We start from the raw sequence: 100,517 nt of genomic DNA, 5'->3' as shown, positions 1-100,517 counted from the left end.
ATTACATTGGCAATCAATTCGTTATAAAGTTTTATTCTTTTTACGACAGTCCCTATATTAGCACGCCGATTTTCCTTATGGAATGCACGATTTATGACCTTAAAAATCTAAGTATCATTGAAAAAAACACAAAATAGACGAATTGCAAACCTTTGATATGCTTTTCAAGAGAGGTATAGATTTTGATATAATTCAAAGTTAATGACACCGATTACTCAAGAAGAAAACGATTTCAACCACATTTTTAGAAGCTCTAAAAATGGGTTCATTCAATTTGCATACTCCTATCTCGGGAATATGCAAGATGCCGAAGATGTAGTCATGGAGTCATACATTCAATACTGGGAAAACAAAGACAAAGAGACCTTCAAGTCGACCAACATAAAAGGATATATCTTTACCATCATCCGCAACCGGTGTATCGACGTACTCGAAGAGCGCAAAAACCTGCTGCAAAAGAACGACGAACTGCACCGCCATCTCATCGGCGAAATCGAAATCAACATCTCCTCGCTCAAAGGGTGCGACCCCTCCGAGCTCTTCACCAGCGAAATCGAAGAGATTGTAAACGACACCATCAAAACCCTGCCCAACCGTACCCGCGAAATCTTCTACGAACGGTACCTCGAACAGAAACCCTACAAAACCATCGCCGAGAACTTCGGCATATCGGTCAAAGGTGTGGAATTTCACATCTCAAAAAGTCTGAACATGCTGCGCAAAAACCTGAAAGACTATCTGTAACCGACAACAGCCTCCGTATTTCCAACGAAAGAGAAGCAGAGCCTCACCCCAGACATCCACGACCCGCCTTAACTCCCCCCTTATAAAAGAATCTTATTTTATAACTAGGGATACAACGATTTATAAGGTTTATATAATGTATGAAAAAAGAAACATTATATAGATATTTTGGGAATTGCGCCACCGAAGAAGAGCGCAATGAGGTCGTGACATGGGCACAGGCCTCGCCCGAAAACCTGAAGGAATTTTGCCGGGAACGCAACATATACAATGCCGTTTTATTATCGACCGACGCCATACAGCACACCCAGTACGACTTCCGCCGCCACTACCGCATACAGCTTCTGCGCATTGCCGCAGTAGTCATTCTGCTGCTTTCGGTAGCCTTCGGAGCCTTCTACTTCACGCTGAGCGACCGTATCGTTCCCCTCTACTCACTCACGGTTCCCGCCGGTAACAGCAACACCCTGCTCTTGCCCGACGGTACCAAAGTATGGCTCAATGCCGAATCGACCATCAAATACCCCTCGTCGTTCATGGGGCTGCAACGCAACATCGAAATCGAGGGCGAAGCCTACCTCGAAGTTGCCCACAACCGATGGAGACCCTTTATCGTCAACACCCCCAACGGAAAGATAAAGGTGCTGGGTACCAAATTCTACGTCACTTCAACCACCGAAGAGAAAGACTTCATGGTATCGCTCATCGAAGGCTCGGTAAAAATCTCGTCGGGCGACAAGAGCGCGACCCTCAAACCGGGCTACCGCGCTCAATTCAAAGACGGCGAATTCAAGCAATCGGTCATCCGCTCGCTCGAGTCGGAACTGTGGAAAGACGGTATCTACTATTTCAAAAACCAATCGTTCGCCGAGCTCATGGATGGTTTTGAAAAGTGCTTCGGCGTAAAAATCAGTATCGACCGAGAGATACAGAGCAACGAGCGCTATACCGGTAAATTCTATCGCTACAACGGTGTACAACATGCCTTACACGCCCTGCAACACGACTTCGATTTCGATTTCAAATGGAACAACGAACATAATACCATTTACATAACTGCAAAACACAAATAACATCTCCATGCCTATGAACATATAACACACCTATTACCCTGAAACACCCAAAACATTTTTTATTCACAATCCTTGTTGAATACCCATAAACACACATATGTATAGAAAAAGTTTAAAAGCACTTATCATGGCTTTTGCTCTGGCTTACGCATTCGAAGCCAGCGCCGATGCGTATTCTCGCATCTCCCTATCCGAAGTGAATACTCCGGTAGAAGACGTTCTGAAAAAGATCGAAAAAGAAGCGAAGTGTCTGTTTGTCTTCAATACACAAGTGGATACCCAGCGTAAAGTAAACCTAAACGTCAAGAATAAAACCGTCAGCGAAGTTCTCGACATCATGTTCAAAGGGACCGACGTATCCTATTCGATACAGAACCCCAACATCATGCTTTCGAAAAGAGCTGTCGCTCAAGAGCAGGGCAAAGGCAACAAGGGTGCTGCCACTGCCGCTCAAGCCACCAACGGCTCGAGAATCGTAACCGGTAACGTGACCGACGCCTCGGGCGAAACCCTCATCGGCCTCACCGTAAAAGTAGCCGGTACCAGCGTAGCCACCGCCACCGACATCGACGGCAACTACTCGATCAAGGTTCCGGCCGGGAGCAACGAACTGGAGTTCTCCTACATCGGTTACCAAACCGTGAAACAACCCATCAACGGGAAAGATAAAATCGACATCGTCATGCGCGACAACACCAAGCTGCTCGACGAGGTAGTGGTTACCGCCATGGGTATCGCCCGTAAGGAAGAGACACTTTCCTACTCGACCCAAACCGTAGGCGGCGACGAGCTGACCCGCGCCAAAGAGGCCAACCTCATCAACTCGCTGCAAGGCAAGAGCGCCGGTCTGGTCATCACGCCCAACTCGGGTGGTGCCGGTGGTGCCTCGAAAATCCTGTTGCGTGGTAACGCCTCGATGCTGGGTAACAACTCACCCCTTATCGTTATCGACGGTGTGCCCATGCAGAACAGCGTAAACGGTCAGATGGACATGGACGGCGGCGGTGCCACGATGATGGCCGACGGTTCGAAAGAGAGCAGCGACGCCCTTTCGCAACTCAACCCCGACGACATCGAGTCAATCACCGTGCTGAAGGGTGCCAACTCGGCCGCCCTGTACGGTAGCGCCGCTTCGAACGGTGTACTGATGATTACTACCAAGAAAGGTAAAGAGGGTCAGTTGCGTATCGATGTATCGAGCAGCACCACCTTCGAGACTCCGCTCAAGTTGCCCCAGATACAAAGCGTATACGGTGCACAGATGTCGGGTTCGGTAGAAAACGGATTTTCGATGGGATCATACAGTTGGGGCCAACGCATGAACTCCCTCGGCAACGAATATTACGACACAGCCAACTCGCCCTATCACCTTACCCGCAACTCATACGATATCAGCGACTTCTACCGCACGGGTACCAACTTCAACAACTCCATCTCGTTGAGCGGTGGTACGAAAGTGGCCCAGACCTATTTCTCTTACGGAAATACGACGGCCAACGGTATCGTCGAGACCAACAAGTTCGAGCGTCACAACATCGCCCTGCGTCAGAGCTTCTCCTTCTTCAAGGACAAACTCAAGATTGACATCTCGGCCAACTACATCAACCAGAAGACCAAAAACCGCCCCACCGGTGGTACCTTCTTCAACCCCATCTATCAACTTTACACCTCGCCGCGTAACCTCGACATGAATTGGTATCGCAAGAACTACTACGACACCAACGCGACTTGGGAATCCAACCCATACAGCTATATTGTATCGCAAGTAGGTAGCAATGGAATGCCCATATCTGTAATAGAAAATGGTAGAACCGTTACACTCTCCGACTCGAATTACGGCAAACAAGTATGGTTTACCGACGCCATCAACCTGAACAACCCCTGGTGGTTGCTCAACCGCATGACCAGCGAAGAGGTAATCAACCGTACCTTCGGCAGCATCACGGCCAACTGGCAGATTATCCCCGACCTCAACCTGCAGGCTCGTATCAAATACGACTACAACGAGCGCAACGACGAATCTCGCCAATATGCCTCGACTTGGGGTAATGCCGAAATGATCGACCGCGGCCGCCTCATCCTCGACCACACCAAATCGAGCGACTTCTACGGCGACTTCATGTTGAGCTACAACAAGCAGATTCAAGACTTCACCATCGGTGTAAACGCCGGCGGTAGTATGATGAACTCGTCGTACGACCAATGGATGATTACCCCTATCGCCAAATCGGGTGCTCCCTATACCGAGGACCACTCGTGTAACCAGTTCGTGCTCTCCGACATCTACATCAACAGCAGCGACAACTACGGAGGTCTTACGACCAAAAACTGGGAACGCGCCATCTTCGCTACTGCTCAGGTAACCTGGCAAGACAAGGTAACCGTCGAGGGTAGCTACCGCGACGACTGGTACCGCGCCTTCACGCAGTTCAAAGACATGGACCCCCACTTCGCCTACTATTCGGCAGGAGCTTCGGCCCAGATGAACAAACTGCTCTCTTTGCCCGACCAAATCAACGAACTGAAGCTCCGCGCCTCTTACTCTGAGGTAGGTAACTCGATTCCCAACAACTTGTTCCTGGCTTCGGCCTCGCGCAACCCGGCTACCGGTGCCTACATCAGTAGCGCCATCATCAACTTCAAGGATCCCAAACCCGAAACGACTCAATCGTTCGAGGCCGGTTTCGATGTAAGCCTGCTCGACCGCTCCATCTCGTTGCAAGCTACCTACTACAACGCCATCATGAAAAACCAGTTCATGAAATACGAAGGTGCCGCCGGTAAAGAGATCTATATTAACGGTGGTAAAGTGCGCAACCAAGGTGTCGAGTTGACCGCATCGTATATCTTTGCTCCCAACAACGACTTCAGTTGGATTACCACTTTCAACTACGCCTACAACGACAACAAGATCCTCACCGTAGCCCGCAAGCAAAACGGTCAGAAATATATCCACGAAGTTGACATGGGTAACCTCAGCGGTCTGAAAATCAAATTCGAAGAAGGAGGCTCATATGGCGATCTCTATGCTGTGGACTTCATGCGAGACGAAATCACAGGTGAAATCGTAGTTGATCCAGATACAGGAGCACCCTTCAAACTCAATGGTCAAGCCAATGAATATCTGGGGAACATGAATGCCAAGCACACTTTGGGATGGTCCAATACGTTCAATTACAAAGATTTATCATTCTACTTCCTCATCGACGGTAAAGTAGGGGGTAAAGTCATCTCTTTCACCGAGGCTTATCTCGACCAATTCGGTACCTCGCAACGCACAGCCGAAGCCCGCGACCTTGCCATAGCCAACAACCTCTACTGGACCTCGGAAGATGGGACCATAACCAAACCCGCTATGTATATCCCGGGTACCAACACCTTGGTACCGGTCGACCAATATTACCAAACCATCGGCGGTGGTTCGCCAGTAGGTCGTAATTATGTATACGATGCCACCAACTTCCGTCTGCGCGAGATTTCGTTGGCCTATACCTTCCGCAATCTCTTCGGCCCAAGCAAGAACCTCACGGTTTCGGCTAACGCCCGTAACCTCTTCTTCCTCTACATCAACGCTCCCATCGATCCCGATACATCGTTGAGTACGCAAAACGCTCTGGGTAATGTCGATATCTTCAGCATGCCCACGACCCGTTCATTCGGTATCTCTCTTAAAGCATCATTCTAACGAAAAGTAGCATTATGAAAAAGACAATATATTCTTCCGTATTTGCATTGGCCGCTGCTGTGACTCTGGTAGGCTGCGGCGACCCCCTGCTTGACGACCTGAACTCCAACATCGAAGTCGGGTCAGGCGACCTCTCCATAGCCGAGACTTACGAACAAGCTGCCGGTATGTTCCTGACAGCACAACAAAAGATGCACGACATAGGAGCCCAGAACGGAGCACACATCTACCAAGTGCAGTTCAATATCCACATCGATAATTATTCAGGTTATTTAGCCGGAACTCAGAACTTCAGTGGTAACCTACCCTCGACCTATCGCTACTTCGCCCAATACTGCGACGGCCCCAAAGCCAGTTTCTTTCTGGTAGCACAGGCCGCCCTGCCCGTCATGCGGTCGGCATCCCAGCTCAACCTGAAAGAGCTCGGCGCCATGTGTAACATCATGTACTGCTTCTCGGCCCTCGAGTTGTCAGACATATATGGACCCTTCCCCTGGACCGACTACAAAAACGACGTTCAGGAGCCGCCTGTTACCTACGAGCCCATGGACCAGATTTACGACTCGCTCTTTGTCAACCTCAAAGATGCCGGCGAAATCTTGAAAAACTTCAACAACACGCCTAAAGCTCACCAGGATACCATCAACGACATTCTGGCTCAATACGACAAAATCTGCGGTAGCGTAGATACCTGGCGCCAGTTCTCCAACTCGATTCGTCTGCGTATGGCCATGCGCATGAGCAACGTCAATCCCGACCGGGCCAAAACAGAAGCTGAAGCTGCCATCAACGACGGCCTCATCGAAAAGAGCATCGAGTACAACACTATGGTCAACCACGGTACCAACCACCCGCTGGCCTTCATCTCGATTCTGTGGGACGATACCCGCATGAACGCCTCGCTCGAGAACATCATGAAGCGGCTTAAAGTTCCCTTTATGGACAAGCTATTCGACAAGAACAGCGGCGACATCCGCAACGAAGACGGCGAAGTTACAATGGCTGCCAAATCGGCTATTGTAGGTGTTCCCACCGGCATCCAGCTCACCCCGCGCGACGACAACAATCAATACACCAAATACTCGGGTGTATCGAGTGCATTCGCCAACTTCCCGCTGGCCATCTTTAAACTCTCGGAACGCTATTTCCTCCAGGCCGAAGCTGCCCTGCGCTGGAACATCGGCGGTTCGATCAACACCAACTACCTGAGAGGTGTGGCTGCCATGTTCGATGAATACAATATAGCACAGACCGATCCCGAATTTATCGCATATTGGAATCAGGAATCGGCTGATACCACGATTGACTACGTCGACCCGCACAACGAACGTAACAACAAAAAAGGTCTGCTCACCGTGGGTGTAAAAATCAACAACAGCGACGATAACAAGACGAAACTCGAGAAGATTATCACCCAGAAGTGGCTGGCACAGTTCCCCATGGGCCTCGAGGCTTGGAACGACCTGCGCCGTACAGGTTATCCCCGTATCTTCCCGGTTAAAGATATCGGTGATGGTTCGCTGGGGAAAGGCCGTATGGTTCGCCGTATACCTTGGAACATGACCGACGCCGCAGCAGCCCAGGATGTAAACACCTCGGGTATCGAGGCTCTGGGAGGTAGTAACTTGATGCGTACTACCCTGTGGTGGGATGTTGTAGATCCTGCCGGATTGGGCGACAACCGCCGTTGGGAAACCGAAGCTGCCGGTCAGTAATCCCGTATAACAGAAGAGGCTGCTCCACACAAATGGAGCAGCCCTCTTCCTCCCTCTTATCATACATCAAGAATTTTTTGAGATCTTATTATTCACTAAAAAACAAAACAAAAAACATGAAAGCACCGAAACTACTTCTGTCCGTACTGGCTTGTGCCGCCGCAGTGGGTAGCTATGCCCAAAACGTGCCGACACACGACTCTTACGTGATGCCTTTCGATGATGGAAAATCCAAACCGTTCTCTGAATACTTCAGAGAGTGGGAACCCGGGACTCCCCTCTCGGAAGACGAGAACTTCTACATCTCGCGTGTACCTCTGAAACAACGCTTCGAGAACTCGGCCACACAGGTAGATCCTACCATGACTACCGCCCGCAAGTTCTGTTTGTGGACTCCCATGGGTATCTCCGATACCTACTGGCAATCGCTGCCCCGCTATGTATTCGACGGCGATAACTTCAGCATGTGGTCTTATGTCGATTCGCAAGGCGGCTGGTCGCTCCCCTGGGTGCGTGTACCGGGCGCATACAGCGACGTGACTCACCGCAACGGTGTAGCCAACAGTGGCGGTCTCGTATTCTTCGACTCGTGGGGCGGTGACAACACCGAATCCAACAACAGCGTAAATATGCTGGTTGAAAAAGATGGGGGAGGCCAATTCAAATGGGTTGAGAAATTCGTGAAATTCCTGCGCTACTACGGTGTAGACGGTATAGGTATCAACCCCGAGGGTCCCGTGCCCCAAGCCTCGGCCCTGCAAGACTTCTTCATACAATGCCGCGAATATGCCGAGTCGATTGGCTGGCAGTTCCACGTATACTGGTATGGAACCAACACCAACACCGGTTCAATGGACTTGGGCCATGTATTCAACTCTGGTAAAGCCAACTGGTTGTGGAAAAACAACAAGCAGGTTACCGACATGTATATGCTCAACTACGCCTGGGGTACAGAGGGCAACAGTCCCATCGACTCTGAAAACTACGCCCGTTCTATCGGTGCCGATCCCTATACCCTCTATGCCGGTTACGATATCCAAGGCAACTGGCTGGGCCGCGGTCCCTGGTCGCAGCTGAAAAACGCCGACCTGTCGATTGCCTTCTGGGGCAACCACACCACCAACATGATTTACCAGAACTCGTCGGAGTACGGTTCGGGCGACGAAGCCGTACAAAACACCTATCTGGTAAAACAAGAACAAGTTTTCTCGGGAGGTAACCGCAACCCGGCCAAACGTCCGGCTGTCGCCGACGGAATCACCAGCTCGAGCGATGCCGGCATGAAACTGTTCCACGGTATCGCCGAGTTCCTGCCGGCCCGAAGCGTGCTGCAAGAGTTGCCGTTCGTTACCCGCTTCTGCCTGGGTAATGGTAAGACCTTCCGCAATGAGGGTAAGGTGACTTTCGACCACAAATGGTTCAACGTGGGTGTACAGGATTACATGCCCACCTGGCGCTGGTGGATTACCGACGACAATAAAAACGTGCCCGAAGACTGTATCGAGGGCGGCTTTACTTTCGACGATGCCTGGTATGGCGGTTCGGCCATGAAATTCAACGGCGCCACCACCGTATCGAACGTACGCCTGTTCAAGACCAACTTCAACGTATCGGAAAGCGATGTAGTATCGATGGTCATCAAACTGAACAGCGGTAACGACACACACATGAAACTCTTCTGGTCGTTCGTTGGTAGCGAGGATCAACTCCACTACTACGACATCACGGGTGCCAAAGAGGGCGAGTGGACCAAAATCTCGGCCAAAGCTTCTGAGATGGGCATGAACGGCAATGTGGCCCTCATCGGTCTCAAGTTCGAAAACACCCCTGCCAACTACGAAATCCTCATCGGCGAGATGTCTATCATCCCCGCCAAAACGTTTGCTCCGGTACAACCCACCATCACAACGGCCGAAAACAATATCCTGAAAAAACGTACCTACAACTCGCTCGACTTCAAGTTCAGCTGGGACTGCGCATCGACCAAAAACGACGCCGATCCCTCTATCCCCGTCTATAACGAAGATGTAGATACCTGGTACTTCGAAGTATATGTACAGGCCAAGGGCGAAGATCCTATCCTCTGCGGTACCACCTCGTCGTGGGCACACTATGTAGTGGGTGCTCCCGTATCGGCCAATACCGAAGTGTCCGACTACCGCGTGGGTGTTTGCGCCGTAGCGCCCGACGGTGTAACCAAGAGCGCCATCACCTGGACCAACTACATGACTACCGGCTTGACGCTGATCGATGGTATCGTATGCAACAAATCGGTGATCAAAGCCGGCGAAGAGTTCACCCTCTCGCTCATCGACCCCAATCAGGAAGAGCCTTTCTCGTGGGAAATCTATAACGCCACTACCGGCGGAACTGCAGTAGCTACTCAAGACGGCGGCCGTTCGTTCACAACCTCTCTCAACGAAGAGGGTTACTACGATGTAAAACTGACCAAGTTCGACTTAAGCGAGCTCAACTATCGTGGCTATGTACAAATCTCGCCCGAGAGCACAGGTGCAATCCCATCGATCGAAGATTTCACGGCTTCGAAGACCAACGTAACCAACGCCGACGAAGAAGTCACGCTGAGTTACACCGGTAACAAAGGCGAAGGTACCGTATCGCGCGGTCTTCGTATCGACGACCCCTATATCTTCCGTATCCCCGCTGAATTCTTGCCGATGAATCAGAACCAATACACCATCGCTTTGTGGATCAAACCCGAGAAATTCACCTTCGCAAAGTATGGTATGGGCCTCATTGGACAAAGAGACCTGAATATTAGTTGGCCGGATAACAACTGGGGGGCTATTTGGGTAGATGTTTGGCCCGGAATAGCAAATGCCAACAATGAAAAGGATCTTCCGGCCAATACGGTTTCATTCTCCATGTGGGGAGATGCCGGACGTGGATACCAAGATCTTAAATATCCTGTGAACGGAGCCACAAACCCGCACGAGAATCCTAACTTGGCTTGCTGTACCGACGGCCGTTTCGCCGGAACAACGACCGAATCGTATAGTCTCTCAGAAAACCAATGGTCTCATATCGTGATTTCTTACGACGGTGCCAAACAACGCATCTACTTCAACGGTAAGAAAACGGGCGAAAACGAAAGACCCAAATTAACATATCGTCAAGTAAACAATGGGTCCAAAACTGTTACAGAAGCTCCTATTTATATCGGTGGTTCTCGTGTGTACTTTGCCGGATTTATCGGAGAAATCGACGATGTACAAGTTTGGCACAAAGCCTTGAGCGACAACGAAGTAATTGATGCCATGAAGGGTTACGACGGTCGTGAAATCCCCAGCGACCTGAAAGGTTACTGGACATTCGAAAGTGACGACTACAACGAAGCCGACAAGACCTTCGAAAACAAAGGTACACTTTCGACCGATGCCAAAGCTGCTTACGTTGAAATCAGAGGTTCGGGTGGTGAAAACACTTCGAAAAACGAAGAGAACCTCATGCCCGCCAATATCAACGTAGAGGGTAACCCCGCCATGTCGGGTACTATGCCCATCACGACCACCTCGACCTTCTCGATTCCCGATGCCGAGGTAGTGAACAACGGCGACAACGCTACGGCCACCTTCAGCAAAGACGGCAAATACAGCGTAACGCTCACACTGACCAACGGCTGGGGGTCTGCTACGATGACCAAAGACGAGTACATCGTAGTAGTTCTCGAAGGATCGGGCGTTGAGGACAACCTGGTGAACAACCTCACCGTATATCCCAACCCCTTCATCGACAACGTGAACCTGCAATTTGCTGCCGATGGCAACTATGTAATCGACGTATATGACGCACAGGGTCGCCTGGTAACAACCCGCAAACACGAGGCTATGGCCGGCGAAATCTGCACGCTTACGATCAACGGCGGTAAAGGTGTTTACTACGTTGCTGTTTCGAAAGACAACAAACGTATCAGAACACTCAAAGTAGTAGCCGAGTAATTATTGGCAATTCAACTCCACCGCACACGCTCCGTCGTGTACGGTGGAGTTTATTACATAAATTTCATTCATACACTTATTCTTAATAGCTTTTTTATTTATGAAAAAACTTTACATTCTGATGCTTACGGCTCTGCTGGGCGGAGCCTTGGCAAACGCTCAAAGCCCTCTCGAAGGGTACAACGCTCCTACCTATACAGGCGGAATAGGTAATGTAGGAAATATCATGACATTCAGTACTTCGGGTGCCTTGGAAGACCTGAACAGCATCTCTATTCCTAAAGAACCCAGCGGCAAAATTGCTCAAGAGTTGTTGGTTGCTCCGGGTAGCAAAGTAGATCTCACCATCAATATCGACACGTGGTGGGGACAATTCGTTACCTTCTGCGATGCCAACGAAACGAAAGAGATGACCCGCCTTATCCTCTGCGGTAACTCGGGAAACGGTGGATTTGAGAATCATACTACCGGTGTAACGGTATATGTTGAAGATGGAGCTACCAAAGTCTCGGAGGGTACGCTTCCCTCGTTCACGGTTCCTGCTTCGGCCGAAGAGGGTACCGTCTATCTGCTACGTATGATGTTCATCGGTGGAACCGACAACGTCACCACCTATGACGGGACCTACGCCGAGGGTACTTACTACGACGTGAAGATAACCGTAAAATCGAATATCCAGAGATATGCCATCAACTTTACCACCCCCGAGAACGGAACGCTCTCAATCAAGAACGGCGAAACTGCCCTTACTTCGGGTACTGAAGTTGCCGAGGGTACCGTACTGACCATCACCGCTACCCCCAACAGTGGCTACGAACTGGTATCGGTAAAGAATAATGGCGAGGTTTATCCCAACTCGACCTATACGGTCAATGCTGCTGCCAACTTCACCGCCGAGTTCAAACAACTGGCCACCACGGGCGACGCCATGTTGATGTCGGCTCCCGGTTACGGAAGCGAAGAGGCTCAACTGCGATTCAGCGATACGGCTCTGGGCTCTCACAATACCGATCAAAATCAAGTATCGAGCGATCAACGGTCGCACAACTACACCTTCTCGGCCTGGGTTTCGCCCATGGGCTACAACGGTGTATTCATGGGTCACGTACAAAACAGCATTACCTGGAAGGTCGAAGGCTCTTACGGTATAGGTGTACAAGACGGTAAACTGGCCGTATGGTATCGTATCTGGGATGGCAACTCGACGGCTTGTGCCGGTGCTACGGCCCCTGCCGTATCGGAAACAACTACGCTCTATCCCGGCGAATTTGCCTTCATTACCTTGGCAACCAGCAACAACGGCAATACATTCACCGTCTACAAAAACGGTGAGGTAGCCCTCACGCAAGAGGTAGGTCAAGGTGGTCTGGCCCTGCTCTACGATGCTTGCGACTTTGCTCTTGGCGACTCGAAATACAACCAGATGGCCTCGAAAGTAGAAGAGGTTCAGCTCTGGAACCGCACGCTTACGCCCGAGGAGATCAAAGCTTCGATGTACGGCTTCAACGAAATCCCCGACGGTCTGGTAGCTTACTATCGCCCCGAATCGGCCACGAGCACTACGGTCGAGAATCTGGCCGGCGATGTCGATGCCTACTATCGTCAGAACGGAACACTCTCGAACAAGAGCTTCCCCATGGCTTCGGCTATCCAAATGACCAACGGTCGTGAAACGGTGAACGTAACCTACAACACCCCGGCCGAAGAGAATGCCGCTTATGAGCTGCAACGCTACAACGTGGCTCTGGCTCAATCGCCTGCTGCCGTGAAAACATACAGCAACCTCTATGCTGTAAACCAAGGCAACACCTACGAAATCAACTCGATTACGGTAAACGGTGAAGCTCTCGCCAACGTAACCGACCCCATTCAAGTAGGAACCGAAGATGTAACTGTCGATGTTACCTTCTCTTTGGCTTCGGCCATCGACGAGGTAGCCGCCGAGACCATCTACTTTAACAGCAACGTGCTCTACATGCCCCAAGGTGCAACAGCCGTAGTTTACAACCTGCTGGGTAGTGCCGTAGCCGAAAGTGCCGAACCGGCCACCAATCTCTCGAACCTGCCCGCCGGTATTTACCTGGCCAAGGTTTCGATAAATGGCAATCATACGATTGTTCGTTTCAAAAAATAATTTACCTTTGCAGTGCGCCCCGTACCCGGCTCTTACGAGTGCGGGGCGTTTTTCAAAAACAGAACGGACTTCATGGAATCGCGGGACTGAGAATCTTCCATTTCACTATCCTCAAAACCATGAGAAACAAGAATACAAAACAATTGAAACTTTCAATGCAAGTAACTATCATACGTCATAGAAAAACCGATACTTTTACTCTTTTGTAGCAATGAAAAACATATTTATCCTGCTTACCTTATTCATCTCGAGCTCCATTTTTTGCAGTCAAGCACAATCTTATACCATATACCCTACCCCGCAAAAGGTCGTAGAAGGTGAAAACTCCATAGAACTCTCCAGCCTCATCAACGTAATTTGCGAAAGCAGCATCGGCGATGTGAGCCGCAACCGCATGGAAGAGGTTCTGGAAAAAGCAGGATACACCATCACTTACGCCGACGAGGCCTCGCAAACCGCAACCAACCTCTACCTCGGTGTGAGCGGCTCCGACGGAGCTGCCGCACAATATGCCTCCGAACATAGCCTGCCTCTCACCGTATTCGATGCGGGCAGCAACAAATTCGACCCCTACCTGTTGCAAATCAACAGCAACTCACCCCATGGCGACATCGTCGTTCTGGGCAATAGCGAAGGTTCGGAATACTACGCCTTCGCCACGCTCGAACAGATATTCGAGCAAGCCGGCGGGAACTCAATCCGTCAAATTACTTTCGAAGACTATTCTCACACACAATATCGCGGTATCGTAGAGGGTTTCTACGGACACCCCTACTCGGTCGAAAACCGACTCAGCCTCTTTGAATTCTGCAAACGATTCAAACTGAACGTATTTGTATACGGTCCCAAATCAGACCCCTACCACCTGGGCAACTGGCGCGACAACTACCCCACCTCGCTCACCGAGCAACAACGCTTTTTCGGCATGATTACCCAGGACGACCTCCGCACCATCACCCAGGCCGCCAAAGCCTGCCACGTCAATTTCATCTGGGCGGCTCACCCCGGCCTGCAAAACGGCATCAACTTCAACTACAAAGACCAGATGGACCAAGGCATCGACGCCCTGATGACCAAATTTGAGCACCTTTACAACCTCGGCGTTCGGGGCTTCGGCGTATTCATCGACGACATGAACTATACCCCCAGCGGCAGCATGCAGGCCTACCTGGCCGACGAGACCCAGAAGCGGTTGCGCGAACGCTTCGTCACCGACGACCCCGATGACGAAATCGCTCCCCTCTTCTTCGTTCCTACCGCCTACGCCCTCAACTACGGAGGCTCCTATACGCTCAACGACCTGAAGAGTGTCGACAGCGAAGTGGTCATCGCCTTTACCGGATACGACTGCTTCTCCAACATCCGGGCCTCGGCCATCGACGACATGGCCGGCCGCGTGGGCCGCAACCCCGTGATGTGGTGGAACAACCCCGTGAACGACGACCACGACGAACGCATCTACATGCGCGAGATGACTACCCACTGGACCATCGAGAACTCGGGTGCCATCAATACCCTCAACGGACTTATTCTCAATCCCATGAGCCAGGCGCAAGCCTCGAAGGTAGCTCTCTTCGGCGCCGCCGATTACAGCTGGAACCCCAACACCTTCGACGTGCACCAGAACTGGGAAGATGTCTTTGCCCGCATGGCTCGCCCGGGCGATAGTCAAACGGCCGAAGCCCTCAAATGCTTTGCCCGCTTCTCCGACGCCCTGGTCGAGGACGACGAGATGATTGCCCTCTACGACGGTTTCAAATCGCACTTCGGGGGCTCGACCTTCCCGGCCGAAGCTGCCCAACTGCGCACCGAGCTGGGGAACCTCAACCAGGCCTGCAACTACATCGAGACCCTGAAAGACAGCGAATACAACGACTACCGTCTGATCTACGAAGACCTGCGCTGCTGGAATGCCAAGCTCAAAACCTTGAGTGCGATTGCTCTCACCGCCCTCGACATACTCGAAAACGACGGCTCCATGTCGCGGGCCGAAGGGTGGGAGAAATACCTCTCGCTGCAACAGCTCTACAACGGCATGAGCAACGACTCGACCTACCTCATCAGCGCACTCGAAGGGTATGGCACATCGACCTACGAGGTACACTACGAAGTGACCCCGGGCGACAGCTACCTGCGGCCGTTTGTCGAATACCTGGTCGGGAAAGCCGGCAACAACGTGCCGGGAACATGGCCCGAAAAGGATACCATTCAAATCATCTCCAACCTCGAGAGTTGGGAAGGGGTGAACCTCACGACCGAGTCTACCTCGTTCGAGTTGAGCGGACTCGACGCCCTCACCCTCGACCCGAATGAATATATCGGTATCTACTTCGGCAACCTCGAGAAAATCGACGTGGCCGCCACCGAGCTCACGCCCGGCATCGAGGTAGAGGTATCGGTCAACGGCAAACAGTGGAGCGCAGTACAACTGCCCGTCAGCGAACAGACCGTAGCCTACATACGACTCAAGAATACCGGCGACGAGAGCTTGACCGTCGGCTCCGACCGGCTGAGCGGCTCGTGCCTGTTCACCCCGGTAAGCACCACCCCCACGGTATCGACCAACATACCGCAATACGAATATTACGACCTCGACCGCGTTATCGACGGTAACCCCGACTCCTTCTTCTGGAGCAGCGAAGCCCAGGCCGAAGGGCAATACATCATGCTCACCTACCCCAACTCGCAACCGCAATACGAGATTACGGTCACCTTTACCGCCAACGACCAACCCTCGGGAACGGTCGCCATCGAAATATCGGACGACAATACCCAGTGGACTCCCATAGCCGAATTTACCGCCGAGCAGCTCGACGATACCTACTCGTTCACCTGCAACGCCAACGGAGAGTCGGCCCGCTATGTGCGGTTCGTCATCCGCAGCTACTCCGGCGGCTATTGGCTGCAAGTAGCCGAGTTCAAAAGCGAGATGGCCGCCAAAGAGACCCAAACCGCCGACCAGGACGGCAAGCAGATTGCCACCCTCTCAGACCGCGACCTTACGACCAGCTATCGCCCCACCGCAGCCGGATACATCGAGCACCGCTTCATCGAAAACCTCAACATCGAGACAATCGAGATTTTCCACAACACAACGTTCGACAACCGGTATGAGCTCCCCACCATCTACGTCAACAACGGTACCGAATGGATAGAGACGGGGCAACTCAGCTCGCTCTGCACCATCATCGACACCCACGAAATGGAACTGGTTACAGCCATCAAAATCGAGTGGAACGAAGAGAACATTCCCACTCTGTACGAGATACTGCCCTGTGGTACCCCCTATGTAGAGAAGCCCGGAACCGCTACCGCCATCGAGCAACCCGCCAGTGCAGGCACACGCCTCTATACCCGCGACAACCGTCTGCATGTAGAGTCCGATGCTACCATCACCAGCCTTACGCTGTACGACTTGAGCGGCCGTATCGTAGCCCGCTTCGCTCCTCAGGCAAGCACATTCGAGACGATGCTCGACACCACCATGCCCCGGGTACTCATTGCTCGAGTAAGCGACGGCAATCAAAACATCTCGACTTATAAAATAATATGGTAATCCAATCAGTTAATATATAAAGGAGAAAAACAAGAAAGAATATAAACATCTATAAATAAACAACATGAAACAAACAATGCTTTGGCTGGGATTGGGATTGCTCCTCTTTTCGAGCTGTACCAATTCATCGGAAACCCAGTTACAATATTCCGATTTTGTGAATCCGTTCATCGGGACGGGTGGTCACGGACACACGTTTCCCGGTGCAGTGGTTCCTCACGGAATGATACAACCGAGTCCCGATACCCGCATTTACGAGTGGGATGCCTGCTCGGGATACCACTACTCCGACAGCACAATCAACGGTTTTTCCCACACTCACCTGAGCGGTACCGGGTGCGGTGACTACGGCGACATTCTGCTGATGCCGACCGTAGGCAAACAAGACTACCGATACCTGGGTGCCGAAAGTCAGCAAACGGCCTACGCCTCGCCCTTCTCGCACAGCCGCGAAACGGCCACCCCGGGCTACTACTCGGTCATGCTCGACCGCTACCAAGTCAAAGCCGAACTGACGGCCACCGAACGGGCCGCCATGCACCGCTATCACTTCCCCGATAGCCAGCAGGCCGGTTTTATCGTAGACCTCGACTACAGCCTGCAAGGGCAGCAGAATCTCGATATGAAACTCAATACCCTGAGCGATACCGAAATCGTGGGTTGGAAACGCACCAAAGGGTGGGCCGACAACCAGTCGATCGGATTCTACATGAAGTTTTCGAAACCCTTCACCTGCCAGATTGTCGACACGGTAATCGACATCATGCGCAACGGCAAACCGTATAAACTGGAGCAGAAGAAAGCCCTGCTTCAATTTGCCACGACCCAAGACGAAGAGGTGCTCGTGAAGGTAGGTATCTCGGCTGTCGACATCGACGGGGCCCGTCGCAACGTCGAGACCGAAATCCCCCACTGGGACTTCGACAGCATTGCCATACAGGCCAAAGAGAAGTGGAACGACTACCTGGGTACCATCGAGGTCGAGACCGACAACGAGACCCAGAAGCGCATCTTCTATACCGCCCTCTACCACACGGCCATACACCCCAGCCTCTTCTCCGATGCCGACGGTCGCTACCGCGGACTCGACCAGATGATACACCAGACCAAACCGGGGAAAGAAATCTACACCGTATACTCGTTGTGGGATACCTTCAGAGCATTGCACCCCCTGCTCACCATCACTCAACCCGAGTTGAACGACAAGCTGATCATGTCGCTCATGGAGAAATATCACGAGGGAGGTATCCTGCCCATGTGGGAGCTGGCCGGCAACTACACCGCCACCATGATCGGCTACCACGCCGTACCGGTCATTGTCGATGCCTACATGAAAGGATTCAACAAAATCGACGGCCACGAACTGCTCGAGGCCTGCATCAGAAGCTCGGTATACGACACGACCGGTATCATTGCCCCCAGCCGCATGGTCAACGGCCTGGTACCCATCTCGAAATATTATAAAAACAAAATCGGTTATATCCCTTACGATAAGGAAAACGAATCGGTAGCCAAAGGTCTTGAATATGCCTACAACGACTGGTGCATCTCCCAACTGGCCGAAGCCATAGGCGACACGACCACCTACGAAAAATACAAGGGTCTCAGCCAAGCCTATGCCAACTATTACGATGCCCAGACCAAATTCATGCGGGGCAAAGACCTCGACGGCAAATGGCACTCGCCCTTCCACCCCCGTTCGTCGGACCACCGCAACGACGACTATTGCGAGGGTACCGCCTGGCAGTGGACCTGGTTCGTACCCCACGATATAGACGGCCTCGTAACCCTGATGGGCGGTCAGGAGCAATTCATCGACCGGCTCGACTCGCTCTTCCTGGCCGACTCGAAACTCGAGGGTGACCTCGTGTCGTCCGACATCTCGGGCCTCATCGGCCAGTATGCCCACGGCAACGAACCCAGCCACCACATCGCCCACCTCTACAACTATGTGAACCAGTCGTGGAAGACGCAACAGCTCATCGACACCATCCTCTACAACCAATACTTCGACGACCCCAACGGTCTCTCGGGTAACGAGGATTGCGGACAGATGTCGGCCTGGTACATACTCAACGCCATGGGCTTCTACCAAGTATGCCCCGGCTCGCCCATCTACTCGGTAGGCCGCCCCATCTTCGACAAGGTCACCATCAACCTGTCGAACGGCAAGAAGTTCGAAATCGTAGCCAACAACAACTCGCGTACCAACAAGTACATACAAAGCATACGTCTCGACAACATTCTGCTCGAGTCGCCCTTCTTCATGCACAGCGACATCATGAAGGGCGGACGCATTGTCGTCGACATGGGCAACACCCCGGTAAAGCAATAAATCCTTAAGCAATAATCATCCATAATACACAATCCAGTATGAAAAGATTCAATCGTTATCTCGCACTCGTGGCAGCAGTCCTGGCCTTGATCTCCTGCCAGAGCGAAAAAAACAGTTACGACCTGATTCCCTACCCCAACCACATCGAACAGATACCGGGGCGATTCTCCTTTGACAAAGGGACACAGATATTTGTCTCGCCCGAATGCGGCGACGAGGTAACCGGCGTACTGCAACAATTTGCCGACCAGTTCCAAAAGACCAGCGGCATGGAGTTGAAGTTTGCCGATGAAGAACGCAACAACGCCATCGTGGTGAAGGCAAACCCCGATTTGGCCGACGAAGCTTACCGCCTGAACATCGGTAAGAGCAAAATCGAAATTGCCGCAGCTACCCCCAACGGCGTACGCTTTGCCTTGCAGACCGTCAAACAACTGCTCCCGGCAGCTGTCTACGGCGATACGCTGGCAACAGGTGCCAACTGGTCGGTTCCCTGCGCCGCCATCGACGACGCTCCGCGATTCGGATACCGCGGCCTGCACTTAGACGTAGCCCGCCACTTCTTCTCGACCGACGAGGTGAAACGCATTCTCAACGTCATGGCCGTGCACAAGCTCAACACGTTGCACTGGCACCTCACCGACGACCAGGGCTGGCGCATCGAAATCAAGAAGTACCCCCGTCTGACCGAAGTGGGCAGCATGCGCAGCAAAACGATGATTGCCAAAGAGTGGGACAACTACGACAACACCCCCTATGGCGGATTCTATACGCAAGACGAACTGCGCGACATCGTGAAGTATGCCGCCGACCTGGGTATCACCATCATCCCCGAAATCGACCTGCCCGGCCACATGATGGCCGCCCTGGCCTCCTACCCCGAGTTGGGTTGTACCGGTGGCCCGTATGAGGTTTCGGGACAGTGGGGCATCCGCGACGATGTGCTCTGCGCCGGTAAGGACAAGACTTTCGAGTTTATCGACAACGTACTGCTCGAGGTGATGGATATTTTCCCCTCGAAATACATTCATATCGGTGGTGACGAGTGCCCCAAAGTGCGTTGGGAGAAGTGCCCCGCCTGCCAGGCCCGCATCAAGCAACTGGGTCTCAAAGACGATGAGCACGGCACGGCCGAACACTACCTGCAAGGCTACGTAACCGAGCGTGTCGAGAAGTTCCTCAGCGACCACGGCCGTGAGATGATCGGTTGGGACGAGATTATGGAGGGCGGACTCTCGACCCATGCCACCATCATGTCGTGGCGCGGTGTAAGCAACGGCATCGAAGCTGCCAAACAAGGACACGACGTGATTATGACCCCCACCAACCCGCTCTACTTCGACTACTACCAGTCGCGCGACACCCAAAGCGAGCCGCTCGCCATCGGCGGATACAACCCGGTAGACCTGGTCTACAAGTTCAACCCCGTGTCCGAGGAGTTGACCGAAGAGGAGGCCCGGCACATTCTGGGTACACAAGCCAACGTCTGGACCGAATACATGCCCACCAACGAACAGCTCGAATACATGATTCTCCCCCGTCTCGCCGCCTTGAGCGAAGTACAGTGGGACCAACTGGAGAATAAGGACTACGACCGATTCCTCAACCACATCGGCCACATCCTGGAAATCTACAACGCCATGGGACTCAACTACGCCAAACACCTCTTCGAGGTAGAGGGCGAGTACACCGTAAACGACAGCAAAAACTGCATCGAGGCTACGCTGCGCACGCAGGGCGATGCCCCCATCTACTACACCCTCGACGGCTCCGAGCCCACCACGGCCAGCACCCTCTACACGGGCCCGATCGAAATCAGCACAGACAGCGACACCTGCACCTTGAAGGCTATCGTCGTGCGCGATCAGGTGAAGACCCGCACCCTGGTGCGCCCCTTCTCGTTCAACAAAGCGACCGGGCACCTGGCTGAACTCAAAGATGCTCCCAACCCGAAATACACGTTTGGTGGAGCTTCGGTACTGACCGACGGTATCCGCGGCGATTTCAACTACAGCAACAGCTGCTGGCTGGGCTTTATCGACACCCCGCTCGATGCCACCATCGACCTGGGCGACACCCAGTCGGTAAGCAGCGTGCAGATAGGTTCGCTCGTACAATACTCCGAGTATATCTTCCCCCCGACGAAAATCACGGTCTATGCCGCCGACGGCGATAACCCCATGACCGAGATAGGCAAGCTCGACATACCCGTGGCACCCAAACAAGATGCCGACGGTGTGCGCCAATACACCTGCGAATTCCCCTCGGTACCGGCCTCCAAGATACGGGTCGTAGTCGAGACCACCAGCCAGATTCCCGCCTGGCACGGCGCCCATGGCGAAAAGGGCTGGCTCTTTGTCGACGAAATTTCCATCAACTAATCACCCTGCACACACATGACCAAACGCAATCTATTCCATAGCGCACTGTTTGCCCTCCTCCTGCTGGTGGGGGCAAGCAGTTGCAGCCAACAACCCAAAGAGCTCGACATCATCCCCATGCCCCGGTCGGTCGAGTATCACCGGGGAACATTCACCCTCTCGCCCGAGACGAAGTTCTACGCGTCGCTCTCGCCCGAGAGCAAACAGGCCCTGGCCCGCTACCTCGAGGGTACGGCTCTCGGTCAAGTTGCATTTGCCGACGAAGCCACCGGTAACGACGGCATCGAACTGACCCTCTGCGACACGGCCACCGTGCCCGAAGCCGAGGGCTACCGCCTCGAAATCGGCAAGAAGGGGATACACCTCTCGGCCAGTACCGAGACGGGTATCTTCTACGGCATACAGACCCTGCTCCAGCTGCTGAACAACGGCGACGGCAAGAGCCTCCCCGCCGTGACCATAGCCGACTCACCCCGATTCCCCTACCGGGGCATGCACCTCGACGTGTCGCGCCACTTCTACGACAAGGAGTTTGTGAAGAAGCAGCTCGATGCCATGGCCTACTTCAAGATGAACCGCCTCCACTGGCACCTCACCGACGGTGCCGGCTGGCGTATCGAAATCAAGAAATACCCCCGCCTCACCTCGTTTGCCGCCTGGCGTCCCTTTGAGAAGCTGAACGACTGGTGGACCGGCGGCCGCACCTTCTGCGACCAGGACGACCCGCGCGCCGTGGGCGGATATTACACGCAAGACGACATCCGCGAGGTGGTAGCCTATGCCGCCGAGCGCCACATCACCGTCATCCCCGAAATCGAGATGCCGGGCCACTCCGAAGAGGTGCTGGCCACCTATCCCGAGCTCTCCTGCTCGGGCAAACCCTATGTCGATGCCGACTACTGCATCGGCAACGAGAAGACTTTCGAGTTCCTCGAGAACGTGCTGCTCGAGGTGATGGACCTCTTCCCCTCGGAGTATATCCACATCGGGGGCGACGAGGCTTCGAAAAACGGCTGGCGCAACTGCCCCCGCTGCAAGAAGCGGATGGCCGACGAGCACCTGGCTTCGGTCGAGGAGCTGCAGAGCTACATGATACACCGCATCGAGCGGTTCCTCAACGACCACGGCCGTAAGCTCATCGGCTGGGACGAGATTATCGAGGGCGGACTCACCCCCACCGCTACCGTCATGTCGTGGCGTGGCGAAGAGGGAGCCATCCATGCCGTCAAGGCCGGCAACGCCGCCATCATGACCCCCGGCAAATATTGCTACCTCGATGCCTATCAGGATGCCCCCAACACCCAACCGCTGGCTATCGGCGGATACCTCACCCTCGAGAAGGCCTATTCGTTCGAGCCTGTCCCCGACTCGCTCTCGACCGAGGAGGCTGCCCTCATCAAGGGCGTGCAAGGCAACGTGTGGACCGAGTACATGCCCACTCCCGAACATACCGAATACATGATATACCCCCGCATTCTGGCCTTGGCCGAGGTGGGCTGGACACCGGCCGAACTGAAAGACTGGTCCAGCTTCCACACCCGTGCCCTCCACGCCGTGAACCACCTGCGCAGCCGGGGATACAACCCCTTCCCCCTCGACAAGGAGGTGGGCGACAAACCCGAGTCGCTGCAACCCGTAGAGCACCTGGCCCTGCACAAGAGCGTGACCTATGCCACCCCGTACAGCAAGCAATATGCCGCACAGGGCGACCAGACGCTCGTCGATGGCGTACGGGGCGGCTGGATGTACAACGACGACCGTTGGCAGGGATTCCTCAACAGCGACCTCGACGTGACCATCGACCTGGGCAGCGAGACCGCCATCCAGGAGGTGAGTGCCGAATTCCTGCAACTGAAGGGCCCGTATGTATGGCTGCCCAAGCAGGTGACCATCTCGGCCTCGACCGACGGCAAGGAGTATAAGCCTCTGGCAACTGTCGACAACGACATCTCGCCCGACATCGACACCCTCCAGTTCAAGACCTTCGGCTGGCAAGGCAACACACAGGCCCGTTACGTGCGGTATCAGGCACAGTCGAACGGCATTGCCGGCGGCTGGCTCTTCACCGACGAAATCATTATCCGATAAACGACTATACGCAAAAAGCTATCTATAAACAAGAAAAAATGGAGAAGAAAAGCAAAGGAAAATCGACCAATCCCATCGCATGGGTTCCCACAGTCTATTTCGCCATGGGACTGCCGTTCATCGCGGTCAATCTCGTATCGACGTTCATGTTCAAAGACTTAGGAATATCCGATACACAAATCGCGTTCTGGACCTCAATCATCATGTTGCCGTGGACTTTGAAGTTTCTTTGGAGCCCGTTTCTGGAGATGTACCGCACCAAGAAGTTCTTCGTCGTGGTCACCCAGTTACTGAGCGGACTCCTCTTCGGCGTGGTAGCCTTCTCGCTGAAGTTCGATTATTTCTTTGCCATCAGCATCTCGACGATGGCCGTCATCGCCCTGAGCGGTGCCACGCACGACATCGCCTGCGACGGCGTGTACATGGCCGAGCTCTCGCCCGAGGATCAGGCCAAATACATCGGGGTGCAGGGTGCCTTCTACAACATTGCCAAGCTGGTGGCCAACGGCGGACTGGTAGCCGTGGCCGGCATGCTGGCCGAGCACTTCGGGGCTGTCGAAGGAGCTTCGATACAGGAAAACATGCCTGCCTATAAGGAGGCGTGGATGATTATCTTCATCATCATCTCGGCGCTGCTGCTGGTGCTGGGCCTCTACCACTCGCGCATGTTGCCCTGCACACAAGTACCATCGACCCAAAAACGGTCGAGTGCCGAGGTTCTGCACGAGCTGTGGGAGGTCATCAAAAACTTCTTCACCAAGAAACACATCATCTACTACATCTGCTTCATCATCCTCTACCGCTTTGCCGAAGGCTTCATCATGAAGATAGCCCCGCTCTTCCTGCGCTCGTCGCGCGACATCGGCGGACTGGGACTTACGCTCACCCAAATCGGTACGCTCAACGGCGTGTTCGGGTCGGCCGCCTTCGTGCTGGGCTCGCTGCTGGCCGGTATCTACGTGTCGCGCCGGGGGTTGAAAAAGACGCTCTTCACACTCTGCTGCGTCTTCAACTTCCCCTTTGTAGCCTACACGCTGCTGGCGGTGTTCCAGCCCGAGAACCTCTACGTGATCGGCGCCGGCATCATCACCGAGTACTTCGGCTACGGCTTCGGTTTCGTGGGCCTCACCCTCTTTATGATGCAGCAGATTGCTCCGGGCAAACACCAGATGTCGCACTACGCCTTTGCCTCGGGCATCATGAATCTGGGTGTGATGCTGCCGGGTATGATGAGTGGTTTCTTCAGCGACTGGCTGGGCTACGAGAAGTTCTTCATCTACGTCCTGCTGGCCACCATCCCGTCGTTGCTGATCACCTATTTCATCCCCTTCACCTACGACGATTCGAAAAAACAGCAAGAGAAATAGCACCGCCTCATGGCCGTGTCAAATAAAATGCCGATATTTATCGACCAAAGAATTTATCAAAATCAAAAACAAAAAGAAGTCAATATGAGCAACAAAATGGCTATGCCTTGGGAAGACCGTCCGGCAGGATGCTCGGAGGTTATGTGGCGTTATTCGCAAAATCCGGTAATCGATCGTTACCATATCCCCACCTCGAACAGTATTTTCAACAGTGCCGTAGTGCCTTTCGGCGACGGCTTTGCCGGGGTATTCCGCTGCGACAACCGGGCCGTACAGATGAACATCTTCGCCGGATTCAGCAAAGACGGTATCCACTGGGACATCGAGCACGAGCCCATCCAATTCAAACCGGGCAACACCGATATGATTGAGTCGGAATACAAATACGACCCGCGCGTGACCTGGATCGAAGACCGCTACTGGATTACCTGGTGCAACGGCTACTACGGCCCCACCATCGGCGTAGGCTACACCTTCGACTTCAAGGAGTTCTTCCAGTGCGAAAACGCCCTGCTGCCCTTCAACCGCAACGGCGTGCTCTTCCCCCAGAAGATCAACGGCAAGTATGCCCTGCTGAGCCGCCCCAGCGACAGCGGCCACACCCCCTTCGGCGACATCTACATCAGCTATAGCCCCGACATGAAATACTGGGGCGAACACCGTCACGTGCTCTCGCCCACTCCCTTCCCCGAGAGTGCCTGGCAATGCACCAAGGTAGGTGCCGGCCCCATCCCCATCCTCACCGACGAGGGATGGTTGCTCTTCTACCACGGTGTCATCACCACCTGCAACGGATTCCGCTACTCGATGGGTGCCGCCATCCTCGACAAGGACGACCCCTCGAAACTGCTCTACCGCACGCGTCCCTACCTGCTCGCCCCCGCCGCTTCCTACGAGCTGCAAGGCGATGTGCCCAACGTCGTATTCCCCTGCGCAGCCCTCACCGACGGCGACCGCGTAGCCGTGTACTACGGTGCGGCCGATACGGTGGTAGGTCTGGCCTTCGGATACATTTCGGAAATCCTCGAGTTTACCAAAAACAACTCTGTATTATGAACATACGCAATCTCATCATTGCGGGTATCTTAACGGCAGTCTCGTCCGTCTCGGCAGGGGCAGGCGAGCCTGTCGCTTATATAAACCCCTTTATCGGTACCACCAACTTCGGTACCACCAACCCCGGGGCCCTCTGTCCCAACGGGCTGATGTCGGTCACCCCCTTCAACGTCATGGGGTCCGACCTCAACGTCTACGACAAGGATGCCCGCTGGTGGTCTACCCCCTACGAGTATCACAACCGCTTCTTCACCGGATTCTCGCACGTGAACCTCAGCGGTGTGGGCTGCCCCGACCTGGGCTCCCTGCTGCTCATGCCCACCAGCGGCGAGCTGTGTGTCGACTACAAGCAGTACGGCAGTGAATACACCCAGGAGGAGGCGCACCCCGGCTACTATGCCAACCGCCTCACCCGCTACGGCATCGACACCGAGGTGAGCGCCACGATGCGCAGCTCGATTGCCCGCTTCACCTACCCCGGCGGCGAGAGCCACGTGCTCCTGAACCTGGGCGAAGGGCTCACCAACGAGAGCGGCGCCACCGTGCGCAAGGTGAGCGACACCGAGTACGAAGGCTGCAAGCTGCTGGGCGGCTTCTGCTACTACAACCGCCAGGGAGTATTCCCCATCTACTTCGTGATTCGGGTCGACAAGAAGCCCCTGCAGTCGGGCTACTGGAAGAAACAGCGCCCCATGACCGGCGTAGAGGCCGAGTGGGACCCCGATAACGGCAAATACAAAATCTACTCGCGCTACACCAAGGAGATGTCGGGCGACGACATTGGTCTATTCTTCACCTACAACACCCAGCCGGGCGAGCAGATACAGGTGCAGATAGGCGTATCGTTCGTGAGCACGGCCAACGCCCGCGAGAACCTCGACCGGGAACAACAGGGATTCCGGTTCGACCAGGTGGCCCACGACGCCCGCCGGCAGTGGAACGACATACTCTCGAGCGTCGAGGTCGAGGGGGGCACCGACGAACAGAAGACCATCTTCTACACCGCCCTCTATCACATGCTCATCCACCCCAACATCCTGCAGGATGTCAACGGGCAATACCCCGCCATGGAGAGCCAGCAGATACTCACCACCCCGCACAACCGCTACACGGTATTCTCGCTGTGGGATACCTTCCGCAACGTGCACCCCTTCTTCACCCTCGTCTATCCGCAGATGCAGCTCGATATGGCACAGACCCTCATCGACATGTACAACGAGTGCGGCTGGCTGCCCCGCTGGGAGCTCTACGGCAACGAGACCCTCACCATGTCGGGCGACCCGGCCACCATCATGCTGGCCGATACCTGGCTGCGCGGCCTGAAGGGATTCGACGCCGAAACGGCCTACCGGGCCATGGTGAAATCGGCCACCGCCCCGAGCAGCGAGAATATCCTGCGCACCGACAACGACGACTACCTGGCCCTGGGCTATGTGCCCCTGCGCGAACAGTTCGACAACTCGGTATCGCACGCCCTCGAATACTATCTGGCCGACTTTGCCCTATCGCGCTTTGCCGCCGACCTGGGCCACAAGGAGGATGCCAAACGCTTTGCCGACCGCTCGCTGGGCTACAAACGCTACTACTGCAAAGAGTACGGCACGCTGCGACCCATACTGCCCGACGGCAAGTTCTACACCCCCTTCGACCCCATGCAGGGCATCAACTTCGAGCCCTCGCCCGGGTTCCACGAGGGTAACGCCTGGAACTACACCTTCTACATCCCGCACGACATCGACGGACTCAAGCGCCTCATGGGGGGCGACAAGAAGTTTGCCGCCAAGCTGCGCAAGGTATTCGACGAGAACCTCTACGACCCCGCCAACGAGCCCGACATCACCTACCCCTACCTCTTTGCACAGGTCAAGGGTCAGGAGTGGCGCACCGACTCGCTGGTGAACGTGCTCTTGAAAAAGCACTTCAAGAACCAGCCCGACGGTATCCCCGGCAACGACGACACCGGCACCATGTCGGCCTGGGCCGTATTCAGCATGATGGGCCTCTACCCCGACTGTCCGGGCATCCCCCGCTACACCCTCACGGCCCCCGCGTTCGACCGCATCACCCTGCACCTCGACCCGCGCTACTACAAGCACGACACGCTGGTAATCGAGTGTGAACGCCCATCGGCCGAGGCCATCTATGTCGACCACATCGAGGTCAACGGCAAGCGACTCAAAGGCCGCTTCATCTCGCACGACGATTTGGTCAACGCCGGCACCCTCCGGTTCGTCCTCACCGAGAAGAAGAAATAACGCAATCAATCTTTCTTCATAAAACGAAACGGGACCGTCTCCTCACTGGAGCCGGCCCCGTTTTTATTTCAGGTAATATCTACTACTGTGGGAGCGGTTACCCTACTCTATCTTACTCCCACTCGATGGTCGAAGGCGGTTTGGAGCTGATGTCGTAGACTACGCGGTTCACGCCACGCACCTTGTTGATGATGTCGTTCGACACCTTGGCCAGGAACTCGTAGGGCAGACGGGCCCAGTCGGCCGTCATGCCGTCGGTCGAGAGCACGGCACGCAGGGCCACGGCACGCTCGTAGGTGCGCTCGTCGCCCATCACGCCTACCGACTGTACCGGCAGCAGCACCACGCCGGCCTGCCATACCTTGTCGTAGAGGTCGTTGTCGATGAGCCCCTGGATGAAGATGTGGTCGGCATCTTGCAGAATGCGCACCTTCTCGGGGGTGATGTCGCCCAGGATGCGCACACCCAGACCGGGACCGGGGAAGGGGTGACGCCCGATGAGCTTGTTGCTGATGCCCAGCTCGCGGCCCACGCGACGAACTTCGTCCTTGAAGAGCAGGCGCAGGGGCTCTACCAGCTTCAGGTTCATCTTCTCGGGCAGACCGCCCACGTTGTGGTGCGACTTGATGGTCATGCCGGTAATCGAGAGCGACTCGATCACGTCGGGGTAGATGGTGCCTTGAGCCAGCCACTTGATGTCGGTGAGCTTGCGAGCCTCGCGGTCAAAGATGTCGATGAAGCCCTTGCCGATAATCTTGCGCTTCTTCTCGGGGTCGGTTACCCCTTTGAGCTGTTCGTAGAAATACTCCTTGGCATCGATGCCCAGCACGTTGAGCCCCATATCCTTGTAGTTGGCGAGCACGCTTTCGAACTCATTCTTGCGCAGCAGACCGTTGTCGACAAAGATACAGGTGAGGCGGCTGCCGATAGCCTTGTTGAGCAGTACGGCGGCTACGGTCGAATCGACACCGCCCGAGAGGGCCAGCACCACCTTGTCGTTGCCCAGCTTCTCTTGCAACTGGGCCACCGTGTGTTCGATGAACGAGGCGGGAGTCCAGTCCATGTTGCAGTGGCAGATGTCGCGCACGAAGTTGGTGAGCAACAGGGTACCGTCTTCGCTGTGGTATACCTCGGGGTGGAACTGTACGCCCCAGGTCTGCTCGCCCTCGATGTGGAAGGCGGCGGTCTTCACCTCGTGGGTGCTGGCCACGAGTTTGAACGACGGGGGGATGACCGTGATGGAGTCGCCGTGCGACATCCACACCGTAGAGTTCTCGCGCATGCCGTGCATGAGGGGGTCGCTGTCGTCGTGCCAGGCCAGATTGGCGCGCCCGTATTCGCGGGTATCGGCCGACTCGACCTTACCGCCCGAGGTGTGGGCCAGGAACTGCGCTCCGTAGCAGACGCCGAGCACGGGATAGACACCGCGGATACGGCTCAAATCCACAAAGAGTGCCTGAGGGTCGTTCACCGAATAGGGACTTCCCGAGAGAATCACACCCTTGATGCCCTCGTCGCCAAAGGGGAACTTGTTGTAGGGCAAGATTTCGCAGTAGGTATTCAGCTCCCGCAAGCGGCGGGCGATAAGCTGAGTGTACTGGGATCCGAAATCGAGAATAATAATCTTTTCCTGCATAATCGTAGGTCTTTATGTGTGTTGTATAGTGTTGTTCATAATCTTTTCGCGCGTCAGCTGCTTGATGTTGTCGGGCTCGCCGGCCAGCCAGATGACATCGTGAGCCTCAAAACGGATTTGTCCGTCGGGCTGGTGGAAGGTACCGTCGGCCCGCTCGATGCCTACAATGAGGCAGTTGTTCTGGTTGCGGATGTTGAGCGACGAACTGGTCTGCCCGATCAGGGGCGAATCGTCGGGCACCACCACATGGGTGAAGGTCACCTCCTTGGCTTCGCTTTCGTCGTCGGTCGAGGCACTGCCCTCGACTACGGCGAGCAACGACTGTATCTGGTCGTCGGTACCGATTACCCCGATGGTGTCGCCGGGGAAGATGCGGGTCTCGCCCTTGGGTATGTTGATGCGTTTCGTTCCGCGCTGGATACTCACCACGTTCACGCCGTACTCCTTGCGCAGGTTCGAGTCCATGAGCCGACGGCCGGCAAAAGGACAATCGGCATTCACGTCCATATAGGCCAGGTGCATGTCGCTCACCAGGCTGGTGTTGCGGCCGGTCTTGCGCAACTCGCGCTCGTTGAGATTGTCCATAAAGATGGTCTCGATGCGCATGAACTGCTTCTGGATGCGCTTCGACAGCAAGATGAGCACCACGATAAAGATACCCAACCCCAACAGTACCCCGGTGCGTTGCGAGTGTACGCTCGAGAGGTAATAGATGACGAAGAAGAGAGCCAGCAGGATGCGGAAGACAATCATCAGCGTGAGCGGTACCCGGTTGGCCCGCCCCTCGCCCAGTTTTCGGATAAGGCTCATGTTTACCTCTTTCACCATGAGAGCCCACAGGAAGGGCGACATCGCAACCAGTGTCACCACAGCGGCAATAGCCCGTCCCCAGTCGGGCAGAATATCGAGCATGAGAGGCATGAACCACGATTTCGAAATAAGTATAATAGCCACAATGATGGCCGAATAGAGCACTACCCGCCACAGGTATTGGGCAAGCGCCTCTTTCCACACCGCCTTGTGAGGCTTGATTTCGGTTCGGCTCTGGCTGTACCGGTCGATGGCCGTAAGCCATTTTTCGGGCAGATGACGCTCTACCCACCCATAGGCCGGGTCGGCCAAGCGTATGCAGTAGGGGGTGAGGAAGGTGGTGATGACCGAGACGGCTACCACAATGGGGTAAAGAAACTTGTCAATCACATTCAATGACATACCCAGCGAGGCGATGATAAAGGCAAACTCGCCGATTTGCGAGAAGCTGAAACCCGACTGCATCGCGATTTTGAGCGACTGGCCCGAGGCCAGCATACCCACCGTGCCAAAGAATACCTGCCCCACGATAACCACCAGCGACAGCAGGCAGATGGGCAGGGCATATTGGCTCAAGGCATCGGGACTCACAAGCATGCCCACCGACACGAAAAAGATGGCGCCGAAGAGGTCTTTGACCGGGCCCACCACCTTGCCGATGCGCTCGGCCTCGTTGGTCCCCGCCAGAATCGAGCCCATGACGAAGGCACCCAGTGCCGACGAAAAGCCCACGTAGGTAGCCAGCACCACCATACCCAGGCAGAGGCCCATCGAGACAACCAGCAGCGTCTCGTCGTTCAGGAACCGGCGAGCCTTCTTCAGGAAGAGCGGCAGCACGGCAACCCCCACCACAAACCAGATGATGAGGAAGAATACCAGCTTGGCAATGCTCTCGATCAGTTCGGCACCCTCAAAAGAGTTTTTCACCGCAATCGACGAGAGAATCACCATCATCACCACGGCAAACAAGTCCTCGACGATGAGCACACCGAATACCAAATTGGCAAAGGCTTTCTTCCGAAGGTTCAAATCGGTGAAAGCCTTGATGATAATCGTCGTGGACGACATGGAGAGCATGGCGCCCAGAAATACACTGTCGAGATAGGTAAAGTGCAGCAACCGCCCGGCACCGTAGCCCACGAGCATCATGCCCGCCACCACAACCATCGCCGTAATCACGGCCGACGAACCTACCTGAAACAACTTCTTGAAACTAAACTCCAACCCCAGCGAAAACAAGAGCACGATAATACCCAGTTCGGCCCACAGGTTGATGTCGGCCTCATCGACAATCGTCGGGAAAAATCCGAAATTGGGCCCCACCAGAAAACCGGCCACGATGTAACCCAGGACAACGGGCTGTTTCAGTTTCTTGAACAGTAAGGTCACTACCCCGGCTACAATCAAGATGAGCGCCAAATCGGTGATGAGTGAATCCAAACCTCCCATAATCAAATTTCGTTTTGCAGAGAAATATATTCAGTTCGATAGAGAGCGCGCATGCGGGCAAAGAGCGTGATAAAGTCGGTTGTCGAGCGAGCCAGCACGACAAACTTCAGGTCGGTCTTCTGTGCTCCGTAGTCATACTCGACCAGCACGTTGTGCAAGGCCACGTTGTATTGCCCCAGCAACTGTTTATAGCGTTCCAGATCTTCCACAATCTCGCCGGCACGCAGGTGGATGATGCGCCCCTCCCAATCGAGTTTGGCATGCCGCTCGTACTGCTCGAGGCTCACCAGCGTAAACAGGATAAGCACCGTAGAGATGACGGCAACCCAGTAGAGCCCTACCCCCACGGCCAGACCCAGAGCGGCTACCATCCAGATGCCCGCGGCGGTAGTCAACCCCCGCACCGAGCCCTTGGTCTGGATTATGGCACCGGCACCCAGGAAACCCACACCCGTAATCACCTGCGCAGCCACCCGGCCGGGGTCGCCGTTTTTCAAACCCAAATAGACTTGTGGAATATAAATCGACACAATCATCGCCAGCGTCGCCCCCATCGAAATCAGGGCAAAGGTGCGGGCTCCGGCCACCTGGCCCTTGCGCTTCCGCTCAAAACCGACGATACCACCCAGCAACAGACTCAGCGCCAGCTTGAATACGGCCGAGGTGGCTGTCACCTCTGTGTCTGAAATCGTTGCCAGAAAATCTTCGAAGATATTCATATCTTACTTTTTAGCTGTACAAAGATAGAAAAAGGTGAGAGCAGAGGCAAACGAAAATACAATTTTTCATTTGTCTCACCCTCGCCTTTTACTATTTTTGTATCATTCAAAAAAAACTCATGATTAAACCTCTCACCTCACTGCGTTTCGTGTTTGCCTTCCTGGTATTCATGAGCCATAAAAACCTCTTCCCACACGAGGCTCCGGGATTTTTGTGGCACATCTTCCGAGAGGGGTATGCCGGAGTGAGTTTCTTTTTCATGTTGAGCGGTTTCATTCTGGCTTATACCTACCAACAGCGACTCATAAGTGGCACGGTGACCGTACGCTCGTTCTATGTAGCACGGATAGCTCGCATCTACCCGCTGCACCTACTGGCTCTGCTGGTATCGCTCTTCCTCTTGCGCTTCTTTGCCCACTCATCGGCAAGCGATTTTGGAGAACTGGCACTCAACATTCTGCTGCTGCAAAGTTTCATTCCGGGACAAGAGTTTCTGTTCAACTCGGTGAGTTGGAGCCTCTCCGACGAAGCCTTCTTCTACGCCCTTTTTCCCGTAATTATTTTCTCAACCTTCCGTAACCGACGGCGGGAAGCCCAGGCCATGTGGGTAGGGTTGGGGCTGGCCATCGTGCTTTCGGCCTATCTGTTACGAAACAATCTGTGGGAACATTGGACGCTCTACATCAATCCCCTTTTCCGCATCTTCGACTTTGTGCTGGGTATTGCACTCTACAACCTCTGCCACCGATGGGAATCGTACCTTCCGCTACAAGGTCGCTATACCCAACTCGAATGGCTAGCCCTGCTCCTAATTATCGTGGCCTACTGCACGGCCTTCTTTATCCCGGTATCCTTTCGCCGCAGCGTGTGGTACTGGTTGCCCATGGGATTGCTCATTGCCTCCTTCTACTTTCACCGCGGAGCCTTGTCGCGACTGCTCTCCCACCCCGTATGTGTCAAACTGGGGGAAATCAGTTTCGCCTTCTATCTGTTTCACTACCTGGTGATACAATGCGTAAAAATCGGGCTGCGACATCTGCATCTCGAGGTCTCGCTCACTATCGAATTTTTCATTGCCCTTGCTGTGAGCATCGCCACGGCTTATATCGCACATCAGTATATCGAGCAACCTCTGAACCGACTGATTCGCAAACGCTTCTCGTCCTAAAACAAACAAAAGAGGCGACAACCCCGTGGGTCATCGCCTCTCGTTTATCTCGATATATGTCGTTTACTGTACACCCGAAGTGGTTACTTCCGACGAAATCTTCTTTACCAAACCTTGCAGTACGGCACCGGGACCTACCTCGATAAAGGTATCGGCACCGGCAGCAATCATGTTTTGAACCGATTGCGTCCAACGTACGGGAGCGGTCAACTGAGCGATCAGGTTCTTCTTGATCTCATCGGGGTCGGTCTGCGGTTGAGCGTTCACGTTTTGATAAACGGGGCACTTGGGCGTGTGGAAGTTGGTGTGAGCGATAGCGTCGGCCAATTCGGCACGAGCGGGCTCCATCAGCGGCGAGTGGAAAGCACCACCCACTTTCAGCGGGAGGGCACGTTTGGCGCCGGCGGCTTTCATCAGTTCGCAAGCCTTGTTGATACCTTCAATGCTACCCGAAATCACAATCTGTCCCGGGCAGTTGTAGTTGGCGGCTACACAAACTTCGCCTTCGGAGGCTACCGATGCGCAGATTTCTTCTACTTTCGCATCCGGCAGGGCAATGATGGCTGCCATGGTAGAGGGATGAGCTTCGCAAGCCTTCTGCATGGCCTGAGCACGAGCCGAAACCAGACGTACACCGTCTTCAAACGAGAGAGCACCGGCAGCTACCAGAGCCGAGAACTCACCCAGCGAGTGACCGGCAACCATGTCGGGGTCGAAGGCGTCGCCCATCGTCTTGGCCAGAATGACCGAGTGCAGGAAGATGGCCGGCTGAGTAACCTTGGTTTGACGCAGGTCCTCATCGGTACCGTTAAACATCAGGTCGGTGATATTGAAACCCAATATCTCGTTGGCCTTATCAAACATCTCTTTGGCTACGGGGTTGTTCTCGTAGAGGTCTTTACCCATACCTACGAATTGGGCCCCTTGTCCGGGAAATACAAATGCTTTCATTTCTATTGTTTTTAATTACGGAAATTTTTCCTTATTCCAAAATCGTTGCAAAGTTAAATCAATTTATCAGGATGAGCAAACTTTTACATATCAATATCATTTTTAACCGGGAGAATAATCGTAAACAGACATCCGGTAGAGTCCAACAGCAAATGCAAAACTACAAAACGTTTATGAAGAATCTGTATTTGGGCGAATCAAAATTAAGTTTTTCCCGAGGTCTTCGATTCAATTTCTTTTGTATCTCTTTGATTTTCCAGTCGGAGAAATCCTGAAAGTTGGCCTTTTTTGGGATATATTTCCGAATAAGCTTGTTTGCATTCTCAATGGCTCCTTTCTGCCAGGCTGAATAAGCATCCGTAAAATAAACCTTAACTGGCGGCCTACCTTTGAGGCTGAGTTGTTTGGTTATCTCCTGATGTGCTGCAAATTCACAACCGTTGTCGGTGGTAATCGTATGTATCGTTTGCCTATATGGGAACAGCAGTCGGATGACCGCCCGGGCCGTCGGTAGGGCTTTCCGTCCCTGAGGCAACTTTTCCATGAGTATGAAATTGGTCGAACGTTCGGTTAGGGTGACGATGGCATGACCGCAGGAGTCGATGATGGTGTCCATTTCCCAATCGCCGAATCGGGTTCCGTCTGCCTCCTTGGGGCGCTCGTGTATGCTTGTGCGGTTGGGTATATTGGTCGCTTTTGTCGGACGCAGGATTTTGCCTCGCTTTTTGTATTTGAGCCCATGAGGCATATGCAGAGCCAGTTTCCCGGTCGTATCGGCATGGACATGGTTGTAGATGGTCTGCTTGGCGATGTGGATACCTTCTTTCCTGAGTACTCCCGCTATCTGGGCCGGAGACCATTCCTCCTCTTCGATCATGCGCTCAATTCGCCACCATAGATCTTCCGGTTTCCTGTGATGGCCCTTAAATCCGTGCTTGCGGCTATCACACTGCCTCTGAGCATATTTCCATATATACTCTCCTTCCGGCTTTGAGTTGCGCCTGATTTCCCGACTGACTGTCGATTTTGATACTCCTATTTCCTCTGCTATGCGAGAACGGCTCCATTTCCTTTTCAGACCAAGATATATTTCATATCTTTGGGCTTCGATTAGTTGATTTGACATGGCAATACAAAATTAATTAATCGTAGGGAGATTTCGGTCTCCCTTTTTTGTATTGCTGTTGGACGCTCTCAGGGGCTTTGCGCCCCCGCCGCTATGGCTTCCCCCGCAGTGTTTTTCATAGTTCTTGTTCCTTCCTTACTCGAAAAACGTTGCGTTTTGATTTGGATTCTTCAGTAAACAGACATCCTACCCACCTCCATGCAAAAGAATTACGTCGCGCCTAACCCCGACAACAGCCATGTGCCGGGAGACAGATTGTACCACCAACGAAATCTACCTCTGCAACCGAACCTATTCGTGAGCCGATGTGTTAATCAATTTTGATATGGATTTGTTGTATTATACAAATATTCTTTCTTATTTTGTTCCGTAAACACTAAACTGGTATACAAAAATGAATACACTCTCTGCAATATTGCTGCTTTTTGGTAACTTGGGAACGACCGAAATAATTATAATCCTGATTATATTTTTGCTTTTATTCGGCGGTAAAAAGATTCCCGAACTGATGCACGGTCTGGGCAAAGGCGTTCGCAGTTTCAAAAAGGGCATGAACGAAATCGAAGACGAAATAAACTCCACTCCCGCCCCCGACAGCAAAGAGAAGACCAAAGAACTGCCCAAGGAGGGAAACAAATAAATACGACGGCTTTGCTACTACCCGTCGGGCACATCGGTAAAAATCGAACTTTGTCGCCGTGCGGTTCTCACACTGCAGGCCGAACTGTTGTATTTGTATGAGCAACGAACTGAAAGAGATGAGTTTTTGGGAACACGTCGAAGACCTGCGTAAGGTTATCTTGCGTTCGGTCGGAGCTATCGTCGTGCTGGCCATCGTCTTCTTTGCACTCATGCCCCATATCTTCGACAGCATTATTCTGGCTCCCTGCCACTCCGACTTCATTCTGTACCGGTGGCTCTGCGCACTCAACCAGCACACGGCCATCCTGCCCGACTTTTGCAACGACCAGTTCGAGGTCAAACTCATCAACATACAACTGGCCTCGCAGTTCTTTATTCACATGAGTACCTCCATGTGGCTTGCCCTGCTGGTGGCTTTTCCTTACATCATCTATGAACTGTGGACTTTCATCAGTCCCGGACTCTATGCGGGCGAGAAACGTCACGCCCGGGGTGCCTTCCTGGCCGGGAACATCATGTTTTTCATCGGTATTGCCGTCGGCTATTTTCTGGTATTCCCCCTCACCCTGCGGTTCCTGGCCGAGTATCAGGTGAGCGAAATGGTGCCCAACCAGATTTCGCTCGACTCTTACATGAACAACTTCCTTACGCTCAACTTCGTCATGGGGTTGGTCTTCGAGTTGCCGCTCCTCTGCTGGCTGCTCTCGAACATGGGACTCATCTCGCGGCAATTCTTCAAGACTTACCGCCGCCACGCCATCGTCATTCTGCTCATTCTGGCCGCCTTTATTACCCCCTCGAGCGATCCCTTCACCCTTTCGGTCGTATTCATCCCGCTCTATGCTCTCTACGAAATCAGTGCCTGGGTGGTGAAACCCACCCCCAAAGAGGAGGAAGAGGAGGATGACAACGAGAACTCTCCCGCTTAAAACCAATCTCTGAAAGCTGGCACACGGGCCTTGCTGATGATGACCTTCTCGGTCGTAGGGGGTGTGAGTTGCAGCACCATGCGCCCGCCAAACCAGAGGCTCACGCCGGTAACGGCCTTGTGGGCAATGATGTATTGCCGGTTGGCCCTGAAAAAGTGGCGGGGGTTGAGCTGTTCGGCCAACTCGTCGAGAGTTTGCTGAAAGTCGAATGTCTCGCCCAACTGCATCACGGCCTTGACCGAACCGCCATCGATGTAGAAATAGCTGATTTGCTCCACACTCACGGGCACGAAGCGGTCGCCCTTGACGGGGACCAGGAAGTGGGTTTTGTAACTCTCCTCCCGCTTCAAGGCCCGCATCACCGCCTGCAGGTCGGCAGCCGGTTGCGGGGTGCCGCCCAGCATCTTCAGTTTGTCGATGGCCTTCTGCAGGTCGCCGCTGCCGATGGGTTTCAACAGATAGGCGATGCTGTTCACCCGGAAAGCCTGCAAGGCATACTCGTCGTAGGCGGTGGTAAAGATGATGGGACAGGTGATGTCGATATGCTCGAAGATGCCGAAGGCCGACCCGTCGGCCAGGTGTATATCCATGAATACCAGCTCGGGCATGGGATGAGCGGCAAACCACTCCAGCGCACCGGTCACACTGTCGGTCTCGCCTACGATGTCAAACTCGGCATCGACCTCTTTCATGGCCGCCTTCAGGTTGCGCAGGGCCGCTTTTTCGTCTTCTATAATCAAGGTCTTCATATCAACGGCAAAGTTACTTTAAAGTTTTTCTCGCTCTCCTCGATGGTGATGTCGCGCCCGAAAAGCAAGCGGTAGCGCTTGGAGAGGTTGGCCAGCCCGATGCAGGTACTGCTGCTGTCGGTCAGTTTGGGTTGCAGGCGGTTGCTCACACACAGTCCGTCGCCCTCGGCACCGATGCGTATGGTGAGCGGGTTGCGGTTGCTGATTTCGTTGTGTTTCACCGCATTTTCGACCAGCATCTGCACCGCCATCAGCGGCACTTGCCGCTGCATCAAGGCCTGCGGGATGTCAATGTCGAAGTGCAGGTTATCCTCATAGCGCATCTGCAGCAGATAGATGTACGACTGCACGAAGTCCATCTCCTCCCGCAGGGTGACGGTGTGCGTCTGGTTGTCGTGCAGCGTGTAGCGCATCACCCGCGAGAGCTCCTGCAGATAGTTCTGCGCCTTGTCGGGCGACTCCCGAATGAGCGAATAGAGCGTGTTGAGCGAGTTGAAGAGCATGTGCGGGTTGAGCTGGCTCTTCAAGGCCTCGTACTGGTTGACGAGATTTTCGGTGCGTAACTGTTCGTTCTCGAGCAACATGCGCTGGCTGCGTCGACTCTGGTGGTCCAAATAACTGGTGCCCGTAACGATACAGGCAATGAGTATATCGCGCAACGGATGCAGGTAGTGATGCAACATGGCCGTGATGGCCGGGACTCCGAAATGTTCATGGGCATAAACAAAACCTTTGCCCAACAGATTACAGGCGGCCAGCGTAACGACAAAGGTCACCGCCACCCGCCGCCAGCTCAACTCGGCCGTCGGCTTGTTGAGCCTCATCATCCCGATATTCAGGAAGAACAGCAGCACGGTAGAGAGATAGGTAAACAGTATCTCATAACTGACGTTGGCCCAATGTACATCGGGGAAGAGGCGGCTGCCCGCCTCGGGCTCGGAGAGCGCAATCAGCTCGGGCAGGTGCATGAGGAATGCCACCAGAATGGAGATGGCATTCATCATCAGGAGGAATCGCTTATGGATGTGAAACAACTTCATGCCCCAAAGTTATCATTTTTTATCCGTAATCGTGGCAGCCACATACATTCCCGGTCTGAAATTGGAGTAGGGTTGCAAAATGCGGGCATAGACCTTGATGGAACGGTTGACGTTGTCGACCATCTGGTCTACCGAAACAAGCTCGGCCGAGAAGGTGGTATCGGGCATGCCGTTGACCTTGAAGGTGAAGCGGGTACCCGGCTGCAGTTTGTTCAGGTCTTTTTCGTAGGCCGTCAGCTGCAACATGGGGTTGTTCTTGTCGATAACATCGCAAACAGGTTCACCCGCAGCAAAATACTTGCCGGCGTTGATGTCCATGTTGGTCACATAGCCGTTGCGCGGAGAGCGTACCTCCAGATAGGTGCGTATGCCTTTCCGGTTCAGCGACGCCGTGTCGGTACCCAGCAGGGCAAGTTGTGCGGCAGCCGCCTCCATGCGGCTCTTCATCGACAGGTAGTCGGCCTTGCTCTGTTGCAGACGCTTGAGCGAAGCCGATTCGCCCGATACCAGACGTTGCTGACGCTCATACTCCTTCTTGAGATATTCGGCCTGAGCGGCGGCATCGAGATAGGATTGCTGGAGCTCGATATAGGCCGGATTGGCCAGCGTAAGAATCACCTCGCCCTTGCTCACATACTTGCCGGGCAAGACCCGAATATCCTGCACCGAACCGCCCATACTCAGCGTAACGGTGACGTGATTTTGCGGCGGCATCACGATAATGCCGTTGAACGACGGCGGATTGGAGACGTTGGTGGCTCCGCTCACGCCATCGACCTTAGGGGTCTGGGCACTGTCGCCCGAGGCTTGTGCCACGGTGTCGGCCGGAGCAGCCGACCCGGCCGACGGAGTCGACGAATTGGAACACGATACGGCCAGCAAGGCAAGGGCCACGTAAATCATTCGTTGTTTCATCAGGTTCATTCTGTTATTCATTGTTCTTTGAGTTTTTGAGGTTGGGTAATTAAAGGGGGTAAACCGGCGGCTCACTCGGTATAGAGTTCGAGCTCGAGCACGGTGATATTGTAGGCATATACCGTTTCGATGTAGCCCCGGCGTATTTCGCGGGCGGCATTCAAGCTCTGGATAAATTCGCTAATGTCGGTTTCGTTCTCCTGGAATTTCTTGACGGCACTGTTTTGCAGGGCCTCGGCCTCCTTGACGGCAGCCTGCTGGTAGTAGAGCAGACGCTCGCGCTGGCGCACCAACTGGTTCTGCAGTTCGCTCACCCGGTTGGAGAGCTGGCGGCGATTGTCCTCGGCCTGCCAGTTGGCAATCTGCAGGTTGATGCGGGCCTGCTTGGCCCGGCTTTGCTGCGGAAAGAAGAGTATGGGGAACGATACGCCCACCATCCACGAGTTCAGGCCCGAGAGGGGGGCTATCTTCTGGCGCACATAACCAACCGAAATTTCGGGGAAGAAGCGGCTGCGCTCGATTTTCAGCATATCCCGCTTCTCCTGTACCTGGGCACTGAAGTAGTCGAGATGACGCGACGAGAGCGACAGGCCGTCGGTCTGTATCTGCATCACGGCCAGCGAGGTATCGGCCGGCAACAGGGCCTCGTCGCTGTAACAGGTCCAGGCAAACCGGCGCTCGGCCAGGTTCAACTCTTCCGAAGCCTCCATCCAACGGGTGTGCAGGTCGGTGGCCAGGGCCGTAATCATGTTGCGCTCGGCCAGGTCGATGTCGCCCTGCTGGTAGCGTTGCTCGCCGCTGTTCCGCAACCGCTCGGCCAGCGCCTTCTGCCCCCGATAGAGGGCGTCGATGTGGTAGGCATACTGGTAGTAGGCCCATGCCCGTTTCACCTCGGCCGTAATCTCTTTCTTCACCATGTCGCGGTAGCTCTCGCCCTTGCTTATCTGCGTGTTGGCCAGGGCATTTTTATAGAAGGGGGTGAGCAGCGAGCCGAGCGACTGCTCGATCGACAGTTCGTTGTCCTTGCTGCTCTCGCCGTTCAGTTGCCCCCAGGAGTAGCTGAACGAGGTGCTGCCGCCGTCCCAGGCTTCGCCCTTTGTGACGCGGGCCAGGGAGATTTCCGACTCGGCCATCTTCAACCGCGGGTTGTTGCTCTGGGCCATCTCGATGGCCTGCTCCATCGTCACGGTCTGCTGGGCCTGTGCGGCAGGCACGAAGGCTATCAGCAAAGCCAGACCCAAAGCAGCCTTACGGAGAGAGCGGCGACTCTTCCGGCGCAGCCGTTTGGCGGCCAGGATGCTCACGATACGGTAAAATGCGGGGATAATGATGAGCGTCAGGGCGGTCGAAACAATCAAGCCACCAATCACTACCGTGGCCAACGGGCGCTGTACCTCGGCACCGGCCGACTTGGCTATGGCCATCGGCACGAAGCCCAGCGAAGCTACCAGACCGGTAAGGAATACCGGGCGCAACAGGTGCGGGCAGCCCTCGGCAATGATGCGGCTGGTCGTCAAGGGATACCGGGTACGCTTGCGTATGTCGTTGAAGTGGTTAATCATGAGGATACCGTTCAGCACCGCCACACCGAAGAGGGCAATGAACCCGACACCGGCCGAGATGCTGAAGGGGAGGCCGCGCAGCCACAGGGCCACGATACCGCCGATGAGCGAGAGGGGCACGGTAGAGAATACGACCAGCGAATAGGTGATGCTGTGGAAGGCAAAGAAGAGCAACAGCAAGATGAGCATCAGGGCGATGGGGATAACCACCGTGAGGGTGCTGATGGCATTTTGCAGGTTCTCGAACTGGCCGCCATACTCGAAGTAGTAGCCGGGCTTGAGTTTCACGTTCTTGTCGAGCGACTCTCTGATCTGGTTCACCACCTGCTGAATATCGGCATCGCGCACATTCACACCGATAACCACGCGTCGCTTGGTGGCGTCGCGGTTGATTTGCAGGGGGCCGTTTTCCAGCTCGATGCTGGCCACCTCGCTGACGGGGAGCTGTATGTTGTCTTTCGTGCGGACAAAGAGCTTGTCGATGTTCAGGTCGCTCACCTTGTTCTTATCCAGGCGAACCACGAGGTCGAAGCGGCGCTCGTTCTCAAAGACAACCCCGGCCGTCTCGCCCGCATAGGCGGTGCGGATAACGGTATTCAGCTCTTCGATGTCGATGCCGTAGCGGGCAATCTTGGCCCGGTCGAAGTGAATGAGCAACTGGGGCAGACCCATGGCCTGCTCTACCTGCACGTCGGCCGCACCCGGCACCTGCTCGACATAGCGGGCCGCCTCGCGCGCCTTGCTGTACAGCTCGGCCATATCCTCGCCGTAGAGCTTGATGGCAATATCGGCCTTGGCACCGGTCATCAGCTCGTTGAACCGCAACTGAATCGGCTGGCTGAAGTTGAACTCGGCACCGTCGATCGAGTCGAGGCACTGCTTCATCTTCTCCACCATCTCGGCCCGGCTCGAGGCCGACGTCCATTCGCTGAAAGGTTTCATCACAATCATCACGTCGGCATCCTCGACGGCCATCGGGTCGGTAGGCACCTCGGCCGTACCTATTTTGGCCACTACGTGCTTGATTTCGGGGAAACGCTCCTTGAGCCGTTTCTCGGCCTCGAGCGAAACCTCGATGCTCCGGCTCAGCGAGCTACCGGCCGGGAGGGTCATCTGCATGGCAAAATCGCCCTCGTCGAGCGTCGGGATAAACTCGGCACCCAACCGGGTGAAGAGCAGCAACGACAGCACCAAAGCCACGAAGGCAGCGGCCACCGTGCCCCACACATGGGCCTGGCTGAAGCGGAGCGTGCGCCGATAGAGGCGGTTCAACCAGTCGAAGAAGCGGTCGGCAAAGGTCCGCTTCACGGTCATCGTCCGTTTCAGGCAGAGCGACGCCATCATGGGCACATAGGTGAGCGACAGGATAAGGGCGCCGATAATACAGAAGACGAGCGTCTTGGCCATCGGCGTAAAGTATTTGCCCTCGATGCCGCTCAGAGTAAGTATGGGGAAGAATACAATCAGGATAATGAGCACGGCAAAGGTAGCACTGCGGGCTACACGGCCGGCCCCCTTCTCGACCTCGTCGTTCATCTCTTCACGCGACAGCGTGCGACCGCGCAACTGCCGCCCGTAGAGGTGGGCCAGGATACCCTCCAGAATGACGATGGACCCGTCGACCACAATACCGAAGTCGATGGCACCGAGGCTCATCAGGTTGGCCGAGACGTTGAAGATGCGCATCAGGATAAAGGCAAAGAGCATGGCCAGCGGGATAACCGATGCGACAATCAACCCGGCCCGTACATTGCCCAGGAAGATAATCAGCACCAGAAATACGATGATGGCACCCTCGACCAGGTTGCGAATCACGGTCGAAATATTCCGGTTCACCAGCTCCGAGCGGTTCAGGTAGGGCTCGACCGACACCCCTTCGGGCAACATCTGCTGCACCTTGGCCACCCGTTTCTCCAGCTCCTTGGTTACCACGTTGGCATTGGCACCCTTGAGCATCATGGCGATACCGCCCACACACTCGCCCTCGCCATCCTTGGTCATGGCACCGAAGCGTTTGGGAGCGCCAAACTGCACACGGCCTATATCGCCGATGTGTATGGGGATACCGCCCCGGTTGGTCACCACAATCTGCTCCACGTCGTGCAGGTCTTTAATCATACCCTCGGAGCGTATGTAGTAGGCGCGGTTTATCTTTTCGATATAGCTGCCTCCCGTATTCTGGTTGTTCCGGCTCAAAGCCTCGAACACCTCGCCTATCGTGATGTTGAGCGAATAGAGAGCGTCGGGGTCGACAGCCACTTCGTACTGCTTCAGATAGCCGCCGAAGCTGTTGATTTCGACAATGCCGGGAATACCCGAAAGCTGACGTTTCACAATCCAGTCCTGGATGGTGCGCAGCTCCATGGCATCGTAGCGGTCTTCATAGCCCGGCGCCACCTTGAGCACATACTGGTATATCTCGCCCAGACCGGTGGTGATAGGCATCAGCTCGGGAGTTCCCAGTTCCGGCGGGATTTCGCCCGATACCATCTGAATCTGTTCGTTGACCAACTGGCGGGCATCCAGCGTGGGCACATCCTCCTTGAAAACCACCGTCACAAGCGACAGCCCGAAACGCGATACCGAGCGTATCTCCTCGACATTCATCACGTTGCTCATGGCTATCTCGATGGGGAAAGTAATGAGCTGTTCCACCTCTTGCGGGGCCAGCGTAGGCGACACGGTGACAATCTGCACCTGGTTGTTGGTGATGTCGGGCACGGCATCGATAGGCAGCGTCAGCATGGAGTATATGCCGCCCGCCAGAAGCAACAGGGTGGTCAGGGCCACAAACAGCTTCCTTCGGATTGAAAAGTGTACGATCTTTGAAAACATATACGATAGATACTAAATTTATAATCGTTACAAAGTTACTGTCTCCTTGCACTCTTGCCTCCTACTTGCCGGTGAACCGACCAAAATAGGGGTTGAAACGGAAAATCGGCCGGGTGATTTTCCCGCACCCTCAACTTCTCCGGCCCGTAATCACCGCCCCCTCCCCTTCCCGACCAACAAAACCCGACGGATACCACAAGGGGCCGCATCGCCTGTCGGCGACACAGCCCCTTGACTGGATACAACATGTAACCCGTGTTATGCCGGGTGATGGCGGGTATCAGAACCGAAATAGATTACTATCTTATTATTGTGCCATTCCCCTCATCCGGGAAATTTATCCATCAACCGCTCAAGCCGGCCGATGAGCTCGCGGCCGAGGGAGGTTTTCTCCTCGATGTGGCGGCAGACCATCTGGACGAAGGGGTCGCTCTCGAACTGGCCCCGCACCTGCTCGAAGTCGCCGTCGCGCTGGCTGGCCGAACCGTCGACCCCGAAGCCGATGCGCGAAACGGTCGAGAACTCCTTGCGGGCGTCGTCGTAGAGCAGGCGGTCGAGCTCCACGACCGACTCGTTCCACTGCCGCACGATGGCGACGATGTCCTGCGGGGTGAACCGGTCGACACTCTTCCCATACCAGCGGCTCATCTGCGAGCACACCCAGGTCCACTCCATGTCGTAGTAGCGGCTGTGCAGGTCGCGGAAGTCGGCTTCGGCCTGCTCGAGGGTGTAACGGTTGTCACCAACGATGCGGTCGATTTCGGCCTCGACGGCCTGTTTGGGCAGGATAAGTCCCGCCAGATCCACCCACTCGCCCAAGCCCAGCGGGTCGGTAGGTTGCAGCCTGCGGTGCAGGTCGGCGATGTCGGCGAAGGGAGCCCCCTCGAGACGCTTGATGATGGAGTTGCCCATGAACTTGTGCACGGCCAGCGTGTAGAGGTGTATCCCCTTCTCGAGCGACCTGTGCCTGATGGTGGTACTCTGGAACGAGTAGCTCTCGGAGGTTTCGCCCGAGGTCTGCTTGAGCCCCTGCAGGGTGTCGATGCCTTGCAGCATCTTCTGGATGGTATAGGGGCTGAGCAAGTTGAAGTTGATGCAGTCGAGCTTGTCGGGGTCGGTGCGGCGGTCGCGCTTGGGCCACTTCTGGGCATCGCGTATGGTGCCCACGCTCTTGAGGTTGGCCCCCGGCACGAGGTAGGAGTGCTTGCCGTGCTCGATCAGGTAGGAGAAGGGCATACCCGAGGTATCGGGGTGGTTGACGTGCCTCCCCATGATGAGCGAGAAGGCCCCTATCCTGGCGGGCCACAGCATGTAGGAGTCGCTGGTGGTCTTCGACCCGCGCTCGACCACACCCTGGTGGATGGGCCCCAGCTTGTACATGTGGTTGCTCTGGTTCGACCCGCTGCCGGCGTTCAGGAACGAGAACATGCCGGCAATGAGCAGACTCGACTTGTGCATGGTCACCGTGTAGGGGCCGGCAAAGATGGCGCAGGCCTCGCCGTTCTCGCCCTGGCAGTTGCTGAAGAAGAGCGAGTCGTGGGCCGAGAAGAGGTGCGACAGGTGGCAGGCTTGCCCTACGAAGCAGCGCGACAGTACCGCGCCGTCGCTCACGCAGGCGCCCGAGCTGATGATGAAGTCTTGTGCGGTGACGTTGGCCCCGATGGTTACGGGGGCCTCGGGGCAACTGTTGATGGTGCCGTTGTCGAGACGCGAGGCGCCGTCGATGCGGCAGGCATCGCCGATGCAGAGATTGCGTATCGTCCCCGTGTTGACGATATGCACACCGCGGCCTATGGTGCCGCAGTCGCTCGTCACGGTGGCGGTATAGTCGGCCACCAGCTGCCGGAGCCGCCCGATGAGGTCGGGCCGGTGGCGATACATGGCCATGAGGTAGGCCATCTGTGCCGAGAGCCGGTTGTAGATGGGAACCTCGCGGCCGCCCGTCTCGTTGAGTACCGACACCTCGGTGCCGTTGCCGAAGGAGCTCTCTCCCTCGGTCAGCAGCAGGTTCACGTTCTGGATGTAGCAGTCGTCGCCTATGCGATAGTTGGCGATGTAGTTGGCCACCCCCTCGATGAAGGTGTTGTTGCCCACCGTGCAGTTGTGCAGGGCGACGTGGTGCAGCCCGGCACGTCGGGTAAGTCCGCCCGGCAAGGCGAAGTTTTTTTCAAATACCCCTAGCCTTACCTGCCCCGAGAAACGGACATGAGTAACGGTTTCGGGCACGAAGCCTTCGGCTACAAGCACCTGGCTCCAGTCGTCGGCCACGCAACCCTGGGCTGTGAGCCGGCTGATTTCTGAGTCATTGAGTTTACGATAATTCGTCATACTGGCAAAGATTAAGAGGCCGGAGGAGGTAGCCCGGTGAATTATTCAGGCAGAGAGGCGCCCCGGTCAGGAGGCGCCTTCGTCGTCGTTGTTGTCGGTGGCAATCTCGTCGTAGTGCTGGAAGAGGAAGTCGTTGTAGGGGAAACGCGTGGTGTGAATCTCCTTCACACGCTGGTAGAGCAGCGACTTCAGCTCGTCGATGTTGGTCTTGTTGCGGGCCGAGATGAAGATGCAGTTGTCGTTCATCTTGGCCATCCAGGTCTCTTTCAGCTCGTCGAGCGAGATGTTTTCGCGGGTGCGCGGAGTGAGGTCGTCGGCCGCCTTCTCGACGTAGGAGAAGGCATCGATTTTGTTGAATACCAGAATCATGGGCTTGTCGGCCGAGTCGCACACCTCTTGCAGGGTCTTGTTCACCACCTCGATCTGCTCCTCGAAAGCCGGGTGCGAAATGTCCACGACGTGGAGCAGCAGGTCGGCCTCGCGAACCTCGTCAAGGGTCGACTTGAACGAGTCGACCAGGTGGGTGGGCAGTTTGCGAATGAACCCTACGGTATCGGAGAGGAGGAAAGGCAGATTGTCGACAATCACCTTGCGCACCGTGGTGTCGAGGGTGGCAAAGAGCTTGTTCTCGGCAAAGACCTCGCTCTTGGCCAGCAGGTTCATCAGGGTCGACTTGCCCACGTTGGTATAGCCCACCAGCGCCACGCGCACCAGTTTGCCGCGGTTTTTGCGCTGGATGCTCTTCTGGCGGTCGATGCTTTTCAGCTCCTCTTTCAGGTGCGAAATCTTGTCGAGGATGATACGACGGTCGGTCTCGATCTGGGTCTCACCGGGACCACGCATACCGATACCACCCCGCTGCCGCTCGAGGTGCGTCCACAAGCGGGTAAGCCGCGGCAGCAGATACTGGTATTGCGCCAGCTCGACCTGCCGTTTGGCGTTGGCCGTCTGGGCCCGTTTGGCAAAGATGTCGAGAATGAGGCTGGTGCGGTCGAGAATCTTCACTTGCAGCTCCTTCTCGATGTTCTGCACCTGCTTGGCCGAGAGGTCGTCGTCGAAGATGACCATGCCTATCTCGTTCTCGTCGATGTAGTTCTTGATTTCGGCCAACTTGCCCGCACCGACGAATGTGCGGGAGTTGGGGGTGTCGAGCCGTTGCAGAAACTTCTTCACGGGCTGGGCACCGGCAGTTTCGGCCAGGAAGGCCAGTTCGTCGAGGTATTCGTTAACTTTCGCCTCGTTCTGGGTGTTGGTAATCAACCCCACCAGAACGGTGCGTTCGGTTTCTTCTTGGGTTAAGATAAATTCTTTCATGCGTTATGCTCCAAAGACCTGCCATGCACATAATGCTTTTCGCCGGGTCTTTGTTTAGTTGTTAAACAGTTTTTCAATCGTGACAATCTGGTAATCGTAAAAGTCGCGGGTGGCAGCATCGGTGGTGACGGCCCGTTTCTGCTTGTAGAGCGTGAGTACCTTTTTGAGGGCTCCGCTCATGTAGGGTGCCATTTCGGCTACCGACATCGAGGGCCCCAGCGTGAAGCGGGTGAACGACTGCTCTTCGGCCTGGTGTGCCATCACGTGGCTGCAGGGAAAGGGAATCCCCTCGAGGTCAACATCGTCGGTCAGGGTCCCCAAATTCACCTTCACCGGAGTTCCCTGCAAATCGGAGTACTGGATGAGCAGCTCGATGGTCTCGCTTTGCAGGTCGCGCTCCACGTCGTTGAGCTTGCGACCCTGGTAGGTGGCCTTGAAGACCTCGGCAATCACGTCGCTGAGGTAGCTCTCGACGGTGTAGTTTTTCACCGGGTCGATGGCTCCACCCTCACGGATGCGGAAGAGGGTAGCCGGTTTGATGAGGCTGGCCGGGAGGGTGCGGTGTATCGAGCTGGCGTAGTTGACGTTGGCTCCGATGCGTTGCAGCAGGTCGGCCGGGGTGAGCCAGTCGCGATAGGTACGGGCCTGGTTGAGCACCCATTTCAGGGCCTTCCGCTGGGTAGCCTTGTCGAGGTAGACATAGGGCAGCGTATCGTCGCCCTGGCGCACCTCGGTATAGAGCACACCGCCGATGTAGGGCACCACGTGGCGCAGGTGGCGGTTGTACTGTTGCACGAGTGCCGAGTATTCGTCGCGTATCGTACGGTAGTCTTTCCCCTCGTCGAAGAGCCATTTCTCGAAATTCTTCACGATAATCTTGAGATTCGATATGGCCATCTCGCCTGCCTTGAAGTGGTCGTTGCTCAGGTCTTCGGTCTGGTCGGTGGGGTCGTAGGTATCGGGGTACTGCTGGGCTCCGAAGGTGTACATGGGGTCGGCCTTCTTCTCGGCTATCCAGCGGTCGAGCGTGGCCACCTCGTCTTGCGGAGTGGCGGCACCGTCAATCAGTCGGTAACCCCAGTTGATGGCGTAGATGTCGTAGACTCCCAGGATGGGCGGGGTGAGCCGCACGCCGCGCTCATAGTCGCCGGGCTGGGCCACGAAGTTGTTGCGGGCATAGTCCATGATACTGGGCGTAGTACCATACTTTTGAGTAAACGAGGGGCTGCGCAGCGAGTCGATGGTGAAGGCGTAGCTGGCTCCCATGTTGTGCATGAGGCCCAGCGTGTGACCAATCTCGTGCGAGGCGACGTAGCGCAGCGATTCGCGCATGACGTCGTTGTCGAAGGTCTCCTGTCTCACCCGCGGGTCTACGGCTCCCGTCTGGGCAAACCGCCAGTTGTGTACCAGCGAGATGACGTTGTGATACCAGATGACATCGGCCGTGAGGATTTCGCCGCTGCGGGGGTCGACATAGCTCGGGCCCATGGCGTTGGCAATATCGGTGACGGCATATTTCACACAGCTGTACCGCATGTCGTCGGGGTCGAAGTCGGGGTCGTTCTTGGGATAGTCGCGGGCCACGATGGCATTCTTGAAACCGGCAGCCTCGAAGGCGGTGTTCCAGTCCTCCACACCTTGCTTCACGATGTCGCGCCACTTCTCGGGGAAGGCACTGTCGACGTAGAAGACAATCGGCTGCTTGGGCTCAACCAGCTCGCCTCTGAAGTAGGCTTCGCGATCCTCGTCCTTCGGTTCGAGCCTCCAGCGGTGGATGTATTGCGTGCGGTCTATGCGGTCCTTGTCGCTCGTGTAGATGTTTTTGGTACTCGAGAAAAAACCCACCCGACGGTCGTAGATACGGGGACGCATGGGTTGCTCGGGCAGAAGCACCAGCGAGCGGTGCATGGTCACGGTGCAGATGTTGTCGCCGGTGAAGCTGAGCACCGAGCGAATCTCGCAGTTCTGCGGGAAACTCTTGGCTCCCAGAATGTAGGAGTTGGCCGAGGTGTAGGTGCCCGTCTTTATCTTGGAAGAGGGATTGCTGGGCATGGGGCTGATAATCTTCTCGTTGGTCTTGAAGAAGTCGCTCATGTCCACCACCACGTCCTTGCCGTTCTTGGCCTCGATTTTGAAGGCCTTGATGATGGGGTCGCCGAAGTTCTTGTCGAACGAAGCAGCAATGGGGTCGTCCTTGTCGATGATGTTGCTATGCTGCACCAGGTGCATGAAGAGCGTCTGCTCGTTCTTGCTGAAGCGAATCATAAAGGGGTCGGTGGTCATCTCGCCGGCCACGAAGAGCTTGGGGTCGGTGGTAGCGGCCACCCGGCTCGAGAGCAGGAAGATGCGGTTCATCAGCGAGTCGGGCACCTCGACCAGCAGTTTGTTTTCGGTGGTCAGATGCAGGGTGAACATGCCCTTCTGCGTCTTGGCTCCCTTGACGAGCTTGTCGTATTTCGACTCTTTGGCGGTCGTATCGGCCACCTGTTCTTTCTTGTTCTCTTTTTTACTTTTCCGTTTGGCGTAGCAATCTGCGGGGGTCACTCCGGCAACGAGGAGGGCCGCAAGCGTCGCCCATACCAGTTTCTTCATATCTCTGTTTTTTGTGTATGCTTCTCTATTGAAGTGCAAAAATAGAGCAAACCGACTGCAGAAACAAGTGACAAGGCGTAAAAAAACTGAATGAGCGTGCAACCTATCCCGCTATTTTAGTGGCCATTCGTTCTTCTTTTAGGGCTTCATACCCCGATGTTCACCTCATCCTCCACAGGCCCAGCCTCGTGTCGCAAAAGGGAAAAACACCGCAGACGGTATCTCCCGCATACCGTGCCGCAGCACGATACGACAGAGACGCCGCATCGGCAGTTGAATGACAAGAAAAACTCGGAAAGGCCCAAAAACCAGGCTTTAACGCAGATAGTCGTCGAGCGGAATGTTGTACTTTTTCAGGATGGTCTCGGGGTTGTACGACAACTTGGCCTCGCGCAGACCCGGGTCGCCGGCATCGTCCTCACGGTTGATGTACTGCACCTCGGGGTGAGCCTCGACCATCTGTGCCGAGTAGAACAGATTGATGGCTTCGTAGGCACCCACCACCTCCTTACGGGCTTTCTCGATATGCACGACCAGGGTATCGCCCACCACTTCGCCCACCGAGAAGGCGGCAATCTCGCCCCCCACGCGCAGCACACCCCCTTCGAACGGCAATCGGTCATACTCGCGCAGCACTTGAGCCACCATGCTCTCTTCGTAGGCAAACAGCTCGCTGTCTTTGTGATAGGCCTGCATGTAGCGGTCGAAGAAGGCAATCAGTTCGGGCAGGTTCTGCGGCGTGATGGCTTCGTATTGGAAATCGGGATAGGTGCTCTTGAACTTGTTCACCCGGTTGCGCTTCTTGTTGAAGCGGTGCCCCACGAGGGTAGCCAGGTCGGTAGCCCGGTAGAGGTAGTCGCCCCAGTCGGGCAGCTCGGTGATGGGGCAACCATAGAGTTCGGCAATGGCCTGCGCCGCCGGTTCAGGCACGGCCGAGAGGATAAACGGCAACCCGTGCTGGCGGCAGTAAGCCCCCAGCAGCGGCAATGAATCTTTCAAATCGAGACTCCCCACCGGCACGGCAAAAGCGGTGTTTTGCAGATGGTCTTCCTCGCCCCCCTTGATAAAGAGGGTATCGCGGCAGATGGCATACTCGTAACCAAAATAACCGACCCACATATAGATGCCGCCAATCGAGAAGTCGCAAGTGCGGTAGCTTTGTCGGGTCAGGTAAGGTGCTATCTCGTGCAGCGAGTCGAGAGTAATCGGTTTGAATACCAGGTGGCAATCGGTCGTTGCCGGTTGTGTAGATTCGGGGGTGATGCCCGGTCGGGTTGTCTCCATGAGGCTGTTTCTTTACTTAAATGGCTCAGGTTAAGAACGATTCGGTAAAATCGAAAATCGTCTGAGCGACTTCGTTATCGGTCGTTTGTACTATTTTCTCGGTGCAAAAATAGATAAATTTTATTAGTGACATATTTATAAACAATCTATTTTACCCGTTGGTTCCGAAAATTTAAAACTAATAGACATTCTTTTTCATAAAAGACACAATATTCTTGTTCAACATCTCAAATTGATATATAAATATTTGTATTATTAGAAAAATGATATATATTTGCAGAAATTTTGCACTAATTGAATTTGAACTTTAACCTGAAAAAACCAAATGTCACTCATCATTCCTCAACGCTATAAACTCAAACTTCTGCCCGAAACTACCGAGATGGCCATCAAGATGTTGAAAGATGCTTTTCAAGAGCGACTTTCCAAAGCCCTGAACCTGCGCCGGGTCACGGCCCCGCTGTTTGTACTCTCGGGCACGGGGTTGAACGACGACCTCAACGGCAACGAGCGTGCCGTGTCGTTCCCCATCGCCGCCATGGAGGGACGTCGGGCCGAGGTGGTGCACTCGCTTGCCAAATGGAAGCGGGTGAAACTGGGAGCCTACGACATCGCCCCGGGATTCGGACTCTATACCGACATGAATGCCATTCGCACCCACGAAGAGCTCGACAACCTGCACTCGCTCTACGTCGACCAGTGGGACTGGGAGAAGACCATCACCCGCGAAGACCGCAACCTCGAATACCTCAAGGAAACAGTGCGCACCATCTACCGCGTAATCAAGGAGTGCGAGGCCCTCATCTACGAAGAGTTCCCCCACATCACCCCCACCCTGCCCGACGAGATAACCTTTATCCACACCGAGGAGCTGCTGCAACAGTATCCGCACCTCACCCCCAAGGAACGCGAGGCGGCTGCAGCCCGACGTTACGGGGCGGTGTTCCTCATCGGCATCGGGCAACAACTCAGCGACGGCACCCGACACGACGGCCGCGCCCCCGACTACGACGACTGGACCACCCCCAACAGCGACGGCTACCTGGGGCTGAACGGCGATATTATCCTGTGGAACACCGTGCTGGAAATACCCTTCGAACTTTCGTCGATGGGAATACGGGTCGACAAGGAGGCGCTGCTCCGCCAGCTCGACATCTGTGGTTGCCCCGAGCGGGCACAACTCAATTTCCACCGGGCCCTGCTCCACGACGAACTGCCTCTCTCGATAGGCGGCGGTATCGGGCAATCGCGCTTCTCGATGTTTCTGCTCCAGAAAGCCCACATCGGCGAGGTACAGGCCAGCATCTGGCCCGAAGAGCAGATAGCCGAGTGCGCCCGGCACAACATTCATCTGTTGTAATCACTCCCGTGCTTTCGATTGATAATGAGATTTTTCCATACAACCGTACGAATCCCGGCCACAGAAGCAAAAAAATAATTCGATTTTTTTTGGAACGAAGAGTTGCAGAATTGAAAAAAGCGTTCTATCTTTGCACTCGCAAAACGAAACTGGTGCGGTAGTTCAGCTGGTTAGAATACATGCCTGTCACGCATGGGGTCGCGGGTTCGAGTCCCGTCCGCACCGCAATAGACATTGGAAATCAATGTTTTACAAATTAAGCACCCGATTTTACACCCAAGAATGTAAAGTTGGGTGTTTTCGTATTATTTATGATTATAAAGGGAGAGTATAAAAGTTTTTTGTCGATGCGTTCATAGGATTTATGTGCCTGATGTTTGCCGGGGGTATTGCTTATGCCATTTATCACGCCTTGTTCATTGCTGTTGTCCAGCAGAATATCGCTTCGGAAATTCTCGGGCGCACGTTTTCTTTGATATTTAGTCTGAGCACGCTCTCTTCCTTGTTGGGGATATTGGTATCGGGATATTTGGCTGAAAACATGAGTATTGCAACCTTGTTTGTAATCTGTGGGACGCTCATTGGAGCGGTCGGAGTAGCCGCGTGTTTCATCTCTTCGATAAAATCTCTGCAATAACATATTTATCACAAAGACATCGTTTATTATGACAAAAAAAGAACACATTACGATTTCAGACTTATTCCAAATATTGGATTTATTGGAAAGTACAGGCGTGAAGTATTGGCTCGATGGAGGATGGGGCGTAGATGCCCTGCATGGAGGGCAAACCAGAATCCATAGAGATGTGGATATTGATTTTGACAGCCGTTATACCGACAAATTGATTGCCTTTCTTCAGGAAAATGGTTTCGTCATAGAAACGGACTGGCTTCCTGCGAGGATGGAATTATACAGCGTCGAATTAGGGTATATAGACATACACCCGTTTATATTGAATGAGGATGGTACATCCAGACAAGCGGATTTGCAAGGTGGTTGGTATGAATTTCAGTCGGACTATTTTGGTGAAACTACTTTGGATGGCAGGGTTATTCCATGTATTTCATTGAAAGGGCAAAAGATATTCCATTCGGGATATGAATTGCGGGATAAGGATATTCATGACTTATCTATTCTTGATGCTATTTCAAAATCATAATTAAAAGCTGGAGGATCAATTCCCCCAGCTTTTTCAGCCCTCGTTACATCATAACTTGAATCCTCTACTTTTTCTTGGCTCTTCTGTTTTTCGTAAACCTTGCCGAAGTTTCTCCCATTGTTCTTTGAACCATTCGCCAATCGGTTGCCTGTTTATGGTCAGTACCAGTTTACTGTCATTGGTCGGATTCTTTTCCACTTTGAAAATATCATTCCTGATGTCAAACTTCCGTCTGTGCTCTTCGGAATAAATCCTGCCATTGCACCTGATAGCCTCTTTCTTCGTCAGAAGGCTCTCTATCATTTCTTTGGTGAAGCCGATGGCAGTGCATAGCTTTTCCATTCTCAACATTTCTTTGAGCATCGGGAACCATTTGAACGCCTTTTCAAGAATAGCATTCAGTCGTGATATTTCCTTGTCTTTGGCTTCAAGCTCCAGATTGTGTATTCCTTGCAGATTACGTATCTGCTTGCTGTAAAAGAAGTGCCTCTTTGTGGATTAACAAGCCGTAATTGGGAGTTCTCTACATCGTATGTCATACCGCGCTACGACACGGCGGTTTGGTCATTCCGCACCGTGATGCGGAATCCAGAGAATACTGTCTGCGGCATTTCCCCGTTTGCAGCCCGGGGTTGGACCCCGCATCGAGTGCGGGGTGACACACTGCAGACATACCGCGCTACGCGAGGACGGATTGTCTGTCATTCCACACCACGGATGTGGTATCCAGGAATATCCGGGCGGGACGGTCTACAAAAAGGAATATTCTCGGGAAAGAGATTTATCGGCTCCCGCTGTTCAACATTTTCTGAAAAAAGGCCGAGACTTGTTGCTCGATGCGGGTCATCGTGCGTTCGACCTGCCGGTCGTTCCACGAGCCGGAGCGGCGGGCCCCGTCGAGCAGGGTGCGACTTTGGGCATAGACCACCTTCTCGAGGCCGAGCAGTTGTTGGGTCATGCCGCTACCGTCGGGGCGGAAGAGGCGTGCCATGTGCAGGTAGTGCGACCCGCTGCCGCGCTCGATGGGGAAGGCTTCGCGCTTCAACGCATTGGCCCACTCGCACAAGGGGGCACGCAATGTGTCGCCGCTGGCCTGCAACAAAGCGGGCACGCCGCTGTTGCAGCCGAGCCACACCGGCAGCACCACCGAGCAGGGGGGATAGCCCAACACGGTCCACATTGTCGTAAAGCCCGGCGACTCGCCGGGCTTTACCCCCTCGACCACCAGCGAGGCCGAGGTGCTGCGCCGGGGAATGAAATCCTGATCGACCGCCCAGTTGTCGCCCGAGAAATCGCGCCCCAGCAACGTATGATAGAACGAACGGGAGCAGACGCCGGTGAGCCACTCGGGGGTAATGGCCTTTTGTGCCGCCACGGGGGCAAAAAGTCGGGCAGCATTGTCGTAGCGGATATAGCCGAACCCCTCGTCGGGGCGGCCCGACATCGAATAGTTGGTGCGCAGCAGATAGCCATCGGGAGCGTCGGCCACGTCGTAGCGGGTCACCTCGTAGTTGTTCACCTCGAAATAGGCGGCTCCCCCCTCGGCATCGATGGCCCCGAAATTGGCCTCCACCCCGATGGGCCGGGGCCACTCGTCGAGCAGGCGGGCGAAGTCGTCGACCGTGCGGCACACGGCCAAGGCCCGCTTCATCACCACCCCTTCGCGGTCGGCCAGCGACGAGGTGTCGTTCTTGAGGTTATACGAGGCGGTGTTCATCACGGCAAACCCTACGCTGTTGTAGCCGGTCCACACCTCGCGGGCCAACGTGTCGGTGCCGTTGACCACCCCCACGAAAGAGAATTGGCCCTTGACGGCATCGAAGCGCACGATGCGGTTGTTGAGGTCGGAGGCATCGCGATGCTTCCACAACAGCGGACGTCCGTCGGGGGTCACCCGCCCCGAAACGACTGCCGAGGTACAGGCCCAGGCCGGCATCCCGGCCACCACACACAAGAGAATGAGGAGAAACAACCGTCTACACATGGCTTTGATTTTTTACAAACATAGGGAAAATTCTTCATTTTTTCCGTAAGTTTGCAAAGAACAAATACCGAAAGATTATGTCACAATATATTTTCGAACTGGAGATGCAGGTGCGCGACTACGAGTGCGACATGGAAGGCATTGTCAACAACGCCAACTACCAGCACTATCTCGAGCACACCCGCCACGAGTTTCTGGCGGCTGCGGGCATCTCGTTCGTCGAGATGCGCGAGCGGGGCATCGACCCGGTGGTAAACCGCATCGAAATCAACTACAAGATGCCGCTGCGCAGCCGCGACCGCTTCGTGAGCAAACTCTACATGCGCCGCGAGGGTATCAAGTTTGTCTTCTATCAGGATATTTACAAGGTGTCGGGCGAACTGTGCATCAAGGCGGTGGTCGAGACGGTGTGCACCACACAGGGACGCATCACCCGCGGCGAGGAGTTTGTACCCTACTTCGAACGATTCCTGCAACAAGAGTAACCGACCAACCAATCATTCCCCCTCATCATGGAACAAGAGCTTCTCTACCGCATCGCGCTCTCGCGCATCAAGGGCATGAACAAGTCGCTGGCCCAGCACATCCACGAGACGGTCGACAGCCTGGCTCTGTTCTTCGAACTGCCCGAGGCCCAACTGCAACAGATGACGGGCATCACGGGGCGAATACTCCACGACGATGCCCGCCGCACAGCCCTGCAGGCAGCCCGACAGGAGATGGAGTTTATCGAGAAGGGGAACATCACCCCGCTCTACTTTACCGACCCCGCCTATCCGCACCGGCTCGTCGACTGCATAGACGCGCCGCCGCTGCTCTACTACCGGGGTACGGCCGACCTGAATGCCGCCAAGGTGGTGAGCGTGGTGGGTACCCGCCGGGCCACCGACTACGGGCGCAGCTTCTGCGAGGCGATGATTCGCGACCTGGCAGCCCGTTTTCCCCATCTCGTCATCGTGAGCGGACTGGCCTACGGCATAGACATCTGTGCCCACCGCGCGGCCTTGAAGCAGGGGCTCGACACGGTAGCCGTGCTGGCTCACGGGCTCGACCACATCTACCCCTCGAGCCACCGCAACACGGCGGCCGAAATGACGGCCCACGGCGGACTGCTCACCGAATACCCCGGCTACCACGCCATGCACCCGGCCTTTTTCGTGGCCCGCAACCGCATTGTGGCGGGACTGGCCGACGCCGTAGTCATTGTCGAGTCGCGCGAAAAGGGTGGCGCCCTCATCACCGCCGGCATTGCCGAGAGCTATCATCGCGACGTCTTTGCCCTGCCCGGCGACATACACCGCGAGAGTTCGGCCGGCTGCAACCACCTGATCCGCCGCAACCGGGCGGCCCTCATCACCTCGGCCGACGACCTCGTCGAAGCCATGTGCTGGCATGCCCCCCGACGCGAGGCGGTGCAACGCTCGCTCTTTCCCGACCTTACCGACGAAGAGCAACCGATTGTCGACTACCTGAAGGCCCGGGGCGAGGGGCAGATAAACCGCATGACCGTCGAGCTGAACCAACCGCTGTCGCAACTGCTGTCGGTGCTGGTCGAGCTGGAGTTCAAAGGGGTGGTCAAGGCATTGCCGGGCGGAGTCTACAAACTGTAAACCTCATCGCACGCACAAAAAAAGCGGGAGAAAAGGGGCTCAGACAGCCCGATTCCCTCCCGCCGGTATTTCATCGTTTTTACCTATCGCTACAAATAGGGTTGCGTGTCGTTGTCGCAATCGGTATCCCCGTCGCAACAGTCGCAATGGCCGTCGCAATGCTCCTCCTTAACCTCAAGTTCGAAGGTGGCATGGTCGATACCCAGCTCGTGCAGAGCCTGTTTCAAGCGATGTTTCACCTCGTGCATGCGCATGATGTCCGACACCACCACATGAGCCGTGAGCGCCGTTTGCGTGGTGCTGATGGCCCAGATGTGCAGATGGTGCACGTTGATGACGTCGGGGTCGGACGAGAGCACCTGCTCGACCCGCTCGACATCGATACCCTCGGGCACGCCGTCGAGCGCCAGGCGCAGGCTCTCCTGCAGCAGATGCCAGGTGGAGTAGAGAATCACCAGACCCACCACAATACCGATAATGGGGTCGATGATATTCCAACCCGTGTATTTAATCACTACACCCGAAATCAACACACCCACCGACACCAGCGTATCGGCCGCCATGTGCAGGTAGGCCCCCTTGACGTTCAGGTCTTTCGACTTGTCGGCAAAGAAGAGGTAGGCCGTAAAGGCGTTGACCACGATACCGATTGCAGCCACCCAGGCAATGGCACTACCGTCGAGCGGCGCCGGATTACGCAGCTTGTCGATACTCTCGTAGAGAATCACCGCCACCGCCACGAACAAGATAGCCGCATTGAGCAGCGATACCAGCACGGTACTCTTCTTGTAGCCATAGGTATACTGCAACGAGGGTTTCGCCAGCGAAAGACGCAAGGCGAAAAGGGCCAGGACGAGGCTCACCACGTCGCTCAGGTTGTGACCGGCGTCGGAGAGCAGAGCCAGCGAATCGTAGTAGAAACCGGCTCCCGCCTCGGCCACGACGAAGAGCACATTCAGCACGATACCGATGATAAACGACCGGTTGAGCTTCTGCAAATCGGGGGCCGGGTGATGGTGGTGATGATGTTCCATAGCGACGGAATATCTGGGTTAGAAAGGCTTGAATCCCATAATTTCACGCACCTCGCGCAAGGTCTTCGAGGCGGTTGCACGAGCCTTCTCGGCTCCCATCTTCACGACACGGGCCAGATAAGCCTCGTCGTTCTGGATTTCGAGGAAGCGCTCCCGAATCGGCAACGTCACCTTGAGAATATCCTCGGCCAGTTGCTTCTTCAAGTCGCCGTAACGGATTTCGCAGGTGTTGTATTTCTCTTCGAAGTAGGCAACCGTATCGGGCGAAGAGACGATTTTGAGCAACGTGAAGAGGTTCTCGACCGCCTCTACCTTGGGCGAATTGGGTACTTTGGGGCCCTCGTCGGTCACGGCACGCATGATTTTCTTGCGCAGCGTCTTCTCGTCATCAATCAGATAGACGCAGTTGCCCTCCGACTTACCCATCTTGCCCGAGCCGTCGAGACCAGGCACCTTGATAGGCTCGCAGCCGAAGTTGAAATTCTGCGGCTCGGCAAAATATTCGACCCCGTAGGTCGAGTTGAACCGACGGGCAAAACGGCGCGTCAGCTCCAGGTGTTGTTCCTGATCCTTGCCTACCGGTACATAGTTACCGTGTTGAATGAGAATATCGACCGCCATCAGCGTAGGGTATGTGAGCAATCCGGCATTCACCCGCTTGTTGGTGTTGTTGCCGATAATCTCGTGCTCCACATCCTCATCGCTATCGGACTTGATGCCCAGTTGCTTGCGGGCCTTGTCCTTGAACGAAGCCGTACGCATCAGTTCACCGATACCCACGTGCATATTCATCAGCAGATACATCTCCGGTATCTCGGGCACATCGCTCTGTACAAACAGAGTCGATTTTTCGGGGTCGAGCCCCGCAGCCAGATATTCGCAAAGGATGTCGCGCACGTTCTCATGCAGCGTCTTGGGATCGGGATGCGTAGTGAGAGCATGCCAGTCGGCTATAAAGAAATAGCTGTTGTACTTGTTCTCTTCCTGCATTTTCACAAAATTGCGCAGGGCACCATAATAATTTCCCAAATGTAAATTTCCCGTGGAGCGTATTCCACTAACTACAACTTCTTTCATTTCTCGTACAAATATATATCCTTATCATTATATTCGTTAGATGCCTCTCCGAGGCGGCTGCAGACTTATCGCCCGGGCGTTTGATTCGCTCCGAGGTCCAGCCCGTACGGGGCCCGGCAACACACTCCTGCAAAGGTACAAAAATAGCGGTAAGATGGTTTATCGCCCGAGTAAAAAATCACAACTATCCGCACAAACTACCGAGTCCCTGTTTGACAGAGGGGAACACAACCAGCGGAGCGGCAGAATCCGGAATGGCTGTGTGCGAAAACAAAGCCCGGTTCAACTCCTCTCCGTGGAGTGTAACCGGGCTCGTATATTCAATTTCGCTCAACTCTTTTTTTTGACGCTCTCAATCCAGGTCTTCCACCTCGTCGATAGGAAGCTGGCGACGGAATATCTCGCGGAAAGAGATCAACGTCTCGGTGCGCGACAGCCCGATGGGTTGCAGCTTGGTGTGGATAATCTCGAGCAGGTGCTGGTTGTTCCGGGCAAACAGTTTGATAAACATGTCGTACTGTCCGGTCGTGAAATGGCACTCGACCACCTCGGGAATTTTGTGCAACTCCTCCACCACGTGCTCGAAGTCGCCCGGATTCTTCAGGTAGAACCCCATATAGGCACACGTTTCAAACCCGATCTTGTTTGAGTCTATAATGTATTCCGATCCTTTGAGGATTCCCAGGTTGGTCAATTTTTGTACCCGCTGATGAATGGCGGCTCCCGAAACATTACACTCCCGTGCCACTTCGAGGAAAGGAATGCGTGCATTCGCTGCAATGAGTTTCAAAATTTTATAGTCCAATTCGTCTAACTGATGATGTCCCATGGTTCTTTTTTTCGATTTTTTACAACTGTTTTATTATTTTGAGAACAAAGATAGTAATAAATTTACAGGTTTCGATTATCTATCCTGTTAATTTTGCAGGAAGTATTCCGTATTAAAGATTTTTGACCGATACATCGGCTCCAAAAAAGTTACAATTTGAAACTATTTCTCCAATTTTCATTTACCAAACAGCCTCTACAAGGGATTATTAAGTGGCAAAAATACAGACTGTTTTCTATTTCGTTACATACACCGATTATCCCATTTACACGCCTGTCGAGACGGGTTCGAGAAACTTTATAGTTCTATTTTTTTAAAGATTCCTTTAAATCTATTATATTTGTATCCACTTATAACCCCAACCTACTATGATACGAATCTCACCAGTCCGTGCCGATAACGATTCGGCCCTCGACTTTATCGAGCATATTTATACCGAGTCTTTCCCTCCAGACGAGCGGAGAGACTTCGACGAGGTCGTGCGTCTGTTGCGAGAGAACGACGACTTTGCCATTGCGCTGCTGTCTGACGAGGAGCATCCCATCGGATTCATCTCCTATTGGTCCTGGAGCGACTTTACCTATATGGAGCACTTCGCCATCGACAGCCGATGCCGGGGTGCCGGCTATGGTGCCGCAGCCATGACCGCTCTGCTGGAACAGCTCGGGAAACCCGCCGTGCTCGAAGTCGAGAAACCCGAAGATGACCTGAGTCGACGACGTATCGCATTCTACCAGCGGTTGGGCTTCGTTCTCTCCACGAGACCCTATACCCAGCCCCCCTACTCGCCCGACCGTCATTCGCTGGAACTTTACCTCATGTCGTATGGAGCAATCGACCTCGACCACGTTTTCGACGCGGTAGTGACCCGCATTCACAGCCGAGTCTACGGCGTAGAGTGAAGCCGGAACCGCCTGCAACCTACAAACCGTAGCTGACCGACTGATTGGCAAAATGTTAAAAGCCGAATTTAACATATTAAATAGCAACGAAAAGAAGGAATCTTAATGATATTATACTATTTTTGTACAAAAATGTGCCGTGAGGCAAAAGACTTTATTATGAAGAAACATTCATTTTTGAAATATTGTGCATGTATACTGCTCACACTCATAGCCGTATCGTGCTCGACCGGAAACAAAGAACAAAAGATTGTCACTGTAACCATACAACCTCAGAAGTACTTTGCCGAGAAGATCGCAGGCGATCGTTTCGACATCAACTGCATCGTGCCTCCGGGCAGCAATCCCGAGGCTTACGACCCTTCGCCTTCGCACCTCGTGCATCTGGGCAAGAGCATTGCCTACTTCAAAATCGGGCACATCGGATTTGAACTGGCCTGGATGGACAAGTTGGAACAGAACAATCCGCACATGAAAATCTTCGACAACTCCGAGGGTATCAACATTCTCTCGGGCACTCACGAGCACAGCGACAACGACAGTGACAATCACCATCACCACTTCGATGCCGACCCTCATACCTGGAGCTCGCCCAAGAATGCTCGTATCATCGCCAAAAACATGTACGACGCCTTTGTGAGCCTCGACCCCAGCGGAGAGAAGGTATACCGCCAGAACTACGAAGCCCTGCTGGCCGAGATAAACCAGGTCGACTCGGTGATGACCCGCAAACTGACACCCGTAAGCGGAACCATGTTTGCCATCTATCACCCCTCGCTCAGCTACCTGGCCAAAGACTACAATCTGCACCAGCTCAGCCTCGAATACAATGGCAAGGAGCCCTCGGCTTTCTATCTGAAAAAAGCAATCGACGTGGCTAAAGAGAATCACGTGAAGGTAATCTTCATCCAACAGGAATTCGACGCCAAACAGGCCGAATCGTTTGCCCAAGAGATTGGTGCGAAAGTGGTTTCCATCAACCCGCTCAGCTATAACTGGAGTGAAGAACTTTTAAACATCACCAATGCCATTGCTGGAGAATAAAATCATAGCCATCGAGAACCTGTGGCTCTCGTATGGCGACAAGAGTGTGCTCGAAGACATCAACCTCGACATCTTCCGGGGCGACTTCCTGCTGGTTTCGGGACCGAACGGCGGTGGCAAGACCTCGTTGCTGCGCACCATACTGGGTTTGCAGAAACCTACACAGGGAGCTATCTACTTCTTCGAAGGAGGCCGACAGGTCCCCTCGCTCGACATCGGGTATCTGCCCCAGAAAAACAGTATCGACAGCCGATTTCCCATCACCGTAGAAGAGGTTGTGGCCTCGGGGCTGATGGGCAAAGGCGCCAGACGCCCCAAGTCGGTCGAGCGGCGCGAAATAGACCACATGCTCGACCTCATGGGGATAACGGCCCTGCGCGAGAAAACCATCGGTGTACTCTCGGGTGGACAGTTGCAACGCACCTTGTTTGGCCGGGCACTCATCTCGCACCCCGAGATGCTGATTCTCGACGAACCCTCGTCGTATATCGACCGCCAGTTCGAGGTACGCATGGTCGAAATTCTGCGTGAACTCTCGAGCCGGGGTACCACCATCATGATGGTTTCGCACGAAATCGAACCCTTCATCACCCTGTCGAACCGCAACCTCTATATCGACCACACGCTGGGCGACCGATAGTGGAGTCACAGAATCTGAAACTTAACACCCAACGAGAGGCGCAATATGTCCCAAAAAGAGATGTAGCGGTTGGTTACGGCACTGGTTACATACATATCGCATGTACTGAACTCGTAATAAAACGAAACCGAGCGATGAAACTTGCGGCGGGATTCAGGAATACGCAGAGTCCACCGCTGTCCCAACCCCAAATTCATTCGTACACGGGTCGAGAACCAATAGTAACCATTGGGATACTTGTCGAGCTGACTCACCCAGTAATCCCGGTCCATAATCACATTGACGAAAAAGCTGCACGACAACGGCTCGAAGGTGAAAGGCAAGTTGCCCAACTGCACTTTCCACGGATAATAATTCTGTTTGAGCGTGAGAGAGACACGTGCATGGTCGTCGCTGAACTTGGGTATCAGCCCCAGTATGAAATCGGTCTCCCAGTGATCGCGCCCATAATTCCAGCCCGTACCCACCGAAACGGCCCCCATCAGGCCTCCAGTCTGCAACTTGACATACCGAGGCACCAGACGATTCCATCCCGACCGATACTGTTCTACCCGATAATCGTATGCGGGCAGCTCGGTCGGAGTCTCACCATGAGCCGACATCCATACGCACAGAAGCGACAAAGTCACCATCAATCGGTTAAAAATAGACCGGTTCATAACTGTATCCCTCCGCGTTTATCGTAAACATCAGGTAGAAACGCTTCCCGATACAGGGCGTTTCGTAGTAGATTATACCGTCGCCAAACTTATCGGCTTCGGCAAACGTATGCCCATGCCCGTACAGGCCGCACAGAATCCCGGGCGACAACTTCACATAGAGATGAAAGACATCGGCTACATTATTATTGAACTGCTCGTCGCCCGGCGCCACGTGCATGGCATAAATCGTGCGACGATATGCCGGATTATCATCCTTGAGCTGGGCCTTGATAAAGGAGAAATCGGGTATCGGGTTGGAATAATCGAACTCCAGGGCGTTGGTGTTGAGGCAGATAAATTTCACATCGCCGGCCATAAAGGAGAAATTCTCCTCCCCGAAGACCCTACGATACACCTGCACTCCGTTGCCCAACACGTCGTGATTGCCCAACAGCACCACATAGGGAACCTTCAGTTCATTGAGTATGTCGCGCTGCCACAGAAACTCCTCGGTAACCCCGAAGTCGGAGACATCTCCTCCATGCAGCACAAAGTCGACATCGTCGCGACTGTTGAGATGCGCGACAAAAGCCTCGGTCTCGTCGTACCATCGCTGAGTATCGCTGATAAACGCAAACCTGAAACTGCTCTTTCCGTCCAGAGCCTTCTCGATACGGGCCACATTGCGGGCATTGATGCCGGTGTCGCCCGTTACCCGGGCATCGTACGGACTGCTCTCCAACAAGTTACACGACGTAATCGTCAGCAGCAGAAGCAACCAGACTACATTCCGGCATCTATTCTTCGGTAAATACACTATCCTCATACGGGCCAAAGGTATATCTTTTTACGCCACCGGCAAGAGCCGGCTTCTAAATAGGACAAGATTGCCGAACTATCAACCAACCCACCTCCAACAGCATGCAACAACTCGGGCTGTTGCTGCCGGGCATAAAAAAAGGGAGCGACCCGTGTATGGAGTCGCTCCCTTTATGCTATAATGTTCAGCTCGTTATCAGTTGGAGAAGTCGGTTACGTTCTTGCGGTTGGCAAACACACGGTCGAATTCCTCTTTGGAACCTACGATGAGCTTGTCGAACTCGCGTTGACCGGTACCGGCCGGGATGAGGTGACCGCAGATGACGTTCTCCTTCATACCCTCGAGCGTATCGACCTTGCCGTTGATGGCAGCCTCGTTGAGCACCTTGGTCGTCTCCTGGAACGAAGCGGCCGACATGAAGCTCGACGTTTGCAGAGCGGCACGGGTGATACCTTGCAGAATCTGCTCGGAGGTTGCGGGGATAGCATCGCGCACCTGGATGAGCTTGAGGTCTTTGCGTTTCAGCGCCGAGTTTTCGTCGCGCAGCTTGCGGGCCGTTACAATCTGACCGGCCTTGAGCGTTTGCGAGTCGCCCGGATCGGTAACCACTTTCTTGCCCCAGATACGGTCGTTCTCGTCCATGAAATCGCGTTTGTCGACAATCTGCTGTTCGAGGAAGCGGGTATCTCCCGGGTCGAGAATCTGTACCTTGCGCATCATCTGGCGAACGATTACCTCGAAGTGCTTGTCGTTGATCTTCACACCCTGCATGCGGTATACGTCCTGAACCTCGTTCACGATATATTCCTGTACAGCCGTGGGGCCTTTGATAGCCAGGATGTCGGAGGGCGTAACGGCACCATCGGAGAGGGGCGTACCGGCACGTACATAGTCGTTCTCCTGAACCAGAATCTGCTTCGACAGCGGTACCAGATATTTCTTCGTCTCGCCGGTCTTCGATACCACCGAGATTTCACGGTTACCACGTTTCACTTTACCGAAGATAACCTCGCCGTCGATTTCCGAAACGACAGCAGGGTTGGACGGGTTACGGGCCTCGAACAACTCGGTTACACGAGGCAGACCACCCGTGATATCACCGGCCTTACCTACGGCACGCGGTATCTTCACGAATACCTCACCGGTCTTAATCGTATCGCCATCCTCGATCATCAGGTGAGCACCCACAGGCAGAGCGTAAGTTTTGATTACCTGTCCGTTCTCATCGAGAATCTGAGCCGACGGTACACGGGTACGGTCTTTCGACTCGATGATAATCTTCTCTTTCAAACCCGACTGTTCGTCCGATTCTACACGATAGGTAACACCATCTTCAACGGCTTCGAATTTGACTTTACCGCCAACCTCCGAAACGATAACGGCGTTGAAGGGGTCCCATTCGCAAATCATGTCGCCCTTCTTCACGGTATCGCCGTTGTTGAAGTACAACTTCGAACCGTAAGGAATGTTGGCCGTCATCAGCACCATCTTGGTGTGCGGATCGATAATACGCATTTCGGCCAGACGACCTACGACAATCTGTACCTTCGTGCCGCTATCCGATACGCTCTCTACGGTACGAAGCTCTTCGATTTCGAGGATACCGTCGTAACGCGAGTTCACGCTCGATACGGCAGCGATATTCGAGGCGATACCACCGACGTGGAATGTACGCAGTGTCAGCTGTGTACCCGGCTCGCCGATAGACTGTGCAGCAATCACACCCACAGCCTCGCCTTTCTGAACCATGCGGTTGTTGGCCAGGTTGCGGCCGTAGCACTTGGCGCAGACGCCTTTCTTCGATTCGCAGGTGAGCACCGAACGAATCTCGACTTGCTCGATAGGCGACTCTTCTATCTTCTGGGCAATAGCCTCGGTTATTTCTTCGCCGGCGTGAACCAGAATCTCGTTGGTGAGGGGGTTCACTACATCGTGAACCGATACACGGCCCAGGATTCTTTCGCCCAGCGAGGCTACTACCTCTTCGTTGTTCTTGATTTCGGTGCAAACCAATCCGCGCAGGGTTCCGCAGTCCTCCTCGTGAATAATCACATCGTGGGCTACGTCGACCAGACGACGGGTCAGGTAACCGGCGTCGGCTGTTTTCAAGGCGGTATCGGCAAGACCCTTACGAGCACCGTGCGTAGAGATGAAGTACTCCAGCACCGACAGACCCTCCTTGAAGTTGGCCAAGATAGGGTTCTCGATGATTTGACCACCCTCGGCACCCGACTTCTGCGGCTTGGCCATCAGACCACGCATACCGGAGAGCTGACGAATCTGGTCCTTAGAACCACGGGCTCCCGAGTCGAGCATCATGAATACCGAGTTGAATCCCTGGTTGTCGGCCGAAAGCTGTTTCATCAGGATGTCGGACAGACGCGAGTTGACGTGTGTCCACGTATCGATAATCTGGTTGTAACGCTCGTTGTAGGTAATGAAACCCATGTTGTAGTTGTTCATAATCTGCTCAACCTCGGCATTACCTTCGGCTACCAAAGTCTCCTTTTCAGGCGGAACGAGCACGTCGCCCAGGTTGAACGACAGACCGCCCTTGAAGGCCATGTAGTAACCCAGATTCTTGATGTCGTCGAGGAACTGTGCCGAACGGGTCACACCGCAAACCTTGATTACCTTACCGATGATGTCGCGCAACGACTTCTTCGAAAGAATCTCGTTTACATAGCCGATTTCCTGAGGTACGTATTGGTTCACCAGTACACGGCCTACCGAAGTATTCTCGACCATGTGCTCGATGATGTTGCCGTCTTTGTCGACATCTTTCACCACTACCGATACGGGAGCGTGCAACGAAACCTTACCTTCGTTGTAGGCAATCTCGGCCTCTTCGGGGCCATAGAACTTCAGCCCCTCGCCCAGCGAACCGGGACGCAGTTTGGTAATGTAGTACAGACCCAGAACCATGTCTTGCGAAGGCACGGTGATAGGTGCACCGTTGGCCGGATTGAGAATGTTGTGCGCACCCAACATGAGCAGTTGAGCCTCAAGGATAGCCTCGTTGCCCAGAGGCAAGTGCACGGCCATCTGGTCACCATCGAAGTCGGCGTTGAATGCCGTACATGCCAGCGGGTGCAGTTGGATAGCCTTACCCTCGATCATCTTGGGTTGGAAAGCCTGGATACCCAGACGGTGCAATGTCGGGGCACGGTTCAGCAGCACGGGGTGTCCCTTCATCACGTGTTCGAGAATATCCCATACGACGGGCTCCTTGCGATCCACGATCTTCTTGGCCGATTTCACGGTCTTGACGATACCGCGCTCGATGAGCTTGCGGATGATAAAGGGTTTATAAAGTTCGGCTGCCATGTTTTTGGGCAGACCGCATTCGTGCATCTTCAGCTCAGGACCTACGACGATAACCGAACGGGCCGAGTAGTCGACACGTTTACCGAGCAGGTTCTGACGGAAACGACCTTGTTTACCTTTCAAACTGTCGGAGAGCGATTTCAACGGACGGTTGGCCTCGGTCTTGACGGCGCTCGACTTGCGCGAGTTGTCGAGCAGCGAGTCGACAGCCTCTTGCAACATACGTTTTTCGTTGCGCAGAATCACCTCGGGAGCCTTGATTTCCATCAATCGTTTCAGACGGTTGTTGCGGATGATAACCCGGCGATAGAGGTCGTTGAGGTCGCTGGTGGCAAAACGTCCACCATCGAGGGGAACCAACGGACGCAGTTCGGGGGGAATCACGGGGATTACCTTCAAGATCATCCACTCGGGACGGTTGCGGCCCTTCGAAGCACGGAACGACTCAACGACCTGCAGGCGTTTCAAAGCCTCGGTCTTGCGTTGTTGAGAGCCGTCGGTGCTGGCGCGGTGACGCAGCTCGTAAGAGAGTTCGTCGAGGTCGAGACGGCACAGCAGGTCGTAGATGGCCTCGGCACCCATCTTGGCGATGAACTTGTTGGGGTCGGTATCTTCGAGCATCTGGTTTTCGCGGGGGAGCGAATCCATGATGTTCAGATACTCCTCTTCAGAAAGGAGGTCGTAAGTGGCCAGGTCGGTTTGAGGACCCGGTTGTATAACGATGTAACGCTCGTAGTAGATAACGGCGTCGAGTTTTTTGCTGGGCAATCCCAGCAGGTACCCAATCTTGTTGGGCAGCGAACGGAAATACCAGATGTGGGCCACAGGCACAACCAACTGGATGTGACCCATACGTTCGCGGCGCACCTTCTTCTCGGTCACCTCGACACCGCATCGGTCGCAGACAATACCCTTGTAACGGATGCGTTTGTATTTTCCGCAGTGACACTCATAGTCCTTTACCGGACCGAAGATGCGCTCGCAGAACAGACCGTCGCGCTCGGGTTTGTAGGTACGGTAGTTGATGGTTTCGGGTTTCAGCACCTCGCCGCTCGAGTTCTCCAAAATCTCCTCGGGCGAAGCCAAACCAATCGAAATCTTCGAAAAGTTACTCTTTATTTTGTTATCTTTTCTAAAAGCCATAAATGTTTAATGTATAAAGAGTTATTGGCCCGGCCGCCGCACAGGGCGACGGCCCGACCGTTTGGATTTTATTTTATTCTAAGTTGACACTAAGACCGAGGCCTCGCAATTCGTGCAAGAGCACATTCAGCGACTCGGGGATACCGGGCGTAGGCATGGGCTCGCCTTTGACGATAGCCTCGTAGGCTTTCGAACGTCCTACCACATCGTCCGACTTGATGGTCAAGATCTCTTGCAGCACGTGAGCGGCACCGAAGGCTTCGAGTGCCCAAACCTCCATCTCACCGAAACGCTGACCACCGAACTGTGCCTTACCACCCAACGGCTGTTGCGTAATGAGTGAGTACGGACCGATGGAACGGGCGTGCATCTTGTCTTCGACCATGTGGCCCAGTTTCAGCATGTAAATAACACCTACCGTAGCCGGTTGGTCGAAGCGTTCGCCGGTACCACCGTCGTAGAGGTAGGTCTTACCGTAGCGAGGCAGACCGGCCTTGTCGGTCCAGGCGTTGAGGTCGTCGAGGCTGGCACCGTCGAAGATAGGCGTAGCGAATTTCTCGCCCAGCTCGGCACCGGCCCAACCCAGAACGGTTTCGAAAATCTGTCCCAAGTTCATACGCGAAGGCACACCCAGCGGGTTCAGCACGATGTCGACGGGAGTACCGTCGGCCAGGAACGGCATATCTTCCTGACGCACGATACGCGACACGATACCTTTGTTACCGTGACGACCGGCCATCTTGTCGCCCACGCTGATCTTACGTTTCTTGGCGATGTATACCTTGGCCATTTGCACGATACCCGAGGGGAGCTCGTCGCCGATCGAGATGTCGAATTTCTTACGACGCAATTCGGCATCGTACTCCTTGTACTTCTTCAGGTAGTTGATGATGGTGGCACGAATCAAGTCGTTCTTGGCGGCATCGGTCGTCCACTTGCTCACCTGTACCGAGGTGTAGTCGATTTTGCTGAGAACAGCCTGGGTAAACTTGGTACCCTTGGGCACGATGTCGGTACCCATAAAGTCTTTCACACCCTGCGAAACCTTGCCTTGTGTGAGCACGAGCAGTTTGTCGATAAGTATCGACTTCAAGCCGTTCATCTTCTCTTCATACTCTTCGTCGAGTTTGGGCAAGATGGCTTTGTCGCTGAGTTTCGATTTTTTCTTCTTGATGGCGCGCGAGAAGAGGTTGGTACCGATAACGACACCTTTCAGCGAGGGGGTAGCTTTCAACGAAGCATCCTTCACGTCGCCGGCCTTGTCGCCGAAGATGGCACGCAACAGTTTCTCTTCGGGCGAAGGATCGGACTCGCCCTTGGGCGTAATCTTACCGATCATAATATCGCCGGGGTTCACCTGGGCACCTACCCGGATAATACCACGCTCGTCGAGATCTTTGGTAGCATCCTCGCTCACGTTGGGAATATCGGAAGTAAGTTCTTCCATACCGCGCTTGGTCTCACGTACCTCGAGCGAATACTCGTCGACGTGAACCGAGGTGAGGATGTCTTCGCGAACCATACGTTCGTTCAGCACGATGGCATCCTCGTAGTTGTAACCCTTCCAAGGCATGAAGGCCACCTTGAGGTTGCGGCCCAGAGCCAACTCACCGTTTTCGGTCGAATAACCCTCGGTGAGAATATCGCCGGCTTTCACACGGTCGCCTTTGTGGCAGATAGGACGCAGGTCGATCGTGGTGCTCTGGTTGGTCTTGCGGAATTTGGGTAACTTGTATTCTTTAACGGCATCTTCGAAACTTACAAACTCTTCGTCTTCGGTGCGGTCGTAACGGATGCGGATAACCGTAGCATCGACAAACTCGACTACACCTTCGCCTTCGGCCATAATCTGAGTACGCGAGTCGCGTATCAACTGGCCCTCGATGCCGGTTCCTACGATAGGAGCCTCGGAGCGCAACAGAGGTACGGCCTGGCGCATCATGTTCGATCCCATCAACGCACGGTTGGCATCGTCGTGCTCGAGGAAGGGGATGAGCGATGCGGCAATCGAAGCAATCTGCGTAGGCGACACATCCATCAGGTTCACCTGGTCGGGCGATACAATGGGGAAGTCGGCACCCAAACGAGCTTTTACCCGATTGCGGATAAAGGTACCGTCGTCGTTCAACGGGGCATTACCCTGGGCAATAATCTGACCCTCTTCCACTTCGGCAGTCAGGTATACGACACCTTCGGGCGACAAATCTACCTTGCCGTCTTTCACCTTGCGATACGGAGTCTCGATGAAGCCCAAATCGTTGATTTTGGCATATACGCACAACGACGAAATCAGACCGATGTTAGGACCCTCAGGCGTCTCGATAGGACACAGACGGCCATAGTGGGTATAGTGCACGTCGCGCACCTCGAAACCGGCACGCTCACGCGACAGACCGCCGGGGCCCAGGGCCGACATACGGCGCTTGTGGGTAATCTCGGCCAACGGGTTGGTCTGGTCCATGAACTGCGACAGGGCATTGGTACCGAAGAAGGTATTGATTACCGACGAAATCGTCTTGGCGTTGATCAGGTCGATGGGGGTGAATACCTCGTTGTCGCGCACATTCATACGCTCGCGGATGGTACGGGCCATACGGGCCAACCCGACACCGAACTGGTTGTATAATTGCTCTCCCACAGTACGCACACGACGGTTGCTCAAGTGGTCAATATCGTCGACATCGGTCTTCGAGTTGATAAGCTCGATAAGGTATTTGATGATCTCGATAATATCCTCTTTGGTGAGCACCTTCACGTCGGGCGAGGTGGAGAGGTTTAATTTCTTGTTTATTCTGTAACGTCCTACTTCGCCCAGGTCGTAACGCTTTTCCGAGAAGAAGAGGTTGGTTATCACCTCACGAGCGCTGGCTTCGTCGGCCGGCTCGGCGTTACGCAACTGACGATAGATATAGAGCACGGCTTCCTTCTCCGAGTTACTGGAGTCTTTCTGGAGGGTGTTGAAGATAATCGAGTAGTCCGAGGTATTCCCGCCTTCCTTGTGGAGAAGGATGTTTTGAACCCCCGACTCGAGAATGTCGGCGATGTGCGACTCTTCCAGGACGGTTTCACGAGGAATCACGATTTCGGTACGTTCGATAGAAACAACCTCGCCCGTATCCTCGTCGACAAAGTCTTCGACCCACGACTTCACCACGTTACCGGCCAAGCGGCGACCGATGGCTTTTTTCAGGTTGGTCTTGGAGACTTTGAGGTCTTCTGCCAGACCGAAGATTTCGAGAATGTCCTTATCGGTCTCGAAGCCGATGGCACGCAGCAGCGTGGTCACGGGCAATTTTTTCTTCCGGTCGATATAGGCATACATCACGTTGTTGATGTCGGTGGCAAACTCAATCCACGATCCTCTGAACGGAATGATACGAGCCGAATAAAGTTTGGTACCGTTGGCATGCGTACTTTGTCCGAAGAAGACACCCGGAGAACGGTGTAACTGCGATACCACTACCCGCTCGGCACCGTTGATGACAAAGGTACCCTTAGCCGTCATGTACGGGATGGGGCCCAAATAAACGTCTTGTATTACCGTAGCGAAATCCTCGTGATCGGGGTCGGTGCAGTATAGTTTCAGTTTAGCCTTTAAAGGTACGCTGTATGTCAACCCTCTCTCGAGACACTCTTCGATGGTGTATCTGGGCGGGTCGATATAATAGTCCAGGAATTCGAGGACAAAGTTGTTGCGCGTATCAGCAATGGGAAAGTTCTCGGCAAAGACCTTGAAAAGACCTTCGTTTTTTCTCTTTTCAGGCGGAGTGTCGAGTTGCAAAAAGTCTTGAAACGACTTCAACTGAACTTCAAGGAAATCCGGATAAGGAAGCGGATTTTTGATTGAAGCGAAATTTACGCGTGGTTTACCTATTGTAGAAGACATTTATAGAATGGATTAAGTGAACTTAATTAAAAATATATACACAAAAAGGTTAAGAATCACCGACTAAGATGATTCTTAACCAACCTATCTGATTACCAGATATATTATTTAAGTTCAACTTCTGCTCCAGCGTCTTCGAGTTGTTTTTTCAGAGCTTCAGCATCAGCTTTAGCAAGACCTTCTTTTACGTTGTTGGGAGCACCGTCTACGAGGTCTTTAGCTTCTTTCAAGCCAAGTCCGGTGAGTTCTTTCACCAATTTAACGATAGCCAGTTTGTTTGCACCCGGAGCTTTCAGAACAACATCGAACGATGTTTTTTCTTCAGCAGCAGCTCCGCCGGCAGCGGGAGCAGCAGCAACAGCAACAGCTGCAGCAGCAGGTTCAATACCATATTCGTCTTTCAAAATTTGAGCAAGTTCGTTTACTTCCTTTACGGTCAAGTTAACTAATTGTTCTGCAAAAGCTTTCAAATCTGCCATTTTTGTATGAATTAAATGTTATTATTCGTAATAATGTTTGTGTATAAAAAGTTATCTTTCTGATAGAGTCTGCAATACTCCATGAATAGTCGAACCGCTTGACTGAAGAGCCGATACCACATTCTTGGCAGGAGACTGCAAGAGGGCGATAACGTCAGCAATAAGTTCGTTTTTGCTCTTGATGGCAACCAGCGTATCCAACTGATCGGCGCCGATATAGAAACTTTCTTCTACATAGGCGGCTTTCAATACGAGGTCTTCAGAGGTTTTTCTGAACTCCTTGATCAGTTTGGCCGGAGCGTTACCCACATTCGAGAAGAACATCGTTGTAGAACCCTTCAAAGCGCCATACAGAGGCGAGTAGTCGGCATCGAGACCTTCGAGAGCCTTGTGCAGCAGGGCGTTCTTTACAACCAACATTTTGATACCTTCCTTGAAACAAGCGCGACGCAGATTGCTCGTTTTCTCGGCGTTCAACGTAGCGGTTTCGGCGAGGTAGAAGCAGCTATACTCCTTTACAGTATCTGCTATTTGTGCAATAATAGTGCCTTTATCTTCCTTTCTCATAATTCCATGTTTTAGTTCTCGTCAACTGATTTGGGATCAATCTTGATACCCGGGCTCATTGTACTCGAAAGATAAATACTCTTGATATAAGCACCCTTAGCAGCAGTCGGTTTCAGTTTGATCAGGGTCGAAACAAACTCACGAGCGTTGTCGCGAATCTGGTCGGCAGCAAACGAAATCTTACCTATGGAGGCATGTACTATACCATTCTTGTCGACTTTGAAGTCGATCTTACCTTGTTTTACTTCTTTTACAGCTTTAGCCACATCGGTAGTTACCGTACCGCTCTTGGGGTTAGGCATCAGACCACGAGGGCCGAGGATACGTCCCAGAGCACCGATTTTACCCATGATAGCAGGCATCGTAATGATTACGTCGATATCGGTCCAACCGCCTTTGATTTTCTCGATATACTCGTCCAATCCTACGTAGTCGGCACCAGCCTCTTTGGCTGCAGTCTCGGCATCGGGCGTACAGAGCACCAATACACGCACTTGCTTACCGGTTCCGTGAGGCAACGAAACGACGCCACGTACCATTTGATTGGCTTTACGAGGGTCAACACCCAAGCGTACATCAATATCAAGCGATGCGTCGAATTTGGTAAAGGTTACATCCTTCACCAACTGAGATGCCTCGCTGAGTGAGTAGGCCTTCCCTGCTTCAATCTTTGCTAAAGCTAACTTTTGATTTTTTGTCAGTTTACCCATTTCAATTGAAGTTTATTAGTTATTTACCGGGAATTCCCCTTTTACGGTGATACCCATACTTCTAGCTGTACCAGCAACCATGCGCATGGCCGATTCTACGGTAAAACAGTTCAAGTCAACCATTTTGTCCTCGGCGATTGCTTTTACCTGATCCCAAGTGATCTCACCCACTTTCTTACGATTGGGCTCGGCCGAACCACCTTTTACTTTGGCAGCTTCCAGTACCTGGATGGCAACGGGAGGCGTCTTTACAACAAAGTCGAACGACTTGTCGCTGTAATAGGTGATGACAACCGGCAAAATCTTACCGGCCTTGTCTTGGGTACGGGCATTGAATTGCTTGCAAAACTCCATGATGTTGATACCCTTGGAACCCAGAGCAGGTCCTACGGGAGGAGAGGGGTTTGCTGCACCACCTTTAATCTGTAATTTGATTTGTCCAGCAATTTCTTTAGCCATTGTTTTTAATTTTGATATTATTAAAATACCGAGGATTCATACAAGCGCGTAACCTCTTGTATTACTCCCGCTCTACTTGCGAATTTTCCAGTTCCAACGGAGTCTTGCGACCAAAGATCTTCACCATCACCTTCAGCTTCTTCTTCTCGTTGTTCACCTCTTCGATAATTCCGCTAAAGCCGTTGAAGGGGCCATAGTTTACTTTTACCGTTTCGCCTACGTGATATACAACGGCGGGCTCGTCGCCTACCTCTTGCATTTCGTCTACTGCCCCCAACATACGATTAACTTCCGAAGGCCGCAGGGGCTCCGGTTGATTGGATTTTCCACCCAGGAAATCGATGACGTTGGTGGTGTTGCGCAGGTGGTGAATAACCTCGCCTACTAAGATGGCTTCCACAAAAACATAACCCGAGTAAAGGTTTTTCTCCTTTACCACTTTTTTGCCGTTACGTACGGTGTAGACTTTTTCGGTAGGTATCAAGACCTGAAATACGTAATTGCCAAGATCAGTATTCTTGATTTCGGCATCAAGAACTTCTTTGACCTTGCTCTCTTTTCCGCTAATGGCACGCAGAACGTACCAGCCTTTTTTTTCTTCAGACATTGATTTACCTCCCTAATTAAAAACCTCCGTAAATAAGGTGCATGATTTTGTCAATACATTGATCCATTGCAAATATCACTATAGCGATAATAAGGGAAGCGAACATAACCACTACAGCGCTATTTGCCAACTCCGATTTGGTCGGCCAAGATACTTTATGAACCAGTTCATTGTAAGAATCCTGGATATCGGCAAGTATTTTCAATTTCTTCATTGTTTCATTCAGTTTTGCACGGGTCGAGAGACTCGAACTCCCGACACCTGGTTTTGGAGACCAGTGCTCTACCAACTGAGCTAGACCCGTATAAAATCAGCCCCGCAATGAGGGCTGATTTTTGTAATTTTATCTAAGCTAATTCGCTATGCGATTAGTCCAAGATTTCGGTGATTTGACCCGAACCTACCGTACGGCCACCTTCACGGATTGCGAAACGCAGACCTTTGTCGCAAGCAACCGGAGTGATGAGTTTCACGTTGATAGTTACGTGGTCACCAGGCATTACCATTTCTACACCTTCGGGGAGAGTGATTTCGCCCGTTACATCAAGCGTACGGATGTAGAATTGAGGACGGTAGTGGTTGTGGAACGGAGTGTGACGACCACCTTCTTCTTTCTTCAAGATATAAACTTGAGCCTTGAATTCCGAGTGGGGTTTTACTTGTCCCGGGTGGCAGATTACCATACCACGTTTGATTTCGTTCTTGTCGATACCACGGAGCAACAGACCTACGTTATCACCAGCTTCACCTTCGTCGAGGATCTTACGGAACATCTCAACACCGGTTACAACCGATTTCTTGTCGGCACCCAGACCCAGGATTTGTACCTCGTCGCCTACTTTTACACGACCGGCCTCGATACGACCCGTAGCAACAGTACCACGACCAGTGATCGAGAATACGTCCTCAACAGGCATCAAGAAGGGTTTATCAACATCACGCGGAGGCAGAGGAATCCAAGTATCTACGGCATCCATCAACTCCATGATTTTCTCTTCCCATTTGGGTTCGCCATTCAAGGCACCGAGGGCAGAACCACGGATGATAGGCGTGTTGTCACCATCATATTCATAGGCGTTGAGCAACTCTCTCATCTCCATTTCAACGAGTTCGAGCATCTCTTCGTCGTCAACCATATCACATTTGTTCAGGAATACAACGATACGGGGAACGTTTACCTGACGAGCCAACAGGATGTGCTCACGAGTTTGGGGCATAGGACCGTCAGTTGCTGCAACCACGATAATTGCACCATCCATCTGAGCAGCACCGGTTACCATGTTCTTTACATAGTCGGCGTGTCCCGGGCAGTCAACGTGTGCATAGTGGCGGTTTGCAGTTTCATATTCTACGTGCGAAGTATTAATCGTAATACCACGCTCTTTTTCCTCAGGTGCGTTATCGATCGAGTCGAACGAGCGCATTTCAGAAAGACCTTTCTTTGCAAGTACCATCGTAATGGCGGCGGTCAAGGTCGTTTTACCGTGGTCTACGTGACCAATAGTACCAATGTTTACGTGGGGTTTGGTACGTTGAAACTGTTCTTTTGCCATAGTTTTGTATTTTTTATAAAATTGATTAGCGTTCTAAAAACTTGGAGCCGATGACGGGATTTGAACCCGTGACCTCTTCCTTACCAAGGAAGTGCTCTACCCCTGAGCTACATTGGCAATATTTCTTTTCGAGTGAAAGATCGACTTCAACACCTGTGGGAGATTCGACCCGGAGAACCGACGGCTTTTCATCGTACCGTTTTCGCCTCTTTCTTGTGGGCAAAGATGGATTCGAACCACCGAAGGCGTAAGCCAGCAGATTTACAGTCTGCCCCATTTGGCCACTCTGGTATTTGCCCCTTTCAGTCTTTTCGTTTTTCATCGAGAGCCGCCGCCCTCTCATCTCACTCCGCTCTTCGTTCGGGACAATTTTGCACCCGCTCTTCACAGCTCATATCGGTGAGAAACGGGTGCAAATTTAGGCATAATTTTTAAACTACAAAAATATCGGAGCTTTTTTTTTATTTTTCCCTCATCTTTTCTTTCAACTTCACGAGTTGCTTAATGAGAGCTTCGATAGCAACATCGACCGCTTCTTCAAAAGAATCAGCCACTTTGCTCGAAAATACCGACTCGTTGCGAGGCACAAATACTTTTATGCCCGCTTCTTTATTTTGCGCAGTCTCGGGCTTTACCACCTTCAATGAAACTTCTACGGCAATGATGCCATCGTAATATTGTTCGAGTTTGGAAACTTTTTTCTGAATGAATTTTTCCAACTTCTCCGATGCGTCGAAATGAATAGCTTGAATACGGATTTCCATATTACCTCCTTTTTTTATGGCTTTCTTTGGGGGAAAGCCTGGTTATAACTTTGTTTCAGTTCTTCAAACGTGATATGTGTATATACTTCGGTTGAAGCTAATGAATGGTGCCCGAGCAGCTCCTTGACACTGTTGAGCCCGGCTCCGTTGTTGAGCATGACCGAGGCAAAGGTATGACGCAGTACGTGCGGACTTCGCTTCTCGAGGGTGCACACCTGCGACAAGGCTTGTTTCACCACCCGATAGACCAGTTGCGGATAGAGGGGCCCTCCGCTCTTCCTTATAAAGAAGTATTCGGCATCGCCCAACCCGGCTTCGCTACGCATCCGACGGTAGTCGGCTATCAGTTCGGCCAACTCGGCTCCGTAAGGGACCAACCGCTGCTTGTTGCGTTTACCGGTCACTTTTATCTCTCCTTCGCGCACATCCTCGTCTTTCAAGCCTATCAGCTCGGCCCGACGGATGCCGGTATTATAGAACATCTCGATGATCAACTTGTTGCGCACGCCTTCCAGGTCATCGCCATACGACACGTCGTCGAGCAACTCGTCCATGGCATCGCGCCGCAAATAGACCGGCAATTTCTTCCTCACCTTGGGTACCCGTACATCGTTTACCGGACTGCCCGCCACAACCGACTGACTTACCAGATAACGATAGAACGCCCGAAGCGAGGAGACCTTGCGCGAGATACTGCGAGCCGTAAGCCCATCCTCAGACAACGAGGCTATCCACTCCCTCACCTGCTCGGGGGTAACCTGTTGCAGCTCACACCCGGGCTCGAGGGTTTCAAGGAACGCTTTAAACTGAAACAAATCGTTTTTATATGACAATACGGTATGAGTAGAAAGATTCTTCTCATACCGGATATATCTTAAAAACGATTCGACCAGCATAACTCGTAGCTTTTACTTACGCTACGAATATAAGGGAAATTATTGAAAAATCCAATACCTGCCGGCAATAAAAAAATTACTCTTCGTTCTGGTGGAGCTTCTGGATGTAGATAGCCCGCATCATCTTTTTACGGTTCGTTACCGACGGTTTTTCAAATGCCTGACGGTTACGCAATTCTTTTATTACACCTGTTTTTTCAAATTTCCGTTTGAATTTCTTCAAAGCCTTTTCGATGTTTTCGCCTTCTTTTACTGGAACTATAATCATAATTATTTAGATATTAGTTTATTTATTTCCTTTTGAACAATTGCGGTGCAAAATTATAGATTGTTTTGTGATTAGCAAAACTTTCGACCCCTAAAATACACCTTATCCATAAAATTTATAGAAAGGGGCGCCGCCAGACATTCATCTTCGTTCCAATATTTTCACACGCTTTTATCTTCGTATTTTCTCAAATATGACTACCTTTACAGGCAAATGATTTTTTTTCTTTCGGGCAACGATAATACCGGCAAGGGCTCGATACAACGATTTCCGCTCAGGCCGATGCCGGGAATTACCGCTCGGATAGGGACAAGACACACATATAAAAAAGAGATATTATGAGCAAATCGACATTACCCCGACTGAAAGCCCTGCGCGAAGAGATGGGCAAAGCCGGTATTACCGCGTTTATCATACCGGGGACCGATCCGCACCAAAGCGAGTATTATGCCAGTCACTGGGCTGCACGCACCTGGATTTCAGGATTTAACGGATCGGCCGGAACCGCTGTCGTAACCACCAATCAGGCCGGACTGTGGACCGACTCTCGCTACTTCCTGCAAGCAGCGCAACAACTCGAGGGCTCGGGTTTCGAGCTCTTCAAAGAGGGGTTACCCGATACGCCCACCATCGAACAATGGCTCTTGAAGACTCTGCCGCAAGGGGCTACCGTAGCTATCGACGGTACGCTGTTCGGGGCTTCGCAAGCCGCCAAGATGAAGCAGAACTTCGAGAGTCACGGACTTCACTTCGTCTCCGAGTTCACTCCCTTCGACACCATTTGGGAGGGGCGTCCCTCGATTCCCAAAAACGAGGTATTCATCCACGAGGAGAAATATAGCGGCGAGTCGGTGGCCGACAAGATGAACCGCATCATGGAGCAGGTGCACCAAGCCGGAGCCGAGGCGCTGCTGCTGGCTGCTCTCGACGAGATTGCCTGGGCCTTCAACATCCGCGGCAACGACGTGGAGTGCAACCCCGTGGTGGTTTGCTACGCTTATATCGACGACGACCGTCGTATCCTCTTCATCGACCAGGACAAGATTGGCGACACCGTATGCCAATACTTGAAAAAGAATGCCGTCGAAATCATGCCCTACGACAGCATCTTCGACTTCGTGGGCTCTCTGCCGGTCGAGAAAAAGGTATTCGTCGACACCAACAAAATCAACTATACCTTATTAAATAAACTCAACGCCACCTCCGTGTCGGGACAATCGCCCATTGCCCTGCTCAAGAGCATCAAGAACGAGACTCAACTGGCCGGCACCCGCGAGGCCATGATTCGCGACGGTGTAGCTCTGGTTCGCTTCTTCCGCTGGCTCGAACAGAATATCGACAGCGGCAAAGTGACCGAGATTACCGTAGCCGAAAAACTGCGTGAGTTCCGCTCGCAACAGAACCTCTACGTGGGCGAGAGCTTCGCCACCATCGCCGGCTTCAACGAGCACGGCGCCATCGTCCACTACACGGCTACCCCCGAGAGCAACGCCACCATTACCCGCCGCGGATTCCTGCTCATCGACTCGGGTGCCCAATACCTCGACGGCACGACCGACATCACCCGCACCATCTCGCTGGGCAACCTTTCGCCGCGGCAGAAACGCGACTTCACGCTGGTAATGAAGGGGCACATCGCACTGGCCACTTGCCACTTCCCGCAAGGCACCCGGGGCTCGCAGCTCGATGCTCTGGCCCGTCACTTCCTGTGGGACGACCACCTCAACTACCTGCACGGCACAGGCCACGGCGTGGGCCACTTCCTCAACGTGCACGAGGGACCGCAAAACATCCGCCTCGAAGAGAACCCCACCCCGCTCATGCCGGGCATGATTACCTCGAACGAACCGGGTCTCTACCGCACGGGCGAGTATGGCATCCGTTGCGAGAACCTCATTCTCACCATTCCCGACTACCAGAACGAGTTCGGCATGTTCTACCGCTTCGAGACCCTCACTCTCTTCCCCTTCGACACCGAGGCGCTCGACCTCTCGATTATGACCGAGAAGGAGATCGAATGGCTCAACAACTACCACGAAATGGTATACGACCGCCTCAGCCCCATGCTCAACGAGGAGGAACAGCAATGGTTGCACCGCAAGACTACATCTATCTAACGGATACAAACTAAAAAAATAGATTCGATATGGCACTTATAAAATCTGTGCGGGGCTTTACCCCCAAGGTCGGCAAGAACTGCTTCCTGGCCGACAATGCCGTACTCATAGGCGATACCGTCATCGGTGACGAATGCAGCATCTGGTTCGGAGCCGTGTTGCGGGGCGATGTCAACTCGATACGCATCGGCAACCGGGTGAACATTCAAGACGGTGCGGTACTGCATACCCTCTACGAAAAATCGACAATCGAGATTGGCGACGACGTGTCGATAGGCCACAACGTGACCATACACGGAGCCACCATACACAACGGAGCCCTCATAGGCATGGGCTCGGTCGTGCTCGACCATGCCGTAGTGGGCGAAGGCGCCATTGTGGCTGCCGGTGCAGTAGTGCTGAGCAAGACGGTTATCAAACCGGGCGAACTCTGGGGCGGGACTCCGGCCAAATTCATCAAGATGGTCGATCCCGAACAGTCGAAGGAAATCAACCAGAAGATTGCCAAAAACTACCTGATGTACTCGACCTGGTACGAAGAGGAGTAACCCCTACCCTTCAACCCATACACCGAGGGGCTGCCTTTGCGGGCAGCCCCTCGGTGCGTTTAACCCGGGAGCAGGCGGGGCATAACCTCTGGTTATAGATTATAACTACAAAGAAATCATAACTTTTGAAATAAAAACCTACCTTTGCAGCGCGAAACCGGAAAACCACCCGACGGGTAAATGTGTTTTCCCCGGGAAACGGCCCGGTCTGTTTCGCCGCTCAAGTCAATAATACAAAACAAAACACTCTAATATTCAACTGTTATGATCAGCGAAAAACAAGGAAACGTACTTCATGGTATTCTATTGATTGTACTCTTCTCGTTTTCGGCTTTCTACATCGCCGAGATCCAGTTTATAAAAAATCTCTCGCTCAGTCCGCTCATCGTGGGTATCGTATTGGGCATGCTCTACGCCAACAGCTTGCGCAACCGGCTGCCCGAGACCTGGGTGCCGGGTATCAAATTCTGTTCGAAACAGATTCTGCGCGCCGGTATCGTACTCTACGGTTTCCGCCTGACGCTGACCGATGTGGCCGCCGTAGGTCTCCCGGCCATTCTGGTAGACAGCATCATCGTTTGCGGCACCATCTTCCTGGGCATCTTCCTGGGCAAGCTGCTGAAGATAGACAAAGACACCGCCCTGATTACCTCTACCGGCAGTGCCATCTGTGGTGCAGCTGCCGTACTCGGTGCCGAGCCGGTTATCAAGTGCGAAGGCCATAAGACCGCCATCGCCGTGTCTACCGTAGTCATTTTCGGAACCATTGCCATGTTCCTCTACCCCATCATGTACCGCTCAGGACTGCTCTCCAGTCTGTCCGATACCCAGGTAGCCATCTACACGGGAAGTACCTTGCACGAAGTGGCCCACGTTGCCGGTGCAGGCAATGCGATGGACCCCACCGATACGCTGGGCATTGCCGGTACAGCCACCATCACCAAGATGATTCGTGTCATGCTCCTGGCCCCCGTATTGGTCATCATGAGCTTCGCCCTTGCCGGACGTAAAAAAGTATCAGCCGACGGCACAGTGGCCAAGAGCAAGATTACCATTCCCTGGTTTGCTTTCGGATTCATCGGCATCATCTGCCTGAATTCCTTGCTCCAGTACCTCTTCGATGCCCCGACCGTAAAAGACATTCCCCTGAACGGAGCCATCGAATACCTCGATACTTTCATGCTGACCATGGCCATGACGGCACTGGGCGCCGAGACCAGCATTGACAAGTTCAAGCAGGCAGGAGCCAAACCTTTCATTTTGGCCTTCGGGCTCTTCATCTGGCTGGTGGGCGGTGGTTACCTGCTGGTTAAATGGCTGGTCTAAGCAAGCCACTTTCTTCTCAAGGAAAAGGAGATCTCAAGATAAAAAAACAATCCCCCTTGCCGGAAGCATGTAGCTCACAGGCAAGGGGGATTGTCGTATAGGTTCGTTTCGCAGCACAAGGGGGCTCAAGGGCCGCCCTTCTCCAACATCGGAAACCGGCACGGCCTCATGGCCATCAGCCCCGACGGCGTTTCTCGTCGGGACGGTTCTTGGAGGTTGTGCCCCGGCCCCGTGTATGGTCGGCCGAAGCACTACGCCCGGCAGCATCTTTCTTGTCGACACGCTCGGCCCGAGGTTTGGCCGGTTGTGCTCTGCGACGGCCCGACTCGTGAGCAGCAGCCGGAGCGGCATGACGGGTGCGACGCCCGCCTTGCGAATCGCTCTCGCGCCCCTCTGCAGCCCGATTGCGCGCCGGACGGTGGGTCGACCGCTCCTCGGCAGCCTCGGCCCCGAACGAGCTGTTGCGGCGCGACGAAGCCCCGTAACGGCGCAACTTGTACTCGCGCTGTTCCATGGGGATGTAGTGCAGCGGTTCGCCGTCGATTTTCACCTTGTCGCCCTCTTCGACCCGGCTTCCCAGTGTGGCCAGATGGCCGTTGATGGTGACCCGTTCGTCGGTAATGAGTTTGTCGGCCTCCCGGCGGGAGCAGAAGCCCGAGTCGCTGATGTATTTGTTGAGCCGGATACCCGGCAGAGTCTCTTTCTTTGCCATAGTCATAAAATATTTTTCAGTTATCCCAATACAATGTGTTCGGCCTCTACCGGCTCGTGAAGGAAGAGCGTAGCCGCCTCGGAGAATTTGCCGGTTGCCTCGGTGGTGAGGTAGCGGCAGTGGCCACCCTTCGAGCAACGGGTCTCAATCTCGGGGTGACGGTGCAAATAGTCGGCCAACCGGTCGGTTACCAGCGGCCCCTGTACCACCACCGATACCGACGGGGGCAGGTATCTCCTGATCTTATCGAGCAACAACGGATAGTGGGTGCACCCCAGCACCACCGTATCGATGGCGGGCGACTGGGCCAGCAGTTCGTCGATGTACTTCTTCACGAAGTAATCGGCACCGGGACCCTGCGCCTCGTTGTTCTCGACCAGCGGAACCCACATGGGGCAAGCCTGTCCGTAGACCTCGTAACCGGGGTACATCTTCTTGATTTCCATCTCGTACGACCGCGACTGTATGGTACCCGGCGTAGCCAACACACCTATGTGGCCGGTGCGGGTAAGCTCGGCCAGCGCCTCGACGGTGGGGCGTATCACCCCCAGCACCCGACGATCGGGAGCAATGCGAGGCAAATCGTTCTGCTGAATGCTGCGCAGCGCCTTGGCCGAAGCCGTATTGCAGGCCAGTATCACCAGCGAACACCCCTGATCGAAGAGGTGCAGCACCGCCTGCTTGGTAAACTCATAGACAATCTCGAACGAACGTGTACCGTATGGCGCCCGGGCGTTATCGCCCAGATATAGGTAGTCGTACTGGGGCAATCCCCGACGCACCTGCTCGAGTATGGTGAGGCCGCCGTAACCCGAGTCGAAGACCCCGATGGGGCCCATCGTCGTATGCTCTTTGTTTACATTCATCTCTGTTCCCGTATATATGGAAAAAGGATGATAAGTTACATTATCACCCTTTTATACAGTCCCTCGACGAGGGAATAATTATTTCAAGCCCAATTTGGCTTTTACCAACGGAGTTACATCTTCGCTGGGAGCACCTTGATAGATAACAATCGGGTAAGCCAAGTCGAAGATATAGGTGTATTTGCCTTCGGCACCTACCGACTTGATGGCGTCCATCAGTTTCTGTTGGATAGGAGCGAAGAGGGCCTCCTGCTGTTTCTGGATATCTTGAGCGGCCATTTCGCGGAAGCTCTCGATACGCGATTGAGAATCCTGAACCTCTTGCATGCGACGGGCACGGATTGTCTCGGGAATCGTGTCGCCCAAAGCCATATACTCTTTATATTTCTTGGTAAACTCTTCCTGAATCTTCATGAATTCATCCTCATACTTCTTGTTAATATCTTGAAGAGTCTTCTCGGCAGTTGCTTTCTCGGGCATCAGCATGAAAATCTCCTGAGAATTTACGGTACCGAATTTAAGGGCCTGTTGCGCTTGTGCCATGAAGCTCAGCGAGCAGAAGCACACAGCAGCAAAAAGAAGTTTTTTGATCATACTATATTTTTGTTTTTATTGTTAGTTACGAATAACAGTGCAAAAGTACGCAATTATTTTGAATATCCTAACTTTGCGAGCACTTCATTACTAATATCTATCTTGGGTGAAGCAAAAATGATATTGGGCGACGAAGCTCGGTCGATAACCATCGAGTAGCCTTTCTCCTCCGAAATTTTCTTGATGGCATTGTAAATGTCGTCCTGGATAGGTTTCATCAGACTCTCGCGTTTTTTGAACAGTTCGCCTTCGGGGCCGAAGTATTTCCGACGCAACTCTACCACCTCGGTCTCCTTGTCGCGAATCTCCTCTTCGCGTTTCACCTTCATGTCTTCGGTCAGGAACACCAGGTCCGACTGGTAGTTCTGATACATGGTCTTGGCCTCGGCCGCCTTGTCGTCGCACTCTTTTTGCCAGCGTTGCGACACCTGGTTCAACTGCTCGTTGGCCATCTCGTACGAAGGTATGTTCTTGAGAATATACTCCATATCGATCAACGCATATTTCTGGGCTACCGACGAAGCGGCAAAGGCTATCGCCGCGATCGCCAAAAGAACTATTCTTTTCATATCACATTTCAGGGTTTTAGTTATACATTTCTACGTTCTCGGGGAGAGACCGAACCAATCACCACAGTCTCCGAAAAATAAAGATAGCGCGATTCTGGTAAACCGCGCCATCCTTTTAGAGCATTTAACACAAAATATATCTGTTTTTTCACAAATTAAAATTCCTGACCCAGGATGAAGTGGAAGTGGCCTCCACCGCGTTCGCCCTGTACCTTGTCGAAACCGTAGGCCCAGTCGATACCCATCAGACCAATCATCGGCAGGAAGATGCGCACACCCACACCGGCCGAACGTTTCAGCGAGAAGGGGTTGAAATTCTCGAGCTGGGTCCAGGCATTACCGCCCTCGACAAAGGCCAAACCGTAGATGGTCGATGAGGGTTGCAACAGGAACGGGAAGTGCAACTCCATCGAGAAGCGGGTATAGGCACGACCGTCGGAGTAAGGCGTCAGAGAACCGTTGTCGTAACCTCTCAAACCGATAGTCTCGGTAGCGTAGGTGTAGGAACCGGTCATACCGTCACCACCCACATAGAAGGTTTCGAAGGGGGTCTGCTTGTATCGGTTGTAGGCACCCAGCAAACCGAAGTCGGCGCGACCCATGAGCACCAGCGTATATTTCTCCGAGTTGTTCAGCGGCGTATAGACGCGGCTCTTGAACTTAATCTTGTAATACTCGATCCAGCGGTAGAGTTTCTCGCGGTCGGCTCGCGACGAGCTTTCGTAGAGGCTCTTGTAGTCGGTCTTGGAGAAGAGCGAATAGGGCGGCGTGAACTGGGCCGAGAGGGTGAACTGCGAACCGCGGCGGGTGTAGATGGGGTTGTCGATAGAGCTACGTCCCAAGGTCAGGCCCAGCGTGAAGCTGTGCGAGGTACCGTTCTGCATGTAATAGAGATACTCCCAGTTCTTGAGGATATAGGCCTGATAACCAAGCTCGGCCATGAAGGTGAAGTAGTCGTCGGGCCACTCCAACCGTTTACCGAAACCGAACGACACGCCCACCATCTGCAACGACTTGTTGGGGTCGAGCGCATTCTCGTAGGCATTCTGGTAATAGTCGTTGTAGTAGTTATTGTAGTAGCTGCCGTAACCGCCATAGTAACCGCCATACAACGCATTGTTGTAAATGCTGTTGTAGGCATTGCTCAGGAACGAGCTCTCGATACCGGTCTGGCGGCTGTAATAGGCCGAGAACTGGAACGAGTTAGGACGCTTGCCACCGAACCAAGGGTCGTAGAACGAGATGCTGTACTGCTGATAGTAGCGGGCATTGGTCTGCGCACTGATGGTGAAAGTCTGTCCGTCGCCCTGCGGGATAATACCCTTGAACGATTTGGGGTTCAACAGGTTCTTGATGGAGAAGTTGGTGAATTTGAGACTGAGTTTACCAATTACACCCGTCTGGCCCCAACCGGCCGAGAATTCAATCTGGTCGTTGGCCTTCGACTCGAGGTTGTAGATAAGGTCTACCGTACCGTTCTCTTCGTTGGGCTCGGGTTTGATGTCCATGGTCTCGGGGTCGAAGTGACCGGTCTGGGCAATCTCACGGGCCGAACGCATGAGGTCCGACTTACTGAAGAGTTCGCCCGGCTTGGTACGCAGCTCACGACGGATAACGTGCTCGTACAGACGGTCGTTACCGTTGATGACCACCTTGTTGATGCGGGCCTGCGGACCCTCGAAGAGGCGAATCTCCAGGTCGATGGAGTCGTTCTGTACATTCCCCTCGATGGGCACCAGCTGGAAGAAGAGGTAACCGCGGTCCATGTAGAGGTTGGCCACGGCATCTTCGTCCTCCATGGTCCGCTTGTTGAGCATCTTCTGGTTATAGACATCGCCCGGCTTCATGCCCAGCACGGCCGAGAGGTAGTCCGAGGGATAGATGGTGTTGCCCACCCAGTCGATGTTGCGGATGTAGTATTTGTCGCCCTCGTCGATGGTGAGGTAGACGTCGACGGTCTTGTCGTTGTAGCGTACCACGCTGTCGCTCACAATGGTTGCATCGCGGTAGCCCAGCTCGTTGTACTTCTCGATAATGAGGTTCTTGTCGTTTTTGTAGTTCTCCTCGACAAATTTCTTGGTACGGAAGAGGTGGAGCAGGTTGCCCTTCTCGTTGGTCTTCTTCATAGCCCACTTGATCTTCCGGTCCGAGAGAGCCTGGTTGCCCTCGATGTATATCTTGTGAACTTTGATTTTCTCTTTCTTGTCGATGTAGATATCGACGATTACCTCGTTTTCGTGGGTGAGGTCATCGGTCTGCCGGATGTTTACCTCGGCATTCTTGAAGCCCTTCTCCTCGAAATGTTTCTTGATGATGGAGGTGGCACGGTCGACAATGTTGGGGGTAATCTGGTTACCCTTCACCAGCCCCAGACGCATCTCCAGATCTTCGCGCTCGCTCTTCTTGAGGCCGTGGTAATTGATTTGCGAGATACGCGGCTGTTGCTTGAGCTGAATTTCGATCCACGCCTTGTCGCCATAGGTCTTGGTCAACTTGATGACCACGTCGGAGAAGAGGCCCTGCCGCCAGAATTTCTTGGCAGCATCGGTAATGGCGTTACCGGGAATCTCGATTACCTGTCCCACCTCGAGCCCCGAGTAACCGATGAGCACATAGTCCTCGTAGTTGGGTGCACCGGTCACGGTAATACCGGCAATTTCGTATTTCTGCGGAATAGCCGAGTAGACAACTTTGGGGTTGTATATCGTGTCGAGCTTCTCTTCATTCTGTGCGGTTGCCGCCCATGAACACAAAGACAATGTCAAAAAGACGGCCAGATACCTTAAAGGCATATTATACTGTATTTTCAAGTTCAAATTCTTCATTTATAGTTGTTCACTCGTTTTGCCGAACCGACGTTCACGCGACTGGTACTCGACAATGGCCTGGTAGAGGCTCTCGCCGGTAAAGTCGGGCCAATACTCCTCGGTAAAATAGAACTCGGCATAGGACAACTGCCACAGCAGGAAGTTACTGAGGCGTATCTCGCCGCCGGTGCGGATGAGCAAATCGGGGTTGGGCATGTCGGCCGTGGTCATGTAGCGATCGAGGGTTGTCTCGGTGATGTCGTCGACAGCCAGACGACCGGCCTCGACCTCCCGGGCAATGCAGCGGGCGGCACGGGCAATCTCCCACCGCGACGAGTAGCTGAGAGCCAGATTCAAGACGATGCGTTTCCCGCCCGAGGTGTCGCTGATACACTTCAACAGACGGGCTTTGACGTCGGCCGGCAGACGGTCTATGTCGCCGATGACCGACAGGCGCACCCCCTTCTCGATCATGCCGGGGGTCTCGCGTTCGATACCGAAGACCACCAGAGCCATCAGGGCGTCGACCTCGGCTTGCGGCCGGTTCCAGTTCTCGGTCGAGAAGGCATATAGCGTAAGGTACTGTACCCCCACCTCGGCGGCGGCATCGGTAATTTCGTGGACTACGTCGAGTCCCTTGCGATGGCCCTCCGAGCGATCCAGTCCCCGCTCTTTGGCCCAACGGCCGTTGCCGTCCATGATAATGGCGATGTGCTTAGGCACACGAGTACGATTTATCTGCTCTGCGTATGTCATGTTTTTCAACGATTATCGTTGTTACAAATTTCTTTCTTGCGGCCAAATTCATACGTGATCGAAAACAACGTCGTTGAAAACCAATCGGTATTCTTCAGCACGCTACTCTTTATATTGTAGGGGTCGCTCAATGACTTGCCGTCGAAGCTGTCGCCCAACGTCTTGTGCATGGCAAACTCCAAACTTATGTTCCAGCGCGGGGCTATCTTGTATTTCACCCCTACTCCTAACGAACCGTCGACACTCACGTAACCACTCTCGACGGTCGAATATCCTACACCGGCCCCGGCCAGCAAATAGGGCGACAGGCGCTTGGTACCCAGATAGGAGTAACCCATTCCGTAGTTGAAAAAGTTGAACTCTATCTGTCCGCCCAACCGGTATTGCCAACTCTCGAACGAATAGTCGCTCCCGTTGGGAAACCGGTTGTCGAAGTCGCGGGTATCGCCCGAAAACTGCATGGCCGAAAAATCGGTCTTGACAGCCCACCGGTAGTTGAGCAAAAAGCGGAAGACCCCGCTCACCGCCACTCCCGGCCGGTGCCACGGCGACACTTGGTTCGCATCGCCCATATAACAGCTTATGCCTCCGGCCAGACCCGCATCGAAGCGGTAGTCTTGTGCCGACACGGCGGCCGTGCAACTGATCAACATCACTAATATCGGAATTATTCTTTTCATGTGCGCGCCATTTTTACATGCCTACATACATAAAACGGAATAATCCGATGAAAAGTATATGTCCCGTTCACTCTCCCCCATCGCTATCAAGGTATAGGCGGATACCGCAGGCGTCCTATCGCGCCCCGCCATATCTGGTTGTAGACGGTACCCGAGTTGTTTTCTCCACCAAAGATATAGATGTAGGGAATCTTGTAATCGTCGTTGGCTCGCGTGGTGGCCATACCGGCTACCTGACGCACGGGCATGAATCGCCACAGCGGCGATGCCTTCTGTGAAGCGCTGAAGTCAGAGCCGATGACCAGCACCGAGGCAAAGGCCCGCGGATTGATATAGGAGGGCATGGCCAGCGATTCTGGGGCTGCAGTCCACGTATTGCCGTTGTTGACCGACACATATACCGAGTTGGCCACCCCTTCGGCTTCGCGGCCGCCGATGACAATCCACGAGGTGTATTGGGTCGTAATCCAATATTCGTTGGTCGTAAAGGTGAAATAGGGGAAGAGCAACGCTCCCTCGCAGGGTTTTATCGACCCGGCGAGCTGTGCCCAAGCCTCACCGTCGTAACCCCAGGTGGCTCCCGTCAGGCGGTTGTTGGCCGTGCGGCCGCCAATCATAATCGACTGGGGGGTATTCAGGTCGTACTCCGACACGAAGGTAACCATCTGGCTGCTGCCCGTAACGGGGAAGTTTTCGGGTACGGGATAGGGGGTGAAACCCTCGGGACGCGGATAGCAGTCGTGTTTGTAGACGCCATTGTCCAGGACGACACCCAGCACGCGCGATTTCCACGAGCCTACCAGCGAGTAGAAACTTTGGCCTGTTGCGGTCCAGTTCGCACCATCTTCCGAGCGATAGAGCTCGCCGCTCTGGTCCAGCATATAGAGGGCGTCGTCGGTCGCCTGAACCGACTGCACTTTGGGTGTAAAGGCAGTCACCGTCTGCGAAGTCCACTCGCCGGCATAGGGATCGTCGGTCATATATACGGTACAAGTCGAATTGGACTCGATAAACGAATAGGCTTTCCCCTTAAAGTAGACCGCCTTCTGCGCCGTCACGGCAACACCTTCGCCACACGGCAGCGGCTTCACCCCGAAGGGGGCGTTCCAGTAGAGCGAGTCGGGGTCCATCTGATGCACGTTGACCTTCAGCGAATACCACTTCTCGGTCACCCCGTTCTGAGCGGTCACTACCAGCGACACCTTCGATGTAAAGTCAATCGAGTCGGTAGGCGAAGCCAGATAGTCGATGGTATCGTTTTTGGTGGCATCGCCGCGATCCATGATGATTTTTGCCTGTGCCACGTTGTCGAACGAAATGTTGGCAATCAAGGCCGATACGTCGGTACCCACCGGCAGGGAGTCGGCATTGAAAATCTGCCCACCGTTCAGGTCGATGGTGAAGAATACGGTATCGAGATTGGCCAACACCGAGTCGTTGGCTGCCAAAGAGAAGCTGGTAACCCGCACACTCTCCGAGATGGTATAGGTTATCTCCTCGTCATCGGTAGAGTTGCACGAAATGCCAGATAAAAACAGAGCGGCTATACACAGAAAAAAGTATATTTTTTGCGTCTTCATCAACTGATATGCGTTACAAGTTTGCAGTTACAATCGGCAAATTTAGCAACATTTTTTTCTTTGCATACTACAAACTCCGATAATTATAATTATTTATGGATAAGCCTCTACTTGTCGCTTAGGCTTTTCCGAGTTCAAAATGGCGAAAGGTGAACGTATGGGCAAACACTTCGAATTTGTTATGCCCAACCGCATCCGGTTTCCGTGAAACAAAAATAGCAAAAACAGCAAGGCCGCACGCACAATTTTAGACAAACCGCACGATTCGCCGGGTGAACGGTTGCTTTTTACCTATTTTCGTACCACTCGATTCGGGCCCGGCCGCACCACTCTGTCCGTTGCGGTAGCCGACCCATCGACGGGGCGGCCACACCCTGCTCCAACACGAGGGGGCCGGTCTCAACACGGGCCTCGTCCCAGTGGCCCGCGTCGATAAACGACTGTAACAGAGCAGCCCCACCCTCGACTACGAGATGCTGCAGGCGACGACGATATAGCTCGTCGAGCAGGGCCGGTATCAATGCCTCGCCAAAGGGCAGGTGCACCACCTCGACCGACGACGGCAGCACCGGGTAGTCGGTCTCCGGGCCGGTCACCACGAGCGTAGGCAGGCCGTCGGTAAAGAGTTGCCGGTCGGCCGGCACGCGGGCATGCTCGTCGAGCACGATGCGCAGGGGCGAACGTCCGGGCCAGAGGCGCGTCGTGAGCGAAGGGTTGTCGGCTATGGCCGTGCGGGTTCCCACCAGAATAGCGTCGGACTCGGCCCGCAGGCGGTGCACCCACACGGACGAGACATCGTCCGAGATACGGGCCGCCGGTTCACCCGGCTCACGCACCCGGTCGATGAACCCGTCGCTGCTCTGCGCCCACTTGAGGGTGACGAAGGGGCGGTGGCGGGTCTGAAAGGTCATAAAGGTACGGTTCAACGCCAGACACTCGGCCTCGAGCACGCCGGTAATCACCTCGACGCCCGCCTCGCGCAGCCGGGCAACACCTCGTCCCGACACGGCCGGGAAGGGGTCGAGACACCCCACGACCACCCGCGGAATGCGTTTGGCCACAATCAGTTCGGCACAGGGCGGTGTCTTCCCGTAATGCGAGCAGGGCTCGAGCGATACATACAGGGTCGACTGGGGCAACAGCGACTCGTAGGCCACCGAGGCGATGGCGTTCACCTCGGCATGAGGCTTGCCGTAACAGCGGTGATACCCCTCGCCGATGATGCGCCCCTCGTGCACCACCACCGCCCCCACCATGGGGTTGGGAGCCACATGGCCGCGCCCCAGCGAAGCCAGTTGCAGGCACCGGCGCATGAAAGCAGAATCTACATCTCTATCCATATCTTGAACTTTTTTATTTACCTTTGCCACACACCGAGACAGCGACACCCCGGCACGGCAGCCATCGGCAGCAGGTTTTACGGGTCTGTATCGCCTCGGTTCCTAACAACTGTCAACATGCAACCGAGTATCAACCTCCTGCGCCACACCCTCCAGGGCATCTATCCGCCCGGCGAAATCAACGGCTTCATCCGGCTGATTTTCGAGGCACTGTGCGACTATACCCCTACCGATATACTGCTCCGCAAAGATACGATTTTATCTGAGGATATGCACCGAAAAATCGAGGAGATAGCCAGTCGGCTCGCCCGGCAGGAGCCTATCCAGTACATTCTGGGCTATGCCTGGTTTTGCGACCGCCGCTTCTACATCGCCCCCGGCGCGCTCATTCCCCGCCCCGAGACCGAAGAGCTGGTGCGCCTCATCATCGACGAGAACCGCAGCCGCCCGCTGCGCATCGCCGACCTGGGTACGGGCAGCGGCTGCATTGCCGTCACCCTGGCTCGGGAGCTGCCCCAATGCCGGGTCGAAGCGTGGGAACTCTCGCCCGAGGCCCTGGCGATTGCCCGCCGCAACGCCGAGCTCCAGCAGGTGACGGTCGACTTCTACCAGCGCGACATCCTCCACTACGACCTCTCGCAACTCACGCCCGGTTCGCTCGACCTCATCGTGAGCAATCCGCCCTACATCTGCCGGAGCGAAAGCCGGGCCATGAGCGAAAACGTGCTGGGCTACGAACCGCACGAAGCCCTCTTCGTCCCCGACGAGACCCCGTTGCTCTTCTACGACAAGATAGCCCGCGACGGTCTCACCCTGCTCTCGCCCGGCGGCCGCCTCTACTTCGAAATCAACGAGGCTCAGGGCCCCGCCTGCGCCTGCATGCTGGAGCGCCAGGGCTACGAACAGATACGCATCATACACGACCTCTACGACAAAGACCGGTTTGCATCGGCCATAAAACCTCACGCTCATGGCTAAAATACTGACACCCCCCGAAGCCCTGCACCGGGCCGCCGCCCTCTGCTCATCGGCCGAACACTGCACGGCCGACATTCGTGAAAAACTGGCCCGATGGGGCGTGACCGAAGCCGACAGCCGCACCATCATCGACCGGCTCGTGCAAGAGCGGTTTATCGACGAGCAACGTTACGCCGTGGCCTTCGTCAAAGACAAATTCCGCTTCTCGGGATGGGGCCGCATCAAGATGCGCTACGCCCTGCAGCAGAAACGCATCGACGGCAGCGACATAGACCACGCCCTCGCCACCCTCGACGAGGAGCAGTACAACGACCGTCTGCTCGAACTGCTGCAAGCCAAATCGCGCTCGATTCGCGACGACGACCCCGAAGCCCGACGGGCCAAACTCTTCCGCTTCGCCACCTCCCGGGGATTCGAATCAGCACTTATTTTCAACGCATTAAAACAGGTCGTGCCATGAAACGACTCCATCCGCTCGACGACCTGCTCGACCTCTTCTTTCCGCGCCTCTGCCCCGTCTGCCTGCGGGCCATGAACCGCGACGAGCGGGGGCTCTGTACCGGCTGCCTGCACCGCCTGCCCCGCACCGGCTACCACCTCGACCCACTCAGCCCCATGGCCCAGCTCTTTCTGGGCAAGATTCCCATCGAGCGATGCGCCGCCTTCTTCCACTTCACCACCCCGGGCGACGTGAGGCAACTGATACACCACATCAAATACCACGGCGGCAAACGGTGCGGCCTCGTACTGGGCGAAATCTTTGCCCGCGAGTTACAGCCGCACCGGTTCTTCGACGGCATCGACACACTGGTACCCGTGCCCCTGCATCCCGCCAAACTGCGCCGCCGGGGCTACAACCAGAGCGAATGGATAGCCCGCGGCGTGGCACACGCCACCGGCATAGAACTCTGCACCCGTTGGCTGCAGCACACCCGCGACTCCCACTCGCAAACCCGCAAGGGCATCTACGACCGCTGGCTCGACACCCACTCGGCCTACGACGCCCGGCTGGCTCCCGACCTGACCGGCCGCCACATCCTGCTCGTCGACGACGTGGTGACCACCGGCGCCACCCTCTTGGCCTGCTCCCAAGCACTCCACGCCCACGGCGAGCCTCGCATCAGTTGCCTCACCCTGGCTGCCGCGCAGTAAATATTTTCATATTTTTAGATTCCATTCGGCCGTTTATCTGCTATTTTTTTTACCTTTGTCTTTCGATTATCCTAAATATTATTCGTCATGAAAACGGTAGAACGATTACTGGCCGAGAAACTCTTAAAAATCAGAGCCATCAAACTGCAACCCGAGAATCCTTTCGTATGGGCATCGGGCTGGAATTCACCCATATACACCGATAACCGCCGTACCCTCTCCTACCCCGAGGTGAGAAGTTTCATCAAGGTAGAACTTTGCCGGGTTATTATGGAAAACTTCGGCTCGGCCGATGCCATTGCCGGCGTAGCCACAGGCGCCATTGCCCAAGGTGCACTGGTAGCCGACACACTGGGGCTGCCCTATGTATATGTGCGCTCGGCACCGAAAGACCACGGACTCGAGAACCTCATCGAGGGTAACCTGGTTCCCGGACAAAAGGTAGTCGTTATCGAAGACCTCATCTCGACCGGCGGCAGCAGTCTGAAAGCAGTCGAAGCCATCCGCAACGCCGGCTGCGAAGTCATCGGTATGGTAGCCATCTTCACCTACGGCTTCCCCGTTGCCACGCGCAAGTTCAAGGCCGCTCAGGTAGAACTGATTACGTTGAGCAACTACAACGCCATGCTCGAGACGGCTCTCGAGACCAACTATATCAAACCCGAAGACCTCGAGACTCTGCAAGAGTGGCGCAAAGATCCCTCGAGCTGGCAAGGTCCCAACAACACGCCCGCCGTATGACCAGCAGTTTCGAAAGTAAAACGGTGCGGATTGCCCACGCCGTAGAGAAGGTGTATGCCCTGCTCTCCGACCTCTCGAACCTCGACCGCTTCCAAAGCGTGTTGAATGCGCCCGAAAACCAGAACAAACTCAAGATTACGGGATACGACAGCGACAGCCTCTCGATCGAGGTGAGCCCCATCGGCTCGGTCACCTTCCGCATCGTAAACCGAGAGCCCAACAAGACCATCAAGTTCGAGGCCGAAAACTCGCCGCTGCCCCTCAACCTGTGGATACAGTTCGTACCCACCGGCGAGTGCGAGACCGCATCGCGCGTTACCGTCAAGGCCGACCTCAATCCCTTCATCAAGCCCATGGTGTCGAAACCCTTGCAAGAGGGAGTCGACAAAATGGCCGACATGCTGGTGGTGCTCCCCTACGAGCAATAATCAGGGGGGGCAGTCTGCCCGCAATCTATTTGTAGAATCTTAAAAACGTAACTCGAATGGCACAGAAACTTTGGGAAAAATCGGTACAGGTCGACCACGACGTAGAGCGATTCACCGTAGGCCGGGACCGGGAAATGGACCTCTATCTGGCCCCCTACGACATTCTGGGCTCGCTGGCTCACATCAACATGTTGCAATCCATCGGGCTCCTCTCGGCCGACGAGCTGGAGAAGCTGACCGCCGAGTTACGACACATCTACGCCGAAACCCAGTCGGGGCAATTCACCATCGAAGAGGGGGTCGAGGATGTGCACTCGCAGGTCGAGCTGATGCTCACCCGCCGGTTGGGCGACATGGGCAAGAAGATACACAGCGGACGCTCGCGCAACGACCAGGTGCTGGTCGACCTCAAGCTCTTCACCCGGGCCCGGCTGCAACATACCGTCGAGGGGGTAGAGACGCTGTTCAATACGCTCATCGACCAAAGCGAACGGTACAAACAGGTACTCATGCCGGGCTACACCCACCTGCAGGTGGCCATGCCCTCGTCGTTCGGCCTCTGGTTTGCGGCATACGCCGAGAGCCTGGTCGACGACCTCATCGTCATGCAAGCCGCCTACCGGGTGTGCAACCGCAACCCGCTGGGGTCGGCTGCCGGATATGGTTCGTCGTTCCCCCTCGACCGCACCCGCACCACCGACCTGCTGGGATTCGAGTCGATGGACTACAACGTGGTGTATGCCCAGATGGGACGCGGCAAGACCGAGCGCATCGTCGCCTCGGCCATCGCCTCGATAGCGGCGACGCTGGCCAAACTGGCCTTCGACGCCTGCCTCTACAACTCGCAAAACTTCGCCTTCATCAAGTTGCCCGACGCCTTTACCACCGGCTCGAGCATCATGCCCCACAAGAAGAACCCCGACGTATTCGAACTGACCCGGGCCAAATGCAACAAGCTGCAGGCCCTTCCCTACCAGATTACACTCATCGCCAACAACTTGCCTTCGGGCTACTTCCGCGACCTGCAAATCATCAAGGAGTTGTTCCTCCCCGCCTTCGACGAACTGGACGACTGCCTGCACATGGTCAACCAGATGATGTCGCAAATCGAGGTCAACACCCACATCGTCGACGACCCGCGCTACAACCTCATGTTCAGCGTCGAGGAGGTGAACCGCCGCGTACAGGCCGGTGTCCCCTTTCGCGATGCCTACAAGCAGGTGGGGCTCGAGATCGAGGCCGGGCACTTCACCCCCGACAAGCACATCGTCCACACCCACGAAGGCAGCATGGGCAACTTGTGCAACGACCGCATCACCGCCCTCATGCAGCAGACGGTCGCCAGTTTCGACTTCGCTCGCGCCCAGGAGGCCGAAGCCCGGCTTCTCGGTCGCCAAAACTCATAGGCCTATGGATTACCAACCGCAACCCGACCGCTACACCAACGGCATGATTTATCGCCGTTGCGGAAACAGCGGCATACAACTGCCCGTCATCTCGCTCGGATTCTGGCACAACTTCGGTCACATCGACTCGTATGCCACCCAACTCGAGATGGTCAAATATGCCTTCGATCACGGCATTTGCCACTTCGACCTGGCCAACAACTACGGCCCGCCCGCCGGCAGCGCCGAGGCCAATTTCGGCCGCATGATGAAACAGTGCTTCGCCGCCCACCGCGACGAGATGTTCATCACCTCGAAAGCCGGTCACGACATGTGGCCCGGCCCCTACGGCGGCAACAGCTCGCGCAAGAACCTCATGGCCAGCATCGACCAAAGTCTGCAACGCATGGGGATCGACTACGTCGACCTCTTCTACAGCCACCGCTACGACGGGGTTACCCCCATCGACGAGACCATGCAGGCCCTCGTCGACATCGTGCGCCAGGGCAAAGCGCTCTACATCGGGCTCTCGAAATACCCCATCGACAAGCTGCTCTATGCCCTCAACTACCTGCACACCGCCGGTGTACCCTGCCTGGCTTATCAGGACCGCTACAACATGTTCGACCGCCACGTCGAGGAGCATCACCTGCAACTCTGCGCCTCCAAAGGTATAGGCGTCGTAGCCTTCTCGCCGCTGGCCCAAGGCATACTCACCGGCAAATACCTGCACGGCATCCCGGCCGACTCGCGTGCCGCCCGCCCCGAAGGGTATCTGAAGACAACCGATGTCACCCCCGAAAAGATAGCTCGCGTGGCCCGGCTGAAAGCGATAGCCGACCAGCGGGGACAAACCCTCTCGCAACTGGCCCTCGCCTGGGTATTGCGCCAAAGCGAAGTGAGCACCGTAATCGTGGGCGCCCGCAACCTCGACCAGTTGAAGGACAACCTGCACGCCACCACGGCCCTGTCGCTCACGGACACCGAAACCGAAATGATAGAGGAGATACTGAAATGAAACGATTGCAACACCTACTCCTACTCCTGCTCGCCTTGGCCGCCGTTGCCTGCGACGGAGGCGACCGCGACCGCATACCCGCCGCAGCCGTGCGGGTCGAGTTTGCCAGCCAGGCCATGTGGGACCAGTATGGCGTAAGTGGCAGTTTCATACACCGCCGCTTTATCCTCAGCCAGAAACTCCCCGCCGGATTTCCCTACAACCTCTCCTCGGCTACCGGCTACGGAGGACTCATGCTCGTGACCAACGAGCACGCCATCCCCTTCGTCTACGACCTCTGCTGCCCTGTCGAGATAAACCCCAACATCCGCATCGAGTTCGACGAAGACAACTTCTGCCTGCGTTGCCCCAAATGTGGCTCTACCTACGACATCTCGACCGGTGGCCCCATGACCGGCGCCGCCAAAGACGGTCGCTACTTCTTGCAAAGCTACCAGATAGCTCCCTACGGTACCGCCGGCGGGCAGCTCATCTTCCGCTAACCTGCACACCCGGTACAGTGCGCCCGGACTTGGCTTGTGGGGCCGGGTCACCTCACCACACGGGTAATGTCCGACGGGAACAGATTTTCGAGTCGTAATTTTGCAGAACCAAAAAAGCATTTTATCTTTGCAATCGCATTTGCGAAAATAGCTCAGTTGGTAGAGCACAACCTTGCCAAGGTTGGGGTCGCGGGTTCGAGTCCCGTTTTTCGCTCCAAGGCTGCCCGAATGGTGGAATGGTAGACACGAAGGACTTAAAATCCTTTGGCCATTGCGGCTG

General features: G+C 54.3%; 74 protein-coding genes, 5 tRNA genes and 1 pseudogene. 36 read left to right on the top strand and 44 right to left on the bottom strand.

The features are described from left to right. Positions 1-201 precede the first annotated feature (201 nt). From Q1K76_RS08860 to Q1K76_RS08800, 13 genes are all read left to right on the top strand, one after another. Positions 202-744 (top strand): RNA polymerase sigma-70 factor, encoded by a 543-nt coding sequence (locus Q1K76_RS08860; RefSeq protein WP_087408364.1) that lies wholly within the window; start codon positions 202-204, stop codon positions 742-744. A gap of 140 nt (positions 745-884) precedes the next feature. After that, positions 885-1,817: a FecR family protein gene (locus Q1K76_RS08855; RefSeq protein ID WP_087408363.1), complete on the top strand. Its 933-nt coding sequence runs from the start codon at positions 885-887 to the stop codon at positions 1,815-1,817. A 127-nt stretch (positions 1,818-1,944) separates the two neighbouring features. Continuing rightward, on the top strand, positions 1,945-5,502 hold the full coding sequence (locus Q1K76_RS08850) for a SusC/RagA family TonB-linked outer membrane protein (protein ID WP_241147814.1): 3,558 nt from the start codon (positions 1,945-1,947) through the stop codon (positions 5,500-5,502). Positions 5,503-5,516: 14 nt separating this feature from the next. Further along, the gene (locus Q1K76_RS08845) at positions 5,517-7,217 is read left to right on the top strand and encodes a SusD/RagB family nutrient-binding outer membrane lipoprotein (protein ID WP_300132666.1); all 1,701 of its coding nucleotides are present in this window, start codon (positions 5,517-5,519) and stop codon (positions 7,215-7,217) included. A 116-nt stretch (positions 7,218-7,333) separates the two neighbouring features. Beyond that, positions 7,334-11,176 carry a LamG-like jellyroll fold domain-containing protein gene (locus Q1K76_RS08840; protein WP_300132665.1) on the top strand — a complete coding sequence of 1,281 codons (3,843 nt, stop codon included), beginning with the start codon at positions 7,334-7,336 and terminating at the stop codon, positions 11,174-11,176. Between the two features lie 100 nt (positions 11,177-11,276). Next, complete coding sequence (locus Q1K76_RS08835) at positions 11,277-13,310, top strand: LamG-like jellyroll fold domain-containing protein (RefSeq protein ID WP_300132663.1); 2,034 nt, start codon at positions 11,277-11,279, stop codon at positions 13,308-13,310. 211 nt (positions 13,311-13,521) lie between these two features. Beyond that, complete coding sequence (locus tag Q1K76_RS08830; RefSeq protein WP_300132659.1) at positions 13,522-16,866, top strand: beta-N-acetylglucosaminidase domain-containing protein; 3,345 nt, start codon at positions 13,522-13,524, stop codon at positions 16,864-16,866. A 64-nt stretch (positions 16,867-16,930) separates the two neighbouring features. Then, on the top strand, positions 16,931-19,201 hold the full coding sequence (locus Q1K76_RS08825) for a GH92 family glycosyl hydrolase (RefSeq protein ID WP_300132657.1): 2,271 nt from the start codon (positions 16,931-16,933) through the stop codon (positions 19,199-19,201). A 38-nt stretch (positions 19,202-19,239) separates the two neighbouring features. Continuing rightward, positions 19,240-21,582 (top strand): family 20 glycosylhydrolase, encoded by a 2,343-nt coding sequence (locus tag Q1K76_RS08820; RefSeq protein ID WP_300132655.1) that lies wholly within the window; start codon positions 19,240-19,242, stop codon positions 21,580-21,582. A gap of 15 nt (positions 21,583-21,597) precedes the next feature. Beyond that, positions 21,598-23,670 carry a family 20 glycosylhydrolase gene (locus Q1K76_RS08815; protein ID WP_300132652.1) on the top strand — a complete coding sequence of 691 codons (2,073 nt, stop codon included), beginning with the start codon at positions 21,598-21,600 and terminating at the stop codon, positions 23,668-23,670. Between the two features lie 38 nt (positions 23,671-23,708). Next, positions 23,709-25,037, top strand: a complete 1,329-nt coding sequence (locus Q1K76_RS08810) for an MFS transporter (RefSeq protein ID WP_298662484.1) — start codon at positions 23,709-23,711, stop codon at positions 25,035-25,037. 84 nt (positions 25,038-25,121) lie between these two features. Beyond that, the gene (locus tag Q1K76_RS08805; RefSeq protein WP_300132649.1) at positions 25,122-26,093 is read left to right on the top strand and encodes a glycoside hydrolase family 130 protein; all 972 of its coding nucleotides are present in this window, start codon (positions 25,122-25,124) and stop codon (positions 26,091-26,093) included. Further along, complete coding sequence (locus Q1K76_RS08800; protein WP_300132646.1) at positions 26,090-28,348, top strand: GH92 family glycosyl hydrolase; 2,259 nt, start codon at positions 26,090-26,092, stop codon at positions 28,346-28,348. Before Q1K76_RS08805 ends, Q1K76_RS08800 begins: the two co-directional genes overlap by 4 nt. Positions 28,349-28,460: 112 nt before the next feature. Here the strand turns inward: Q1K76_RS08800 and guaA are convergent, their stop codons facing one another. Genes guaA through Q1K76_RS08785 form a run of 3 tightly spaced genes read right to left on the bottom strand, consistent with a single transcriptional unit; the run spans position 28,461 to position 32,962 of the window. Continuing rightward, the gene (gene guaA / locus Q1K76_RS08795; RefSeq protein ID WP_258327075.1) at positions 28,461-29,984 is read right to left on the bottom strand and encodes a glutamine-hydrolyzing GMP synthase; all 1,524 of its coding nucleotides are present in this window, start codon (positions 29,982-29,984) and stop codon (positions 28,461-28,463) included. Positions 29,985-29,996: 12 nt separating this feature from the next. Further along, positions 29,997-32,243, bottom strand: a complete 2,247-nt coding sequence (locus Q1K76_RS08790) for a cation:proton antiporter (RefSeq protein ID WP_300132643.1) — start codon at positions 32,241-32,243, stop codon at positions 29,997-29,999. 2 nt (positions 32,244-32,245) lie between these two features. Then, complete coding sequence (locus tag Q1K76_RS08785; protein ID WP_300132640.1) at positions 32,246-32,962, bottom strand: MgtC/SapB family protein; 717 nt, start codon at positions 32,960-32,962, stop codon at positions 32,246-32,248. A 119-nt stretch (positions 32,963-33,081) separates the two neighbouring features. On the opposite strand from Q1K76_RS08785, the gene Q1K76_RS08780 reads away from it, so the two are divergent. Next, the gene (locus Q1K76_RS08780) at positions 33,082-34,131 is read left to right on the top strand and encodes an acyltransferase (RefSeq protein ID WP_300132637.1); all 1,050 of its coding nucleotides are present in this window, start codon (positions 33,082-33,084) and stop codon (positions 34,129-34,131) included. 63 nt (positions 34,132-34,194) lie between these two features. Here Q1K76_RS08780 and fabD read toward each other — a convergent pair whose 3' ends face one another. Then, the gene (gene fabD, locus Q1K76_RS08775) at positions 34,195-35,082 is read right to left on the bottom strand and encodes an ACP S-malonyltransferase (protein ID WP_298662504.1); all 888 of its coding nucleotides are present in this window, start codon (positions 35,080-35,082) and stop codon (positions 34,195-34,197) included. 160 nt (positions 35,083-35,242) lie between these two features. Further along, positions 35,243-36,208, bottom strand: coding sequence for an IS30 family transposase (locus Q1K76_RS08770; protein ID WP_300132634.1), 966 nt, complete (start codon positions 36,206-36,208; stop codon positions 35,243-35,245). Between the two features lie 394 nt (positions 36,209-36,602). Between Q1K76_RS08770 and tatA the strand changes: the two genes are divergently transcribed. Together tatA and tatC are read left to right on the top strand one after the other, a co-directional pair. Further along, a complete protein-coding gene (tatA, locus tag Q1K76_RS08765; RefSeq protein ID WP_300132632.1) occupies positions 36,603-36,848 on the top strand; it encodes a twin-arginine translocase TatA/TatE family subunit in 246 nt (81 codons plus the stop codon). Between the two features lie 97 nt (positions 36,849-36,945). Then, positions 36,946-37,779: a twin-arginine translocase subunit TatC gene (gene tatC, locus Q1K76_RS08760; RefSeq protein ID WP_300132630.1), complete on the top strand. Its 834-nt coding sequence runs from the start codon at positions 36,946-36,948 to the stop codon at positions 37,777-37,779. Here the strand turns inward: tatC and Q1K76_RS08755 are convergent. The 8 genes from Q1K76_RS08755 to Q1K76_RS08720 form a co-directional block, all read right to left on the bottom strand. Next, positions 37,776-38,528, bottom strand: coding sequence for a LytTR family DNA-binding domain-containing protein (locus tag Q1K76_RS08755; protein ID WP_300132627.1), 753 nt, complete (start codon positions 38,526-38,528; stop codon positions 37,776-37,778). The genes tatC and Q1K76_RS08755 overlap by 4 nt on opposite strands. Further along, the gene (locus tag Q1K76_RS08750; RefSeq protein WP_300132625.1) at positions 38,525-39,568 is read right to left on the bottom strand and encodes a histidine kinase; all 1,044 of its coding nucleotides are present in this window, start codon (positions 39,566-39,568) and stop codon (positions 38,525-38,527) included. Before Q1K76_RS08750 ends, Q1K76_RS08755 begins: the two co-directional genes overlap by 4 nt. A gap of 12 nt (positions 39,569-39,580) precedes the next feature. Beyond that, positions 39,581-40,504, bottom strand: coding sequence for an efflux RND transporter periplasmic adaptor subunit (locus tag Q1K76_RS08745; RefSeq protein WP_241147813.1), 924 nt, complete (start codon positions 40,502-40,504; stop codon positions 39,581-39,583). 50 nt (positions 40,505-40,554) lie between these two features. After that, complete coding sequence (locus tag Q1K76_RS08740; protein WP_300132622.1) at positions 40,555-44,880, bottom strand: CusA/CzcA family heavy metal efflux RND transporter; 4,326 nt, start codon at positions 44,878-44,880, stop codon at positions 40,555-40,557. Between the two features lie 324 nt (positions 44,881-45,204). After that, positions 45,205-47,208: a DUF4954 family protein gene (locus tag Q1K76_RS08735; RefSeq protein ID WP_300132619.1), complete on the bottom strand. Its 2,004-nt coding sequence runs from the start codon at positions 47,206-47,208 to the stop codon at positions 45,205-45,207. Between the two features lie 66 nt (positions 47,209-47,274). Next, positions 47,275-48,522 carry a GTPase HflX gene (hflX, locus tag Q1K76_RS08730; protein WP_300132616.1) on the bottom strand — a complete coding sequence of 416 codons (1,248 nt, stop codon included), beginning with the start codon at positions 48,520-48,522 and terminating at the stop codon, positions 47,275-47,277. 54 nt (positions 48,523-48,576) lie between these two features. Next, positions 48,577-51,114: a zinc-dependent metalloprotease gene (locus tag Q1K76_RS08725; protein ID WP_258327065.1), complete on the bottom strand. Its 2,538-nt coding sequence runs from the start codon at positions 51,112-51,114 to the stop codon at positions 48,577-48,579. A 315-nt stretch (positions 51,115-51,429) separates the two neighbouring features. Continuing rightward, entirely contained in the window at positions 51,430-52,398 is a 969-nt protein-coding gene (locus Q1K76_RS08720; RefSeq protein WP_258327064.1) for a phosphatidylglycerol lysyltransferase domain-containing protein, read from the bottom strand. 325 nt (positions 52,399-52,723) lie between these two features. Between Q1K76_RS08720 and asnA the strand changes: the two genes are divergently transcribed. From asnA to Q1K76_RS08705, 3 genes are all read left to right on the top strand, one after another. Further along, positions 52,724-53,758 (top strand): aspartate--ammonia ligase, encoded by a 1,035-nt coding sequence (asnA, locus tag Q1K76_RS08715; RefSeq protein ID WP_087408335.1) that lies wholly within the window; start codon positions 52,724-52,726, stop codon positions 53,756-53,758. A gap of 151 nt (positions 53,759-53,909) precedes the next feature. Further along, positions 53,910-53,983, top strand: a tRNA-Asp gene (locus tag Q1K76_RS08710). A gap of 440 nt (positions 53,984-54,423) precedes the next feature. Continuing rightward, positions 54,424-54,918 (top strand): hypothetical protein, encoded by a 495-nt coding sequence (locus tag Q1K76_RS08705; RefSeq protein WP_087408334.1) that lies wholly within the window; start codon positions 54,424-54,426, stop codon positions 54,916-54,918. Between the two features lie 48 nt (positions 54,919-54,966). Here the strand turns inward: Q1K76_RS08705 and Q1K76_RS08700 are convergent. Next, positions 54,967-55,389 (bottom strand): annotated as a pseudogene (locus Q1K76_RS08700) (mobilization protein); the annotation flags it as partial. 310 nt (positions 55,390-55,699) lie between these two features. Continuing rightward, positions 55,700-56,902 carry a carcinine hydrolase/isopenicillin-N N-acyltransferase family protein gene (locus tag Q1K76_RS08695; RefSeq protein WP_300132612.1) on the bottom strand — a complete coding sequence of 401 codons (1,203 nt, stop codon included), beginning with the start codon at positions 56,900-56,902 and terminating at the stop codon, positions 55,700-55,702. 77 nt (positions 56,903-56,979) lie between these two features. On the opposite strand from Q1K76_RS08695, the gene Q1K76_RS08690 reads away from it, so the two are divergent. Further along, positions 56,980-57,387, top strand: coding sequence for a thioesterase family protein (locus Q1K76_RS08690; RefSeq protein ID WP_298663121.1), 408 nt, complete (start codon positions 56,980-56,982; stop codon positions 57,385-57,387). Between the two features lie 27 nt (positions 57,388-57,414). Further along, positions 57,415-58,512 (top strand): DNA-processing protein DprA, encoded by a 1,098-nt coding sequence (dprA, locus tag Q1K76_RS08685; RefSeq protein WP_300132610.1) that lies wholly within the window; start codon positions 57,415-57,417, stop codon positions 58,510-58,512. An 89-nt stretch (positions 58,513-58,601) separates the two neighbouring features. Here dprA and Q1K76_RS08680 read toward each other — a convergent pair whose 3' ends face one another. The 3 genes from Q1K76_RS08680 to Q1K76_RS08670 form a co-directional block, all read right to left on the bottom strand. Then, complete coding sequence (locus Q1K76_RS08680) at positions 58,602-59,546, bottom strand: cation diffusion facilitator family transporter (RefSeq protein WP_300132608.1); 945 nt, start codon at positions 59,544-59,546, stop codon at positions 58,602-58,604. Between the two features lie 18 nt (positions 59,547-59,564). Next, positions 59,565-60,623 carry a tryptophan--tRNA ligase gene (trpS, locus tag Q1K76_RS08675; RefSeq protein WP_087408329.1) on the bottom strand — a complete coding sequence of 353 codons (1,059 nt, stop codon included), beginning with the start codon at positions 60,621-60,623 and terminating at the stop codon, positions 59,565-59,567. A 352-nt stretch (positions 60,624-60,975) separates the two neighbouring features. Next, positions 60,976-61,452, bottom strand: coding sequence for an Lrp/AsnC ligand binding domain-containing protein (locus Q1K76_RS08670; RefSeq protein WP_087408328.1), 477 nt, complete (start codon positions 61,450-61,452; stop codon positions 60,976-60,978). Positions 61,453-61,820: 368 nt separating this feature from the next. Here Q1K76_RS08670 and Q1K76_RS08665 point away from each other — a divergent pair, with 368 nt between their 5' ends. The 3 genes from Q1K76_RS08665 to Q1K76_RS08655 all read left to right on the top strand — a co-directional run bounded on the left by Q1K76_RS08665 (position 61,821) and on the right by Q1K76_RS08655 (position 64,038). Continuing rightward, entirely contained in the window at positions 61,821-62,354 is a 534-nt protein-coding gene (locus tag Q1K76_RS08665; protein WP_087408327.1) for a GNAT family N-acetyltransferase, read from the top strand. A gap of 159 nt (positions 62,355-62,513) precedes the next feature. Continuing rightward, positions 62,514-63,398, top strand: a complete 885-nt coding sequence (locus Q1K76_RS08660; protein WP_087408326.1) for a zinc ABC transporter substrate-binding protein — start codon at positions 62,514-62,516, stop codon at positions 63,396-63,398. Beyond that, the gene (locus Q1K76_RS08655; protein ID WP_300132605.1) at positions 63,379-64,038 is read left to right on the top strand and encodes an ABC transporter ATP-binding protein; all 660 of its coding nucleotides are present in this window, start codon (positions 63,379-63,381) and stop codon (positions 64,036-64,038) included. Before Q1K76_RS08660 ends, Q1K76_RS08655 begins: the two co-directional genes overlap by 20 nt. Before the next feature lie 5 nt (positions 64,039-64,043). Here the strand turns inward: Q1K76_RS08655 and Q1K76_RS08650 are convergent, their stop codons facing one another. From Q1K76_RS08650 to rpsU, 17 genes are all read right to left on the bottom strand, one after another. Further along, positions 64,044-64,697 carry a hypothetical protein gene (locus Q1K76_RS08650; protein ID WP_300132602.1) on the bottom strand — a complete coding sequence of 218 codons (654 nt, stop codon included), beginning with the start codon at positions 64,695-64,697 and terminating at the stop codon, positions 64,044-64,046. Continuing rightward, positions 64,678-65,505, bottom strand: coding sequence for a metallophosphoesterase (locus Q1K76_RS08645; protein WP_087408483.1), 828 nt, complete (start codon positions 65,503-65,505; stop codon positions 64,678-64,680). The genes Q1K76_RS08650 and Q1K76_RS08645 overlap by 20 nt, the downstream gene beginning before the upstream one ends. Positions 65,506-65,694: 189 nt before the next feature. After that, complete coding sequence (rpoC, locus tag Q1K76_RS08640; RefSeq protein ID WP_087408323.1) at positions 65,695-69,969, bottom strand: DNA-directed RNA polymerase subunit beta'; 4,275 nt, start codon at positions 69,967-69,969, stop codon at positions 65,695-65,697. Positions 69,970-70,042: 73 nt separating this feature from the next. Then, positions 70,043-73,855, bottom strand: coding sequence for a DNA-directed RNA polymerase subunit beta (rpoB, locus tag Q1K76_RS08635; RefSeq protein ID WP_087408322.1), 3,813 nt, complete (start codon positions 73,853-73,855; stop codon positions 70,043-70,045). Positions 73,856-73,959: 104 nt separating this feature from the next. Further along, positions 73,960-74,334, bottom strand: coding sequence for a 50S ribosomal protein L7/L12 (rplL, locus tag Q1K76_RS08630; protein ID WP_087408321.1), 375 nt, complete (start codon positions 74,332-74,334; stop codon positions 73,960-73,962). Positions 74,335-74,385: 51 nt separating this feature from the next. Next, positions 74,386-74,901 (bottom strand): 50S ribosomal protein L10, encoded by a 516-nt coding sequence (gene rplJ / locus Q1K76_RS08625; protein WP_258327048.1) that lies wholly within the window; start codon positions 74,899-74,901, stop codon positions 74,386-74,388. 11 nt (positions 74,902-74,912) lie between these two features. Next, positions 74,913-75,611: a 50S ribosomal protein L1 gene (rplA, locus tag Q1K76_RS08620; protein ID WP_087408319.1), complete on the bottom strand. Its 699-nt coding sequence runs from the start codon at positions 75,609-75,611 to the stop codon at positions 74,913-74,915. Positions 75,612-75,626: 15 nt separating this feature from the next. Further along, positions 75,627-76,070, bottom strand: coding sequence for a 50S ribosomal protein L11 (rplK, locus tag Q1K76_RS08615; protein ID WP_087408318.1), 444 nt, complete (start codon positions 76,068-76,070; stop codon positions 75,627-75,629). 61 nt (positions 76,071-76,131) lie between these two features. Next, positions 76,132-76,677: a transcription termination/antitermination protein NusG gene (gene nusG / locus Q1K76_RS08610; RefSeq protein WP_087408317.1), complete on the bottom strand. Its 546-nt coding sequence runs from the start codon at positions 76,675-76,677 to the stop codon at positions 76,132-76,134. Between the two features lie 16 nt (positions 76,678-76,693). Further along, positions 76,694-76,891, bottom strand: a complete 198-nt coding sequence (gene secE / locus Q1K76_RS08605; protein ID WP_025279250.1) for a preprotein translocase subunit SecE — start codon at positions 76,889-76,891, stop codon at positions 76,694-76,696. A gap of 17 nt (positions 76,892-76,908) precedes the next feature. Next, positions 76,909-76,981: transfer RNA gene (locus tag Q1K76_RS08600), tRNA-Trp, on the bottom strand. Between the two features lie 64 nt (positions 76,982-77,045). Continuing rightward, positions 77,046-78,230 carry an elongation factor Tu gene (gene tuf / locus Q1K76_RS08595; RefSeq protein WP_025279249.1) on the bottom strand — a complete coding sequence of 395 codons (1,185 nt, stop codon included), beginning with the start codon at positions 78,228-78,230 and terminating at the stop codon, positions 77,046-77,048. A gap of 42 nt (positions 78,231-78,272) precedes the next feature. After that, positions 78,273-78,347 (bottom strand) — tRNA-Thr (locus tag Q1K76_RS08590). A gap of 99 nt (positions 78,348-78,446) precedes the next feature. Beyond that, positions 78,447-78,529 (bottom strand) — tRNA-Tyr (locus Q1K76_RS08585). A 162-nt stretch (positions 78,530-78,691) separates the two neighbouring features. Continuing rightward, positions 78,692-78,994 (bottom strand): ribosome-associated translation inhibitor RaiA, encoded by a 303-nt coding sequence (gene raiA, locus Q1K76_RS08580; RefSeq protein WP_087408316.1) that lies wholly within the window; start codon positions 78,992-78,994, stop codon positions 78,692-78,694. Positions 78,995-79,008: 14 nt separating this feature from the next. Next, entirely contained in the window at positions 79,009-79,890 is an 882-nt protein-coding gene (locus Q1K76_RS08575; RefSeq protein ID WP_300132594.1) for a tyrosine-type recombinase/integrase, read from the bottom strand. Between the two features lie 76 nt (positions 79,891-79,966). After that, positions 79,967-80,158, bottom strand: coding sequence for a 30S ribosomal protein S21 (gene rpsU / locus Q1K76_RS08570; RefSeq protein ID WP_025279246.1), 192 nt, complete (start codon positions 80,156-80,158; stop codon positions 79,967-79,969). A 338-nt stretch (positions 80,159-80,496) separates the two neighbouring features. Between rpsU and Q1K76_RS08565 the strand changes: the two genes are divergently transcribed. From Q1K76_RS08565 to Q1K76_RS08555, 3 genes are all read left to right on the top strand, one after another. Continuing rightward, positions 80,497-82,275 carry an aminopeptidase P family protein gene (locus Q1K76_RS08565; RefSeq protein WP_300132588.1) on the top strand — a complete coding sequence of 593 codons (1,779 nt, stop codon included), beginning with the start codon at positions 80,497-80,499 and terminating at the stop codon, positions 82,273-82,275. A 29-nt stretch (positions 82,276-82,304) separates the two neighbouring features. Continuing rightward, entirely contained in the window at positions 82,305-82,823 is a 519-nt protein-coding gene (locus tag Q1K76_RS08560; protein ID WP_087408312.1) for a gamma carbonic anhydrase family protein, read from the top strand. A gap of 264 nt (positions 82,824-83,087) precedes the next feature. Beyond that, the gene (locus Q1K76_RS08555; RefSeq protein ID WP_087408311.1) at positions 83,088-84,149 is read left to right on the top strand and encodes a YeiH family protein; all 1,062 of its coding nucleotides are present in this window, start codon (positions 83,088-83,090) and stop codon (positions 84,147-84,149) included. A 175-nt stretch (positions 84,150-84,324) separates the two neighbouring features. Here the strand turns inward: Q1K76_RS08555 and Q1K76_RS08550 are convergent, their stop codons facing one another. From Q1K76_RS08550 to ribD, 9 genes are all read right to left on the bottom strand, one after another. Then, complete coding sequence (locus Q1K76_RS08550; RefSeq protein WP_258327045.1) at positions 84,325-84,861, bottom strand: S4 domain-containing protein; 537 nt, start codon at positions 84,859-84,861, stop codon at positions 84,325-84,327. A 20-nt stretch (positions 84,862-84,881) separates the two neighbouring features. Beyond that, the gene (gene murI / locus Q1K76_RS08545) at positions 84,882-85,727 is read right to left on the bottom strand and encodes a glutamate racemase (protein ID WP_258327044.1); all 846 of its coding nucleotides are present in this window, start codon (positions 85,725-85,727) and stop codon (positions 84,882-84,884) included. Positions 85,728-85,805: 78 nt separating this feature from the next. Continuing rightward, a complete protein-coding gene (locus Q1K76_RS08540) occupies positions 85,806-86,321 on the bottom strand; it encodes an OmpH family outer membrane protein (protein WP_087408310.1) in 516 nt (171 codons plus the stop codon). A 53-nt stretch (positions 86,322-86,374) separates the two neighbouring features. Continuing rightward, positions 86,375-86,890: an OmpH family outer membrane protein gene (locus Q1K76_RS08535; protein ID WP_087408309.1), complete on the bottom strand. Its 516-nt coding sequence runs from the start codon at positions 86,888-86,890 to the stop codon at positions 86,375-86,377. A gap of 155 nt (positions 86,891-87,045) precedes the next feature. Then, a complete protein-coding gene (locus Q1K76_RS08530) occupies positions 87,046-89,682 on the bottom strand; it encodes a POTRA domain-containing protein (RefSeq protein WP_300132581.1) in 2,637 nt (878 codons plus the stop codon). 33 nt (positions 89,683-89,715) lie between these two features. Beyond that, a complete protein-coding gene (locus Q1K76_RS08525; RefSeq protein ID WP_087408308.1) occupies positions 89,716-90,453 on the bottom strand; it encodes an isoprenyl transferase in 738 nt (245 codons plus the stop codon). Positions 90,454-90,458: 5 nt separating this feature from the next. Beyond that, positions 90,459-91,133 (bottom strand): porin family protein, encoded by a 675-nt coding sequence (locus tag Q1K76_RS08520; RefSeq protein ID WP_258327042.1) that lies wholly within the window; start codon positions 91,131-91,133, stop codon positions 90,459-90,461. 86 nt (positions 91,134-91,219) lie between these two features. Beyond that, a complete protein-coding gene (locus Q1K76_RS08515; protein ID WP_300132577.1) occupies positions 91,220-92,713 on the bottom strand; it encodes a DUF6242 domain-containing protein in 1,494 nt (497 codons plus the stop codon). A 287-nt stretch (positions 92,714-93,000) separates the two neighbouring features. Then, positions 93,001-94,053, bottom strand: coding sequence for a bifunctional diaminohydroxyphosphoribosylaminopyrimidine deaminase/5-amino-6-(5-phosphoribosylamino)uracil reductase RibD (gene ribD, locus Q1K76_RS08510; RefSeq protein WP_300132575.1), 1,053 nt, complete (start codon positions 94,051-94,053; stop codon positions 93,001-93,003). 117 nt (positions 94,054-94,170) lie between these two features. On the opposite strand from ribD, the gene prmC reads away from it, so the two are divergent. The 9 genes from prmC to Q1K76_RS08465 all read left to right on the top strand — a co-directional run bounded on the left by prmC (position 94,171) and on the right by Q1K76_RS08465 (position 100,454). Next, positions 94,171-95,031 carry a peptide chain release factor N(5)-glutamine methyltransferase gene (gene prmC / locus Q1K76_RS08505; protein ID WP_300132572.1) on the top strand — a complete coding sequence of 287 codons (861 nt, stop codon included), beginning with the start codon at positions 94,171-94,173 and terminating at the stop codon, positions 95,029-95,031. Beyond that, positions 95,024-95,491, top strand: a complete 468-nt coding sequence (locus tag Q1K76_RS08500; RefSeq protein WP_087408303.1) for a regulatory protein RecX — start codon at positions 95,024-95,026, stop codon at positions 95,489-95,491. Before prmC ends, Q1K76_RS08500 begins: the two co-directional genes overlap by 8 nt. Further along, on the top strand, positions 95,488-96,183 hold the full coding sequence (locus Q1K76_RS08495) for a ComF family protein (RefSeq protein WP_300132569.1): 696 nt from the start codon (positions 95,488-95,490) through the stop codon (positions 96,181-96,183). The genes Q1K76_RS08500 and Q1K76_RS08495 overlap by 4 nt, the downstream gene beginning before the upstream one ends. 87 nt (positions 96,184-96,270) lie before the next feature. Next, on the top strand, positions 96,271-96,924 hold the full coding sequence (gene pyrE, locus Q1K76_RS08490) for an orotate phosphoribosyltransferase (RefSeq protein WP_087408301.1): 654 nt from the start codon (positions 96,271-96,273) through the stop codon (positions 96,922-96,924). Next, positions 96,921-97,352 carry an SRPBCC family protein gene (locus Q1K76_RS08485; protein WP_087408300.1) on the top strand — a complete coding sequence of 144 codons (432 nt, stop codon included), beginning with the start codon at positions 96,921-96,923 and terminating at the stop codon, positions 97,350-97,352. The genes pyrE and Q1K76_RS08485 overlap by 4 nt, the downstream gene beginning before the upstream one ends. 56 nt (positions 97,353-97,408) lie before the next feature. Then, on the top strand, positions 97,409-98,758 hold the full coding sequence (argH, locus tag Q1K76_RS08480; RefSeq protein WP_300132565.1) for an argininosuccinate lyase: 1,350 nt from the start codon (positions 97,409-97,411) through the stop codon (positions 98,756-98,758). Positions 98,759-98,762: 4 nt separating this feature from the next. Then, the gene (locus Q1K76_RS08475; protein ID WP_300132562.1) at positions 98,763-99,755 is read left to right on the top strand and encodes an aldo/keto reductase; all 993 of its coding nucleotides are present in this window, start codon (positions 98,763-98,765) and stop codon (positions 99,753-99,755) included. Then, on the top strand, positions 99,752-100,237 hold the full coding sequence (locus tag Q1K76_RS08470; protein ID WP_087408297.1) for a hypothetical protein: 486 nt from the start codon (positions 99,752-99,754) through the stop codon (positions 100,235-100,237). Before Q1K76_RS08475 ends, Q1K76_RS08470 begins: the two co-directional genes overlap by 4 nt. Positions 100,238-100,378: 141 nt before the next feature. Continuing rightward, a tRNA-Gly gene (locus Q1K76_RS08465) sits at positions 100,379-100,454 on the top strand. Positions 100,455-100,517: the final 63 nt, after the last annotated feature.

Origin of the sequence: uncultured Barnesiella sp. (assembly GCF_946496565.1) — a bacterium.
Lineage (GTDB): Bacteria > Bacteroidota > Bacteroidia > Bacteroidales > Barnesiellaceae > Barnesiella > Barnesiella merdigallinarum.
Note: the sequence above shows the minus strand (reverse complement) of the source record. Positions and strands in the feature narration are given on the sequence as shown.

Bases quoted from the DNA above. Each gene is read 5' to 3' on its own strand.
- Q1K76_RS08860 (WP_087408364.1), top strand. From the start codon at position 202: ATGACACCGATTACTCAAGAAGAAAACGATTTCAACCACATTTTTAGA.
- Q1K76_RS08855 (WP_087408363.1), top strand. From the start codon at position 885: ATGAAAAAAGAAACATTATATAGATATTTTGGGAATTGCGCCACCGAA.
- Q1K76_RS08850 (WP_241147814.1), top strand. From the start codon at position 1,945: ATGGCTTTTGCTCTGGCTTACGCATTCGAAGCCAGCGCCGATGCGTAT.
- Q1K76_RS08845 (WP_300132666.1), top strand. From the start codon at position 5,517: ATGAAAAAGACAATATATTCTTCCGTATTTGCATTGGCCGCTGCTGTG.
- Q1K76_RS08840 (WP_300132665.1), top strand. From the start codon at position 7,334: ATGAAAGCACCGAAACTACTTCTGTCCGTACTGGCTTGTGCCGCCGCA.
- Q1K76_RS08835 (WP_300132663.1), top strand. From the start codon at position 11,277: ATGAAAAAACTTTACATTCTGATGCTTACGGCTCTGCTGGGCGGAGCC.
- Q1K76_RS08830 (WP_300132659.1), top strand. From the start codon at position 13,522: ATGAAAAACATATTTATCCTGCTTACCTTATTCATCTCGAGCTCCATT.
- Q1K76_RS08825 (WP_300132657.1), top strand. From the start codon at position 16,931: ATGAAACAAACAATGCTTTGGCTGGGATTGGGATTGCTCCTCTTTTCG.
- Q1K76_RS08820 (WP_300132655.1), top strand. From the start codon at position 19,240: ATGAAAAGATTCAATCGTTATCTCGCACTCGTGGCAGCAGTCCTGGCC.
- Q1K76_RS08815 (WP_300132652.1), top strand. From the start codon at position 21,598: ATGACCAAACGCAATCTATTCCATAGCGCACTGTTTGCCCTCCTCCTG.
- Q1K76_RS08810 (WP_298662484.1), top strand. From the start codon at position 23,709: ATGGAGAAGAAAAGCAAAGGAAAATCGACCAATCCCATCGCATGGGTT.
- Q1K76_RS08805 (WP_300132649.1), top strand. From the start codon at position 25,122: ATGAGCAACAAAATGGCTATGCCTTGGGAAGACCGTCCGGCAGGATGC.
- Q1K76_RS08800 (WP_300132646.1), top strand. From the start codon at position 26,090: ATGAACATACGCAATCTCATCATTGCGGGTATCTTAACGGCAGTCTCG.
- guaA (WP_258327075.1), bottom strand. From the start codon at position 29,984: ATGCAGGAAAAGATTATTATTCTCGATTTCGGATCCCAGTACACTCAG.
- Q1K76_RS08790 (WP_300132643.1), bottom strand. From the start codon at position 32,243: ATGGGAGGTTTGGATTCACTCATCACCGATTTGGCGCTCATCTTGATT.
- Q1K76_RS08785 (WP_300132640.1), bottom strand. From the start codon at position 32,962: ATGAATATCTTCGAAGATTTTCTGGCAACGATTTCAGACACAGAGGTG.
- Q1K76_RS08780 (WP_300132637.1), top strand. From the start codon at position 33,082: ATGATTAAACCTCTCACCTCACTGCGTTTCGTGTTTGCCTTCCTGGTA.
- fabD (WP_298662504.1), bottom strand. From the start codon at position 35,082: ATGAAAGCATTTGTATTTCCCGGACAAGGGGCCCAATTCGTAGGTATG.
- Q1K76_RS08770 (WP_300132634.1), bottom strand. From the start codon at position 36,208: ATGTCAAATCAACTAATCGAAGCCCAAAGATATGAAATATATCTTGGT.
- tatA (WP_300132632.1), top strand. From the start codon at position 36,603: ATGAATACACTCTCTGCAATATTGCTGCTTTTTGGTAACTTGGGAACG.
- tatC (WP_300132630.1), top strand. From the start codon at position 36,946: ATGAGCAACGAACTGAAAGAGATGAGTTTTTGGGAACACGTCGAAGAC.
- Q1K76_RS08755 (WP_300132627.1), bottom strand. From the start codon at position 38,528: ATGAAGACCTTGATTATAGAAGACGAAAAAGCGGCCCTGCGCAACCTG.
- Q1K76_RS08750 (WP_300132625.1), bottom strand. From the start codon at position 39,568: ATGAAGTTGTTTCACATCCATAAGCGATTCCTCCTGATGATGAATGCC.
- Q1K76_RS08745 (WP_241147813.1), bottom strand. From the start codon at position 40,504: ATGAATAACAGAATGAACCTGATGAAACAACGAATGATTTACGTGGCC.
- Q1K76_RS08740 (WP_300132622.1), bottom strand. From the start codon at position 44,880: ATGTTTTCAAAGATCGTACACTTTTCAATCCGAAGGAAGCTGTTTGTG.
- Q1K76_RS08735 (WP_300132619.1), bottom strand. From the start codon at position 47,208: ATGACGAATTATCGTAAACTCAATGACTCAGAAATCAGCCGGCTCACA.
- hflX (WP_300132616.1), bottom strand. From the start codon at position 48,522: ATGAAAGAATTTATCTTAACCCAAGAAGAAACCGAACGCACCGTTCTG.
- Q1K76_RS08725 (WP_258327065.1), bottom strand. From the start codon at position 51,114: ATGAAGAAACTGGTATGGGCGACGCTTGCGGCCCTCCTCGTTGCCGGA.
- Q1K76_RS08720 (WP_258327064.1), bottom strand. From the start codon at position 52,398: ATGGAGACAACCCGACCGGGCATCACCCCCGAATCTACACAACCGGCA.
- asnA (WP_087408335.1), top strand. From the start codon at position 52,724: ATGTCACTCATCATTCCTCAACGCTATAAACTCAAACTTCTGCCCGAA.
- Q1K76_RS08705 (WP_087408334.1), top strand. From the start codon at position 54,424: ATGACAAAAAAAGAACACATTACGATTTCAGACTTATTCCAAATATTG.
- Q1K76_RS08695 (WP_300132612.1), bottom strand. From the start codon at position 56,902: ATGTGTAGACGGTTGTTTCTCCTCATTCTCTTGTGTGTGGTGGCCGGG.
- Q1K76_RS08690 (WP_298663121.1), top strand. From the start codon at position 56,980: ATGTCACAATATATTTTCGAACTGGAGATGCAGGTGCGCGACTACGAG.
- dprA (WP_300132610.1), top strand. From the start codon at position 57,415: ATGGAACAAGAGCTTCTCTACCGCATCGCGCTCTCGCGCATCAAGGGC.
- Q1K76_RS08680 (WP_300132608.1), bottom strand. From the start codon at position 59,546: ATGGAACATCATCACCACCATCACCCGGCCCCCGATTTGCAGAAGCTC.
- trpS (WP_087408329.1), bottom strand. From the start codon at position 60,623: ATGAAAGAAGTTGTAGTTAGTGGAATACGCTCCACGGGAAATTTACAT.
- Q1K76_RS08670 (WP_087408328.1), bottom strand. From the start codon at position 61,452: ATGGGACATCATCAGTTAGACGAATTGGACTATAAAATTTTGAAACTC.
- Q1K76_RS08665 (WP_087408327.1), top strand. From the start codon at position 61,821: ATGATACGAATCTCACCAGTCCGTGCCGATAACGATTCGGCCCTCGAC.
- Q1K76_RS08660 (WP_087408326.1), top strand. From the start codon at position 62,514: ATGAAGAAACATTCATTTTTGAAATATTGTGCATGTATACTGCTCACA.
- Q1K76_RS08655 (WP_300132605.1), top strand. From the start codon at position 63,379: ATGCCATTGCTGGAGAATAAAATCATAGCCATCGAGAACCTGTGGCTC.
- Q1K76_RS08650 (WP_300132602.1), bottom strand. From the start codon at position 64,697: ATGAACCGGTCTATTTTTAACCGATTGATGGTGACTTTGTCGCTTCTG.
- Q1K76_RS08645 (WP_087408483.1), bottom strand. From the start codon at position 65,505: ATGAGGATAGTGTATTTACCGAAGAATAGATGCCGGAATGTAGTCTGG.
- rpoC (WP_087408323.1), bottom strand. From the start codon at position 69,969: ATGGCTTTTAGAAAAGATAACAAAATAAAGAGTAACTTTTCGAAGATT.
- rpoB (WP_087408322.1), bottom strand. From the start codon at position 73,855: ATGTCTTCTACAATAGGTAAACCACGCGTAAATTTCGCTTCAATCAAA.
- rplL (WP_087408321.1), bottom strand. From the start codon at position 74,334: ATGGCAGATTTGAAAGCTTTTGCAGAACAATTAGTTAACTTGACCGTA.
- rplJ (WP_258327048.1), bottom strand. From the start codon at position 74,901: ATGAGAAAGGAAGATAAAGGCACTATTATTGCACAAATAGCAGATACT.
- rplA (WP_087408319.1), bottom strand. From the start codon at position 75,611: ATGGGTAAACTGACAAAAAATCAAAAGTTAGCTTTAGCAAAGATTGAA.
- rplK (WP_087408318.1), bottom strand. From the start codon at position 76,070: ATGGCTAAAGAAATTGCTGGACAAATCAAATTACAGATTAAAGGTGGT.
- nusG (WP_087408317.1), bottom strand. From the start codon at position 76,677: ATGTCTGAAGAAAAAAAAGGCTGGTACGTTCTGCGTGCCATTAGCGGA.
- secE (WP_025279250.1), bottom strand. From the start codon at position 76,891: ATGAAGAAATTGAAAATACTTGCCGATATCCAGGATTCTTACAATGAA.
- tuf (WP_025279249.1), bottom strand. From the start codon at position 78,230: ATGGCAAAAGAACAGTTTCAACGTACCAAACCCCACGTAAACATTGGT.
- raiA (WP_087408316.1), bottom strand. From the start codon at position 78,994: ATGGAAATCCGTATTCAAGCTATTCATTTCGACGCATCGGAGAAGTTG.
- Q1K76_RS08575 (WP_300132594.1), bottom strand. From the start codon at position 79,890: ATGCTGGTCGAATCGTTTTTAAGATATATCCGGTATGAGAAGAATCTT.
- rpsU (WP_025279246.1), bottom strand. From the start codon at position 80,158: ATGATTATAGTTCCAGTAAAAGAAGGCGAAAACATCGAAAAGGCTTTG.
- Q1K76_RS08565 (WP_300132588.1), top strand. From the start codon at position 80,497: ATGAGCAAATCGACATTACCCCGACTGAAAGCCCTGCGCGAAGAGATG.
- Q1K76_RS08560 (WP_087408312.1), top strand. From the start codon at position 82,305: ATGGCACTTATAAAATCTGTGCGGGGCTTTACCCCCAAGGTCGGCAAG.
- Q1K76_RS08555 (WP_087408311.1), top strand. From the start codon at position 83,088: ATGATCAGCGAAAAACAAGGAAACGTACTTCATGGTATTCTATTGATT.
- Q1K76_RS08550 (WP_258327045.1), bottom strand. From the start codon at position 84,861: ATGGCAAAGAAAGAGACTCTGCCGGGTATCCGGCTCAACAAATACATC.
- murI (WP_258327044.1), bottom strand. From the start codon at position 85,727: ATGAATGTAAACAAAGAGCATACGACGATGGGCCCCATCGGGGTCTTC.
- Q1K76_RS08540 (WP_087408310.1), bottom strand. From the start codon at position 86,321: ATGATCAAAAAACTTCTTTTTGCTGCTGTGTGCTTCTGCTCGCTGAGC.
- Q1K76_RS08535 (WP_087408309.1), bottom strand. From the start codon at position 86,890: ATGAAAAGAATAGTTCTTTTGGCGATCGCGGCGATAGCCTTTGCCGCT.
- Q1K76_RS08530 (WP_300132581.1), bottom strand. From the start codon at position 89,682: ATGCCTTTAAGGTATCTGGCCGTCTTTTTGACATTGTCTTTGTGTTCA.
- Q1K76_RS08525 (WP_087408308.1), bottom strand. From the start codon at position 90,453: ATGACATACGCAGAGCAGATAAATCGTACTCGTGTGCCTAAGCACATC.
- Q1K76_RS08520 (WP_258327042.1), bottom strand. From the start codon at position 91,133: ATGAAAAGAATAATTCCGATATTAGTGATGTTGATCAGTTGCACGGCC.
- Q1K76_RS08515 (WP_300132577.1), bottom strand. From the start codon at position 92,713: ATGAAGACGCAAAAAATATACTTTTTTCTGTGTATAGCCGCTCTGTTT.
- ribD (WP_300132575.1), bottom strand. From the start codon at position 94,053: ATGGATAGAGATGTAGATTCTGCTTTCATGCGCCGGTGCCTGCAACTG.
- prmC (WP_300132572.1), top strand. From the start codon at position 94,171: ATGCAACCGAGTATCAACCTCCTGCGCCACACCCTCCAGGGCATCTAT.
- Q1K76_RS08500 (WP_087408303.1), top strand. From the start codon at position 95,024: ATGGCTAAAATACTGACACCCCCCGAAGCCCTGCACCGGGCCGCCGCC.
- Q1K76_RS08495 (WP_300132569.1), top strand. From the start codon at position 95,488: ATGAAACGACTCCATCCGCTCGACGACCTGCTCGACCTCTTCTTTCCG.
- pyrE (WP_087408301.1), top strand. From the start codon at position 96,271: ATGAAAACGGTAGAACGATTACTGGCCGAGAAACTCTTAAAAATCAGA.
- Q1K76_RS08485 (WP_087408300.1), top strand. From the start codon at position 96,921: ATGACCAGCAGTTTCGAAAGTAAAACGGTGCGGATTGCCCACGCCGTA.
- argH (WP_300132565.1), top strand. From the start codon at position 97,409: ATGGCACAGAAACTTTGGGAAAAATCGGTACAGGTCGACCACGACGTA.
- Q1K76_RS08475 (WP_300132562.1), top strand. From the start codon at position 98,763: ATGGATTACCAACCGCAACCCGACCGCTACACCAACGGCATGATTTAT.
- Q1K76_RS08470 (WP_087408297.1), top strand. From the start codon at position 99,752: ATGAAACGATTGCAACACCTACTCCTACTCCTGCTCGCCTTGGCCGCC.